The sequence below is a fragment of the Pseudomonas sp. GNP014 genome (assembly GCF_054344005.1).
The window spans coordinates 6205114-6320456 of the sequence record NZ_JBTGUS010000001.1 but is presented as its reverse complement, the minus strand read 5'-3'; the positions used below and the strand labels follow the sequence as shown (position 1 = coordinate 6320456).

The 115343-nt window shown below is 60.6% G+C and carries 93 protein-coding genes and 1 pseudogene (2 of these 94 only partly in view); 54 read left to right on the top strand and 40 right to left on the bottom strand.

Features of this window, described 5'->3' with window-relative positions; genetic code table 11:
• Positions 1-29 carry the final stretch of a glycine zipper 2TM domain-containing protein gene (locus ACXX9E_RS28395; RefSeq protein ID WP_007916907.1) on the top strand. 520 nt of this gene lie to the left of the window's left edge, so the window shows 29 of its 549 coding nt (coding positions 521-549); the start codon falls outside the window, past its left edge; its stop codon occupies positions 27-29.
• Between the two features lie 159 nt (positions 30-188).
• Here ACXX9E_RS28395 and suhB read toward each other — a convergent pair whose 3' ends face one another.
• Positions 189-1007, bottom strand: coding sequence for a type III secretion system regulator SuhB (suhB, locus tag ACXX9E_RS28390; protein ID WP_016773320.1), 819 nt, complete (start codon positions 1005-1007; stop codon positions 189-191).
• A 145-nt stretch (positions 1008-1152) separates the two neighbouring features.
• Here suhB and trmJ point away from each other — a divergent pair, with 145 nt between their 5' ends.
• From trmJ to ACXX9E_RS28280, 22 genes are all read left to right on the top strand, one after another.
• Positions 1153-1923: a tRNA (cytosine(32)/uridine(32)-2'-O)-methyltransferase TrmJ gene (gene trmJ / locus ACXX9E_RS28385; RefSeq protein ID WP_123466023.1), complete on the top strand. Its 771-nt coding sequence runs from the start codon at positions 1153-1155 to the stop codon at positions 1921-1923.
• 3 nt (positions 1924-1926) lie between these two features.
• Complete coding sequence (cysE, locus tag ACXX9E_RS28380) at positions 1927-2703, top strand: serine O-acetyltransferase (protein ID WP_025109222.1); 777 nt, start codon at positions 1927-1929, stop codon at positions 2701-2703.
• Between the two features lie 237 nt (positions 2704-2940).
• Positions 2941-3432 (top strand): Fe-S cluster assembly transcriptional regulator IscR, encoded by a 492-nt coding sequence (iscR, locus tag ACXX9E_RS28375; RefSeq protein WP_003227911.1) that lies wholly within the window; start codon positions 2941-2943, stop codon positions 3430-3432.
• A 47-nt stretch (positions 3433-3479) separates the two neighbouring features.
• Positions 3480-4694, top strand: a complete 1215-nt coding sequence (locus tag ACXX9E_RS28370; RefSeq protein ID WP_123466025.1) for an IscS subfamily cysteine desulfurase — start codon at positions 3480-3482, stop codon at positions 4692-4694.
• A gap of 100 nt (positions 4695-4794) precedes the next feature.
• Complete coding sequence (gene iscU / locus ACXX9E_RS28365; protein ID WP_003248539.1) at positions 4795-5181, top strand: Fe-S cluster assembly scaffold IscU; 387 nt, start codon at positions 4795-4797, stop codon at positions 5179-5181.
• Positions 5182-5209: 28 nt separating this feature from the next.
• Complete coding sequence (iscA, locus tag ACXX9E_RS28360; protein ID WP_003227904.1) at positions 5210-5533, top strand: iron-sulfur cluster assembly protein IscA; 324 nt, start codon at positions 5210-5212, stop codon at positions 5531-5533.
• 8 nt (positions 5534-5541) lie between these two features.
• The gene (hscB, locus tag ACXX9E_RS28355) at positions 5542-6063 is read left to right on the top strand and encodes a co-chaperone HscB (RefSeq protein ID WP_003227901.1); all 522 of its coding nucleotides are present in this window, start codon (positions 5542-5544) and stop codon (positions 6061-6063) included.
• Between the two features lie 51 nt (positions 6064-6114).
• Complete coding sequence (gene hscA, locus ACXX9E_RS28350; protein WP_123466027.1) at positions 6115-7980, top strand: Fe-S protein assembly chaperone HscA; 1866 nt, start codon at positions 6115-6117, stop codon at positions 7978-7980.
• A complete protein-coding gene (gene fdx, locus ACXX9E_RS28345; protein ID WP_025109219.1) occupies positions 7980-8321 on the top strand; it encodes an ISC system 2Fe-2S type ferredoxin in 342 nt (113 codons plus the stop codon). The genes hscA and fdx overlap by 1 nt, the downstream gene beginning before the upstream one ends.
• Before the next feature lie 14 nt (positions 8322-8335).
• Entirely contained in the window at positions 8336-8536 is a 201-nt protein-coding gene (gene iscX / locus ACXX9E_RS28340; RefSeq protein ID WP_027619659.1) for a Fe-S cluster assembly protein IscX, read from the top strand.
• 88 nt (positions 8537-8624) lie between these two features.
• Positions 8625-9050 carry a nucleoside-diphosphate kinase gene (gene ndk / locus ACXX9E_RS28335; RefSeq protein ID WP_003227894.1) on the top strand — a complete coding sequence of 142 codons (426 nt, stop codon included), beginning with the start codon at positions 8625-8627 and terminating at the stop codon, positions 9048-9050.
• Between the two features lie 28 nt (positions 9051-9078).
• The gene (rlmN, locus tag ACXX9E_RS28330) at positions 9079-10227 is read left to right on the top strand and encodes a dual-specificity RNA methyltransferase RlmN (protein ID WP_123466031.1); all 1149 of its coding nucleotides are present in this window, start codon (positions 9079-9081) and stop codon (positions 10225-10227) included.
• A 12-nt stretch (positions 10228-10239) separates the two neighbouring features.
• Positions 10240-10998: a type IV pilus biogenesis/stability protein PilW gene (gene pilW, locus ACXX9E_RS28325; RefSeq protein ID WP_123466033.1), complete on the top strand. Its 759-nt coding sequence runs from the start codon at positions 10240-10242 to the stop codon at positions 10996-10998.
• Complete coding sequence (locus ACXX9E_RS28320) at positions 10998-12023, top strand: RodZ domain-containing protein (RefSeq protein WP_458556557.1); 1026 nt, start codon at positions 10998-11000, stop codon at positions 12021-12023. The genes pilW and ACXX9E_RS28320 overlap by 1 nt, the downstream gene beginning before the upstream one ends.
• Positions 12024-12026: 3 nt before the next feature.
• Entirely contained in the window at positions 12027-13136 is a 1110-nt protein-coding gene (ispG, locus tag ACXX9E_RS28315) for a flavodoxin-dependent (E)-4-hydroxy-3-methylbut-2-enyl-diphosphate synthase (protein WP_025109215.1), read from the top strand.
• 37 nt (positions 13137-13173) lie between these two features.
• Positions 13174-14463, top strand: a complete 1290-nt coding sequence (hisS, locus tag ACXX9E_RS28310; protein ID WP_123466037.1) for a histidine--tRNA ligase — start codon at positions 13174-13176, stop codon at positions 14461-14463.
• 41 nt (positions 14464-14504) lie between these two features.
• Positions 14505-15146, top strand: a complete 642-nt coding sequence (locus tag ACXX9E_RS28305; protein WP_123466039.1) for a YfgM family protein — start codon at positions 14505-14507, stop codon at positions 15144-15146.
• Positions 15139-16290 (top strand): outer membrane protein assembly factor BamB, encoded by a 1152-nt coding sequence (gene bamB / locus ACXX9E_RS28300; protein WP_267798638.1) that lies wholly within the window; start codon positions 15139-15141, stop codon positions 16288-16290. Before ACXX9E_RS28305 ends, bamB begins: the two co-directional genes overlap by 8 nt.
• Before the next feature lie 213 nt (positions 16291-16503).
• A complete protein-coding gene (gene der, locus ACXX9E_RS28295; RefSeq protein WP_123466043.1) occupies positions 16504-17976 on the top strand; it encodes a ribosome biogenesis GTPase Der in 1473 nt (490 codons plus the stop codon).
• A 152-nt stretch (positions 17977-18128) separates the two neighbouring features.
• Complete coding sequence (locus ACXX9E_RS28290; protein WP_186748228.1) at positions 18129-19277, top strand: pyridoxal phosphate-dependent aminotransferase; 1149 nt, start codon at positions 18129-18131, stop codon at positions 19275-19277.
• Positions 19265-20056 (top strand): amidohydrolase, encoded by a 792-nt coding sequence (locus ACXX9E_RS28285; protein ID WP_128616295.1) that lies wholly within the window; start codon positions 19265-19267, stop codon positions 20054-20056. Before ACXX9E_RS28290 ends, ACXX9E_RS28285 begins: the two co-directional genes overlap by 13 nt.
• Positions 20057-20137: 81 nt before the next feature.
• A complete protein-coding gene (locus ACXX9E_RS28280) occupies positions 20138-20536 on the top strand; it encodes a hypothetical protein (RefSeq protein WP_123466048.1) in 399 nt (132 codons plus the stop codon).
• Between the two features lie 147 nt (positions 20537-20683).
• Here the strand turns inward: ACXX9E_RS28280 and leuA are convergent, their stop codons facing one another.
• The 4 genes from leuA to ACXX9E_RS28260 form a co-directional block, all read right to left on the bottom strand.
• The gene (gene leuA, locus ACXX9E_RS28275) at positions 20684-22363 is read right to left on the bottom strand and encodes a 2-isopropylmalate synthase (RefSeq protein WP_458556556.1); all 1680 of its coding nucleotides are present in this window, start codon (positions 22361-22363) and stop codon (positions 20684-20686) included.
• A 462-nt stretch (positions 22364-22825) separates the two neighbouring features.
• Positions 22826-23650: a M23 family metallopeptidase gene (locus ACXX9E_RS28270; RefSeq protein WP_123466052.1), complete on the bottom strand. Its 825-nt coding sequence runs from the start codon at positions 23648-23650 to the stop codon at positions 22826-22828.
• A gap of 3 nt (positions 23651-23653) precedes the next feature.
• Entirely contained in the window at positions 23654-25033 is a 1380-nt protein-coding gene (gene xseA, locus ACXX9E_RS28265; protein ID WP_458556555.1) for an exodeoxyribonuclease VII large subunit, read from the bottom strand.
• Between the two features lie 87 nt (positions 25034-25120).
• Positions 25121-26065 carry a LysR family transcriptional regulator gene (locus ACXX9E_RS28260; protein ID WP_458556554.1) on the bottom strand — a complete coding sequence of 315 codons (945 nt, stop codon included), beginning with the start codon at positions 26063-26065 and terminating at the stop codon, positions 25121-25123.
• A gap of 100 nt (positions 26066-26165) precedes the next feature.
• Here ACXX9E_RS28260 and ACXX9E_RS28255 point away from each other — a divergent pair, with 100 nt between their 5' ends.
• The 4 genes from ACXX9E_RS28255 (at position 26166) to guaA (ending at position 30953) form a co-directional block, all read left to right on the top strand.
• A complete protein-coding gene (locus ACXX9E_RS28255) occupies positions 26166-26933 on the top strand; it encodes a sulfite exporter TauE/SafE family protein (protein ID WP_458556553.1) in 768 nt (255 codons plus the stop codon).
• A 182-nt stretch (positions 26934-27115) separates the two neighbouring features.
• Entirely contained in the window at positions 27116-27664 is a 549-nt protein-coding gene (locus ACXX9E_RS28250) for a sugar ABC transporter ATPase (RefSeq protein ID WP_123466059.1), read from the top strand.
• A 116-nt stretch (positions 27665-27780) separates the two neighbouring features.
• Positions 27781-29250, top strand: coding sequence for an IMP dehydrogenase (gene guaB, locus ACXX9E_RS28245; RefSeq protein ID WP_123466061.1), 1470 nt, complete (start codon positions 27781-27783; stop codon positions 29248-29250).
• A gap of 125 nt (positions 29251-29375) precedes the next feature.
• Positions 29376-30953 carry a glutamine-hydrolyzing GMP synthase gene (gene guaA / locus ACXX9E_RS28240; protein WP_458556552.1) on the top strand — a complete coding sequence of 526 codons (1578 nt, stop codon included), beginning with the start codon at positions 29376-29378 and terminating at the stop codon, positions 30951-30953.
• A gap of 106 nt (positions 30954-31059) precedes the next feature.
• Here guaA and ACXX9E_RS28235 read toward each other — a convergent pair whose 3' ends face one another.
• Complete coding sequence (locus ACXX9E_RS28235) at positions 31060-34146, bottom strand: membrane-targeted effector domain-containing toxin (RefSeq protein WP_458556551.1); 3087 nt, start codon at positions 34144-34146, stop codon at positions 31060-31062.
• A 102-nt stretch (positions 34147-34248) separates the two neighbouring features.
• Positions 34249-34953, bottom strand: coding sequence for a trehalose operon repressor (gene treR, locus ACXX9E_RS28230; protein ID WP_123466067.1), 705 nt, complete (start codon positions 34951-34953; stop codon positions 34249-34251).
• Positions 34954-35188: 235 nt separating this feature from the next.
• Between treR and treP the strand changes: the two genes are divergently transcribed.
• The 7 genes from treP to tadA all read left to right on the top strand — a co-directional run bounded on the left by treP (position 35189) and on the right by tadA (position 44578).
• Positions 35189-36631: a PTS system trehalose-specific EIIBC component gene (gene treP / locus ACXX9E_RS28225; protein ID WP_186748222.1), complete on the top strand. Its 1443-nt coding sequence runs from the start codon at positions 35189-35191 to the stop codon at positions 36629-36631.
• A 90-nt stretch (positions 36632-36721) separates the two neighbouring features.
• A complete protein-coding gene (gene treC / locus ACXX9E_RS28220) occupies positions 36722-38371 on the top strand; it encodes an alpha,alpha-phosphotrehalase (RefSeq protein WP_222834357.1) in 1650 nt (549 codons plus the stop codon).
• A gap of 105 nt (positions 38372-38476) precedes the next feature.
• Positions 38477-39700: a maltoporin gene (locus ACXX9E_RS28215; RefSeq protein WP_458556550.1), complete on the top strand. Its 1224-nt coding sequence runs from the start codon at positions 38477-38479 to the stop codon at positions 39698-39700.
• A gap of 62 nt (positions 39701-39762) precedes the next feature.
• Positions 39763-42291 carry a phosphoenolpyruvate--protein phosphotransferase gene (gene ptsP, locus ACXX9E_RS28210; RefSeq protein ID WP_458556549.1) on the top strand — a complete coding sequence of 843 codons (2529 nt, stop codon included), beginning with the start codon at positions 39763-39765 and terminating at the stop codon, positions 42289-42291.
• 2 nt (positions 42292-42293) lie between these two features.
• Entirely contained in the window at positions 42294-42584 is a 291-nt protein-coding gene (locus tag ACXX9E_RS28205) for a PTS sugar transporter subunit IIB (protein WP_128614561.1), read from the top strand.
• 117 nt (positions 42585-42701) lie between these two features.
• On the top strand, positions 42702-44078 hold the full coding sequence (locus tag ACXX9E_RS28200) for a multicopper oxidase family protein (RefSeq protein ID WP_123466083.1): 1377 nt from the start codon (positions 42702-42704) through the stop codon (positions 44076-44078).
• Entirely contained in the window at positions 44078-44578 is a 501-nt protein-coding gene (gene tadA, locus ACXX9E_RS28195) for a tRNA adenosine(34) deaminase TadA (protein ID WP_123466085.1), read from the top strand. Before ACXX9E_RS28200 ends, tadA begins: the two co-directional genes overlap by 1 nt.
• A 165-nt stretch (positions 44579-44743) precedes the next feature.
• On the opposite strand, the gene cmoB is transcribed toward tadA, so the two are convergent.
• The 9 genes from cmoB to ACXX9E_RS28150 all read right to left on the bottom strand — a co-directional run bounded on the left by cmoB (position 44744) and on the right by ACXX9E_RS28150 (position 61618).
• A complete protein-coding gene (gene cmoB / locus ACXX9E_RS28190; protein WP_123466087.1) occupies positions 44744-45700 on the bottom strand; it encodes a tRNA 5-methoxyuridine(34)/uridine 5-oxyacetic acid(34) synthase CmoB in 957 nt (318 codons plus the stop codon).
• On the bottom strand, positions 45697-46440 hold the full coding sequence (gene cmoA / locus ACXX9E_RS28185) for a carboxy-S-adenosyl-L-methionine synthase CmoA (RefSeq protein WP_267798666.1): 744 nt from the start codon (positions 46438-46440) through the stop codon (positions 45697-45699). Before cmoA ends, cmoB begins: the two co-directional genes overlap by 4 nt.
• A gap of 247 nt (positions 46441-46687) precedes the next feature.
• On the bottom strand, positions 46688-47323 hold the full coding sequence (locus ACXX9E_RS28180; RefSeq protein ID WP_186748215.1) for a lysoplasmalogenase: 636 nt from the start codon (positions 47321-47323) through the stop codon (positions 46688-46690).
• 2 nt (positions 47324-47325) lie between these two features.
• A complete protein-coding gene (locus tag ACXX9E_RS28175) occupies positions 47326-47718 on the bottom strand; it encodes a protease inhibitor I42 family protein (RefSeq protein WP_123466093.1) in 393 nt (130 codons plus the stop codon).
• A gap of 390 nt (positions 47719-48108) precedes the next feature.
• Complete coding sequence (gene lon / locus ACXX9E_RS28170; protein WP_458556548.1) at positions 48109-50526, bottom strand: endopeptidase La; 2418 nt, start codon at positions 50524-50526, stop codon at positions 48109-48111.
• A gap of 263 nt (positions 50527-50789) precedes the next feature.
• Positions 50790-56510: a membrane-targeted effector domain-containing toxin gene (locus ACXX9E_RS28165; RefSeq protein ID WP_458556547.1), complete on the bottom strand. Its 5721-nt coding sequence runs from the start codon at positions 56508-56510 to the stop codon at positions 50790-50792.
• A gap of 207 nt (positions 56511-56717) precedes the next feature.
• The gene (locus ACXX9E_RS28160) at positions 56718-57092 is read right to left on the bottom strand and encodes a DUF6124 family protein (RefSeq protein ID WP_458556546.1); all 375 of its coding nucleotides are present in this window, start codon (positions 57090-57092) and stop codon (positions 56718-56720) included.
• 527 nt (positions 57093-57619) lie between these two features.
• The gene (locus ACXX9E_RS28155; protein WP_267798676.1) at positions 57620-60031 is read right to left on the bottom strand and encodes a glucose/quinate/shikimate family membrane-bound PQQ-dependent dehydrogenase; all 2412 of its coding nucleotides are present in this window, start codon (positions 60029-60031) and stop codon (positions 57620-57622) included.
• A gap of 225 nt (positions 60032-60256) precedes the next feature.
• On the bottom strand, positions 60257-61618 hold the full coding sequence (locus tag ACXX9E_RS28150) for a carbohydrate porin (protein WP_458556545.1): 1362 nt from the start codon (positions 61616-61618) through the stop codon (positions 60257-60259).
• Positions 61619-61917: 299 nt separating this feature from the next.
• Here ACXX9E_RS28150 and ACXX9E_RS28145 point away from each other — a divergent pair, with 299 nt between their 5' ends.
• Positions 61918-62148 (top strand): VF530 family protein, encoded by a 231-nt coding sequence (locus ACXX9E_RS28145; protein ID WP_003227831.1) that lies wholly within the window; start codon positions 61918-61920, stop codon positions 62146-62148.
• A 1-nt stretch (position 62149) separates the two neighbouring features.
• Entirely contained in the window at positions 62150-62788 is a 639-nt protein-coding gene (locus tag ACXX9E_RS28140; RefSeq protein ID WP_458556544.1) for a Pr6Pr family membrane protein, read from the top strand.
• 185 nt (positions 62789-62973) lie between these two features.
• Here ACXX9E_RS28140 and ACXX9E_RS28135 read toward each other — a convergent pair whose 3' ends face one another.
• Positions 62974-63762 (bottom strand): siderophore-interacting protein, encoded by a 789-nt coding sequence (locus ACXX9E_RS28135; protein ID WP_458556543.1) that lies wholly within the window; start codon positions 63760-63762, stop codon positions 62974-62976.
• Positions 63759-64334 (bottom strand): PadR family transcriptional regulator, encoded by a 576-nt coding sequence (locus tag ACXX9E_RS28130; protein ID WP_123466113.1) that lies wholly within the window; start codon positions 64332-64334, stop codon positions 63759-63761. The genes ACXX9E_RS28135 and ACXX9E_RS28130 overlap by 4 nt, the downstream gene beginning before the upstream one ends.
• A gap of 497 nt (positions 64335-64831) precedes the next feature.
• Between ACXX9E_RS28130 and ACXX9E_RS28125 the strand changes: the two genes are divergently transcribed.
• From ACXX9E_RS28125 to ACXX9E_RS28100, 6 genes and pseudogenes are all read left to right on the top strand, one after another.
• Positions 64832-65323: a CS1 type fimbrial major subunit gene (locus ACXX9E_RS28125; RefSeq protein WP_128615642.1), complete on the top strand. Its 492-nt coding sequence runs from the start codon at positions 64832-64834 to the stop codon at positions 65321-65323.
• A gap of 104 nt (positions 65324-65427) precedes the next feature.
• On the top strand, positions 65428-67950 hold the full coding sequence (locus ACXX9E_RS28120) for a CS1-pili formation C-terminal domain-containing protein (RefSeq protein WP_458556542.1): 2523 nt from the start codon (positions 65428-65430) through the stop codon (positions 67948-67950).
• A gap of 3 nt (positions 67951-67953) precedes the next feature.
• Positions 67954-69169 (top strand): annotated as a pseudogene (locus ACXX9E_RS28115) (hypothetical protein).
• A gap of 41 nt (positions 69170-69210) precedes the next feature.
• Complete coding sequence (locus tag ACXX9E_RS28110; RefSeq protein WP_123466121.1) at positions 69211-69954, top strand: molecular chaperone; 744 nt, start codon at positions 69211-69213, stop codon at positions 69952-69954.
• 33 nt (positions 69955-69987) lie between these two features.
• Entirely contained in the window at positions 69988-70488 is a 501-nt protein-coding gene (locus ACXX9E_RS28105; RefSeq protein ID WP_457237898.1) for a CS1 type fimbrial major subunit, read from the top strand.
• An 11-nt stretch (positions 70489-70499) separates the two neighbouring features.
• Complete coding sequence (locus ACXX9E_RS28100) at positions 70500-71711, top strand: hypothetical protein (protein WP_458556541.1); 1212 nt, start codon at positions 70500-70502, stop codon at positions 71709-71711.
• A 40-nt stretch (positions 71712-71751) separates the two neighbouring features.
• Here ACXX9E_RS28100 and ACXX9E_RS28095 read toward each other — a convergent pair whose 3' ends face one another.
• The 4 genes from ACXX9E_RS28095 to ACXX9E_RS28080 form a co-directional block, all read right to left on the bottom strand.
• Entirely contained in the window at positions 71752-76863 is a 5112-nt protein-coding gene (locus ACXX9E_RS28095) for an NEL-type E3 ubiquitin ligase domain-containing protein (protein WP_458556540.1), read from the bottom strand.
• A gap of 192 nt (positions 76864-77055) precedes the next feature.
• Positions 77056-80199 carry a transglycosylase domain-containing protein gene (locus ACXX9E_RS28090; protein WP_458556539.1) on the bottom strand — a complete coding sequence of 1048 codons (3144 nt, stop codon included), beginning with the start codon at positions 80197-80199 and terminating at the stop codon, positions 77056-77058.
• Between the two features lie 305 nt (positions 80200-80504).
• Entirely contained in the window at positions 80505-80963 is a 459-nt protein-coding gene (locus ACXX9E_RS28085) for an REP-associated tyrosine transposase (protein WP_458556623.1), read from the bottom strand.
• Positions 80964-81286: 323 nt separating this feature from the next.
• Positions 81287-81745, bottom strand: coding sequence for an REP-associated tyrosine transposase (locus ACXX9E_RS28080; RefSeq protein ID WP_458556622.1), 459 nt, complete (start codon positions 81743-81745; stop codon positions 81287-81289).
• 664 nt (positions 81746-82409) lie between these two features.
• On the opposite strand from ACXX9E_RS28080, the gene ACXX9E_RS28075 reads away from it, so the two are divergent.
• The 3 genes from ACXX9E_RS28075 (at position 82410) to ACXX9E_RS28065 (ending at position 85941) form a co-directional block, all read left to right on the top strand.
• Complete coding sequence (locus tag ACXX9E_RS28075) at positions 82410-83831, top strand: amino acid permease (protein ID WP_186748566.1); 1422 nt, start codon at positions 82410-82412, stop codon at positions 83829-83831.
• Positions 83832-84067: 236 nt separating this feature from the next.
• Entirely contained in the window at positions 84068-84430 is a 363-nt protein-coding gene (locus tag ACXX9E_RS28070) for a GtrA family protein (protein ID WP_186748565.1), read from the top strand.
• Positions 84427-85941 (top strand): glycosyltransferase family 39 protein, encoded by a 1515-nt coding sequence (locus ACXX9E_RS28065; protein ID WP_186748564.1) that lies wholly within the window; start codon positions 84427-84429, stop codon positions 85939-85941. The genes ACXX9E_RS28070 and ACXX9E_RS28065 overlap by 4 nt, the downstream gene beginning before the upstream one ends.
• A 32-nt stretch (positions 85942-85973) precedes the next feature.
• Here ACXX9E_RS28065 and ACXX9E_RS28060 read toward each other — a convergent pair whose 3' ends face one another.
• Both ACXX9E_RS28060 and ACXX9E_RS28055 read right to left on the bottom strand, forming a co-directional pair.
• Positions 85974-87593, bottom strand: coding sequence for an FMN-binding glutamate synthase family protein (locus ACXX9E_RS28060; RefSeq protein ID WP_186748563.1), 1620 nt, complete (start codon positions 87591-87593; stop codon positions 85974-85976).
• A gap of 158 nt (positions 87594-87751) precedes the next feature.
• Entirely contained in the window at positions 87752-88552 is an 801-nt protein-coding gene (locus ACXX9E_RS28055) for a helix-turn-helix transcriptional regulator (protein ID WP_458556538.1), read from the bottom strand.
• A gap of 124 nt (positions 88553-88676) precedes the next feature.
• On the opposite strand from ACXX9E_RS28055, the gene ACXX9E_RS28050 reads away from it, so the two are divergent.
• Entirely contained in the window at positions 88677-89498 is an 822-nt protein-coding gene (locus ACXX9E_RS28050; protein ID WP_222834376.1) for a carbon-nitrogen hydrolase family protein, read from the top strand.
• Positions 89499-89778: 280 nt separating this feature from the next.
• Here the strand turns inward: ACXX9E_RS28050 and ACXX9E_RS28045 are convergent, their stop codons facing one another.
• Genes ACXX9E_RS28045 through ACXX9E_RS28025 form a run of 5 tightly spaced genes read right to left on the bottom strand, consistent with a single transcriptional unit; the run spans position 89779 to position 98116 of the window.
• Positions 89779-91182: an ATP-binding protein gene (locus ACXX9E_RS28045; protein ID WP_186748560.1), complete on the bottom strand. Its 1404-nt coding sequence runs from the start codon at positions 91180-91182 to the stop codon at positions 89779-89781.
• Positions 91179-92993 carry a DAHL domain-containing sensor histidine kinase gene (locus tag ACXX9E_RS28040; RefSeq protein WP_123466149.1) on the bottom strand — a complete coding sequence of 605 codons (1815 nt, stop codon included), beginning with the start codon at positions 92991-92993 and terminating at the stop codon, positions 91179-91181. Before ACXX9E_RS28040 ends, ACXX9E_RS28045 begins: the two co-directional genes overlap by 4 nt.
• Positions 92990-93943 carry a cytochrome-c peroxidase gene (locus ACXX9E_RS28035; protein WP_458556537.1) on the bottom strand — a complete coding sequence of 318 codons (954 nt, stop codon included), beginning with the start codon at positions 93941-93943 and terminating at the stop codon, positions 92990-92992. The genes ACXX9E_RS28040 and ACXX9E_RS28035 overlap by 4 nt, the downstream gene beginning before the upstream one ends.
• 40 nt (positions 93944-93983) lie before the next feature.
• Positions 93984-95858 (bottom strand): putative bifunctional diguanylate cyclase/phosphodiesterase, encoded by a 1875-nt coding sequence (locus tag ACXX9E_RS28030; protein ID WP_458556536.1) that lies wholly within the window; start codon positions 95856-95858, stop codon positions 93984-93986.
• Complete coding sequence (locus ACXX9E_RS28025) at positions 95855-98116, bottom strand: EAL domain-containing protein (protein WP_458556535.1); 2262 nt, start codon at positions 98114-98116, stop codon at positions 95855-95857. Before ACXX9E_RS28025 ends, ACXX9E_RS28030 begins: the two co-directional genes overlap by 4 nt.
• A gap of 254 nt (positions 98117-98370) precedes the next feature.
• Here ACXX9E_RS28025 and nosR point away from each other — a divergent pair, with 254 nt between their 5' ends.
• The 4 genes from nosR to ACXX9E_RS28005 all read left to right on the top strand — a co-directional run bounded on the left by nosR (position 98371) and on the right by ACXX9E_RS28005 (position 101419).
• Entirely contained in the window at positions 98371-99729 is a 1359-nt protein-coding gene (nosR, locus tag ACXX9E_RS28020) for a response regulator c-di-GMP phosphodiesterase, NosR family (RefSeq protein WP_336347217.1), read from the top strand.
• A gap of 71 nt (positions 99730-99800) precedes the next feature.
• On the top strand, positions 99801-100235 hold the full coding sequence (locus ACXX9E_RS28015) for an NUDIX hydrolase (protein WP_123466159.1): 435 nt from the start codon (positions 99801-99803) through the stop codon (positions 100233-100235).
• Between the two features lie 24 nt (positions 100236-100259).
• A complete protein-coding gene (locus tag ACXX9E_RS28010; protein WP_123466160.1) occupies positions 100260-100898 on the top strand; it encodes a LysE family translocator in 639 nt (212 codons plus the stop codon).
• A gap of 2 nt (positions 100899-100900) precedes the next feature.
• A complete protein-coding gene (locus ACXX9E_RS28005) occupies positions 100901-101419 on the top strand; it encodes a GNAT family N-acetyltransferase (RefSeq protein ID WP_222834381.1) in 519 nt (172 codons plus the stop codon).
• 87 nt (positions 101420-101506) lie between these two features.
• Here ACXX9E_RS28005 and metR read toward each other — a convergent pair whose 3' ends face one another.
• Positions 101507-102424 carry a transcriptional regulator MetR gene (gene metR, locus ACXX9E_RS28000; RefSeq protein WP_128615900.1) on the bottom strand — a complete coding sequence of 306 codons (918 nt, stop codon included), beginning with the start codon at positions 102422-102424 and terminating at the stop codon, positions 101507-101509.
• A gap of 131 nt (positions 102425-102555) precedes the next feature.
• A complete protein-coding gene (locus ACXX9E_RS27995; RefSeq protein WP_458556534.1) occupies positions 102556-102720 on the bottom strand; it encodes a hypothetical protein in 165 nt (54 codons plus the stop codon).
• 130 nt (positions 102721-102850) lie between these two features.
• Between ACXX9E_RS27995 and ACXX9E_RS27990 the strand changes: the two genes are divergently transcribed.
• Together ACXX9E_RS27990 and ACXX9E_RS27985 are read left to right on the top strand one after the other, a co-directional pair.
• The gene (locus ACXX9E_RS27990) at positions 102851-103885 is read left to right on the top strand and encodes an alpha/beta fold hydrolase (protein WP_458556533.1); all 1035 of its coding nucleotides are present in this window, start codon (positions 102851-102853) and stop codon (positions 103883-103885) included.
• Positions 103886-104040: 155 nt separating this feature from the next.
• Positions 104041-104706: a DsbA family oxidoreductase gene (locus ACXX9E_RS27985; RefSeq protein ID WP_128615901.1), complete on the top strand. Its 666-nt coding sequence runs from the start codon at positions 104041-104043 to the stop codon at positions 104704-104706.
• 11 nt (positions 104707-104717) lie between these two features.
• On the opposite strand, the gene ACXX9E_RS27980 is transcribed toward ACXX9E_RS27985, so the two are convergent.
• The 6 genes from ACXX9E_RS27980 to ACXX9E_RS27955 are packed head-to-tail and all read right to left on the bottom strand — an operon-like array spanning position 104718 to position 112018.
• Positions 104718-106109 carry a sigma-54-dependent transcriptional regulator gene (locus tag ACXX9E_RS27980; protein WP_458556532.1) on the bottom strand — a complete coding sequence of 464 codons (1392 nt, stop codon included), beginning with the start codon at positions 106107-106109 and terminating at the stop codon, positions 104718-104720.
• The gene (locus tag ACXX9E_RS27975; RefSeq protein WP_458556531.1) at positions 106099-107871 is read right to left on the bottom strand and encodes a sensor histidine kinase; all 1773 of its coding nucleotides are present in this window, start codon (positions 107869-107871) and stop codon (positions 106099-106101) included. The genes ACXX9E_RS27980 and ACXX9E_RS27975 overlap by 11 nt, the downstream gene beginning before the upstream one ends.
• Complete coding sequence (locus ACXX9E_RS27970) at positions 107868-108995, bottom strand: GNAT family N-acetyltransferase (RefSeq protein WP_447808244.1); 1128 nt, start codon at positions 108993-108995, stop codon at positions 107868-107870. Before ACXX9E_RS27970 ends, ACXX9E_RS27975 begins: the two co-directional genes overlap by 4 nt.
• Before the next feature lie 50 nt (positions 108996-109045).
• Positions 109046-109924 (bottom strand): alpha/beta hydrolase, encoded by an 879-nt coding sequence (locus ACXX9E_RS27965; protein ID WP_123466176.1) that lies wholly within the window; start codon positions 109922-109924, stop codon positions 109046-109048.
• The gene (locus tag ACXX9E_RS27960; protein WP_458556530.1) at positions 109921-111315 is read right to left on the bottom strand and encodes an aspartate aminotransferase family protein; all 1395 of its coding nucleotides are present in this window, start codon (positions 111313-111315) and stop codon (positions 109921-109923) included. The genes ACXX9E_RS27965 and ACXX9E_RS27960 overlap by 4 nt, the downstream gene beginning before the upstream one ends.
• Complete coding sequence (locus ACXX9E_RS27955; RefSeq protein ID WP_128615904.1) at positions 111308-112018, bottom strand: HAD-IB family phosphatase; 711 nt, start codon at positions 112016-112018, stop codon at positions 111308-111310. The genes ACXX9E_RS27960 and ACXX9E_RS27955 overlap by 8 nt, the downstream gene beginning before the upstream one ends.
• A 230-nt stretch (positions 112019-112248) precedes the next feature.
• On the opposite strand from ACXX9E_RS27955, the gene ACXX9E_RS27950 reads away from it, so the two are divergent.
• Positions 112249-113010 (top strand): MipA/OmpV family protein, encoded by a 762-nt coding sequence (locus tag ACXX9E_RS27950; protein ID WP_128614626.1) that lies wholly within the window; start codon positions 112249-112251, stop codon positions 113008-113010.
• Between the two features lie 72 nt (positions 113011-113082).
• Complete coding sequence (locus ACXX9E_RS27945; protein WP_458556529.1) at positions 113083-113955, top strand: fatty acid desaturase family protein; 873 nt, start codon at positions 113083-113085, stop codon at positions 113953-113955.
• A gap of 64 nt (positions 113956-114019) precedes the next feature.
• Here ACXX9E_RS27945 and ACXX9E_RS27940 read toward each other — a convergent pair whose 3' ends face one another.
• The 3 genes in view from ACXX9E_RS27940 to ACXX9E_RS27930 are tightly spaced (at most 31 nt apart) and all read right to left on the bottom strand, a layout consistent with a single transcriptional unit that may run on beyond the window.
• The gene (locus tag ACXX9E_RS27940; RefSeq protein ID WP_128614624.1) at positions 114020-114403 is read right to left on the bottom strand and encodes a DMT family transporter; all 384 of its coding nucleotides are present in this window, start codon (positions 114401-114403) and stop codon (positions 114020-114022) included.
• A gap of 31 nt (positions 114404-114434) precedes the next feature.
• Positions 114435-114809 carry a DMT family transporter gene (locus tag ACXX9E_RS27935; RefSeq protein ID WP_123466188.1) on the bottom strand — a complete coding sequence of 125 codons (375 nt, stop codon included), beginning with the start codon at positions 114807-114809 and terminating at the stop codon, positions 114435-114437.
• Positions 114806-115343 carry the 3' portion of an arginase family protein gene (locus tag ACXX9E_RS27930; protein WP_458556528.1) on the bottom strand. It continues 383 nt past the right edge of the window, so only the last 538 of its 921 coding nucleotides appear in the window; its start codon lies beyond the right edge, outside the window; it ends in the stop codon at positions 114806-114808. Before ACXX9E_RS27930 ends, ACXX9E_RS27935 begins: the two co-directional genes overlap by 4 nt.

Below are 115343 nucleotides of genomic sequence, written 5' to 3'. Positions count from 1 at the left end.
TTCTGTCGCAGAATGAGCCGGCTCAGTAAGGGCCGACTGTTTTAAAAAGAAGCACCCTGCGGGGTGCTTTTTTTGTGCCCGCCATTTAGGCCGCGCAACAAATCCCCTGTAGGAGTGGTGTGGTAGAGGTCGAATTCCAGGCATAAAAAAAGCACCCCGAAGGGTGCTTTTTGCGTTTCGCGGGAAGCTTAGCGCTTCAGCGAAGCCGGCAGGTGCGGCTGGATCGCCGTCAGGACTGCCTTGAAGCATTTGGTGTTGCCGGCAACGATGTGGCCTTTTTCAAGGAAGTCGTGACCGCCGGTGAAGTCGCTCACCAGGCCGCCGGCTTCCTGAATCAGCAGGGCGCCTGCAGCCATGTCCCACTCGGACAGGCCCGATTCCCAGAACGCATCGAAACGACCGGCGGCCACGTAGGCCAGGTCCAGGCTGGCGGAACCGGCGCGGCGGATGCCGGCAGTCTGGCCAACCAGGGCGCGGAACATGCCCAGGTAGTTGTCGAGGTTGTCCATCTGGTCGTCACGGAACGGGAAGCCAGTGCCCAGCAGTGCACCGTCGAGGCTGGTACGACCGCTGACGCGCAGACGACGACCGTTCAGTTGAGCGCCGCGACCACGGCTGGCAGTGAATTCTTCCTGGCGAACCGGGTCCAGAACAACAGCGTGTTCCAGGCGGCCACGGTATTTACAGGCAATGCTGACAGCGAAGTGAGGAATGCCGCGAAGGAAGTTGGTGGTACCGTCCAGCGGATCAATGATCCACAGGTACTCTTCGCCTTCGATGCCGGTACCGGCGTGCAGACCAGTCTCTTCACCCTGGATCGAGTGATTCGGGTAAGCCTTGCGCAGGGCATCAATGATTTTTTGTTCGGCGGCGCGATCAACCTCGGATACATAATCCTTGGCGTCTTTTTCGTCGACCTTGATGGTATCCAGGCGCTCGATGGAGCGGAAGATCAGTTCACTGGCGCTGCGGGCGGCGCGCAGCGCGATATTCAGCATGGGCTGCATGGATGTGTCACCTAAGGTTGTTAAAGAAAGCCGCGCATTCTATCAGAACTTTTCTTCAGGTGAAGGACGCTGTTCGCTTTCATAGCTTAACGGTAGGCTGTTCTGTAAGATTTGCACCCCTTTCCCGTGTCCGAGAGCGCCTCCCTTGCTGCAGAACATTCGTGTCGTCCTGGTCAACACCAGCCACCCCGGCAACATCGGCGGGGCCGCGCGCGCCATGAAAAACATGGGTCTGTCGCGGCTGGTACTGGTCGAGCCGCGGGTATTTCCGCATCACGAAGCCGATGCTCGAGCTTCGGGTGCCGGTGACATCCTTGAAAACGCGCAAGTCGTCGCCACCCTGGAAGACGCCTTGGTCGGCTGCAATCTGGTGCTTGGCACCAGCGCCCGTGACCGGCGCATTCCCTGGCCGCTGCTCGATCCGCGCGAATGCGGCAGCAAAGTGGTCGAGGAAGCCGGGCAGGGCGCGCAAATCGCCCTGGTGTTCGGTCGTGAAGATTCCGGCCTGACCAATGAAGAGCTGCAGCGATGTCACTTTCACGTGCACATCCCCTCCGATCCAGAGTTCAGTTCGCTGAATCTCGGGGCGGCGGTGCAGGTGTTGAGCTATGAAGTGCGCATGGCCTGGCTGGCGGCACAAGGTCAGCCGAGCAAGATCGAGAAAGAAGAAGTGGCTTCGGTGAAAAGTGCCGAGCTGGCGACTATGGATGAGCTGGAGCGCTTTTATGAGCATCTGCAGCAGACGCTGGTCGCCATCGAATTCCTCGATCCGGAAAAGCCCCGGCACTTGATGGCGCGCCTGCGCCGGTTGTACGGACGCAGCTCGGTCAGTCGGGCGGAAATGAATATTTTGCGTGGCATCCTCACGGAAACCCAGAAAGCGGCCCGTGGTGAGCTTCTTAAGCGGAAGGACTAAATGATGTTTGAGCGTTTGCGTGAAGATATCCAGAGCGTATTCCATCGAGACCCGGCGGCGCGTAACGCTTTTGAAGTCCTGACCTGCTATCCCGGCATGCATGCGATCTGGATTCACCGGTTGGCCGGCATGCTGTGGCGCAATGAGCTGAAATGGCTGGCGCGGCTGGTGTCGAACTTCGGTCGCTGGTTGACCGGCATCGAGATTCATCCGGGGGCCAAGGTCGGGCGTCGCTTCTTCATCGACCATGGTATGGGCATCGTCATTGGTGAAACCGCCGAGATCGGAGACGACGTGACCATTTATCAGGGCGTGACCCTCGGTGGCACCAGTTGGAACAAGGGCAAGCGCCACCCGACTCTGGGTGACGGTGTTGTTGTCGGCGCCGGGGCCAAGGTGCTGGGGCCGTTCACGGTCGGTGCCGGCGCCAAGGTCGGTTCCAATGCTGTGGTGACCAAAGAAGTGCCGCCGGGTGCGACTGTGGTCGGCATTCCGGGGCGAATCATCGTCAAGTCGGACGAGGAGCAGGACGCCAAGCGCAAGGCCATGGCCGAGAAGATCGGTTTCGATGCCTACGGCGTCAGCGAAGACATGCCCGATCCGGTGGCGCGCGCCATCGGTCAGTTGCTCGATCACCTGCAAGCGGTGGACGGACGGCTGGAAGGGATGTGCGGCGCGCTGAAGGATCTGGGCAGCAATTACTGTGCGAAAGATTTGCCTGAGTTGCGTGAAGAAGACTTCGCCTGCGTGAAGGGCAAGGATCAGAGTCAGGCCAGCTAAACCGCAGCGCTGCCATCGCGAGCAGGCTTACTCCTGCATTTCAAAAGCGTTTCCCTGTCAGGGGAGCCTGCTCGCGATGAGCGTCACGCGGTACTGCTGGCTGTACGCCGCCAGCCTTTGCTATGATGCGCGCGCTCTTTTGCGGGTAAACCCGACTAAAGCACTAGGTCTTATAGTTGACTTAAATGCTCGGGAATTGCATACTCCCGCCCATTCCGAACTCCGTGGTAACTGTCCATGCGACTGACTACAAAAGGCCGATACGCCGTGACTGCCATGCTTGACCTGGCGTTGCACGCGCAGCACGGGCCCGTGTCCCTGGCCGATATCTCCGAGCGCCAAGGCATCTCCCTGTCCTATCTCGAACAGCTGTTCGCCAAGCTGCGCCGCAGTAACCTGGTTTCCAGTGTTCGCGGTCCAGGCGGTGGCTATCAGTTGTCCCGCGACATGCAGGGCATCCAGGTCGCTCAGGTGATCGATGCGGTGAACGAATCGGTCGATGCGACCAAATGCCAGGGCCAGGGCGATTGCCATTCCGGCGACACCTGCCTGACCCACCATCTGTGGTGCGACCTGAGCCTGCAGATTCACGAATTTCTGAGCGGTATCAGCTTGGCTGACCTTGTGACTCGCCGTGAGGTGCAAGAAGTAGCCCAGCGTCAGGACCAGCGCCGTTGCAACAGCAAGGCGCCACGCCTGGACAAGATTGAAGCGTCCGCCGTCGAATGACAGCCGAAGAGCTAGCGGCACGCCAGCCCTGATTTAGGAGATAGTCCATGAAATTGCCGATTTACCTTGATTACTCTGCGACCACCCCGGTTGATCCGCGTGTTGCGCAAAAAATGAGTGAGTGCCTGCTGGTCGACGGAAACTTCGGTAACCCGGCGTCCCGTTCCCACGTGTTTGGCTGGAAAGCTGAAGAGTCGGTCGAAAACGCCCGTCGTCAGGTGGCTGATCTGGTCAACGCCGACCCGCGCGAAATCGTCTGGACTTCCGGTGCCACCGAATCCGATAACCTGGCAATCAAGGGTGCGGCACATTTCTACGCCTCCAAGGGCAAGCACCTGATCACCTCCAAGATCGAGCACAAGGCTGTCCTCGACACCATGCGCCAGCTGGAACGTGAAGGTTTCGAAGTAACGTACCTCGAGCCGACTGAAGACGGTCTGATCACCCCGGCGATGATCGAAGCCGAACTGCGCGACGACACCATTCTGGTATCGGTGATGCACGTGAACAACGAAATCGGCACCATCAACGACATCGCCGCCATCGGCGAGATGCTGCGTTCGAAAGGCATCCTGTTCCACGTCGACGCCGCTCAGTCCACTGGCAAGGTCGAAATCGACCTGCAGAAACTGAAAGTCGACATGATGTCGTTCTCCGCCCACAAGACTTATGGCCCTAAAGGCATCGGTGCGCTGTACGTCAGCCGCAAGCCGCGTGTGCGCATCGAAGCGACCATGCACGGCGGCGGTCACGAGCGCGGCATGCGCTCCGGCACCCTGGCGACCCACCAGATCGTCGGCATGGGCGAAGCGTTCCGTGTGGCCAAGGAAGACATGGTTGCCGAAAACGTTCGTATCAAAGCGTTGAGCGACCGCTTCTACAAGCAGGTCGAGCATCTGGAAGAGCTGTACGTCAACGGCAGCCTGACCGCCCGCGTTCCGCACAACCTGAACCTGAGCTTCAACTACGTTGAAGGCGAGTCGCTGATCATGGCGCTCAAGGATCTGGCGGTATCGTCCGGTTCTGCGTGCACCTCGGCGTCGCTGGAGCCTTCGTATGTACTGCGCGCTCTGGGCCGCAACGACGAACTGGCACACAGCTCGATCCGCTTCACCTTCGGCCGTTTCACCACCGAAGAAGAAATCGACTACGCCGCGCAGAAAGTCTGCGAGGCCGTTACCAAGCTGCGCGCTCTGTCGCCGCTGTGGGACATGTACAAAGACGGCGTCGATATCTCGAAGATCGAGTGGGCGGCACACTAAATATAGAAGCCGCCGGATACAGATCCTGTAGCGACGCGGCGATTACGCAGCGCAGTTGCAGGGCCTGAAGAGCGGCCCTGATGAGTGAGGATTGAGAATCATGGCTTACAGCGAAAAGGTCATCGACCACTACGAAAACCCGCGCAACGTCGGCAAGATGAATGCCGAAGATCCGGATGTCGGCACCGGCATGGTCGGCGCGCCGGCGTGCGGCGACGTGATGCGTCTGCAGATCAAGGTCAACGAGCAGGGCGTGATTGAAGACGCCAAGTTCAAGACTTACGGCTGCGGTTCGGCAATCGCTTCCAGCTCCCTCGCCACCGAGTGGATGAAGGGCAAGACCCTGGACGAAGCGGAAACCATCAAGAACACTCAGCTGGCCGAAGAACTGGCCCTGCCGCCAGTGAAAATCCACTGCTCGGTACTCGCTGAAGATGCCATCAAGGCAGCTGTTCGCGATTACAAGCAGAAGAAAGGCTTGATCTAAGCATTGGGCGACGAGTAAGGAGTCAACGATGGCTATCAGCATGACAGAAGCGGCTGCTCGACACGTGCGACGCTCCCTCGACGGGCGCGGCAAAGGTGAAGGGATTCGTCTGGGTGTTCGCACCACAGGCTGTTCCGGCCTTGCCTACGTGCTGGAGTTTGTCGACGAGGTGGTTGCCGAGGATCAGGTGTTCGAGAGTCACGGCGAAAAAGTGATCATCGACCCGAAAAGCCTGGCTTACCTGGACGGCACCGAGCTCGATTTCGTCAAGGAAGGGTTGAACGAAGGCTTCAAGTTCAACAACCCCAACGTACGCGGTGAATGTGGCTGCGGCGAAAGCTTCAACATCTGAGGCTTGTCGTGGGTATTCCTTGTCATTTCGCTTTATTCGAGCTGCAACCGAGCTTCCGCCTGGATCTCGAGCAGTTGGCCACGCGCTATCGTGAGTTGGCGCGCGGCGTTCATCCTGACCGCTTTGCCGACGCTTCCGAGCGCGAGCAGCGCTCGGCGCTCGAGCAGTCTGCACGGCTCAACGACGCCTATCAGACGCTCAAGAGTCCGGCCCAGCGCGCTCGCTACCTGCTGACCATCAGTGGGCATGAAGTGCCGATGGAGGTCACGGTTCACGACCCCGAGTTTCTTTTGCAGCAGATGCAATGGCGCGAAGAGCTCGAAGACCTCCAGGACAGCGCCGATCTTGACGGTGTTGCTGTGTTCAAGCGGCGCCTGAAAGTCGCTCAGGAACAGTTGAACGAAAGCTTCGCAGCCTGTTGGGATGATGCAGCGCAACGCGAACAGGCCGAGCGCCTGATGCGACGCATGCAGTTCCTCGACAAGCTCACCTACGAAGTGCGCCAGTTAGAAGAGCGCCTCGACGATTAACCCAGTGCCGCTCCGGTCGCACGCCTGATATACAGATAAGTCCTGATCACGATGGCCCTACTGCAGATCGCCGAACCCGGCCAAAGTCCTCAACCGCACCAGCGTCGTCTGGCTGTGGGGATCGACTTGGGCACTACCAATTCGCTGGTCGCTGCGTTGCGCAGTGGTCTTTCCGAGCCACTGGCCGACGCTGACGGGCAGGTCATCCTGCCGTCCGCCGTGCGTTATCACGCCGATCGCGTCGAGGTTGGCGAATCGGCCAAGCTGGCCGCGTCCTCCGATCCCTTGAACACTGTGCTGTCGGTCAAGCGCCTGATGGGGCGCGGTCTGTCCGACGTCAAACAATTGGGCGAGCAACTGCCGTACCGCTTTGTCGGCGGCGAATCGCACATGCCGTTCATCGACACCGTGCAGGGCCCGAAAAGCCCGGTCGAAGTTTCTGCCGATATCCTCAAGGTCCTGCGTCAGCGTGCTGAAGCGACTTTGGGTGGCGAGCTGGTTGGCGCGGTGATCACCGTTCCGGCGTATTTCGACGATGCGCAACGTCAAGCCACCAAGGATGCGGCAAAACTCGCCGGTCTGAACGTGCTGCGTCTGCTCAACGAGCCGACCGCAGCCGCTGTGGCTTATGGTCTGGATCAACATGCCGAAGGCCTGGTTGCTATCTATGACCTGGGCGGCGGCACCTTCGATATTTCGATTTTGCGCCTGACTGGCGGTGTTTTCGAAGTGCTGGCCACCGGCGGCGACAGCGCCCTGGGTGGCGATGACTTCGACCACGCGATTGCCGGCTGGATCATCGAGAGCGCCGGCCTGTCCGCCGATCTCGATCCAGGCGCACAACGCAATTTGCTGCAAACCGCCTGCGCGGCCAAAGAAGCCCTGACCGATGCCGCCAGCGTTGAAGTCGCCTACGGTGACTGGAAAGCACAGTTGACCCGCGAAGCCTTCGATGCGCTGATCGAACCGATGGTTGCCCGCAGCCTGAAAGCCTGCCGTCGTGCAGTGCGCGATTCCGGTATCGAACTGGAAGACGTACACGCCGTGGTCATGGTCGGCGGTTCGACCCGTGTGCCGCGTGTGCGTGAAGCGGTCGCCGAAGCTTTCGGTCGTCAGCCATTGACGGAAATCGACCCGGATCAAGTGGTGGCCATCGGGGCCGCGATCCAGGCGGATACGCTGGCTGGCAACAAGCGTGATGGCGGCGAACTGCTGCTGCTCGACGTGATTCCGCTGTCCCTGGGGCTGGAAACCATGGGCGGGCTGATGGAGAAGGTGATTCCGCGCAACACCACCATCCCGGTCGCTCGCGCTCAGGACTTCACCACTTATAAAGATGGCCAGTCGGCCATGGCGATCCACGTGTTGCAGGGCGAGCGCGAGCTGATCAGCGACTGCCGCTCCCTGGCACGCTTCGAACTGCGCGGCATTCCAGCAATGGTGGCCGGGGCGGCGAAGATTCGCGTGACCTTCCAGGTCGATGCCGACGGTCTGCTCAGCGTGTCCGCCCGTGAACTGGGTTCGGGCGTTGAGGCGAGTATTCAGGTCAAGCCGTCGTACGGACTGACCGACGGCGAAATCGCCAAGATGCTCAAGGACTCGTTCCAGCACGCCAACGACGACAAGGTCGCCCGTGTTCTGCGTGAGCAGCAAGTCGATGCCCAGCGCCTGATCGAAGCGGTGCAGGGCGCTCTGGAGGCCGATGGCGAGCGTTTGCTCGACGCCGAAGAGCGCATGGTCATCGACCTGCAGGTGCAGGAACTCATTGAACTGATGAAAGGCACCGATGGTTACGCCATCGAGCAGCAGACCAAGCGTCTGTCGCAAGTGACCGATGCTTTTGCTGCCCGCCGCATGGATCTGACGGTGAAAGCCGCTCTGTCGGGGCGCAATCTGAATGAAATCGAGGATATCTGATGCCGCAGGTCATTTTTCTGCCACACGAGAAGTTTTGCCCTGAGGGCATGGTGGTCGAGGCTGCGCCCGGCACATCTATTCTTGAACTGGCCCACGAACACCATATCGAGATGGAAAGTGCCTGTGGCGGCGTCTGCGCTTGCACCACGTGCCACTGCATCATCCGCGAGGGTTTCGACTCGCTGGAAGAGGCGGACGAGTTGGAAGAAGACTTTCTCGATCGCGCCTGGGGTCTTGAAGCGCAGTCGCGTCTGGCCTGTCAGGCTATCGTTGGTGAAGAAGACATCACCGTCGAAATCCCGAAATATTCGCTTAACCATGCGGCTGAAGCGCCGCACTGACTGGTAAGACTGTCATGAGCTACGGTTGGAATGATGTTCAACGCATTGCAGAAGAATTGGCCGAAGCCAAACCGGATGTAGATCCGCTTTCTGTCAATTTCGTCGACCTGCAGCGATGGATCATGGAACTGCCTGACTTCGACAACACCTCTGGCCGTGTCGGCGAGAAAGTGTTGGAAGCGGTTCAGGCGCTCTGGATCGAAGAAGTCGACTGATCGTCCTCGCAGGTTAGGCAATACCCAAGAACCCGCGTATAATTCGCGGGTTTAATTTTTCGCAAATTACCGTTTCTGGAGTTACACCATGGCTGTTCAACGTACTTTCTCCATCATCAAGCCTGACGCCGTTGCTAAAGGCGCTGCCGGCGAAATCGTTACCCGCTTCGAAAAGGCTGGTCTGAAAGTTGTTGCTTCGAAAATGAAGCAGCTGTCCAAAGCCGAAGCTGAAGGCTTCTACGCTGAGCACAAAGAGCGTGGTTTCTTCGGTGACCTGGTTGCTTTCATGATCTCCGGTCCGGTTGTTGTTCAGGTTCTGGAAGGCGAAAACGCTATCGCTCGCAACCGTGAGCTGATGGGCGCTACCAACCCTAAAGAAGCTGCTGCCGGCACCATCCGTGCTGACTTCGCTGAGTCGATCGACGCCAACGCCGTTCACGGTTCGGACTCCGAAGCCGCTGCTGCTCGCGAAATCTCGTACTTCTTCGCAGCTACTGAAGTAACCACTCGCTAAGCATTGGCTTGAGAGTGAAGGTGAATCCATGACTACATCGACTGTTAAAACAAACCTGCTGGGTCTGACCCAGCCGGAAATGGAAAAATTCTTCGACTCAATCGGGGAGAAGCGTTTCCGTGCCGGTCAGGTAATGAAATGGATTCACCACTTTGGCGTCGATGATTTCGACGCCATGACGAACGTCAGCAAGGCCCTGCGCGACAAGCTCAAGGCTATTGCCGAGGTTCGTGGTCCCGAAGTGGTCAGCGAGGACATTTCCAGCGACGGCACCCGTAAGTGGGTGGTGCGCGTGGCGTCCGGCAGCTGTGTCGAGACCGTGTACATTCCCCAGGGCAAACGCGGCACGCTGTGCGTTTCGTCCCAGGCAGGCTGTGCCCTGGACTGCAGTTTCTGCTCCACCGGCAAGCAAGGCTTCAACAGCAACCTCACTGCCGCCGAAGTCATCGGTCAGGTGTGGATTGCCAACAAATCTTTCGGCAGTGTTCCGGCTACCATCGACCGCGCCATCACCAACGTGGTGATGATGGGCATGGGCGAACCGCTGCTGAACTTCGACAACGTCGTGGCCGCCATGCATCTGATGATGGATGACCTCGGCTACGGGATCTCCAAGCGCCGCGTGACCCTGTCCACGTCGGGTGTGGTGCCGATGATCGATGAGCTGGCCAAGCACATCGACGTCTCCCTGGCGTTGTCCCTGCACGCACCGAATGACGCATTACGTAACCAATTGGTGCCGATCAACAAGAAGTATCCGCTTAAGATGCTGCTCGAGTCGTGCCAGCGCTACATGTCCGCCCTCGGCGAGAAGCGTGTGCTGACCATCGAGTACACCTTGCTCAAGGACGTCAATGACAAACTTGAGCACGCCGTGGAAATGATCGAGTTGCTGAAAGACATTCCGTGCAAGATCAACCTGATCCCGTTCAACCCGTTCCCGCACTCCGGGTACGAGCGGCCGAGCAACAACGCTATCCGCCGGTTCCAGGATCAACTGCATCAGGCCGGTTACAACGTCACCGTCCGCACCACCCGTGGTGAAGACATCGACGCCGCGTGTGGTCAATTGGTAGGGCAGGTGCTGGATCGCACCCGTCGCAGCGAACGTTACATCGCCGTGCGTGAGTTGAGCGCCGACAGCGATCTGGCACAGAACGCCGCGAACACTAACTAAGAGAGGATCTCTATGTCCCTGCGCTTTGCGCTGCTGTTGCTGATAGCCAGCCTGTGTGCTGGTTGTGTCCTGTCGGGTGACTACAACCCGATGAAGACCAGCAAGGGCCGCGATGAAGCGCGGGCTGCCTACGTGCAGTTGGGCCTGGGGTACTTGCAGCAGGGCATGACCGAGCGGGCCAAGGTGCCGCTGAAAAAGGCGCTGGAGCTTGACGATTCCGACCCTGACGCCAATGCCGCCCTCGGGCTGGTGTTTCAGGCCGAAATGGAGCCGAAACTGGCTGACGAGCACTTTCGCAAAGCCCTGTCCTCCCGACCCGCCGATGCGCGCACCCTCAACAACTACGGCAGTTTTCTCTACGAAGAACAGCGTTACAAGGAAGCCTACGAGCGTTTTGAACAGGCGGCCGCCGATACCCTGTATCCTGAGCGTTCGCGAGTGTTCGAGAACCTCGGCATGACGGCGGCGAAGCTCGGTCAGCGCGATCTGGCGCAGCAGCAGCTGGAAAAGGCTCTGCGTCTGAATCGTCAACAACCGCGTGCCTTGCTGGAAATGGCTGAGTTGTCCTTCGAAGACAGGCATTATGTGCCCGCGCGTGACTATTACGACCGTTTCAGCCTGCTAACCGAGCAAAATGCACGTAGTCTATTGCTCGGCGTTCGGCTGGCAAAAGTGTTTGAAGATCGCGACAAGGCCGCCAGTTACGGCCTGCAATTAAAACGACTCTATCCCGGTACGCCGGAATATCAGCAATACCTGTCGGAGCAATGATGAAAGCGGCGCATCCCGAAGTTGTAGCAGCGAATCGCGTTAACCCCGGTGAGACTCTGCGCCAGGCCCGCGAAAGCAATGGCTGGTCGCTGGCCGAAGTGGCCCTCAAGCTCAACCTCACCGTGACTTCCCTGAGCAATCTTGAAGCCGGCGCTTTCGACAAGCTGCCGGGGCATACCTTTGCTCGCGGTTACATTCGCGCCTATGCCAAATTGCTCGGCATGGACCAGACCGTTCTGGTTCAGCAATTCGACCAGTCCACCGGTACCGACTCCCAGGGCAGCAACGTCCACGCCCTGGGCCGTATCGAAGAGCCAGTGCGGGTCTCCCACACGATCTTGCGTATCGTCAGCCTGTTGTTGCTGATCGCGGTCATCGGCGGCGGTTTCGTCTGGTGGCAGGATCAGACATCGCAGCGGATCAAGGATTTGACCACCCTGGCCCCGGAGCACGTCGAAGTCGAAGGCGCCGACGGCACTACCCAGATTCATCCGATCGACGAGCCGGAAGACCAGGCTGTCGCGCAAAACCAGGCCGAAAGCTCGACTTCCCTGGCCTTGCCACCCTCCGAAACCACCGCAGAATCGACCGGTGCCGAGCCTGTTGCTCCGGCGACGGCACCAACTGCGCCGGCGGTAGCGCCAACCGCACCGGTTCATACCCCGGCGCCGGTCGTTGCCCCTGCGGCGACTCCGGCACCTGCTGTTCCGACCACGTCTGCGCCAACCGTCACTGCACCGGTGGCGCCTGCGCCGACCGCAGAAGTGGCGGCTCCGGCGGCCGGCGATGGTCAGGTTCAGTTGCAATTCACCGGCGATTGCTGGGCACAAGTCACCGATGGCCGTGGCAAAGTGCTGTTCAGCGGCCTGAAGCATAAAGGCGACAGCGTGGCTGTCAGCGGTAAACCGCCGCTCAGTGTGCGCCTGGGTGTTGCCCGCGCCGCACAGGTCAGCTACAACGGCCAGCCGGTCGATGTCGCTCCGTTCACCAGTGGCGAGACTGCTCGCCTGAAGTTGGGTCAATAAGTCATGCACGGCGAATCTCCAATCAAACGTCGCGTTTCGCGCAAGATCTGGGTCGGTAACGTACCTGTTGGCGGCGATGCGCCTATCGCTGTGCAGAGCATGACCAACAGCGACACCAATGATGTGGCTGCCACCGTTGCCCAGATCAATCGTCTGGAAGCGGCCGGCGTCGACATCGTCCGCGTTTCGGTACCGGACATGGACGCCGCCGAGGCGTTCGGCAAGATCAAGCAACTGGTCAAGGTGCCGCTGGTTGCCGACATCCACTTCGACTACAAGATTGCCTTGCGCGTCGCCGAACTGGGTGTGGACTGCCTGCGTATCAACCCGGGCAACATCGGTCGTGAAGACCGCGTGCGCGCCGTGGTCGATGCTGCCCGTGATCGCGGTATTCCGATCCGCATCGGCGTCAACGCCGGTTCCCTGGAAAAAGACCTGCAAAAGAAATACGGCGAGCCGACCCCGGCCGCCCTGGTCGAATCCGCCCTGCGTCACGTCGAGCACCTCGAACGCCTGAATTTCCAGGACTTCAAGGTCAGCGTGAAGGCCTCTGACGTGTTCATGGCCGTCGAAGCCTACCGCTTGCTGGCCAAGGAAATCGTCCAGCCGCTGCACCTGGGCATTACCGAAGCCGGTGGATTGCGTTCGGGCACAGTGAAATCCGCCGTGGGCCTAGGTATGCTGCTCGCCGAGGGGATTGGCGATACTATCCGCATCTCGCTGGCGGCCGACCCGGTCGAGGAAGTGAAGGTCGGTTACGACATTCTCAAGTCTTTGCATCTGCGTTCCCGTGGCATCAACTTCATCGCCTGCCCGAGCTGCTCGCGGCAGAACTTCGATGTGGTCAAGACCATGAACGAGCTGGAAGGGCGTCTTGAAGACCTGCTGGTGCCGCTGGATGTCGCGGTGATCGGTTGTGTGGTCAACGGCCCCGGCGAAGCCAAGGAAGCCCATATCGGCTTGACCGGCGGTACGCCAAACCTGATTTACATCGACGGCAAGCCGTCGCAGAAACTGACGAATGACAATCTGGTGGACGAGCTGGAAAAGCTGATCCGCGAGAAAGCGGCCGAGAAGGTCGAAGCTGACGCAGCGGTTATCGCGCGCGGCTGAGCCTGACTGAAGCGCCGAACGAATTTAAGGATTTAAAGTGAGCAAGTCTTTGCAAGCCATACGTGGCATGAACGACATCCTGCCCGAACAAACCCCGCTGTGGCGTTATTTCGAGGGCACCGTTGCGCGTTTGCTGGATAACTACGGTTACAAGCAGATTCGCATGCCGATCGTCGAATTCACCGAGCTGTTCAAGCGCTCGATCGGTGAAGTGACCGACATCGTCGAAAAAGAGATGTACACCTTCGAAGACCGCAACGGCGACTCCCTGACCCTGCGTCCGGAAGGTACCGCGGCGTGCGTGCGTGCGGTGCTCGAACACGGCATCACCGGCGGTGGCCAGGTGCAGAAACTCTGGTACATCGGCCCGATGTTCCGCCACGAGCGTCCGCAGAAAGGCCGCTATCGCCAGTTCCACCAGATCGGTCTGGAGGTGTTCAACCTCGACGGTCCGGACATCGACGCCGAGCTGATCATCATGACCTGGCGCCTGTGGGGCGAGCTGGGCATCCGTGATGCGGTCAAGCTCGAACTCAACAGTCTGGGCACCAGCGAGTCCCGTGGTCGTTACCGTGAAGCGCTGGTCGAGTACCTCTCGGCGCACCACGACAAGCTCGACGAAGACAGCCAGCGTCGCCTGAAAACCAATCCGCTGCGCGTGCTCGACACCAAAAATGCCGACACTCAAGCGGTGCTGGTCGGTGCGCCGAAGATGGCGGACTACCTGGATGACGAATCCCGTGCCCACTTCGAAGGCCTGAAGGCGCGTCTGGATGCCGTCGGCATTCCGTACGTGCTCAACCCGAAGCTGGTACGCGGCCTCGACTACTACAGCAAAACCGTATTCGAATGGGTCACCGACAAGCTCGGCGCCCAGGGCACTGTCTGCGCGGGCGGTCGTTACGACGGTCTGGTCGAGCAAATGGGCGGCAAGCCGACTACCGGCGTGGGTTTCGCCATGGGTATCGAACGTCTGGTGCTGATGCTGGAAACCCTCGAGCAGATCCCGGAAGAAATCTCCCGTCAGGTCGACGTCTACCTCTGCGCCTTCGGTGAGCAAGCCGAACTGGCCGGCCTGGCCCTGGCCGAGCGTGTCCGCGATCAACTTCCAAACCTGCGTCTGCAAGTCAATGCCGGCGCCGGCAGCTTCAAAAGCCAGTTCAAGAAAGCCGACAAGAGCGGTGCGCTGTACGCACTGATCCTGGGTGACGACGAAATGGCCCAGCAAGTGGTAGGTTTCAAACCCCTGCGTGGCCAGGGCGAACAACAAAGCATTGCCTGGGATGCGCTCGCCGCTCACCTGGCCACCTGCGTCGTGCAGGGTTGAAGCTGTCTAAACAGCCGATTTAGCGATTAAGGAGTATTGGGGTGTCGAGTACCGAAGACGAACAGTTGGCGGATTTGAAGGACTGGTGGACACGCAACGGCAAACCTCTGGTCACCGGCGGCCTGTTGGCACTGGTTATCGTGTTCGGCTGGCAGGCTTATCACAAGTATCAGAGCAACCAGTCGCAAGGCGCCTCGGTGCTTTATCAGCAACTGCTGGAAACCACGCTGACGCCTGACGGCAAGCCTGATGCGGCCCGCGTTGCGGATCTGGCCGGCAAGCTCAACAGCGAATTCGGCGGCACCGCGTACGCGCAGTACGGCAGCCTGTTCGTGGCAAAAGTGGCGGTCGACAGCGGCAAGCTGGACGACGCGGCGACCGAGCTCAAAGCCATTGTCGACAAACCGGCCAACCCGGCGCTGGGCGAAATCGCCCGTCAGCGTCTGGCGCAGGTGTTCGGCGCGCAGAACAAGGCCGAAGACGCCCTGAAACTGCTCGACGGCGACGCCGACAAAGCGTTCCTGGCCACTCGCGAAGAACTCAAGGGCGACCTGCTGGTGCAGCTGGGCCGTACCGATGACGCGAACAAGGCGTATCAAAAAGCCAAGGCTGCACTGTCGGATGAAGCGGCGGTCGGTGGCCTTCAAATCAAGCTCGACGACCTGGCCAAAGGGGATGCGTGACGTGATCCGTTGGAAGCATGCAGCATTGCTGGCTCTGGCCTTGTTGGCCGCGGGTTGCAGCAGCAACAGTAAAAAAGAATTGCCACCGGCCGAGCTGACCGACTTCAAAGAAGAAGTGGTTCTGCACAAGCAGTGGAGTCGTTCGATCGGTGACGGTCAGGGCGAAACCTACAACATGCTGGTGCCGGCGATCGACGGTGACACCATCTACGCCGCCGATGTAACCGGCGTGGTGATGGCCATGGATCGCGGCAATGGCGACGTGAAATGGAAGCAGGATCTTGATCTGCCTGTCTCCGGCGCTGTCGGCGTTGGCTACGGTCTGGTGCTGATCGGTACGCTGCGTGGCGAAGTCATCGCGCTGGACGCCATCAACGGTGAAGAGAAGTGGCGCGCGCGCGTGACCAGTGAAGTCCTCGCACCGCCGGCCAACAACGGTGACGTCGTAGTGGTGCAGACCCAGGACGATCGTCTGATCGGTCTGGATGCTGCCACCGGTACGCAACGCTGGGTGTATGACAGCACCCCGGCCGTGCTGACCCTGCGTGGCACCAGTGCACCGCTGGTGACCAACCGCCTCGCGGTGGCAGGTCTGTCCACCGGTAAAGTGGTCGCGCTGGACATTTCCAACGGCGTGCCGGTCTGGGAACAACGGATCGCGATTCCACAGGGTCGTTCGGAACTGGAGCGCGTGGTCGACATCGACGGCGGCCTGCTGCTGTCCGGCGGCACCCTGTACGTGGCCAGCTATCAGGGTCGCGTGGCGGCACTGGATCTGGAAAGCGGCCGTCAACTCTGGCAGCGCGATGCGTCGAGCTATGCCGGTATTGCCCAAGGTTTCGGCAGCGTTTACGTGAGCCTGTCCTCGGGCACCGTTGAAGGCGTCGACGAGCGTTCCACCACCGCGCTGTGGAGCAACGATTCGCTGGCTCGTCGTCAACTGTCGGCTCCGGAAGTGTTCTCCAGCTATGTTGCAGTAGGTGACCTGGAAGGTTATCTGCACCTGCTGAGTCAGGTTGACGGTCGTTTCGTCGGCCGTGAGCGCATCGACAGCGACGGCCTGCGTGCCCGTCCGCTGGTGGTGGGTGACACGATTTATGTGTATGGCAACAGCGGCAAACTGGAAGCCCTGACCATCAAGTAAGAACTATGCTTGGGGTTAACACCCCCAGGCAGCTTCACTGGTAGGAGCGAGCCTGCTCGCGAAGGGCGTCAACGATGACGCGTACAGCCTGAATAAACGCGGTGCTGTTAGCGTTTTTCGCGAGCAAGCCCGCTCCCACAGTGTTGCCCCGAGCACCAGCCGCTGCCTCGCAGCGGCTTTTGTATTTTCTGAAATAACGAAGTGGAGAGCCGCATGGTTCCCGTAATCGCCCTGGTGGGCCGACCGAACGTCGGCAAATCCACCTTGTTCAACCGCCTGACCAGGACTCGCGACGCCATTGTCGGCGACTTGTCCGGTCTGACCCGTGATCGCCAGTACGGTGAGGCCAAGTGGCAAGGGCGTTCCTACATTCTGATCGACACCGGCGGTATCTCCGGTGACGAACATGGTATGGACGAAAAAATGGCCGAGCAGTCGCTGCTGGCCATCGAAGAGGCAGATGTTGTTCTGTTCCTGGTAGATGCCAAGGCTGGTTTCACCGCCGCCGACCAGATGATCGCCGAACACCTGCGCAAACGTAACAAGCGTTCCCACGTGGTGGCCAACAAGGTCGACAACATCGACCCGGAAATGGCTCGCGCCGAGTTCGCCCCGCTGGGCATGGGCCACGCGATCCCGATCGCCGGTGCTCACGGCCGTGGTATCACGCAGTTGCTGGAAGCCGCTCTGAGCGATTTCCCGCGTGACGATGACGAGCCGCAGGAAGGCGAAGAGGAAGAGATCGTTGCCGAAGGCGAGGAAGCCAAGCGCATTCCTGGCCCGAGCGAAAAAGACGGGATCAAGATCGCCATCATCGGCCGTCCGAACGTGGGCAAATCGACCCTGGTCAACCGCATGCTCGGTGAAGACCGGGTGATCGTCTATGACCAGCCCGGCACCACCCGCGACAGTATCTACATCCCGTTCGAACGGAATGAAGAGAAGTACACGCTGATCGACACCGCCGGTGTGCGCAAGCGCGGCAAGATCCACGAAGAAGTCGAAAAGTTCTCCGTGGTCAAAACCCTGCAGGCGATCAAAGACGCCAACGTGGTGATCTTCGTGATGGACGCCCGCGAAGGCGTGGTCGATCACGACCTCAACCTGCTGGGCTTCGCCCTTGAAGCCGGTCGGGCGCTGGTGATCGCGATCAACAAGTGGGACGGCATGACGCCGAGCGAGCGCGACTTTGTGAAGGTCGAGCTGCAGCGTCGCCTGTTCTTCGTCGACTTCGCCGACATCCACTTCATCTCGGCGCTGCACGGTACCGGCGTGGGCAACCTCTACGCTTCGGTGCAGAACTCGTTCAAGTCGGCCGTCACCCGCTGGCCGACCAGCCGCCTGACCCAGATCCTTGAAGATGCGGTCAGCGAGCACCAGCCGCCGATGGTCAACAGCCGTCGGATCAAGCTGCGTTACGCTCACCTGGGGGGGGCTAACCCGCCGATCATCGTGATCCACGGTAACCAGATCGAGAAAGTGCCGAAGTCCTACGTACGCTATCTGGAAAACACCTACCGTCGTGTGCTGAAGCTGGTCGGTACGCCGATCCGCATCGAGTTCAAGGGTGGCGAGAACCCGTACGAAGGCAACAAGAACACGCTGACCGACCGTCAGGTCAACAAGAAGCGTCGTTTGATGTCGCACAACAAGAAAGCCAGCAAGAAGCGTCGCGACAAGAAGTAAAAAGCAGCTTCAAGTTTCGAGCTGCAAGCTTCAAGTAAAAGCGATAAAGCAGAGAGGGCTTCGTATGAAGCCCTTTTTTGTGGGCGCGGGTTTTTGCTTGCAGCTTGCAGCTTGACGCTTGAAACTTGCAATTCACCTGCAAGGGGCTTCCGATGATCACCAGTAAGCTGCCGAATGTCGGCATCACGATTTTCACGCAGATGTCTCAGCTCGCGGCGCAAACCGGGGCCATCAACCTTTCCCAGGGGTTCCCTGATTTCGACGGCCCGCAATCCCTGCGCGATGCGGTGGCTCGGCACGTTGCCAGCGGCCATAACCAGTATTCACCCATGACCGGTCTGCCGGCGTTGCGTCAGCAGATAGCTGCGAAGATTGCCCGCAGTTACGGGGTTAACGTCGATGCCGACCACGAAGTGACCGTCACACCGGGCGCGACCCAGGCGATCTTCTGTGCGATTCAGGCCGTTATCCACAGCGGCGACGAAGTCATCGTCTTCGACCCGTGCTACGACAGCTACGAACCGGCGACGGAACTGGCAGGTGGCCGTTGCGTGCATGTGCAGTTGAGTCCGGACGATTTCTCCATTGATTTCGACAAGCTCGCCACGGCCCTGAGTCCGCGCACGAAAATGATCGTTCTCAACACCCCGCACAACCCCAGCGGCGCGCTGATCAGCCGTGCCGAGCTCGACCAACTGGCGGCCCTGATCCGGGGGCGCGACATCTACCTGATCAGCGACGAAGTCTATGAACACCTGGTGTTCGACGGCGTGCCGCATGTCAGCGTACTGGCCCATGAGGAGCTGTATCAGCGCGCCTTCGTCGTCAGCTCGTTCGGCAAGACTTACCACGTGACCGGCTGGAAGACTGGCTATGTGGTCGCTCCCCCGGCGCTGACCGCCGAACTGCGCAAGGTGCACCAGTACGTCAGTTTCTGCGGTGTGACGCCGCTGCAATATGCCCTGGCCGATTACATGGCCGAGCATCCCGAGCACGTCGAGGAACTGCCGGGCTTCTATCAGGCCAAGCGCGATCTGTTCTGCGATCTGCTGGCGCCGTCGCGCTTCAGCTTTACCCGGGTCACCGGCACCTATTTTCAACTGGTCGATTACTCGCAGATCCGCCCCGACCTGAATGACGTCGAGATGGCCATGTGGATGACCCGCGAGCACGGTGTGGCGAGTATTCCAGTGTCGGTGTTCTACCAGAATCCACCCGAAGGCCGGCGCCTCGTGCGTCTGTGCTTCGCCAAACGCGAGGAGACGCTGCGCGAAGCAGCGGCAAAACTATGCGCGATCTGAGTGCGTTACCCGATCTCAATCTGGCGCTGATCCAGACCAGTCTGGCGTGGCACGATCGCCAGGCCAATCTCGAGCATTTCGAGCAGTTGCTGGAACAGGCGCGCGGTGCGGATCTGATCATTCTGCCGGAGATGTTTACCACCGGTTTCTCCATGGAGTCCGCGACCCTCGCCGAAGCCGAAAATGGCCCGACCAGCAAATGGCTGCGGGTGCAGGCGGCGAAGTTCAATGCCGTGATCACCGGCAGCGTGATCATTCAGGCGGCCGACGGCAGCCATCGCAACCGCTTGTTGTGGGCGCGGCCGGACGGTGAAGTGCTGCATTACGACAAGCGTCACCTGTTCCGCATGGCCGGCGAGCACAACCACTACACCCCCGGCGAACGCCAGGTGCAGTTCGAACTCAAGGGCTGGCGGATACGGCCGCTGATTTGTTACGACCTGCGCTTCCCGGTGTGGAGCCGTGATGCGCAGGACACTGACTTGCTGCTGTACACCGCCAACTGGCCGGGGGCTCGGCGTCTGCACTGGAATCGCCTGTTGCCGGCGCGGGCCATCGAAAACCTCTGTTACGTGGCGGCGGTGAATCGTGTCGGCACCGACGGCAAGGGCTTCGCTTACACCGGCGACAGTCAGGTCCTGGATTTCCAGGGCGAAATGTTACTGGCGGCAGGGGAGGCCGACGGTGTGTTCAAGGCCGTACTGGAAGCCGCGCCGCTGGCGGCTTATCGCGAGCGCTTTCCGGCGAATCTGGACGCGGACACCTTCGAGTTCATCTGAGGTTTGTATGGAAACTCATACAATTGCATTCAGATTTGGCGCTGTTTGCCGATAGGAAGATCAGCCAAGGAGGATTTTCCAATGACCAGCATCAGCGCCACCGCCGTCAATCCCTATCCGGTTACGCCGTCAAAAGTGTCGATCCGTGACCCGCAAGAGCAAACCGCCAACCCGTTGAACGCTACCGATGCCAATGGTGACGGTGAGCTGCGCGTGAACAGCGCAGATGCCAACATCGCTTCAGTCGGCGATGCTGGCAGTCCGATCGAAGCCCTGAAAAAGCAGATCGCCGAGGCGCAGAAGTTGTTGGCCGAGCAGCAGGCTCAGTTGGCCAGCAGCGAGCGCGGCAACGCCAGCGCGGAGCAAAAGGCTCAGCAGGTAATGGAGATCCAGACACAGATCGCCGTGACGGCCAGCAACATTCAAGTGCTGCAGGCGACCTTGTTGCAGGCAATGTTGAGTGTCGATGTGCACGCCTGAGATTTTTCTCGCTTGATCTGGCTTCTTCGCGGGCAAGTCGAAACTTCGCAGCGCCTACGAAGAGGCCACTGAAGTCAGCGTAAAGGCACCAGGCAAAAAAAGGCCCCGAGGTTCGCACCCCGGGGCCTTGTGTATTTCAGCGAAGGCTTAAGCCGCTTTCGCTTCCGGCTGGCTCAACGAGCGGTTCAGCGCGCTGAACAGGGCCTTGAAGCTGGCCGTGGTGATGTTTTCATCAATGCCCACGCCGTGTACCGCACGCTCGCCGTTCACCCGCAATTCGATGTAGGCCGCTGCCTTGGCATTGGTCCCCGCGCCGATGGCGTGTTCGTTGTAGTCCATGATTTCCACCGGAATCGGCAGGCCGGCCACCAGTGCTTCCAGCGCACCGTTGCCCTTGCCGCGCCAGTGCAGGTTGGTTTCGCCCTGACCCTTGCTCGCCACTTCCACTTCGACGGCGCTGTTGCCGTTTTCTTCCTGCAGGCGATGGCTGACCAGTGCGTACGGGGTGTTGGCTTGCAGGTATTCGCTGATCAACAGCGAGTGGATCTGCTTGGCGGTCATCTCAAGGCCCAGGCGATCGGTTTCACGCTGCACGACCTGGCTGAACTCGATCTGCATGCGACGTGGCAGGCTGATGCCGTATTCCTGCTCCAGCAAGTAAGCGATACCGCCCTTGCCCGACTGGCTGTTGACGCGAATCACCGCCTCGTAGCTGCGGCCGATGTCGGCCGGGTCGATCGGCAGGTACGGCACTTCCCACAGTGTGTCCGGTTGCTGCTGGGCGAAGCCCTTGCGGATCGCATCCTGGTGCGAGCCGGAGAATGCGGTGTGGACCAGATCGCCCACGTACGGGTGGCGTGGGTGCACCTGAATCTGGTTGCACTCTTCGACGACTTTGCGCACGCCGTCGATGTCGGAGAAGTCCAGCTCAGGGTCGACGCCCTGGGTGTACATGTTCAGGGCCACGGTGACGAGGTCGACGTTACCGGTACGCTCGCCGTTGCCGAACAGGCAGCCTTCGACGCGATCCGCGCCGGCCATCAGGCCCAGCTCGGTGGCGGCGACGCCGGTGCCACGGTCGTTGTGGGTGTGCAGGCTGATGATCACGCTGTCACGACGGTTGATGTTGCGGCCAAACCATTCGATCTGGTCGGCGTAGACGTTCGGGGTCGCGCATTCGACGGTGGCCGGCAGGTTGAGGATCATCTTGTGCTCAGGCGTCGGGTTCCAGACCTCGATCACCGCGTCGCAGACTTCCTTGGCGAATTCCAGCTCGGTGGCGCTGAAGGTTTCCGGCGAGTACTCGAAAGTCCACTCGGTGTCCGGCTGCATGGCTGCGTATTTGACGAACAGCTTGGCGGCGTTCACGGCGATGGCCTTGATACCGTCCTTGTCCTGGTTGAAGACGATGCGACGGAAGGACGGCGAGGTGGCGTTGTACAAGTGAACGATGGCTTTCTTCGCCCCGCGCAGGGATTCGAAGGTGCGCTCGATCAGGTCTTCACGGCCCTGGGTCAACACCTGGATGGTGGTGTCGTCCGGGATGTGGCCTTCTTCGATCAGGGTACGCACGAAGTCGAAGTCGGTTTGCGAAGCGGCCGGGAACGAGGCTTCGATTTCCTTCACACCCGCCTGAACCAGGGTCTTCCAGAAGCGCAGCTTCTTCACCGCGTCCATCGGCTCGATCAACGACTGGTTACCGTCACGCAGGTCGGAGCTGCACCAGATCGGCGCGGCGTCGATGGTTTTCGACGGCCAGGTGCGATCCGGCAAGTTGATGACGGGGAACGCGCGGTATTTCGAAGACGGATCTTTGAGCATGCTCATCGGGAAATTCCTTATTGTCTGGGCCGAAAAGAGGCGGCCTGCCGGTGGAATAAAAGTTCTTGGAAAAGCGTGGGACGAGGCGCAGCGATTCAGCCCGGCAGTCGTGCGCTGACGAGGCACAGGCTGCGGTGCTGGCGAAGCTGAATAAGGGTGTGAGAGGTTTTCATGCCTTAAACCCTAACCGCGAGGGGAGAGGATGGCAAGCAGTCGAAAAAAATTGAGAGGAATACTCTGAAATTGGGGTTTTGCAGGATTTTATTGCGCTTAAGGCGGTAGATCTTGTTGATGTTTGCGTGAGGCTAGATTGGGGCGCAATCGAGGATTGTGGAGCGTTGGCAGGTATGAGTGTGTTTCACAGGCCGCCTTCGCGAGCAAGCTCGCTCCCACATCGGATCGTGTTCATGCACATATCCTTGTGGGAGCGAGCTTGCTCGCGAAGAGGCCATCAGCCCATTCAAATGTTTAAGGTTGGAACGCGCCAATGAAAATCGCCGGGTCCACCCGCGCATCGTTCAGGCTGACATTCCAGTGCATGTGCGGCCCGGTCGCCCGCCCGGTCGAGCCGACCTTACCGACCACCGCGCCACGGGCCAGTTGATCGCCGACCTTCACATCAATTTTCGACATATGGCAGAACATGCTGATGAAGCCCTGCCCGTGATCGACAAACACCGTGTTGCCATTGAAGAAGTAGTTGCCGGTCAGAATCACCTTGCCCGCCGCCGGGGTCTTGATCGGCGTGCCGGCCGGTACCGCAAAGTCGAGGCCTGCATGGGGATTGCGCTCTTCGCCATTGAAGAAACGACGCACACCGAACTTGCTCGACAGCGGCCCGTTGACCGGTTTGTCCAGCAGCAGATTGCTCGGCGTGTTCGGGCTGAAGCTGCGATACGCCTTGATCTGCTCGGCCAGTTCACCCTCGATGCGCTTGAGGTTCGACTGATCCGGATTGACTTGCTGCTTGTTCTTCAGGGTGATGCGTTGTTCCGGATATTTTTTGTTGCCCACGGTGAACGGCAGATTACGCCCGCCACTGCTGATCTGCTGCGCGCCTGGTTTGACGGTTAGCGGCACGCCGACAATCGCCAGCCAGTTGTTCTGTTCTTTCACCACCAGCACCGGTTTGCCCTGATAGGTGGCTTTCGGTGCCTGCGCGGCTGCGCCCAGATCAACCACCGCCACGCCGCCCGGCACCGGTTTGTTGAGTAGCCGAGTGATGTAGCTGTCGGCGTGGGCATTGAAAGTGGTCAAACACAGCAACAATAACGGAGCGAAAAAACGCGGCATGGATCAGTCCAGTAAAGAGAGGGTGACAGGCGTCAGGTGGTTGTCCTCGACGCGCACTTGCAGTTCGCCTTCGCCGAGTCTGGCCTTCAGGCGCTGCCCGGTGTGGGTCTGCGCGGCGTTGCGGATCGCGTGGCCACGCTCATCCAGCAGAATGCTGTAACCGCGACCGAGGGTTGCCAACGGGCTGACCACATGCAGCGTCTGCATCTGGCTGTGCAGTTGCAGGCGACGGCTTTTCAGGCCTTCGCGTATGGCCCGGGGCAGGCGTTCGGCGAGGCTGTCGAGGCGCTGGCGCAACATCGCCAGTTGGCGTCCCGGGTGTTGCCCGGCGAGTCGGGTTTCCAGACGGATCAGGCGTTCGCGACGAGTATTGAGCTGACGCTCGAAGGCGCGACGCATGCGCATGTCCAGGTCATCCAGACGCTGCGCCTGCTGGCGCAGACGTTCGCCGGGATGCCGCAGGCGCCGGGCCATGCCTTCCAGGCGCAGACGGTCGCGCATCAAGCGGTCACGCATGCGCATCACCAAGCGGCGATGCAGGCTTTCGACCTGACGTATCAGGTGACTGGAATCGGGAGCAAGCAGTTCGGCAGCCGCCGACGGCGTGGGGGCGCGTACGTCGGCAACAAAGTCGCTGATCGACACGTCGGTTTCATGGCCGACAGCGCTGACAATCGGTGTTACACAGGCATCGACCGCACGCGCCACAGCCTCTTCGTTGAAGCACCAGAGGTCTTCCAGCGAGCCGCCGCCACGGGCGAGGATCAGCGCGTCGAAACCGCGGGCGTCGGCCAGCTTCAGTGCGCGGACAATCTGCGCGGTGGCCTCGCGGCCCTGTACGGCCGTGGGGATCAGCGTCAGTTGCACCTGCGGTGCACGGCGGCGGAACACGCTGATGATGTCGCGAATCACCGCGCCGGTCGGCGAACTGATGATGCCGATGCGCTGCGGATGCGCCGGCAGCGGCACTTTGCGCTCGGCGCTGAACAGGCCTTCGGCGCTGAGTTTTTCCTTCAGCGCATCGAACGCCAGACGCAGCGCGCCATCACCGGCCGGTTCGACGGTGTCGAGAATCAGTTGATAGTCGCCGCGGCCTTCGAACAGCGAAACCTTGCCGCGTACCTTCACGGCCAGGCCGTCCTTCAGCGCCTGGCGCACCCGCGCCGCGTTCTGCCGGAACAGCGCGCAACGCACCTGCGCGCCGCTGTCCTTGAGGGTGAAATACACATGGCCGGACGCCGGGCGGGCGAGGTTGGAGATTTCGCCTTCGACCCAGATGTTGCTGAACACGTCTTCGAGCAACACCCGCGCGCGGCCGTTGAGCTGGCTGACGGTCAGGACTTCGCGGTCAAGGCCGAGCCTTGAAAAGGGATCTTTAATCATGGGGCGCAGTTTAAAGGCATTTGCTGATCAATCTCCATGAATCACCACAAATCCAATTGTGGGAGCGAGCCTGCTCGCGCAAGCGTCTTATCCTTCGACATCTTCAGTGGCTGACAGTCCGCATTCGCGAGCAGGCTCGCTCCCACATGGGGGATTGCTGAAAGCCTGGATGAAGTGGTGGATCAGCGGGGTGGGATTTTGGCGATAGGCGAGGGCGACGGTGCTTTGGCAATCGGCATCTGTCAACGGAAGAAATCGTACGCCGGGCGGCGCGATGTCCTGCATGGACTCAGGCAGCAGGGCGATGCCGAATCCGGCCTGGATCAATTGCAGCTGAGTGGTCTTGCGCGACATCACCCGCGCCGCTTTGGGGAAAAAGCCCTGGCGCATGCACAGGTCGGCACACAGATAACTGAGCCCGCCGCGCTGGGGATGAGGGATCGAGATGAACGCCTCGTCTCGCAGTTGCACCAGTTCAACAGAGGCCGAATCGGCCAGGCGATGATCGTTCGGCACCGCCAGCAGCAGGCGTTCGGTGAATACCGGCGCCACCTGAATCCCTTCACGCTGACGCAATACCGGCAGGCGCAGCAGGCCAACGTCGAGACGTCCTTCAGCCAGCTCTTCAAGCTGCGCCTCGGAGGACAGCTTGCCGAGGTCCAGCGATACGCCGGGCTGTTGATCGAGATAAGTGCTGATCCGGCGTAATAAATGTCCGCTGATCGACACGGTGCTGGAGTGACTCAGGCGCAACGTGCCCCGTTGGCCGGCGCCGACTTCGGTTGTCATCGCGCAGGCTTTGCTCAGTTCATTGAGCAGGTTTCTGGCTCGCGGCAACAACGCCTCACCTGCCGCCGTGAGCCGTGGCTGGCGCGCGGTGCGCTCGAACAGTGGCGTTTGCAGGCGGGTTTCCATGTCCTTGATCTGCCGGCTCAGCGCCGATTGCGCGATAAACAGACGTTCAGCGGCCGCACTGAAACTGCCGCATTCGGCAATTTCCACGAAGTAGCGCAGTTGACGGGTCGAGAGCACGAGGTATGCCTTTTCGAGATGAGTAAGCGGCTTTGAACATATTAGTCGCAACGCCTGGCGCTGGCTAAAGTCATCTCAGGCTTATGGGGGATGTGCAGTGATGAGTGTGCTGGGGTTTTTGAGTGAGTGGACGTGGGGCGCGGGTGGCTGGGCGATGATCGGGTTGGGGATCACGCTGGCCTATATTGTCTTCGGCATTGCCGGATTTGGCACGGCGCTGGTCGCGGGGCCGATGCTGATTCTGTTCATGCCGCTGTCGAAAATCGTGCCGTTGCTGGTGCTGCTGGATTTCGTCGCGGCGTTTGGCAATCTGCTGCCCTCGCGCCGGGACGTGGCGAAACCCGAGCTGCTGCGTTTGTTGCCGTGTATGGCGGTGGGTTGCACGTTGGGGGTGATTTTCCTGCTTAACCTCAAATCCGATGTGCTGTTGCTGTTGATGGGGCTGTTTATCAGCGCCTATGCCGTTTACAGCCTGTGGGTGAATGTGCGGCCGACGCAATTGCCGGCGGCGTGGGCCGTGCCGATGGGCACGGTGGGCGGGTTGTTCGGGGCGTTATTCGGCAGTGGCGGCTTCTTGTATGCGATCTATCTCAATAGTCGTCTGCCAAAAGAGGCGGCCCGGGCCACGCAAAGTGCGCTGATCAGTTGCAGCACGGTGGTGCGTTTGAGCCTGTTCGCCATCGCCGGTGTGTATGCCGAGCTACCCTTGTTGATGCTGGCGCTGTGTCTGTTGCCGGCCATGGCATTGGGGCTGTGGATCGGGCGGCGGTTGACCATGCGTTTGTCGCGCGAGGCGTTTGTGCGGCTGGTGACGTGGCTGGTGCTGGCCAGCGGGATTGCGTTGATCGGACGCTATCTCGGCACTTGACCGGATTTTGTCAGGGATTAAGCTGCCGGCCGCGCTGACGCCTTCGCGGGCAAACCCGCTTCCACAGGTCTCTCGGGTGTACACAACATTTGTGACTGCCGAGATCTGTCGGAGCGAGCTTGCCCGCGAAAGCAGCGGAGTGAGCACCGCAGAATTTCCATTTGACGTCGCAGGCTGCACCCATGAATTCGCAAAGCATCATCGTCCCGAAAATCTCCACCCTGCCGGTCCACGAACCCCGGGCACGGGCGATCGTGCGTTGGCTGGTGCGCAAGAACATCGTCAAGGAAGAGCTCACGACCTGCGGACGCACCGGCAATCGCATGGGGTACGCCTTGGCTGACGGCGCGCGGGCGGTGGTGCTGCATCCCGAGGCGCTGCCGTTTGGCGAGCCGGTCAACGGGCTGGAGATCATCACCAAACGCTGCATCTATACACCGGCCAAGGGGTTTCTCGAAGAAGCCGGTTGCGCCGAGTGTCGCCGCGAGGTTGGCGAAGCGTTGTTCGAAAGCCTGGAAGACTGGATGCCTGGGCGCACCGACAACTTCACCTGCCCGGAATGCGGGCATGAAGACGACATCAACGGCTTTCTGTATTTGCAGGAGTGCGCGTTCTCCAACCTTGGCTTCATCTTCAACAACTGGCTGGAGGCTGGATTCAAGCAGAGCTTTATCGACGAATTCGCCGATTGGCTCGATCAACCTGTCTCTTGGGTCAAGGTGGAGCTGTAGCGGCGGGGATCTCCGTATATCAGCAACATTGATATTAGGCTGAGTTTTACATTGAACAGCAGGGGGTGGATGACTATAATGGCGCGCTTCCATTTTCCCGCTCGGGAGCCCCCGCGATGCTGCGTATCAGCCAAGAAGCTCTGACATTCGACGACATTCTCCTAGTGCCCGGTTATTCCGAGGTGCTTCCTAACGAAGTCAGTCTCAAGACCCGCCTTACCCGTGGCATCGAGCTGAACATTCCTCTGGTTTCTGCCGCCATGGACACCGTTACTGAAGCCCGTCTGGCAATCGCCATGGCTCAGGAAGGTGGCATCGGCATTATCCACAAGAACATGACCATCGAGCAGCAAGCTGCCGAAGTGCGTAAGGTCAAGAAGTTCGAAGCCGGCGTCGTCAAGGATCCGATCACCATCGAGGCGGATGCCACGGTGCGTGACTTGTTCGACTTGACCCGCATGCACAACATTTCCGGCGTTCCGGTGCTGCACGATGGCGACCTGGTCGGCATCGTCACTTCCCGTGACGTACGCTTCGAAACCCGTCTGGATGCCACCGTCCGCGAAGTGATGACGCCTAAAGAGCGTCTGGTCACTGTGCGCGAAGGCGCCGACAAGAACGAAGTCCGCGAGCTGTTGCACAAGCACCGCCTGGAAAAAGTCCTGATCGTCGACGACAAGTTTGCCCTCAAAGGCATGATGACCGTCAAAGACATCGAAAAAGCCAAAGCCTACCCGCTCGCCAGCAAGGACGATCAAGGTCGTCTGCGCGTTGGCGCTGCCGTCGGTACCGGTAAAGACACCGGTGACCGCGTTGCCGCGCTGGTCAATGCCGGTGTGGACGTCGTGGTGGTCGACACCGCGCACGGTCACTCCAAAGGTGTGATCGACCGCGTTCGCTGGGTCAAGGAAAACTTCCCTGAAGTGCAGGTGATCGGCGGCAACATCGCCACCGGCGCTGCCGCCAAGGCCCTGGCCGAAGCTGGCGCCGATGCGGTCAAGGTCGGTATCGGCCCAGGCTCGATCTGCACCACGCGTATCGTCGCCGGTGTCGGCGTGCCGCAAATCAGTGCCATCGCCAACGTCGCCGCTGCCCTCGAAGGCACTGGTGTTCCGTTGATCGCCGACGGCGGCATCCGTTTCTCCGGTGACCTGTCCAAGGCCATCGTGGCGGGTGCGTCCTGCGTGATGATGGGCTCGATGTTCGCCGGTACCGAAGAAGCGCCGGGCGAGATCGAACTGTTCCAGGGCCGTTCGTACAAGGCTTACCGCGGTATGGGTTCGCTGGGCGCCATGTCCCAGGCGCAAGGTTCGTCCGACCGTTACTTCCAGGACTCCTCGGCAGGCGCCGAGAAGCTGGTGCCGGAAGGTATCGAAGGCCGTGTGCCGTATAAAGGCACCCTGACGGCGATCATTCACCAGTTGATGGGCGGTCTGCGTTCCTCGATGGGTTACACCGGCAGTGCCGACATCGAAGAAATGCGCACCAAGCCCGAGTTCGTGCGGATCACCGGTGCCGGTATGGCCGAATCCCACGTCCACGACGTGCAGATCACCAAAGAAGCGCCAAACTACCGAGTCGGCTAACGCCGACAGCTATAAGCCACAAGCTATAAGCTGCAAGCGGTACTGCATTCATGCAGCTACCGCGCAGCTTCCGATAACTTGCAGCTTGCAGCTTGAAGCTTGCAACTGCTTTTCAGAGCTCTACCATGGCCCTCGATATTCACGCTCACCGCATCCTGATCCTCGACTTCGGCTCGCAATACACCCAACTGATCGCCCGCCGCGTGCGTGAGATCGGTGTGTACTGCGAACTGCACCCGTTCGACATGGACGAAGATGCGATCCGCGAATTCGCTCCTAAAGGCGTCATCCTCGCCGGCGGCCCCGAGTCCGTGCACGAAGCCAACAGCCCGCGCTGCCCGCAGGCCGTGTTTGACCTGGGCGTACCGGTCTTCGGTATCTGCTACGGCATGCAGACCATGGCCGAGCAACTGGGCGGCAAGGTGGAAGGTTCCGAACTGCGTGAGTTCGGCTACGCCCGCGTTGACGTGGTCGGCAAGAGCCGCCTGCTTGACGGCATCGAAGACCACATCGACGCCGACGGCCTGTTCGGTCTCGACGTATGGATGAGCCACGGTGACAAGGTCACCAAAATGCCGGCAGACTTCCACATCCTCGCCAGCACCCCGAGCTGCCCGATCGCCGGCATGTTCAACGACGAACGCGCTTACTACGGCGTGCAGTTCCACCCGGAAGTGACCCACACCAAGCAGGGCGGTCGCATCCTGTCGCGCTTCGTGCTGGACATCTGTGGCTGTGAAGCCCTGTGGACCCCGTCGAAGATCGCTGAAGACGCTATCGCCAACATCCGCGCACAAGTCGGCACCGACAACGTGCTGCTGGGCCTGTCCGGCGGTGTTGACTCCTCGGTGGTTGCCGCACTGCTGCACAAGGCCATCGGCGACCAGCTGACCTGCGTGTTCGTCGACAACGGCCTGTTGCGTCTGCACGAAGGCGAGCAAGTAATGGCCATGTTCGCCGAGAACATGGGCGTCAAGGTGATCCGCGCCAACGCTGAAGACCAGTTCCTCAATAACCTGGCCGGCGAAGCCGACCCGGAGAAGAAGCGCAAGATCATCGGCCGTACCTTCATCGACGTGTTCGATGCCGAATCCTGCAAACTGGACAACATCAAGTACCTGGCTCAGGGCACCATCTACCCGGACGTGATCGAGTCGGCTGGCGCGAAAAGCGGCAAGGCCCACGTGATCAAGTCGCACCACAACGTGGGCGGCCTGCCGGAAGAGATGAACCTGAAACTGGTCGAGCCATTGCGCGAACTGTTCAAGGACGAAGTCCGTCGTCTGGGGCTGGAACTGGGCCTGCCGTACGACATGGTCTACCGTCACCCGTTCCCGGGCCCGGGCCTTGGCGTGCGCATCCTCGGTGAAGTGAAGAAGGAATACGCCGATCTGCTGCGTCGTGCCGACCACATCTTCATCGAAGAACTGCGCAAGTCCGACTGGTACCACAAGGTCAGCCAGGCGTTCGTGGTGTTCCAGCCGGTGAAATCGGTTGGCGTGGTCGGCGATGGCCGTCGTTACGCCTGGGTCGTGGCCCTGCGTGCCGTGGAAACCATCGACTTCATGACCGCACGTTGGGCTCACCTGCCTTACGAACTGCTGGAAACCGTTTCCGGCCGCATCATCAATGAAATCGAAGGCATCTCCCGCGTCACTTACGACGTGTCGAGCAAGCCGCCGGCGACGATTGAGTGGGAATGATCCCGCGCATGCCGTGACGGTGTGAGTGCAGGCAAACAAGAGGCCGCGTGAAGCAATGTTTCACGCGGCCTCTGCGTTTGCGGCGTTCATTTCTAACCGATCAGCCTCAATCAGGAATCCGGCTGCGCAATATCAGCCCGGTATCGGATAGTCGTTGAGACATGTCCCTCAGGCTGGCGAACTCAATGTCATTCACACGCTGCCATGCAGGTCGGTGGAGGGACACCTTGCCGTCACTCGATCGAGTAATCGGTGTGCGTTGCAGCAAACCCTGTTTGCTGCGGTGGATCAGGGTGTAGCTGTCGCCTGTTTTTTCGAACAGATACATGCCGCGCCTGTATAAGAGATTCTCCAGCGTCTCCTCGTTCCAGTTCACCTCGGGTGCCTGAACTTTCCAGCGCAAATCGGCGCGAAGAAGGTCCGGATTCCCTTGCCTGACGGTAGCCCCGGGCGGGCTGTCGCGTGGTACTTCAACCCCTGGATCGACATCCACACCCAGCTCTTCACCGATGCCGACTTCAGCGATTCGCAGGCCGATTCCGCCCTTCAATTCACTGATACCCATCAGTCCTCGGAAGGTATTGGTGTTGTGAGCATCCGTCACTACGAGCCATTTTCCCGGGCTGTTGAGGTAAGCGTCGCCGGTCATGATGTCGTTTGCCAGGTAGGTGCTCATCATTTGCTCGTCGACGGAGGGCAGCGGTGCTTTCATTTTGTAGCTCGCGGCGCAGTCGATCGCCTGGATCCGAACACCGTTTGCTCGCGCGGCCTGAACCAGTTCCAGCGGGTTGAATCGACCGGCGGGATCGGTGCCCAGGCTGCTCAGGTAAGTGCGTAATTGCGCAGTCATGTTGCCGCTGCTGAAATAGCGGTTCAGTTCAACTTGAGCGAAGTCACTGAGCAGTCCGCGCATGTAGAGGGTTTTTACGTGACGGGCCAGCGCGGGCATGCTTTCAATCAGAAAACGCAGGCTGGCGATGCGATTCAGGGTTTCACCCACTACCAGCCCTGAAGCACTTTCAAAAATCCTGTCGACAAGATCGGCCAGCGGCATCAGGCGGCTGATTTCGGGTATTGCCGGACGCGCAGGCAGAATGACCCACGGCAGGTTCTTGAAAAAAATTCTGGCTAAACTCTGCAAGAGTTGGCGCTTACCGGATGCGTACAACTCGAACGGATCGTCCATGGCAAAGCCGCCGGCTCCGTCGGGCTGCAACTGGACATGGGCCTCGTCGAGGTTCAACGCCCAGCTTCTTATCGAACTGCGCACCGTTGGATCGATATCGTAGGCGCTGGTCACTGGACGAGGAGGGCGCGATGTCGACGGTTGCGGTTCCTGCGCCGGTTGAGCGGGTACCTCGGGCGGTGCAGGTTCGAAGGTATCGAGTTCGATATCAGGGGCGCATTGCTTGCCCATGCATTGACCTCCACCTCTGAGCCCCAGTGCAGGCATGCGCTCCCAGTCACCTTCGCCATTGAGACGGACTGGCAGGGCGTGGACGAACTGGTTGGGTCGCTCCGGGTCAACGATCGCCCAGTCGCCACTGCCCCGAGAGTTGGTGAAGTAGCGCACATAGTACGGCGTGTCATTCATCAAAATGGCATAGGGCGGATCCGTGTCGAGGCGGTAGATTCCGTGGAATTTCCCGGACTCCTCGCCGAGTGCCGTACCGTCGAGCAACTCGTTGCATTGATAACGCTCGGGCACCGCTGGCGGTGGGACGTTCTGCGCCGGAACCAGGACTGTTTCATCGAGATTTGGCCCGGTAATGTCGACATCCTCCGACACCATGATCTGCATTGGGTTGCCAGCCTCGGTGGCAGGGTTCAAGGCTTCGCTGTAGTCGGCCATTTCTGCGGCCTCTGCCGCATCGACCTCGGCGCCCATTTCCAGCATCGGCCCGGTGCCGATCAGCAATGGCAGATTGAGTAACAGGTTGATGCCATTCAGGACCGCATCCAGCACGCCGGCCTTGCGTTCGGCCCTTGTCTTGCCGTTTTGCGCCTGATCAATATTCAGACCCATGCTGGCCACGGTGGCGCCAATCACCGGCAACGCCAGCGGCCAACCGACAGTGGCCATCGGACCGAACACTTTGAGGCCGGCACTCAGATAGCCGATCCACAGTTTTTTGCGCAGATCGCCATTGGACGTCAGTGACAGGTGGGCTTCAGCAAACATCACCTGACGGGTCGAGTCGCGCAGCCAGCTGAATGCATCATCGCTCAGCACCTGATTTGCGCGGTTGATCAACTGATGGTCGGCCCGGCCCCAGGTGCTCACCAATCGGTTCATCAGATCGGACATGTTCTCGTTCATGTGCTGACGATCGGCGAGGGCAAAGTGATCCAGGAAGTTCGCGCAGCGTTTTGCGTCGTTCAGTTGATCCAGTACCCACCAATGCAGGTCCGCTGCCGTTTCCTTGATCACGAACGCCTCGGTTTCACTGGGCAGATAGATAATCTGGCGACCGGCGGGATCGACGATGCGCAGCAATTGCGTGGCGACATGCCCGTCGACGTCGAAGGCGCATACGTCGCCCGTTGGCGTGTGGCTCGCTTGCAGCATGCTCAGGCTCACCGGCCAACTGACGGGCCCCACCACTGAGCCCGTCAGCCATTGGAAGTCAGTGCCGCTGAGCTGCCCAAGGTCCAGCGCCTGCACCGCACGGCTGAGGAAATTGCACTTGGCCAAGGTGCGAAAATCCTCGCTGTGACTGTTCCAGAAGTCCGTCAGGGTGGTGCTGTAGTTGCCACTGAAGTCGAGGTTCCAGAACGCGTTCAAGACCTCGTTGCCATGCAGGCACACCTGGTTTTTTTCGTCGAAGTTCTCGCCCTGCGGACCTTCGGTGTAGAAGCCGCCGTACAGATCGAGCAGGTCGGCGTTGTCCTGGTCGGTGGCGCGGAAACGATGAATGACCAACTGTGTCAGGGTCAGTGATTCGTAGGGTTTTTCGCGGATGTGCTCCCAGCCGGTAAACGAGCGGGTGCTGCTCTGGGCCGTCTTGAAGCGATGGAAATAAACCTGATCCGGATCGAGGCTCAACAAGCCTTTTGCTTCCAGCAGATTACGCGCGGCTTCATGGGCGGCGTCCTGCAGGCCGGGGCAGTTCTGCACGACGGTATAGGCGATTCGCTGCAGCGCCGCTTTGTCTGCCGCGTTCGGTAGAGGGCCTTGTTGGGTGGCGTACATGCTTTCTCCATCCTTGAGAATTGAGGGCCGAGCATGTCCGACTCGCTCAAGGGGAGTGCACTACATATGTACCGCACATGATCGTTCGAAAGATGTCGGGGGTCAGCGCCGTGCCACGTCGGAAAAGTAGAACTTGTCGAGGGTGTGCCGCGATTCGGTGTACTCGAACTGACGGCCGTCCTGGAGGAAGGTCTGGTTGCTGACCACGATCACATGGCTCTGGCCGTCGAGGTCCAGGTGCAGTTGATCGTCCTTGCTGCGCGGCACCGCTTCGATGGTGCGTTGGGCGTAGGCAATTTGTAACTGCAGGGTCTGTTCGATATGGGCGTAGATCGATTGCTCGGCGATCTCGAGGGACAGGCCGGGAATCACTTCGCTGACAAAGTGGTTGATGTCGAGAATTACGCGTTTGCCGTCGATCCGCCGCACACGCTTGATCCGGGTGATGAGACTGCCGGGTTCGGCATGGATGTGTTCGAGCAGGGCGCCTTCGAGCGGGATCTGGCTCAGCTCGACCACTTCGGTGCTGACATCATTGCCCAGGCGCGGGTAGGTCTCCTGGAAACTGACGATGCCGCCGAGCTGAAACTCGATCGGGTCGGTCGACAGCACAAAGGTGCCCTTGCCATGGATTTTCTGCGCAAAGCCGCGTTCCTGAAGCAGTTCAATCGCTTTGCGCACCGTGCCTCGGCTGGCCTGATAGCTGTCCATCAGTTCGGTTTCGGATGGCAGGCGGGCTCCGCGCTGCAGGCGCTCAGTGGTGATGTTGGCCAGCAGATCGCTATAGATCTGGTTGTATTTGCTCATGGGGAGGCTCGGTGCCGGCTGTGCTCAAAGCTTCGAACCTTAAGGCCAGGGTAGGGCTTTGTCCATGTGGGCGATGGAAATCACCTTAAGGTCGGGTAGGAAAATTCGCCCTCGGTCTGGCGGGAATATACACAAACAAACTCGTCTGTACGAGTTGTTGCATTAACTCGTACAGACGAGTATTTTTCGCTTCGGCGTGCTGCCAATAACAACAATCCATAGCGGAAGAATTAGCATGAGCCACGACTATCCGAACATCGCCCGGCAGTTGCTGCAAAGCCTCGGCGGCAGCGACAACCTCGAGCAGGCCGCCCATTGCGTCACGCGGTTGCGGCTGGCCCTTAAGGATCCGAGCCTGGTCGACAGTGCCAGGCTCAACCAGATCGACCTGGTCAAAGGCTCGTTCTTCACGGGGGGCCTGTATCAGGTGGTGATCGGTCCGGGCGAAGTGGAAAAGGTCTATGCCGAACTGCGTCGCCAGACCGGTCTCGCGGCGTCGACCATCGCTGACGTCAAACAGAAAAGCGCCGAAAAAATCAACGCCATGCAGCGTCTGGTGCGGGTGTTTTCCGACGTGTTCATGCCGATCCTCCCGGCGCTGATCATTGCCGGCCTGCTGATGGGCATCAACAATCTGCTCGGTGCCAAAGGCATGTTCATCGACGGGCAGACCCTGCTCGATGCCTACCCGAACCTCGACGGGCTGTGGAGCCTGATCAATCTGATGGCCAACACCTCGTTCGTGTTTCTGCCGGCGCTGGTGGGCTGGTCGGCGGCCAAACGCTTTGGCGGCAGCGAGATCCTCGGCATCGTGCTCGGTCTGATGCTGGTGCATCCTGACCTGCTCAACGCCTGGAACTATGGCAAGGCCGTCGCCGGGCTGGACGGGCAGCATCTGCCGTACTTCGACATTCTCGGGCTGTTTCAGGTGGAGAAAGTCGGTTATCAGGGGCAGATCCTGCCGATTCTGCTGGCCGCCTACGTGATGAGTGTCATCGAAAAGTGGCTGCGCGCGCGGGTGCCCAACGCCATTCAATTGCTCGTTGTACCCATCACCACCATTGTCGTCACAGGCGTGCTGGCGCTGGCCGTGATCGGCCCGGTGACCCGCCACCTCGGCATCTTCATCACCGAAGGGCTGGTCATGCTGTTTGATCTGGCGCCGATGGTGGGGGGCGCGATTTTCGGTGTGCTGTATGCCCCGCTGGTAATCACCGGCATGCACCACATGTTTCTCGCGGTCGACCTGCAATTGATCTCGACCCAGGGTGGCACCTTTATCTGGCCGATGATCGTCATGTCCAACCTCGCTCAGGGCAGTGCCGCCCTGGCGGTGTTCTGGATGACCCGTAATGCACGGGACAAGAGCATGGCGTCGACTTCGGCGATTTCCGCCTACTTCGGCATCACCGAGCCGGCGATGTTCGGCGTCAACCTGCGCTACAAGTTTCCGTTCTACGCCGCGCTGACCGGTTCGGCGCTGGGCTGCGTGTTCCTGTCGCTGAACAAGGTTCAGGCCTCGGCCATCGGCGTCGGTGGTCTGCCGGGGTTCATTTCGATCATTCCGCAGTACATCCCGATGTTTGTACTGGGGATGCTGATTGCCATGCTCGTGCCGTTTGTTCTGACCTGTGCATTGAGCATGAAGATTGTCAGGCCCGGTTATCGGGTTGCCTGATCAAGTGCTTTCGCGAGCAAGTTCGCTCCCACAGTCGATCGCTTTTCAACGTGGGCGCGAGCTGCACGGACTTATTGAAGGAGTTGTGCCATGCAAGACTGGCAGCGTTCGGTGATCTATCAGGTCTATCCGAAGAGTTTTCATAGTCACGCCGGCAACCCGACAGGGGACCTGCTCGGTATCGTCGCCAAGCTCGACTACCTGCAGTGGCTGGGTGTCGACTGCTTGTGGATCACGCCATTCCTGCGTTCGCCGCAACGCGATAACGGCTATGACATCAGCGATTACTACGCCATCGACCCGAGCTACGGCAGCATGGCCGACTGTGAATTGCTGATCGCCGAGGCGGGCAAGCGCGGGATCAAGCTGATGCTCGACATCGTGGTCAATCACACCTCGATCGAGCACGTGTGGTTTCAACAGGCGCGCAGCAGCCTCGACAACCCTTACCGTGATTTCTACATCTGGCGAGATCAGCCGAACAACTGGGAATCCAAGTTCGGCGGTTCCGCCTGGGAGTACGAAGCCCAGACCGGTCAGTACTACCTGCACCTGTTCGACCACACCCAGGCCGACCTGAATTGGGACAACCCCAAGGTCCGCGCTGAAGTGTTCAGGATGATGCAGTTCTGGCGGGACAAGGGCGTGGGCGGTTTTCGTCTGGATGTGATCAATCTGATCTCCAAGCCCGCGGACTTTCCCGAAGACGCCAGCGATGGCCGATGCTTCTATACCGACGGGCCGAATGTCCACGAATACTTGCAGCAGATGCACCGCGAGGTTTTCGAAGGGCACGACCTTATCAATGTCGGCGAGATGTCATCGACCAGCCTCGAACACTGCATTCGTTATTCGAATCCGCAGTCGAAAGAACTGTCGATGACCTTCAACTTTCACCACCTGAAAGTCGATTATCCGAACCGGCAGAAGTGGGTGCGCGCCGACTTCGATTTCCTCCAGCTCAAGAGCATCCTGTCCGACTGGCAGATCGGCATGCAGGTCGGCGGCGGCTGGAATGCGCTGTTCTGGTGTAACCATGATCAACCGCGCGTGGTCTCGCGCTTCGGCAATGACGGTGAGTACCGCGAACTCTCGGCGAAGATGCTCGGCACCGCGCTGCACTTTCTGCAGGGCACGCCGTTCGTGTATCAGGGCGAAGAGTTGGGCATGACCAATCCGGGGTTCGAGTCGATCGAGCATTATCGCGATGTCGAGACGCTGAACATCTTTCGCCTGCGGCGCGAGGCCGGCAGCAGCGACGCCGACAATATGGCGGCGATCATGCAGAAGTCCCGTGATAACGGGCGCACGCCGATGCACTGGGACGCCGGGCCGAACGCCGGTTTCAGCAGTGTCGAGCCGTGGATCGGAGTGCCGGCCAATGCCGCGCAGATCAACGTCGCCAAGCAGCTCGATGACCCCGACTCGGTACTGCATCACTACCGCAATCTGATCGCACTGCGCCGCCGCGAATCGCTGATTACCGAAGGGGTGTACCGACAATTACTGCCCGAACATCCGCAAGTCTGGGCGTATGTGCGTGAAGGCAGCGCCGAGCGTTTGTTGGTGGTGAACAACTTCTACGGGACAACCTGTGAAGTGGAGTTGCCGACGACAGTCATCAGCGAGTCAATGAGCCAGCGCCTGTTGATCAGCAATTATCCGGACGGCCCGTTGCGCAAGCGGCAGGTGGTTTTGCGACCTTACGAGTCCTTCGTCCTGCACCTGATTGATCCCTGACATTTAACTGGAAAAACCAGCTTTCAAAAAACACGCAGAGCACTGCGCGGGGATTTTTGCGCGCCGAATTCATGCAACCAGACAATAAAAACAATGGGGTGGCTTATGAAAACAACAATAAATCGCAGCCTTGCAGTGGCAGGTTTTTGCCTGGCCTTACCGTCAGTTTCAGAGGCGCTGGAGTTTGGCGGCTACTTGCGCAGCGGTGTCGGCACGTCGGTCAACAGCAGCGGTCAGTCGTGCTTTCAGTTACCGGGCGCGCAGACCAAATATCGCTTGGGTAACGAGTGCGAGCAGTACGGCGAGCTGGAGTTGCGCCAGGACCTTTACACCCTCGACGACGGTTCGGTACTGAGTGTCGACGGCATGGCCTCGCTGTACAACCGCTACGACCGCAGCCTCACCTTCAAGGACGACAACGGTTCAATCCGCTTGCCACAGGCTTATGCGCAGTGGTCGGCGATGCCGGCACTCAACGGTGGTTCATTGTGGGCCGGGCGCCGTTACTACAAACGCAATGACATCCATATTTCCGACTTCTACTACTGGAACCAGAGCGCCACGGGCGGTGGGGTCGAAGACGTGTTGATCGGCGACCTTAAATACAGCTACGCCTTTTCGCGCAAGGATAACCTGTACCAGAAGGACTACATCAATCGGCACGACTTCAACGTCGCCGGGTTCAAGACCAACCCGGGCGGTGAGCTGGAGTTCGGCTTGAGCTATATCGACAAACCCGACAGCCGCGATGCCCATCGGGGCTGGGCGATCACCACGCAACATGTGCAGACGGGTTTTCTCGGCGGCAAGAACAAACTGGCGCTGCAATACGGCGAAGGGCCGGGCACCGGGCTGGGCTATACCGGCAACGTCAAACTGGACGACAGCAACAAGAGTTACCGGATCGTCGAGTTTTTCGACTGGCAGGTGACACCGCGCTTCGGTGGCCAGGTCGAGGCGGTGTACCAGAAAGACATGCGCCCGGACGGTGCCGATCAGAACTGGATCTCTCTAGGTGTGCGTCCCACCTATGCGCTCAGCGACCACTTCAAACTGGTGACCGAACTGGGCCACGATCAAGTCGAAGCCCAGGGCGGCACGCGCAAGCTGAGCAAATTCACGTTTGCCCCGACCTGGTCGCCCAAAGGCCCTGAGTTCTGGGCGCGTCCAGAGGTGCGCCTGTATTACACGTACGCTACCTGGAACGAGGCGGCCAAACGGGCGGCCAATGAACTGGCCAAAGGCTCGGCACTGTCTGATACCGGCGCCTTCGGCAGTGCTCGCCACGGTGCGAATGTCGGATTGCAGGTCGAATACTGGTGGAAATAAGCGATGCTGGTGGAGCGTCGCGCTCCATGAGCACTTCAAAGCATAAAACTGCAGGTGACGTCATGGCCACACCCCAACAATTGCAACTGCTGGCTCCTTTGTCCGGTGTCCTGATGGCGCTGGAGCAGGTCCCCGATCCGGTGTTTTCCGGGCGCGTGATCGGTGACGGCCTGTGCATCGACCCGACCTCGTCGACCCTGTGCGCGCCCATGGCCGGGGTCATCAGTAATGTGCAGGCCAGCGGACACGCCGTGAGCATCACCGACGACCATGGCGTGCAGGTCTTGATGCACATCGGCCTGGATACGGTGAACCTCGCCGGGCAAGGCTTCACCCGTCTGGTTGAAGAGGGCCAACGGGTCACCGCGGGGCAGGCGCTGATCGAGTTCGACGCCGATTACATTGCCCGACATGCGCGCAGCCTGATGACATTGATGCTGGTGGTCAGCGGGGAGCCGTTCACTTGGCTGGTCGCGTCGAGCGGACGGGTCGAAACCGGTCAGCCGTTGCTTGGGCTTGTCAGCGGACAGACGATCAGCGAAGAGCCAGGCGCAGCAGAAACGCCGGCGGTGTTTTCACAGCAGTTGAAACTACCCAACGCCAATGGCCTGCACGCGCGCCCGGCAGCGGTGTTTGCGCAAGCGGCAAAGGGCTTCGCGGCAAAGATTTACCTGCACAAACAGCAGGCTCGGGCCAACGCCAAATCCCTGGTGGCGATCATGGCGTTGCAGACCGCTTTCGGCGACAGCGTGCAGGTCAGTGCGGTGGGCGAAGATGCTGACGCCGCCATTGATGCGCTGACTCGATTACTGGTTGAGGGCTGCGGTGAAACGGTGACAGCAGTGGCATCTGTCGAGGTGGTTGAAAGCGAGGTTCTGACCCTTCTGCGTGGCGTCTGCGCGTCACCCGGTTCGGCATTGGGCAAAGTGGTGCAGATCAGCGAGCCAGTCTTCGACGTCAGCGAGTTCGGCGGCGGAGCAGGCATCGAGCGTGCGGCCCTCGCCACTGCGCTGGTCGAAGCGGATCTGGCCTTGCAGCATTTGCGCGACAGCGCCGCTGGCGAGGCCGAAGCCGAGATCTTCAAGGCGCATCAGGAACTGCTCGAAGATCCGGGACTGCTCGACCAGGCCCAGGCGCTGATCAGTGAGGGCAAAAGCGCGGCGTTCGCCTGGCGCGCAGCCACTGAAGAAACCGCAGCGATGTTTCGCCAGTTGGGCAGTGCGCTGCTGGCCGAACGGGCAGCGGATCTGACCGATGTCGGGCGCCGGGTGCTCAAGTTGCTGCTGGGGATTGCCGAGCAGGCGCTGGCGTTGCCGCAAGACAGTATTCTGATCGCCGATCAGCTAACCCCGTCGCAGACCGCTGGCATCGATACCAGCAAAGTACTGGGGTTCGCTACGGTCGGCGGCGGCGCGACCAGCCACGTGGCGATTCTCGCTCGCGCCTGTGGTCTGCCGTCGATCTGCGGGGTGCCGGTGCAAATGCTCGCACTGTGCAACGGCACCCCGGTATTGCTTGACGCCGACAAGGGCGAATTGCATGTGCATCCCGATCCTGCGGCCGTCAGCCAATGGCAGGCGCGGCACGCGCAACAGCGTCACCGCCATGAACATGAGCTGGCCAATGCAACGCTCGCGGCACGGACCCGTGACGGGCATCACATCGAGGTGTCGGCCAACGTCGCCTCATTGTCTGAGACCGAGCAGGCAATGGCTCTGGGCGGTGCGGGCGTCGGCCTGCTGCGTTCGGAATTTCTCTATCTGGGCCGCAATCACGCACCGAGCCATGACGAACAGGTCGCCACCTACAGCGCCATCGCTCGCTGTGTCGGACCTGCGCGCAATCTGGTGGTGCGCACCCTCGATGTCGGTGGCGACAAACCGCTGGCCTACGTGCCCATGGACAGCGAAACCAATCCGTTCCTCGGCGTGCGCGGTATTCGTTTGTGCCTGGAGCGCCCGCAGTTATTGCGTGAGCAGTTCCGGGCCATGCTCGGCTGTTGCGATCTGACGCATTTGCACATCATGTTGCCGATGGTCACGCAACTGTCGGAACTGCGTCTGGCGCGGCAGATGCTCGACGAGGAAACTCTCGCGCTGGGGCTAACGCAACGGCCGAAACTGGGGATCATGATCGAAGTGCCGGCAGCGGCACTGATGGCGGACCGGTTTGCGCCTCTGGTGGATTTCTTCTCGATCGGCACCAATGACCTGACGCAATATACCCTGGCGATGGATCGCGATCACCCGCGCCTGGCCAGTCAGGCCGACAGTTTTCATCCCTCGGTACTGCGCTTGATCGCCATGACCGTGAAGGCCGCGCACGCCCATGGCAAATGGGTCGGCGTGTGCGGGGCGATGGCCTCGGAGCGTCTGGCGGTGCCGTTGTTGCTGGGGTTGGGGGTGGATGAGCTGTCGGTGAGCGTGCCGATGATTGCGCCGGTCAAGGCGACGGTGCGCGAGCTGCAGTTGGCCGAATGTCAGATCATCGCCCAACAAGTGCTCGGTCTGGAAAGTGCCGGGCAGGTGCGCGAGGCGCTGCAGCTGTTTCACGAGGCAACCGTCGATACTTTGCGGGTTCTGGAGAACTGAAGATGTTGGATAAATTGCAGAAGGCATTCTGGAAGGCCCTGACCCCGGATCTGGTAGTGGACACGCCCGAAGCGCCGGCCGAGCCGAGCGAAGGATTAAGCGCGGCCATCGTCGCGGCACTGGGCGGTGTGGATAACCTCCAGTCGCAGCAACCACTGGCGTTGACGCGGGTGCGGGTTGTATTGCGTGACGTGTCGGGCATTGATCAACAGGCTTTGAGCGCTGCCGGGGTCGCGGGCGTGATGCCCTTGGCGGACGGTGTGGTGCATCTGATTACCGGGCTGCGACCTTAAGCCGGTCAGGGGCGTGCGGCCTCAGGTCGCCCTTACTGTTTCTCATCCGCAGGTGTATCGTATTCGCCTTTTACGGGCCTGTCGGGTCCGATGCTGATACGTGAGGTAGTTGAGTTCATGTCCTTTACCCGTCGCCAAATCCTCGGTGGCCTGGCCGGTCTTGTTGTCGTTGGTGTCGGAGCGGGGGGCGCGTCGCGTTATTGGCTGGGCAAAATGGCTGACGCTGAAGCGGGCCATGACTACGAGTTGATTGCCGCGCCCTTGGACGTTGAGTTGGTGCCGGGGCACAAGACCGAGGCCTGGGCGTTCGGCCCGTCGGCACCGGGCACCGAGTTGCGCGTGCGTCAGGGCGAATGGCTGCGGGTACGGTTCATCAACCATCTGCCGGTGGCGACCACCATCCACTGGCACGGCATCCGCCTGCCGCTGGAAATGGACGGCGTGCCATACGTCTCGCAACTGCCGGTACTGCCGGGCGAATACTTCGACTACAAATTCCGCGTGCCGGACGCCGGCAGCTACTGGTATCACCCGCACGTCAGCAGCAGCGAAGAACTTGGCCGGGGATTGGTCGGACCGCTGATCATCGAAGAGCGCGAGCCGACCGGTTTCAAATACGAAAAGACCTTGAGCCTGAAGAACTGGCACGTCGACGACGAAGGCAATTTCGTCGAGTTCAGCATTCCCCGTGAAGCGGCCCGTGGCGGCACGGCAGGGCGGTTGTCGACGATCAATGGCGTGCCGTTGCCGGTGATCGAATTGCCGGCCGGGCAGATCACGCGTGTGCGCCTGCTCAATCTTGATAACACCCTGACTTATCGCATCAACATTCCCGGCGTCGAAGCGCAGATCTACGCGCTGGACGGCAACCCGGTCGAGCCACGGCCGCTGGGCAAGGAATACTGGCTCGGCCCCGGCATGCGCATTTGCCTGGCGATCAAGGCTCCGGCGGCCGGTGAAGAGTTGTCGCTGCGTAACGGCCCGGTGCGTCTGGGTACCCTGCGCTCGGTGGCCAACAACGATGCGCCGACCGAGTGGCCAAAGGCCTTGCCGGCCAACCCGGTGGCCGAGCCGGACCTGGCCAATGCCGAGAAACTCAACTTCAATTTCGAATGGGTCGGTTCGGTGTCGGTCAACGTCGACAACGGCAAGCCGCCGAGCCTGTGGCAGATCAACGGAAAGGCCTGGGACATCACCGACAAGACCTGCGCCGACCGGCCGATTGCCAGCCTGAAACTCGGTCAGAGCTACATCTTCGAGCTGAAGAACATGACCCAGTACCAGCACCCGATTCACCTGCACGGTATGAGTTTCAAGGTGATCGCCTCGAACCGGCACAAGATCATCCCGTACTTCACCGACACTTATCTGCTGGGCAAAAACGAGCGCGCGCAGGTGGCGCTGGTGGCCGATAATCCTGGGGTGTGGATGTTCCATTGCCATGTGATCGACCACATGGAAACCGGCCTGATGGCCGCCATCGAGGTGAAGTGATGCGCCAGATTCGCCCCGCCGCGATCATTGACCGCAGCCGTGACCGCGACTTCATGCGCGAAGCCCTGGACCTCGCCGCCCAAGGTGCAGCGCTCGGCGAAGTGCCAGTGGGCGCGGTGCTGGTGCAGGACGGTGAGATCATCGGTCGCGGTTTCAATTGCCCGATCACCACCAGCGACCCCAGTGCCCACGCGGAAATGGTCGCGATCCGCGCCGCCGCCCAAGCGGTGGACAACTATCGCCTGCCGGGCAGCACGCTGTATGTGACGCTGGAGCCGTGCAGCATGTGCGCCGGGCTGATCGTGCATTCGCGCGTGGCGCGGGTGGTGTATGGCGCACTGGAACCGAAAGCGGGGATTGTGCAGAGTCAGGGGCAGTTTTTCACCCAGGGCTTTTTGAATCACCGGGTGTTGTATGAAGGCGGGGTGTTGGCGGAGGAGTGTGGCGCGGTGTTGACCGAATTCTTCCGCGCCCGAAGAGCAAAAAGCCCCTCACCCTAACCCTCTCCCGGAGGGAGAGGGGACTGACCGAGGTGATTGGCAGAGCTATGGCGATCAAGATATCGAGTTGAACTCAGATCTTGAAAAGCCCAAAGATCGGCCCCCTCTCCCAGGGGAGAGGGCTGGGGTGAGGGGGGAGTTCACCGCGGTGTTTGAGAGGTTGGATTACTTCTTCGCGACAATCACAGCACGCATCGGCGCCGGCAGGCCCTCGATGGTTTTGCTGTGGTCTTCGGGATCAAGGAAGTCGCTCAACGACTGGTACTTCATCCACTCGGTGCCGCGCTGTTCTTCGACCGTGGTGGTGCTGACGTCCACACACTTCACATCGGTGAAACCTGCTCGGCGCAGCCACAATTCCAGCGCCGGCACCGACGGCAGGAACCACACGTTACGCATCTGTGCGTAACGGTCTTCCGGCACCAGCACCTGATGCTTGTCGCCTTCGACCACCAACGTTTCCAGTACCAGTTCGCCGCCCTTGACCAGGCAGTCCTTCAGCGCCAGCAAATGTTCGATCGGCGAACGACGGTGGTAGAACACACCCATGGAGAACACCGTGTCGAAGCCTTCGAGGTTCGGCGGCAGGTCTTCGAAAGGAAACGGCAGGTGCCAGGCGTTCGGCTCGGACAGATAGCGCTGTACCGCCTGGAACTGGCAGAAGAACAGCCAGTTCGGATCGACACCGATCACGCTGTCCGCGCCGGCGCCGAGCATGCGCCACATGTAATAACCGTTGCCGCAACCGACATCGAGGATGCGTTTGCCCTTCAAGTCGAGGTGCGGCGAGACGCGTGACCACTTCCAGTCCGAGCGCCATTCGGTGTCGACGTGCACGCCGAACAGGTCGAACGGGCCTTTGCGCCACGGCGACAGGCCCATCAGCGCGGTCCGCATCTGCGCGCGGGTTTCATCGTCGCAGTCGGTGTCGAGTTTCAGACCGTTGAGCAGGTCGACTTCGCTTGGCTGGATTTTCGGCAGGGCGTCCAGCGCACTTTGCCAGCGCTCCAGATCGCCGTGACCTTTCTCCATTTTCTTGTCGAGTTGCACTTGCAGGGTGCTGGCCCATTCGGCCAGCGGTGTGCCGGCCAGACGGCGGGCGAGGGGGGACAGATCAATCATGGCAAGGCAATCAACGAGGCAAAGTTAAGACACTGGAACCACGGCACGACTTTCGAGAACCCGGCGGCCAGCAGGCGTTCGCGGTGTTCTTCGAGGCTGTCGGGCTTCATGACGTTTTCGATGGCGCTGCGCTTCTGGGCAATCTCCAGTTCGCTGTAGCCGTTGGCGCGTTTGAACGCGACGTGCAGATCGGTGAGCAGCGCGTGCTCTTCGGCATCGTTGAAGCGCAGTTTCTCCGACAGAATCAATGCGCCGCCGGGCAGCAAAGATCGGCGGATACGCGAGAGCAACGCGGTGCGCTGTTCCGGGGCAATGAATTGCAGGGTGAAATTCAGCGCCACCACCGAAGCAGGCTGGAAATCGAGGGCGAGGATGTCGCCTTCAATCACTTCGACCGGCAGCAACTCCTGGAACATCGAATTCTGGCCGTTGAGGTATTCGCGGCACCGCTCGACCATCGCCGCCGAGTTATCCACAGCGATCACCCGGCAACCGTCGGTGCGAACATGGCGGCGCAGCGCCTGAGTCACCGCCCCGAGCGACGCGCCAAGGTCATAGAGCACGCTGTTCGGTTGGGCGAATTGCGCGGCGAGCACGCCGAGGTTTTCGACGATGGTCGGGTAACCCGGCACCGAGCGCTTGATCATGTCCGGGAACACCCGCACCACGTCTTCGTTGAAGGCGAAGTCAGGCACCTTGTCCAGGGGCTGGGCGAAAATGCGATCGGGTTCTTTGCTCACGGCGGTTTCCGGCGGTGTCGATGGAAAAGGCCGGCATTTTAGCCAAACTGGCGCGGGGATGCGCGGGTTGTCTGATAAAGCACCGCACACAAACCTGAAGCACACACGTGTGGCGAGGGGATTTATCCCCGCTCGGCTGCGAAGCAGTCGTAGAACCTGTGCATGCGATAGGTCTGATACACATTGCTGGCAGGTTTTAGGGGCCGCTTCGCAGCCCATCGGGGATAAATCCCCTCGCCACAGTTATTCAGCGTTTGGTCTGGGAGAAAGCGGAGGCCGCAATGCCCCACTGGCCCAGCCAGTAGCTGAGGATGATGACGTACGGCGCAGCGTGAAATGGCGACACAAACCGGTCAATGCCAATCACGCTGTCCGAGAACACAAACGCCAGCGCACCCCCCGCCGCCAGTAGCGCCGAACGCTTGGGCACATCGGTTCCGAGACGAGCGAGGGCACGCCAGAGCATTGCGCTGATCGCCGTGCCGTAAACGATCACCGGCACCAGCAACGGCCCCAGACCGCTGGAAATCAGAAGTCCCAGCAATACCGCGCCAACTCCGAGGGCGAGCACCAACGGCAACACCGCCAGACGCTTGCAGTCACTCAGATAAGCCTTCAGATAAGCCAGATGCGCGACCAGAAACGCACCGAGGCCAAACACAAACAGGTCTCCCGGCCACGCCAGCAACACATCACCGAGCAGTGAGAAAATCAGACCCAGGCTGATCCAGCGCCGATAGTCACCGGGCGGCGCATCGTGCAACCAGCCGAGCAGCGCCAACACCGGCAACGGTTTGACCAACAGGCAGAGCAGCGCCGCATGGGTACTCAGGCCGTAGAGATACGTCACCGCGCCCATCAGCGCCAGAATCAGCCAGCCCACGATCAGTTCACCGAGATCGCGCAGTCAAAGGTTTCCACCGGCAACACTTCCGGAGCCCACGGCTGTTGCGAGGTCAGGCGCAAGCGCCCGGTGCCGGGAGCGAAGGCCTGAAAGCGCCAGGTCGACAGGCCGGCCGCACCGACGACGCCGGCGTCTTCTGGATTGCTGTAAACCTCGGGGCTCAATGCACGCAGCACGCCACCGGCCGAATCCTGAATGGCCCAGCGATAGCCCGTGGTCGGGTTGCTTGGCAGCATCACAATCAGGTTTTGCCCGTTGGTGAGCCGGACCGGGCACTCGCTTTGTTTTTCCACGGTCACGTTGTGTTTCGGCTGCGTGGCGCACGCGGCCAGCAACGAAAGGGCGAGGGGGATAAACAGGCGAGTGGGGGACATAAGGTCAGCAGCTCCGGCGTTGGTGACGAACGGCGAGCATAACTGAAGATGAGACAAAGTGTGACAACGCCAAGCCCTCACCCTAACCCTCTCCCAGAGGGAGAGGGGACTGACCGAGGTGTCTTGTGTCATACATCGACCTGAAAAACCGAGTCGATTATGGATTCAGCGAAGTACTTTCAGGTCGGCGTAACCCTGAAATATCTCTCGGTCGGCCCACTCTCCCCAGAGGGAGAGGGGACTGACCGAGGTGTCTTGTGTCATACATCGACCTGAAAAACCTAGTCGATTATGGATTCAGCGACATAGCTTCAGGTCGGCGTACTTCTGCAATATTCCGCAATTAGCTCCCTCTCCCTCCGGGAGAGGGCTGGGGTGAGGGGCTTTCTGTCAGAACAGGATCTTCGCCACATCCGCAAACTTCTTGGCGAAATGCACAGTAATCCCTTCCTTCAGATAATCCGGCAATTCCTCAAAATTACCCCGGTTTGGCTCCGGCAGGATCAATTCGAAAATCTTCTGCCGCCGCGCTGCAATCACCTTCTCGCGCACCCCGCCAATCGGCAGTACATGCCCGGTCAGCGTCAGTTCGCCGGTCATCGCCACGCCTTTTTTCGGCGCCTGATTGCGCGCGAGCGAGAGCAAGGCACTGGCCATGGTCACGCCGGCGCTCGGGCCGTCTTTTGGTGTGGCGCCTTCCGGTACGTGCAGGTGGACGAAGGCTTCGTCGAAGAACTTCGGATCGCCGCCGAACGACTTCAGGTGCGAGCTGACGTAGCTGTAAGCGATCTCCGCCGACTCCTTCATCACATCGCCCAGTTGCCCGGTGAGTTTGAACCCACGATTGAGCGTGTGAATCCGCGTGGCTTCGATCGGCAGGGTCGCGCCGCCCATGCTGGTCCAGGCCAGACCGGTAATGACGCCGGTGCCGGACAACACTTGTTCATTGCGAAATACCGGATGACCCAGCGACGCTTCAAGGTCTTTCGGCCCGAGTTTGATCACCGCTTTCGGGTCGTCGATCAGCTTCATCACCGCTTTGCGCACCAGTTTGCCCATTTGCTTTTCCAGCTGGCGTACGCCGGCTTCACGGGCATAACCGTCGATCAAGGCCTTGAGCGCGCTGTCGCTGATGCTCAGGCTGCCCTTGGACACGCCGGCCTTTTCCAGCAGCTTCGGCCACAGGTGACGCTTGGTGATGGCGACTTTTTCTTCGGTGATGTAGCCCGACAGGCGAATCACTTCCATCCGGTCCAGCAATGGGCCGGGGATCGAATCCAGAGTGTTGGCGGTGCACACGAACAGGACTTTCGACAGGTCCATGCGCAGGTCCAGATAGTGATCGAGGAATTCGACGTTCTGCTCCGGGTCGAGGGTTTCCAGCAGCGCCGAGGCCGGGTCGCCCTGGTAGCTCTGGCCCATCTTGTCGATCTCGTCGAGCATGATCACCGGGTTCATCACTTCGACGTCTTTCAGCGCCTGGACGAGTTTGCCCGGCTGCGCGCCGATGTAGGTGCGGCGGTGGCCCTTGATCTCGGCTTCGTCGCGCATGCCGCCGAGGCTGAAGCGGTAGAACGGCCGGCCGAGGGATTCGGCGATGGATTTGCCGACGCTGGTCTTACCCACGCCCGGCGGGCCGACCAGCAGCACGATGGAGCCGCTGATTTCGCCTTTATAGGCACCGACCGCGAGGAATTCGAGGATGCGGTCCTTGATGTCGTCGAGGCCGGCGTGGTGTTTGTCGAGGACTTTGCGTGCGTGCTTGAGGTCGAGTTTGTCCTCGCCGTACACGCCCCACGGCACCGACGTCGCCCAGTCGAGGTAGTTGCGGGTGACCGCGTACTCCGGCGAGCCGGTTTCGAGGATCGACAGCTTGTTCATTTCCTCTTCGAGGCGTTTCTGCACCTGCGCCGGCAGGACTTTGCCTTCCAGGCGCTGCTCGAACTGTTCGAGGTCGGCGCTGCGGTCGTCCTTGGTCAGGCCGAGTTCCTGCTGGATGACCTTGAGTTGCTCTTTAAGGAAGAACTCGCGCTGATGCTCGCCGATCTTGCGGTTAACTTCGGCGGAAATCTCTTTCTGCAGGCGCGCGACCTCCACCTCCTTGCGCAGCATCGGCAGGACTTTTTCCATGCGCTTGAGCATCGGCACGCAGTCGAGCACTTCTTGCAGCTCATTACCTGTCGCCGAAGTGAGGGCGGCGGCGAAGTCGGTCAGCGGCGACGGGTCGTTGGGGCTGAAGCGGTTGAGATAGTTCTTCAGCTCTTCGCTGTACAGCGGGTTGAGCGGCAGCAGTTCCTTGATCGCGTTGATCAGCGCCATGCCGTAGGCCTTGACCTCGTCGGTCGGCTCGGTCGGCTGATGCGGGTATTCGACTTCCACCAGGTACGGCGGGCGATGGTGTTTGAGCCAGGTCTTGATGCGCACGCGGCTCAGGCCTTGGGCGACGAACTGCAGTTTGCCGTTCTCGCGGCTGGCGTGGTGGACTTTGACCAGCGTGCCGTATTGCGGCAGGGCGCCGGTGTTGAAGTGGCGCGGGTCTTCCTGAGGCGTGTCCATGAAGAACAGGGCCAGCGAGTGGTGTTCGGATTTGCTGACCAGTTCGAGGGTTTCGGCCCAGGGTTCTTCGTTGACGATGACCGGCAGGACTTGCGCCGGGAAGAATGGCCGGTTGTGGATCGGGATGATGTAGACCTTGTCCGGCAGGTTCTGGCCGGGCAGGGCGAGGCCTTTGCCGGAGGAGGTGTGTTCGATGTGCTCGGCTTCGGTGTAGTCGTCTGGGTTTTCCGGGAATTCTTGCTGGTCGCTCATGGGGCACCTGCGCAATGGGGTATGGGTCTTAGATGGGGCAGGCTTGGGGTGGTTTCAATGGGGGGGGTGTTTCTGTTTGTGTGTTCAGGGTTTTGACAGGGTTTCTCTGCACCTGGCGACCTTCTGAACGCCGCCCGCGAGGCGTTTGTACCCCTTGGGGTGGGCCTGTTCAGTACGGCGCAGAGCGGCGGCATCCGACTGTAAAAAACCACCGGGCCGTGAAGCCCGGTGGTGGTTGGCAATGCGCCGTTCACGCCTGATGTTTATTTCACCTCGGTTAAATTCACATCATGGACCAGCATGTCGATCAGTTCCCGCAGGTATTTGAAACCCTCATCTTTTTTCTCCCAGCGATCAATGAACAGCAAGCCTTGGTCATTGATCTGGATCGGTGTCACAACGATGTCGCCGGTCTTGGACTTATGCACCAGACGGGGCCCACCGGTGCCTGTATGTTCGATCATGAACATCCCGGAGAGGGTCAGTTTGCTGCGGCTGACCGCCGGCGTCGGGGCTGGCGTTTGCGTTCCGGCGGTGGCCACGTTCATTCGAAAATCGCTGCGCAAGGCCAAGCTATTGGCTCCGTGCCTGCCGGTCACCACTTCCCACATCCCGTGGTGGACACCTCTGGCCAGTTCCGCAGTGGTGTCGCGTACATGGAGACTGATCGCCGAGAGGGTATCGCCCAGACCCGGCACACCCAGGTTGTAATTAGTGTGGGCATTGCCGATGAGGGCCATCCATTTATGCGGCCCGTGTGCCAGTTGGTCGGCTTCGATCACTTGGGTGGCGAAATAGCTGAACATCTCGTTTCGCGAGACGTCTTTGCCAGCCATACCCTGGAGGTGGTAGGACGCCGTGCAATCGAGTGCCCTGATACGGATCTGGTACTTGGCCGCCAACTGATAGACTTCTGTGTACGTATCATTACCCTTATAGAAGGGCATGTGGCCACTGTTCTGAAGTTTCAGATAAGTCCTCAGTCTGTCCGGCATATGCTGTGTCCGATAAAAGATATCCAGATCGGCCTGGTGCAAATCGGTGAGCAGATGTTCCACGTATAGCGTGTCATACCCGGCTTGCTTGAGCGCCTTCATGTACTTTTTCAGCAGCGCTTTGCTCGACACGTCTGCATGGGCTTCGCCAATCAGCAGGTTCCAGTGTCCGTCGGCCAGTTGCTGCAAAAACGCGTCGAACGCGGTGTCTGAAGTGATTGGCGGGAGCGTGGCAGCTTCCGGGGGCGTGTAGTGGGCAAAAGCGTCCCGGGACTTTTCCTGGAGCCGCTGGCGGGTGGCGATGAACGCATCGTATGCCTGTTTTTCATTGGGTAAGGTCGGGGAATAGCGTGAATCCATGCCGCGGGGTTGATGCAACATTTGCGCGATATCGTCACGCAGGGAGGGCGCAATATCGTATTCGCTGAAATGGTCGACAGCGGAGACGCTCGCTATGGGCCTGGAGACGGGCTGAGGCGCCTTGTACGCCGTTGGCCATTGCACCCGATAATCGCCCCTGGCTGCCGCATCGCCGGCGATGGCCCCGGCTGAATCGAGGCCGATGCGTGCCGGCTGATCCAGTGCGACATCTTCCACGCGCACGGCAACAGCCGCGTGCAGGTCGGCCAGGCCGGGGGTGTTGTCGAAGGTGCTCATGCGTGATTGTTCGGTGAGGACTACCCAGCGCTCTTCAGGCGCATCGGCGATATCGGCGGCCAGCGTCTTGTGCGAATAGAAATTCCTCAGGGGGTTGCTGCGAGGGGTCAATGGCGAAACGTCGTCCAGTACCAGGGCGCCGTCCAGTTGGTAGCTGGTCGACGCATCCAGCGCATGGATTTTCAGACCCTTTTCGCGCGCGGTACGCACCAGTGCCAGATAAGAGAACGCCGCGTTTTCCTCATGTCCCAGCGCACGGTCGACGGCTTTAAGGTGTTTTTTGATGTGTCTCCAGGTTCCGCCCTTGTTCATTTTTTCCAGCTTGATATGGAAAACATCTCCCGCCAGGTATTCCACGTAAAGTCGCTTGAAGTCGTTGCTCGCGAGTGCGTCCAGATTGCTGATCAGCAATTGTTTGCTGGCGATCGAACCGGGCTGGGCGCCGATCACCAGGTTTTTCCCTTTGACGGTGTCGCTGGCGATCAACTGGGCAAATGACAGGTTGTCGGCAACTGGCGGGACTTCGGCGCGGGCTGGCAGCGGAGCACTTTCGGCGAAATGCGCGGTGGCGTCCGTGCTGAGCTTTTCGACCTGTTTCAGGTAGGCGCTGCGTGTCGAAGCGAGTTCCTCGACCACCAGGTCGGTACGGGGGGCTATATCGTACTGACTGCGCTGGAGGATGTTCTGCCGGATTTGCGGATTCATCACCGCTTCGATGTGCTGGTGGTATTTGCTTTCCACGCCATAGACCTTGTGCGGACCGGGTGTCTCGGGCACGGTCTGGTATTTGGGCGCGCCGCCGGCCAAGCCGCTGCGCACCATAACCCCGTCGGCGTTGCGCTCGGTCAGGATGCCGGTAGAAACAAGGTCGGCGGAATCCGGCTTGTGCCAATAGAGCAAATAACGGCCGAATGGGTCGGGACTGTTGGGGGTAAAGTACAACTTGTTTTTGAAAAAGACCGCATGCATGCCATCCCATTCAGGTTCGGGTGCCCCTTGATTGATCACAGTCATGACCGCCTGTGGATCGTTGCTGACACTGGCGCTGGCGATGCGCTGACGCAAAGGCAGGCGCACGGCCTTGAGTGAACGCAGTGCCGGACGCAGGTCGGTCAGCAGCGCACCGGCGCTGTTGAACAGATAACCGAGAAAGTGCTGGAATGCTTCGCCATGGTCACCCTGGCGATACGCGTGCAGGCTGAGCATGGCGTCCTTGAAAGCCAGTAACAGGCCGCTGCTCAGGCTCAGCAGGGGGAATGGGGCAGTGGCGATGGCGGTGACCCATTCGACACAGGTCCAGACCAGACTGGCGATCATTTGCGCACGGCGGGTGGTGGTGGCGTTAACGTCGTCGATCCGACGTTGCAGCTTCATGTCGTAAAGGGCCGCGCGCAGATCACTGACCGCCGCGACCGTCCGGGTCGAGTCGTAAAGTGCGGGGCTGGCGGTGGTTTTATAGAGGTCTTTGGGCAGCCCTTTCTTGATGTTTTCAAGGTGCGTGCGAACCCTGTTCCGGGCGCTGGCGCCGACGCGCAAGGTCAGGTATTCGAGCATGCCTGACTGCTGCTGAAGCAGGTAATTGAACAGCCGCGCTTCGCGAAAGGCGACGCCGTCGGGTGCGTCGGGTGTGTAGAGCAGCACCGGGTTGTCGCCATGGCCGAACAGCCACGCATCGATCACCCATTCGCCGTCGATCATCAAACGGTGAATCGGATAGGTCGTGCGGATGGCTCCGGAAGTCTGCTCCATGCTGTCGATACTCTGCTCCAGCCATTGCAGATCGCGGTTGGCGATATGGCCTTGCAGCTGGCATTCCAGCGCGGCGGTTTTCATCTGCAGCCGGGTAATGGCCAGGGTCGCGTTGCGCCTGAAGCCGTAGCCTCCGCTCGTCGAACTTTGCAGCTCAGCCTTGACCTTGTCGATGTAGCGCTGGCCGATCCAGACACCGGTGACCGAGCGTGCGACATTCTGTGCGGTCAGGTTGCTGATATCGACGCCCTCCGGGCCTCGAAAGCGGGCCGAGCGGGAAAACTTCTCATCGAAAAAACCCACGCCGTCGGCGTAGCCGTCGCGATAAAGCGTGGTGTAAGTCATCGGTTTTGGCGTCCACGCGTGCACGAGGGAGCTTGGCGAGAACGCCCAGACGGTATTCGGGTCGACATCGTTGGCCGTGCGTTTGAGCAATTGGTTCAAGCTGATTTTTGCTTGCTCGTGCACGTAGTCATCAAACGTCGGAAAGCGACTGCCCGACAAGGCGTGGTTGTCGAACGCGCGCAAGGCACCTTCGGCGTCTTGGCTCAGAGTCGTCAGCTTCCGGCGGTTGGCGGCGGTGGTCGAGCGATACCACGCCGGTGTACTGAAATCGTAGTCGTCGATCCGTGTGGCGAGCACATGTTCAGCCATCGCCCGCAGGCAATCGAGATGACTGCCGGTGCGATCGAAGGTGATCTTTTGATGTTCCAGTGCCTCAGGCTTGAAACTCAATCCGGACAATACGTGGCGCAGCTTTGCGCGAAAGCGCATGGGCGCACGGCTGATCAGGTAGCCGGTCATGCTCTCGGCGCCATCATTGTGTCTGGCCCAGCCAAGCAAGTGGGTCTGGCATTCGCGCTCACTGTCGAAGGCCTGGAATTGTTGCGCTCGCGGCGCCTCTGGCGTGCACAGCAATAGCCGTTTGAGCGCACCGTTTTCATCGTTCTGGCGCAGCACCCACAAGTCCTGCAACTGTGCGCCGTGCAGCGACAGGGCGGCGGCGTGCAGGCGGGGATCGCTGCGGTCACGCAGACGCTGGATCAGTTGCAGGTCACTGTCGAGCAAGTGCCCTTGCAGCACTGCCGTGTGAGCGAGGGCGACGATACGATGATCAAGCAACTGCTCGATGGCCGGTTTGATTGCGGGCTTGGCCAGCAGCGTCTTTTGCAACTGATTGAAGTCAATCCGCGGCTGCAGGTCCAGGGCTTGTCTGATCAGCCACGCCGGCGTTATGTCAGCGTAGGTTTCCGGCAGAGGCGCGTCATCGTAGGTGAGACGGGTGTGGTTCAAAAACGCTGAGCCCGGTAACTCATCACCGGTGTGCGGGCCACGCAAGGACAGCTCGAGCAGACTGGATTGATGCACATAAACGCCGTAGCCCGGCACTTGACGTTCGGTCGAAAGGCTTAGCTTTTCCGGATCGAGATCGTCGATTTCCAGGTCTTCGCTCAGGCGTTCCAGCCATTGCTGACGGGCCACACCCCTCAGGCTGCCTGCCGGTTCCATCAGGTCGAGCAGGTGTTGCCGCTTCTGCTGGTAGTTGCGCAGATGTAGCGCCAGTGTGGTTTTTTGCGCGGTGCTGGCGCTGCGGTACCAGTCGGGTGCGCTGTAGAGCAGGTGGCGTTCGAACAAGGTTTGCGCGCGTAATTCCAGGCGCGGCGTGAGATCCGGCAGGGCGCCGGCAATTGCGCTTTCCAGCGCGGTGAGCAATCGCTTGGGGTCTTGCTGCGGGTTATCGACGAGGCTCAGGGCGCGCTCGATATCCTGCATGCGTTTTTCGATCAGCGCATCGTAGGTGTGTTCGAACAAGGGTTTGCTGTCGATCGGTGCGAGCAGCAGCGGCCAGATCCCCGCTGCGCCCACTGCGTGATAGCGCGTCGGCAGCATGTGCATGAACGCCTCCCTATCACCTGGCTGGTTCAGGGACGAGCGCAACTGGTTGTCGAGATCAGCAAGGGAGTTGAAGAACTCGATGCCTCTTGTCGGGGTGAACAGCAGGGCGTAACCCATGCTCTGGTCGGTTTGCAAGTCATTGACTCGGCGGGTGTCCTTTTCCATCACGACAAAGGCGCCGGCCAGCTCAACGGTGGTGTCTTGATAGGTGAACTGCAGCGCGTAAACGGCCGGACGCAGCATCGGCGCCAGATCGAGCTTTTGCAGCAGTGCGCCGGCCTGCGGGTGCAGCAGGCGGTCGGTGACGGCCTGTCTTGCCTCGTGGCCGAAGGCAGTGAAGCCGGCGTCATAGTTCAGAAAGGTTTTCGCGGGTTTGCCGTCGATCCGGTCGCGCTGGTCCATGTCGAGCAGTTGGGGGGCCAGTCTGGTTTTCAGCGTTGCGATCCGCCGTTTGCCTTCATCGCTTTGTAGATCGCTGTTTTCCAGGGCCTGATACAGCACGCGGCTGCGTTGCAAGTAGCTTGCGCGGTAGGTTTTCAGTTGCGCGTCGAGGCGTTTCAGATAGGTCTGTTCGGGATTCAGTTGCTGTTCGGGAAGCAACGGTGTTTGTGTATTGAACAGATGATGGCCGATAGCGTTGAGATCGTTTTTGATCTCTTCGGCGGTGGGCGCTGTGGTGTGGCTCATGGGCACTTTTTCCATGCTGAGGATGAGGGGGCAGCATGGCGAGGGACCGCGGGGGGAAGGTGGTATCTATATATGGGGGGCGTGATCTTTCAATGTATTCGACTTCGTCAAACGACGCCCCGGACCTGCTCGCGAAAGCGCTGTGTCAGTCACTCCAACGGCTGAATGGGCTGACGCCTTCGCGAGCAGGCTCGCGCTCACACAGAGTTAGCTGTGTGTTGGGGGTTGGGGGATTTCGTGGTTATCCAGCACGCGGTTCACGGTCAGTTCGGCGAGCATGATGATTTGCTGGATGGCCAGGATCGTGCGCCGCTGCGGCAGGTCGATGTAGGCGGCGATGTCGCTGGTCATGAGGCTGGCCTGGGCCAGCGATTCGCAGGCGTGGACCAGCAGGCTTTCGCTGTCTTGCTCGGGGGCGACCTGGAACATCGTGCTGGGTTTGTGAAAGCGCAGGGTCAGGGCGTTGGGTTTGAGGTAGTGGTCGAGGGCGCGTTCGGCGGCTTCGTGGAATTTTTTGGAATCGGGGGATTGGTAGGGGGAGGTTTCGTTTGTTTCTGGTGGGTTCGGTGTAGGTTTTTTCATGGTGAATACTCAGTTGGTGAAAGTGGAGCTGCCTTCGATTGCCGCGACGCAATCGGAGGTGGCAGCTGTACGCGGGTTCGCGGACCGATAACTGAGAAATCGGCATACCTCCAAGAAGGTATCCCGCGCACAGCCGCCATGACACAAACAAACAGCACAGAGGTGCCGTGAGGTTGGCGATTATGCATCAGTTATCGGGCCGCGACGCCCCATCGCTGAATTTGCAGCGACCCCTTGAGCCTACCCAGCCGATTTCCGAGGCACAACCGACGCGAGTTGTCGGAAAACTCCCTGCAATTCCCGGCGTCTGTAGGACGAGCAAAATTCCTACATCCAACGCTGATCAAACTGTGGGAGCTGGCTTGCCAGCGATGGCGTTCTTCCAGCCGGCATGTGTCCCGTCTGACCCACCGATATCGCTGGCAAGCCAGCTCCCACAGGTTTCTTTGGTGGACTCAGAAATTGCATGCACAAAAAAGGCGATGTCCCTCACGAGACATCGCCTTCATTTTTACCGCCGTTAAATCTTATTCCGGCAGTTTGTACGCAATCACATAGTCACCCATCTTGGTGCCCAGCGAGCCGTGACCGCCGACAACCAGCAGCACGTATTGCTTGCCGTCCTTGCCGGTGTAGGTCATCGGAGTCGCTTGGCCACCTGCCGGCAGACGCGATTTCCACAGCTCTTTACCGGTGTTCACGTCGTAGGCGCGCAGGTACTGGTCGAGGGTGCCGCTGAGGAAGCCGACGCCGCCCGCCGTGACGATCGAGCCGCCCATGCTTGGCACGCCCAGGGTGAAGCCGATCGGGATCGGCGAGCTGTCGCGGCTGGTGCCGTTTTTGCGTTTCCACACGACTTTGCCAGTGGTCAGGTCGATGCCGGCGACATAGCCCCAGGCCGGGGCCTGGCACGGTACGCCGAATGGCGACATGAACGGGTGCATGATCACCGCGTATGGCGCGCCGGTGTTCGGTTGTACGCCAGCGGTTTCGCTTTCGCGTTTGCTGCCGGCGGCGACTTTTTCGCGTGGCACCATTTTCGAAACGAAGGCCATGTAGTTCGGGCTGGTGAACAGCATCTGGCGAACCGGATCGACCGAGACGCCGCCCCAGTTGAACACGCCGACGTTACCCGGGTAGATCAGGCTGCCCTGTTCCGACGGCGGGGTGTACTGGCCTTCGTAGCGCAGTTCCTTGAACTGGATGCGGCACAGCATCTGGTCGAACGGGCTCGCGCCCCACATGGCTTTTTCGGTCAGTTCCGGGGCCAGCAGGTTGAGGTCCGAACGCGCTTGAGTCGGTGCGGTGAAGTCGCCTTTCACGGCGCCTTGCGGTACCGGGATTTCCTTGATCGGGATGATCGGCGTGCCGTCACGACGGTCGAGGACGTACAGGCTGCCCTGTTTGGTCGGGGCGATCAGCGCCGGTTTCACGCCGTCGGCGGTTTTCATGTCGAGCAGGGTTGGCTGGCTGCCAACGTCCATGTCCCACAGGTCGTGGTGGGTGAACTGGTAGTTCCAGCGCACTTTACCGGTGGCCAGGTCGAGGGCGACAACGCCGGCGCTGAATTTCTCGGCGCCGGGGGTGCGGTCAGCGCCCCACTGGTCCGGGGTCTGGTTGCCCAGTGGCAGGTAAACCATGCCGAGTTTTTCGTCGACACTGGCCAGCGACCACATGTTCGCCGAGTTGCGGCTATAGGTTTCGCCCGGTGCCAAAGGCTCGGTGGCGTCTGGCTTGTCGCTGTCCCAGTTCCATACGAGGTGGCCGTCGCGCACGTCGAAGGCGCGGATCACGCCCGATGGCTCGTTGGTCGATTCGTTGTCGGTGACGTGACCGCCCATGATCACCAGATCACGGGTAATCGCCGCTGGCGAGGTGGAGTAGTAACCACCGGCGGTGAACGGGCCGATGCCTTGGGTCAGGTCAACCACGCCTTTGTTGCCGAAGCCTTCGCAGATCTTGCCGGTGTCGGCGTTCAGCGCGATCAGGCGGGCATCAGCGGTTGGCAGGTACAGACGACGCGGGCAGGCCTGAGCGACGGCTTTGCCGGCTTCGGAAATCACCGCCGAGGCGGCGTTTTCAGTCTTGGCGTACGCGGCTTCGTCGTAGTACGACACGCCACGGCAGGTCATGTGGGCGAAGCCCTTGAAGCCGACCGGGCTCTTGATCTGCGGGTCGAAGCGCCACAGTTCTTTACCGGTGTCCGGGTCCAGTGCCAGCACTTTGCTGTGTGCGGTGCAGGCGTAGATCATGCCGTTGGCTTTGAGCGGGGTGTTTTCGTTGGTCAGCTCGACCGGGTCATCAGCCGTCGGCAGGTCGCCGGTCTGAATACGCCAGGCTTCTTGCAGCTTGCCGACGTTGGCCGGGGTGATCTGCTTCAGCGGCGAGTAACGGTCACCGAACTCGGTGCGGCCGTAGGCTTGCCAGTCGCCATCGGGCATGGCTGGCGCGGTGCTGGTGGTGTCCGCGGTGTCGCGGCCCAGTTCGCCGAAGGTTTCGCCCGGATGGGTGAACAGGCTGGCCAGTGCGGTAACGCCGGCCAGAATCACGGCCACGGTCAGGCCGCCAGTGCCCATCGGCGCCGGGCCTGCGAGCAGCAATGGACGGCGGAACCACGGCAGCAACATCACAAAACCGAGGACAAACCACAGGGCCAGGCGCGGCACCAGTTGCCACCAGTCCAGGCCGACTTCCCACAAGGCCCAAACAGTGCTGGCAAACAGCACGATGGCGTACAGGCCCAGCGCTGCGCGACGGCGCATCAGCATCAGAATGCCGGACAGCGCGATGCCGATACCGGCCAGCAGGTAGTACAGCGAGCCGCCGAGCATGCTCAGCTTGACTCCCCCGGCCAGCATGGCCAGGCCCATCAGTAGAAGCAGAATGCCGAGCAGGCTCGGTAGCAGACGGCCCCGACTCGAAGCACTTTCGGTGCTCATAGTGTGATTCTCCGTGACGTTTATGTAGTCCCGCGCTGTAGTCACTTTAGATGACGATTTGGCACAGGCATGGTTCAGATAAAAACTTGTCTAGCTAACGAATTTCTTCTTCGCCCCCTGTCGGAGCTGGCTTGCCAGCGATGGCGCCACATCAGGCGACGTTGATGTCGAATGTGAAATCGCTATCGCTGGCAAGCCAGCTCCCACAGGTTTTTTCGTGGTGCTTTAGAACGACGACTGGATCTTGATCCCCGCGATCAGCGCGTCATCGACCTTGTCCACACCGCCCGGATGGCGGATGTATTGCAGGTTCGGGCGCACGGTCAGCCAGTTGGCGAGGTGCACGCCGTAATAGAGCTCGGCGCTGTATTCGGTGTCTTGCGGCGGCAGGAACGTCGGGTTGTCGTAGTCGTAGACAGCGTTGGCGCGGTTGCTCGCTTCGGCGTTCTTGCGGTACGCCGGGTTGACGTGCACGCGGGCCAGGGCGAAGCCGATGTCGTCCTTGGCGCGGGCATCGAACGGGCCTTTGTAGACCACGCCGGCCTGCACGTAGTTGTCGATCGCGTTGGTTTTCTTGTCGTGCATCGTGGCGTTGGCGAACACGCTCAGGCCGCGCGAGTGGTCGCTGGCGATGCTGGTGACTTGCTGCTGCGCGCCGAACCACACGCCGTGCTTGCTCGACGCGCTGCGATAGGCTTCGCCGCTCAGTGCGGCAGGCTGGCCGTTCTGGTCTTTATAGACGTCAGAGGCCTTGGCGCTGCTGTAGTAGTAACCGGCGCGGTATTCGCCGGGCAGGTCGTTGAGCTTCGGCGTCCACACCAGTTCGACCGGCAACACGGCGCCCTGGGTGCCGCTGCCGCTGAGTTTGAAGCCGTTGCCGCGATCAAGGTTCGACGGGTTCTGCTCGTAGGCGCCGACCTGGGCGTACAGCTCGGGTGTCAGGTGATATTTGACCCGCAGTGCCCACTGGCTGACCGGCCAGTTGTACCAGATGCCGCCGACCCAGTTGCCGACCTGCGAGCCGCAGAACGCCAGGTTCTGGAAGTCGCACGGGAAGCTGTTGAAGTCTTCGCCTTCACCGAAACGGCCGACCTTGATGTCGAGTTTCTGGTCGAAAAATTTCTGCTGGTACCACATCTGCGTCAGGCGCGTGGTCTGGCCGCGGCCCCAGACTTCCTGCGCCGAGGTGAAGCCGCCGACGCGTGGATCGTTGATGCGGTCGTTGCTGATGTTGTTGCCGCTACGCTTGGTAATCGTCAGTTGAAACTCGGCATCGTCCCAGCCGAGGATCTTTTGCAGGTCCAGGTGCGTACCCAGGGCGAACTGGTCGCTGTAGCGCGCCGTGCGGTCGTGGTCGTAGCCGCCGTGCAGGTTGCTGCCCATTTCGCCGGTGTAATCGAGTTTGAAGTCGTAGCCTTTTTCCGAGAGTTCGGTGCGGGTGCCGTTCCAGTCACCGAGCATGTACGGTGAGTCGCTGTCGAAGGCGGGGGCCGCCTGGGCGTAGGTGGCGAGGCCGAGTGCGGTGCAGCCGCCGAGCAGGCGCAGCGCTGAGATAGCGCTGTCTCTGGAGAAGGAAAAATCAGGCATGGATCAGTCTTTTTCGATGTTTTCTTGGGGGAAACCGGGCGCTTCAATGTGACGCAGGCAGTGAAGCGATTCAGCTGAAGGGCGGCAGGATAATGATCTGTAACAAAAAGACAAAGGGCTTTTGCTGACATGCAGCGTTTCGCAATCGGTAACAGTGCGTCAAACGGGCGCATTGTAGGCCGGGTCGCAGGCTGCGATCTTCTCCGGTTGGCCTACATTTGAAGCAAGGCCTTCCACCTGACCGGTCCCTCGGCTAAGGTGCGCGGCTTGTGCATTTTCCCATCGTCCAAAGGCCTGGCATGAACGACCACACTCCCGATCCGCTGCATGGCGTAACCCTTGAACAGATCCTCAATGCGCTGGTGGCGCATTACGAGTGGTCGGGGCTGGCCGAGCGTATTGATATCCGCTGTTTCAAGAGCGACCCGAGCATCAAGTCGAGCCTGACGTTTTTGCGCAAGACCCCGTGGGCGCGGGAGAAGGTCGAGCGCCTGTACGTGAAACTGATGCGTACCAAACGACCGCTTTGAGATGGACACCGTGGGGCGCCAACGCCTGATCTTCTGCGCGGCCGTGTTGGGTTGGGCGGGACTGGGTATTCAGCTTTATCTGATTTTCTTCGCACGTTTGAGCATCGGCGCCAGCCTGTTGGGCGGCCTGGTCAGCTTCTTCAGCTACTTCACGATTCTGACCAACACGCTGGTGGCGACGGTGCTGACCTGCGCCGTGACCCAGCGGGAGTCCGCCGTGCGCCGCTGGTTTTTGCAGCCGTGGGTGAGCAGCGGCATTGCCGTGAGTATCGCTGTGGTCGGCCTGGCCTACAGCCTTTTGCTGCGGCATTTGTGGCACCCGCAGGGCTGGCAGTTTATTGCCGACGAATTGCTGCACGACGTGATGCCGCTGCTGTTTCTCGGCTACTGGTGGTGTTGTGTGCCCAAGGGGACGTTGCGCCTGTGGCACTTGCCGCTGTGGCTGATTTACCCGCTGGTGTATTTCATCTACGCCTTGCTGCGCGGGCACCTGCTCGGCGCGTATGCGTATCCGTTCATTGATGTGGCGGTGCTCGGTTATCCGCAGGTGTTGATCAATGCCGGGGGGATATTGGTGGGGTTTGTGCTGATTGCGCTGGCGCTGATCGGCCTCGACCGATTGCGCGGATCGCAGTCCTGAATGCATGCAAACCTGTGGCGAGGGGATTTATCCCCGATGGGGCGCGGAGCGGCCCTGAAACCTGCCTCCGCGGATTACCCGGCTCACCGTGGTGCAGGTTCTGGGGCCGCTGCGCAGCCCATCGGGGATAAATCCCCTCGCCACAATTGAGTTCACCCCTCAAGTGGAGGGTGAATAGCAAAAAGTCAGTCCTCTTCGGCAGTGCCTTCGGCGCGCCAGTAGCCGACCGCTTTGACAAACTGCTCATCCAGCCCGTGCTCATCGAGCAGTACCCGGCGGATCTGTCGTGAAACTTTGGTCTCCGTCGCCACCCACGCATACAGATTGCCCTTGGGCACCTGCAGTTGTTTGACGGTGGTCAGCAGGTTGTCCTTGCCGCCCTCGCGCAATACCCAGATCACATTGACCTGCGCGGCGCTGTCCAGCACTTGCTGCTCGCGGCCGTTTTCCACTTCGATCACCACCAGCGCCTTGCGATGGGCTGCCAGGCCTTCGAGTCGGCGGGCGATGGCGGGCAGGGCAGTTTCGTCGCCGATCAGCAGGTAGCTGTCGAAGATGTCCGGCACGATCATCGAGCCGCGTGGCCCGCCAATGTGCAGGAACTGTCCGGGTTGCGCCTGCTCGGCCCAGGTCGAGGCGGGGCCGTCGCCGTGCAGGACGAAGTCGATGTCCAGCTCGAGTGTGTCGAGGTCGTAGCGGCGCGGGGTGTAGTCGCGCATTGCGGGCATCGGCACATCGCTTTTGCCAGCGCCGAGCACCAGGGTCTCCAGCGCTGCCGTCTGTTCGGCGTTCTGCGGGAACAACAGTTTGACGTGATCGTCGGTGCCGAGGCTGATGAAGCCGGCCAGCTCCGGCCCGCCGAGGGTGATGCGGCGCATGCGCGGGGTCAGGTCGACCACGCGCAGCACTTGCAGTTTGCGGCGTTTGATTTCGTGCATGACACGGTGAATGGTTTGGGTATCGACTGCAGTCATTCGGCTTTCTCCGAGGCAGGTTGAACGGCGGGGCCGTCGACAATGGCTTTGGCGGTGTCGTTGAGCAGGTCGCGCACCCGCAGGATTTCTTCCGGGCTCCAGCGCCCGTGATGCAATTGCAGGGCGTGACGCAAGTTATGCACCGCCTCGTGGATTTCCGGCGGTCGGTCATGGCCGCGCAACGAACGCTTGCTGACGTCGATGCGCATGCGCACGCCATCCAGCGCCACGGCTTGCTCACTTAAAGACAAACGTCCGGCGTCGGTCACGCTGTAGCGTTTTTTGCCGCCCTCGGCATCGCCGCTGATCAGTTCGCTTTCTTCAAGAAAGGTCAGGGTCGGGTAGATCACACCGGGGCTGGGGCTGTAGGCGCCGTCGAACATGCCTTCGATCTGGCGGATCAGGTCGTAACCGTGGCAAGGCTGTTCGGCGACCAGCGCCAGCAGCAGCAATTTCAGGTCGCCGGGGGCAAACACCCGCGGGCCACGGCCGCCGCGTTCGCGCCCGGGGCGCTTTTCAAAGCCGTCGCGGCCATCGCCGTGTTCGCGGTGGGGGGAATGATGGTCTCTCATTTCGCTCTTCTCTCGTCATGTTTAGATACAACTTAAGATATATCTTAAGGCTGACGCAAGGCGTTTTTTTCCCGATCCTCGGGCGGCAGACGAGCGGTGAGATTCGGCGGGAATGCAACAGGGAATTTTCGGCGAATTTTTTCGAGGCGTAACTTTGAAATTAAAGTCAAAGCTCTATTTACTTGCCGGAGCCTTCCCGGTTTTTAACTAAGACCTTGTCGTGCAAGGGCAAAAGTGCTGTATGGTTTTTTAACTTAATCTGTATGTAGGGCATAACTTACAGTCGTTGTTTTGAATATCGTTTTTTTACTCTTTTTTCTTGCGGGTCATGAGGTTGTTGAACTACGCGGTTATCGGAAGTTACTTGCTTACTTTCCAGAGGCAACAGTCGATGATGTTCCGGCATTGAAAGTTCAGGTTGACCTGACCCAACTCCCCTGGCGGTCTTCCTGAACTTTCAATCCACTCCTTTCCATCAAGAAAACAAGGTACGAACGATGTTCAAGAAAATCGCAATCGCTGCTCCTCTGGCTCTTCTGGCGCTGGGTTCTTCGGGAGCATTCGCCGCTGGTGAGGCCGCTCACTCGATCAATATCGTCGCTCATGTGCCGACCAACGGCTTCTATGTCGTGCCGACCGACCCTGATCTGGTCAACAAGGATCAGGACATGAGTTACCAGCCGACCACCGGGCGGATGGGTGAAGTCAATGGTTTCTTCGATGTGCGCAACAACAACGGTTCGGTTCACGCCAGTGTCGATACTGCACCGAAGCTGATTTCCGGTGCTGACAGCATCGACCTGCAAGTTACCATCAACAATAAAACCCTCACCACTACACCTCAAGAAGTGGTTGGTGAGACAGAGTCCAACGATAACTTCCGTGCGCCTATCAAGATCAGTGCCGTGGGTACCACCTTTCAACCGGGTGATTACACCGGTGTTGTCGCGGTGACCTTTGATGCCGTCACTCCGATCATTACGCCTTGATCGAGTGAGCAGTAACAGACGTTGACATTCTGCCAGCGTCAACCACCGGGACAGCGCTGCCTGCCCCGGTGGACTTCCCCCATTCGTAATCAGAGTAAGAGTTCATGTTCCCGATGACACCCATCGCGGCTGCGCTTGCGCTGCTGTTTTGCGCCAGCGCAGCCGTGGCTTCCGATTCCGCCGGCACCACGCCGCGAAGTCTGTTGGCCCAAGCCAAAGGCTTGCCGGCGGATTTCGAGGAGCATTTCTTTGATGTGCCTCTGGCTGTTCGGGTCGAACTCGATCATCAGCCGCTGGGCGAGGCCATGGTGGTGTTGTCGCGCGATGATCGCATCACGCTGCTGGAATTTACCGACACCAGTGAAAACCGCTACGGCCCTGCCGAGCGGGAAAAATGGGCGGCCTATCTCAAGCCCGGCGTGCCGTTGGGCAACTGTTCCGGCTCTTGCCCGGATCAAGTGCTGGCGGTGCACTACAACCTGGAAAACTCTCTGGTTTCCATCCTCACCGAAAACGCTGAGCGCGACCTTGCAGCCAAGCGCTATCACGAGCTGCCCGAGGAGGGTAGCCACGGCTTGATGGTACGCAATCAACTGAACCTCAACGGCGGCCAGGATCAGAACCTGGGCGGGCGTTTCGGCCTGGAGGCCAGCGGCAGTCTGGGTAACTGGAGCCAGACATTGAACCTGCAACTGGCGCGCCTCGGCGGGCCGGACGACAAGCTCTATCACTCTATCCATGAGCTGCACACCCAGCGCGAACTGCAAGGCAGTTTTTTTCGTCTGGGCTATTTCACCCCCAATTCCGAAGGGCTGAGCCGCCAGCCGCGTACGTTTGGCACCAGTCCCGACACTGCAGTCGGCGTCATGTACGGCAGCTCCGACAGCCTGGCGATCAACAGTCCCTTGCCCAGTGTCTATCCGATCTACGTCACGGCCAACCGCCAAGGCTCGGTAGAGATCTGGCGCGACGGCCTGCTGATCAACACCCAATCGGTGCCGGCCGGCTTGCAGACCCTCGACACCCGGCCGCTGCCCGGTGGCATTTATGAAGTGGAAGTGCGATTGATCGAAGACGGCCAGATCACGTCCACTACCCAGGAGCTGGTGTACAAGCCCAGCAACTGGCGCAACCTCGACGAGCGCTGGCGCTATAACGTGTTTGCCGGCGAGGAAAGCAAACTGCTGAGCAATTGGGATTCGCAGTCCAGTGGCAGCCCCACGGCCGGCGCATCGGTCAACTACCTGATGCATCCGCGGGTGATTCTCGGGCTGTCGGCGCGCCAGATCCGCGAAAAGCTGCAGTACGGTACGTCCATCGACTGGACACTGGCCAATCATCTCAGCCTGTACGCCAACGTTTACAAGACCGAGGACTACGGCACCGGTCTGGATCTGCAAAGCCTTTACAGCTATGGAGCGGGCAGTGTGGTGTTGAGCCACAGCCGCAGTTGGCTCGACACCACCAACACCTACGACACGCTGCCGGACGGCACCCGCGTGCGACCGCGGAATGTGTTTATCGGCCAGACCAGCAATTCGTCGCTGGCGATCAATCACCGGGTCAGCAGCAAAAACTCGATCAACGCCCGGGTGTCGCACAGTGAAGGCAACGTCGAGGGCCTCGGTGCGGATCTGGGCTGGACCCAGCGCACCACATTATTTGGCAGCGACGCCAGTTGGCGCCTGTCGCTGTTCGACCGGCCGGGCAGTTACAGCAGTGGCGATGCGCGCAACCGCGGGGTCGACCTGAGCGTGAACATGGCGCTGGGCGCGCCCGGGCAGCAGATCACCGGCAGCATCGGCTCGCGTACGGCCCGCGACGGCAGCCGCGACAACAACGGCTCGATCGGCTGGCGCAAGGACTTCAAGGATCACGTGTTGCAGAACGTCTCGCTCACGGCACTCACCGACACCTATGGCGTCGGCATGTCCAGCCTGGCGAACTTCCGTACCGACGCGGTCAATGGCGACGGCTTCATTCAGCGTTCGTCCTACAACGGCGACTTCACGGGCGGTCTCAACGTCGACAGCACGCTGGTCATCGGCGGCCAGAAAATGCTGATGACCAGCCAGACCGAAATGCGCGGCGCCGGGATGATTGTCGATGTCGAATCCGATGTCGACGACATTGTGCTGCGTGCCGACGACTTCAGCGGCGGCAGTGCGGCATTGAAGCCGGGGCGCAATTTCATCCCGATCACGGCGTACCAGAACAGTTCGGTGAGTTTCGACTTCGAGGGCACCCATGCCCCGGCGGCCACCATTGCTCCGGCGCGCACGCGTTATCACCTGAACAAGGGTGGCGTGGAGTACCGCAAGATCCGCGTGATGAAAACCCTGACTGTGCTCGGCCGGCTGGTCGATGGGCAAGGGCGGCCGCTCAAGGGCCACCACGTGATCAACCATGCCAGCCGTGGCGTGACCGAGGTCGACGGGTTTTTCTCGATGGAGATGAATGCCGGCTCGCCGACGCTGGAAGTGCGCCAAGACAATCAGTTGCTGTGTCAGTTCCGCCTGAACGCCGACAGCCATCGCCAGGAAAACAATGTGTTGATGATCGGGGATCTGCGCTGCACACCGGACACCCTGGCCGATGTCGGCCTCACCGATCAGAAGGCGGGTTGAGCAATGAAAAAGACCATAGGCGGGCTGGGGCTCTGGCTGGTTCTGGGCGTGTCGGCGGCAGAGGCGGCCAATCAGGAGATCCGGGCGTTGTTTACTCCGGACCGGGCGCAACCGAACAAGAACGTGTTCGTCAACCAGACGCCCAACAGCGGCTACTGTGCCAACCTGCCGGGGGAGTGCGCGTCGAACAATATGTTCAGTATCCAGTTGCCGATCCGGCTGGACTCCACGCGAGCGCTGCTGCCAGGCGTGGGCATCGCGTTGCAGGTTCCGGCCAACTGGCGGCCACTGACAGTGATCAATGCAGAAACCCAGGAATTCGAAACGGTGGAAGTGCGGATCATCGGCATTGGTTCCAGATTCACCCTCAGTGACACTGCCGCGAACCTGGTGGGGGTCGAGAACGCTCTCGAAGGCCATCGGAAATTGTGGACCAGCAACAGTTGGGTTTACGCACCGGCGCCCTGCCTTTACAGCGGCGTGGGTACTTATACTCCGCAAAGCTATGGGTTTTTCTGGAAGGCCCCGGTGGAAGCGACGTGCACCAAGGTCGCGGCGTACACCATTCCGTCGATGTATTTCGATACCGTCGATTTTGCCTACGAACTGCGTACCCCCAATCCGTTGGGCATGTCTTCCGGGCTCTATACCCGGTTCGATGTCGTACAGCATTGGCCCGACCGGTGATTTCAGTTTCGGGCCACTGTTCACTCCGGACGATGGCAGCCTGACCCTGGACTTCGTGCTGGATGTGCAGCACACCCTCAAGGTCGATCTGCCGCCGGGTGGCAACAAAGTGCTGCTCGAGCCCGAAGGCGGCTGGCAACCCTGGATCGACAGCGGGCGCAAACCCGCGAGGATTTATCGTGATCAGCTGTTCTACCTGTCTGCGTCCTCGCGTTTCAAAGTCATGATGCTGTGCAACTCGCTCGGCGGCACACGCTGCCGGCTGAACAGTCCGCAGGGCAATACCACCGAGGTTGAAACCTTTCTCAGTCTGCCGCCGGGCATCACCGGGCCGGGCGGCGGCGATGTGAAACTGCACCGTTTGCGATTCGACACCTGGGCCGGGCCTTTCCAGCCCGACCTCTATCTGGAGCGCAAGGCCGGCTCACTGCGCTTCGAGATGCCCAAGGACGCCATCGACTTTCTCCTGCGCCCCGGCATGAGCGACACGCTCAGCGGCAGTATCACCATCATTTGGGACTCGGAAGTTTGAATGTCCGGGGTGACCCTTTGTCTTTCATGGAGCTGAAAATAATGAATCGCTTGTTTTTGCTGGGCCTGCTCAGCGTGTTTTGCCTGCCGGCGCAGGCCGGTCCGCAGATTAACGTCGGCACGGTTTACGACTACCTGGAAGCCGGCCAGAGCACCTACCTGAAGCGGGTCTTCAACAGCGGTGATGCCACGGCATTCGTCAAGGTCAATGTGCTGGAAATCATCTATGGCGCTGACGGCACACCGCAGGAAGTCGCCGTGGAAAACGCCGCCGACGGCGCCTCGCGCAATGGCTTGATGGCCAGTCCTGCGCGGTTGATCGTGCCGGCTCAGGGCATGCAGGGTACGCGTTTGTTGTACATGGGCGAGCGTGACCGCGAGCGCTACTTCCGTGTGCGGTTCGTGCCGGTGGTGCCGGAGAAGGAAGATGAATTCGCCGTCAGCGGCGAGGAACGTGATGCGTATAAAAAGACCCTCACCGCCGGCGTCAACGTGATGACCGGCTTCGGCACGGTGTTTTTCGTGCGCCCCAAGGACGCGCGTTTTGCCACGTCCGTCAATGAGACCGCCAGCCGCTATGAACTGCGTAATGACGGCAACACGGTGGTGATCATCGACGAGTTCAAGAGCTGTTCGCTGAGCAACGAAACCGAGTGCGGGGCGACCACCAAACATCACGTGCTGGCCGGCAAGGCTTTTGCCTTCGATAAGGAAAAAGGCCGTGAATACCGTTTCTTCCTGATCGAGGGCGCCGATAAAAAAGCCCTGAAGGTTGTCAGCCGCTAGGCCTGCTTTCCATTGACGCAACGGGTAACCAACATGATCAAGCAATGCACCGCCGTCGCGCTGATGGCCATGGCCGGTCTGAGCGCCGACGCCGTCTGGGCGGCCCGTGAGGAGCACACCTTCGAGGTGTCCCTGATTGTCCCCAGCCGGCCGTTTTACATCATTCCGGCAGAGTCGGACTGGATCCACCGGCCTCAGCGGCTTGAATGGAATCACGCCAAGTCGAGCCTGGGCGGCTTGCACAAAAACTTCGATGTGCGGCACGACACCAGCGCCATCGAAGCGCGCCTGGAAAGCTCGGCCTACTTGTCCAATGGCCGGGCGGGCGAGGATATCGCGCTGCGGGTCAGTTTCAATGGCGTAGAACTCAGCGCAGACATGACGCCGCGCCAGGTGGTCTCGCAGGAAGAAGCGGCAACGGGCAAGCGCGTGCCGCTGGAAATCGAACCGGTCCAGCCGCCGGGCGGCTATCGCCCGGGGGATTACAGCGGCAATGTGCTGTTGCTGTTCAACGCCAGGACGCCGGGCGCATGAGGGGGCCAAAGATGAATACGATGATCAAGGCCACGTGTGCGCTTGCGTTGACGAGTTTGTTCGCGACCCAGGCGAATGCGGTCACTCTGGACATCACGGCGAATTTCCGCCCGGACCCTTCCAACCCTGCGCGCAATGAGTTCGTGAACACCACGCCACCGGGAGGCTATTGCGGAGACCACCCTTCCTATTGCGAAAACGGCGTCTTCAGTGTCGGATTGCCCATTCGCTTCAAGTCGACGGGGCCCATTGCAGCCCTGCATGACGAACGCAAGGGGCCGATGTTCAGGGTGCCATCGTCATGGCGCGATATCACGGTGATCCATGAAGAGACGGGGGAAAGCGAAACGGTCAGAATGCGTGTCAATGGTATTGGTGCGGCTTATAGCATCAGCAAGCCTTTGCCGGAGGGCGTCTGGGATACGGGCTGGGTGTATGCACCCGCGCCCTGCCAATACGGCGGCGTCGGCTATGGCAATCCCTACTATTACGCCTTTTTCTGGCGAGTGCCGGCGGACGCGGGTACGTGCGCCAAACAGGCGAAAGTGACGATCGACGAGGACTATGATTTTGCGTATGTGGACACCGGATTCTCGTATCAGTTGATGACGCCCAACCCGCTGAAAATGACCTCCGGCGTCTATCGCGGAACGCTGAACTATAGCGTCGGGCCGCACGGGGATTTCGACATGGGCGATGTCATGTCGCCTGATGACAGCCTGATCAGCCTGAACTTCACCCTGACCGTCGAGCATACCTTGAAAGTCGACCTTCCCCCGGGAGGTCAACATGTGGTGCTGGAACCCGCAGGCGGCTGGCAAACCTGGCTGAGTCAGGGGCGCAAGCCGACGCGGCTGTTTCGCGACCAGACGTTCCATATCTCGGCGTCCAGTCGCTTCAGGATGAACCTGCGATGTCAGTACTCCATGGGCAATAACTGCGCGTTATGGGAGCCGACGGCAGGGCACGCAGCGCCGCTGGAGGTCAGTGTTTCGTTGCCCAACGGCCTGACCGACAGCTCAGGCCAACCGGTCAATCGCCATCGTCTGCTGCGTGATGTCAGCGGCTCCGATATCTTCCAGCCCGGTGTGTATTTGGATCGCAAGGTCGGTACGTTGCATTTCGAGGTCGCACGGGACGCGGTGGACGAAATGATCCAGCCCGGCACCGCCCGACAGTACTCGGGCAATGTCACGGTCATCTGGGATTCCGAGGTGGGTTGAAGGTCACCGGCCCCTGTAGCGGGCCGGTTCACGGTGTGGTTCAGAGGCCGGCCCGGGTCAGGGCTTCGCGGGTCAACTGGCGGGACAGGTCGTTGCGGGAGTAGGCGATGTCGTTCAAACGGGCGTCGTAATCTGCCTGACTCATGGCTTCGCCACTGAAGATGTCCTTCTCGTCGAGCCCCAGATCATTCGCCAGTGTCGTCATCCTTTTCGCCAGTGGGTTCAGTCGCGTCACATCGGTTTCTTTCGCCCATTGCGCTTGCGCATCACGTAGCTCATCGAGCCATGACAGCTTGTCCACTGCCAGTTGGTCGCTGGCGGTATAGCGATCCGGATGGGTCGCGCGCAAATGGCGCTCCCAGAACGAATCGCTGTTCAGTTCGATCATGGCGTTGACCAGCCCGTCACCTTCCTCACGCTTGATGATGGTGTCATGGGCAGCATTGATTTTCTGCTGGTCTACCCCCGAGCGAGGCTGATACAGCATGCCGTCGGATTGCCAGGGCAAATCTAGGCGCTGGGCCAGTCCGGTCTCGTACGCCAGATGAACTTCCACTTCGTCCGGCGCCGGATAGTCCGGGTTAGTCAGATTCTGCTGCGTCTGTAGTTTGACCTCTTTTTTGGCGGCCTCGCTGACGCGCTGCAGCCGGGCAGCACTGCGGGCCAGGCGTACCAGGCGAGTGTCCAGCTCCTCTGGCGTGTGCGACTCTTCGTAGGCTTTGGACACCAGCACTTTCATGCCCAAGGAGTTGAACAGCTGGGCACCGAGATCCCCGCAATCGTCCGGTGACACAATCTGTTTGAACAACTTTTCGCGCAGTGGCGTATCAAGTGCTGCGGCTTCGATCATGTCCCAGACCCGCTTGGTCAGACGGCGCCGGGAGCGCTCGTCGCGGTAATCCTTGCTCAGGCGTTGATGGCGGATGACACTGAAAAAACCTTCGGATTCGGGTTCCGCCCTCAGGTCATGCCAAGACTCCTCGCGGTACTTTTGGAATGCTTGCGACGGGCCGAAAGCCTGGCGATCGTCGGGAAATTGTTTCCAATAGCGGAGCTCGTCAGCGGCGGCCGGCTCGAAGGCTTGCTGGCGCGCGAAACCCGTGGATTGGCGGTAGCCCTCCAGTCGGGCGACGTCATCGGCGGCCAATCTGGACCGATCGAAGCGTGCCCGGCTGAGAATGAAGGCCTGCACGGATCCCGGGGTGACTTCGGGCAGATGCCTGATCGGGGTGTCGCGCATGTCCAGCAGGAATCGCCGTGGGCGGGGTTTGTCCTGCGCACCGACCTTGAACAACCCCTCGGGCCAGTCTTCGAGCCGAGTGTTGGCCAGACTCAATTCGTGCAACCGATTCATCTGCCCGACATCGGGCGCACGACGCAAGGGATTGCCGTTCAGATTGAGGGTTTCCAGTCGGGTCAGCTCGCTGATGCTCTCGGGAGAGGCAATATTGTTGTCGGCCAGATCCAGGTCGCGCAGTTCTCGCATCCGGCCGATGGCGGGTGGCATGTCTGTCAGTGCGCACTGGCGGGCGCTGAGTTGGTGCAGGTGCGGGAAGCTGTCCAGCAAGCCGTCGGCACCGGCGGAAAAACGCGCGTTGTCGAGTTTCAACGCACGGATCCGGGCAAGGTGCAGGTCGATTCCGGGACGCTGGCGCAGTTTCTGCCAGTGGCGATCCAGATTCGGACCGGGAAAATCAGAGGACAGGTCCAGTGTGTAGCCCTGGTCAGGGTGGCTGCTGCGCTCACCGAAAATCTTGCCTTCGCGCTTGAAGCAGTCCATCAATGCGTCCCCGATTTTCTTCCCGCCGTTGTGCAAGTAGTCCGTTGATACGCCTGGGATGGGTTCTCCGTAGTTGTCCATCTCGGGTGGATAGCTGTCTCGCCAGCTTTGCAGGGTCTTGCGCAAATGCTCAAGGTCGCTTTCCAGTCGTGTGATGGCTGCGCCGGGATCACCTTTGTTTTGCAAGGCATTGAGAAAGGCTTTCAGCTCTCGCTCGTTCATTTTCGGGTACAGCTTCTGGAGCCGCTCTTCAGGGGTATTTTCTCTCCAGAAGCGCGGCCAGCCACGCAGCAGGATCTGGGTTTCCAGGGGCACCACCGGACGAATCGGTGGCTGCGCAAGCAAGGTGCGCCGTTCGGCGGGGGGGGCGGATTTTTCCATGATCCAGTCTTTCAACAACCGCCCTTGATTACGGGTGTAACCCAGTGCCGTGCGTTGTTGATCGGGCAGGGCGTTGAGCAGGGCGCGAAAAAAATCACCCGGCTCATGCAGGGAGCGGCCGTTACCGTCCAGCACTTCGTACTGACCGAACTGATGCCTGATCAGTTGTCGCACCATGACGGCATCCTGTGGCCCGGCACTGCAGCGCAACGGTCCGTCACGGGTGCCGTCGCGCACTTCGATGCGCAGCTCGGAAAACGTGTCGCTGTAAAATCTGAGGGTATTCAACGCCAGCCGCTCGGTGTCCGGCAGCATCTTTTCGTCGTGGTAAAAGCCGTCGTAGGCGCGGGCGGCGGCGGCTTCGAAATCCAGTTCCCGGGCTCGTGCCTTGAGGCCCAGGGGTAGATGCGATTCGTCGGCAATACGCCGCAGGTCGGTGGCCCTGGCCTGGCTCAGGAGCTTTTCGGCCAGCGGCAGCGGCAAATCAGGAAAGCGCCGTCGCAGCACGCGGACGTCGACTTTTCTGGAGCGTTCACCGAAGCGATACAGGTACTCGGACACTTCGCCCTGACGCTGCCGGACGGCATCGGCCAGCACGTTGCGCAACGCCTGGGGACGGTCGGCGGCGGGCACGTCACGACCGAGGAGTTTATGCATTTCGGTGTCATCGAGAAAGGTCACGAGGCGTTCGGGCAACCGGCCGGCAACGAGGTCGTGGTGGCTGATGGTCAGGGTATCGGCGTCGGTTGCACCGGGGTTGCCGTACTTGTGCGTGGGGCCGTTCCATTGCAGCGGATCATGTTCGACTTGAATGGCCCGCTCCGGCGGCCAGCCGGGTATCGCGGTGGCGATGGTTTCAAACCAGGCGGATTGCGGATCAATGGGCTGGCCGGTGCGAATACGCTCGATGGCGATCTGCGTGTTGTCATACGCGGTGAAGCGATTGATCGCATCGGCCAACAGGGGCGGCGGCGGGCTGTGGTCGCTGTGCATCCGGCGCAGTTCCTGGTGTTCGGTGCCACTGCTGATGCGGATCTGTTCCAGTTGCGCAGGCGAAAAACGCTCGACCTTATAACCCATGCGCTGCATCAGACGGATGTCCGACCATTCGCTCGGATGCTCGGCTTCGTGCAGCCATGCGCCGTGTTCGTTATGTTCCAGGGTCGGTCGATAGGCGTTGACGCGATCGGGATGTTTGATCCGGTGGGTGCGCGACTCCGGGTGCGGCGAGGCTTTTTCGATGCGGTAAAGCTTGCCCTCCAGCGGCAGGAGGCTGTCGCTGCCTTGTTGATGCAGGCCATGGTTGTCGGGTTGCGCAGTGGCCGGCAGGTTGAGTCTTTTCTGTTCATAAGGCGTCAGGTCCGGATGCCACAGCGCCGGTTTGCCGTCAGGCAACCGCACCGGTTTCATGCCTTCTACCAGCGGCGACAGTTTGATCTTGAAGACCTCACCGATCTGCGCACCGGCGCTGAATGCCGCCAGTTGAATCAGGTCGGTCACCACGCCGATCACATGCTCGGCCACTTCCTGCCAGAGGCCTTCGGCCAGATCCACCAGGCCTTCGACGACTTCGGTGGTGAGCTGATAGGCCGTGTAGGCCATCATCAATTCACCCAGCCCGGGGACGAACGGGGTAGCGATCATCAGCGCAACATTGAAGATGTCGGACACGATTTTCTTGAAGTTGTCCCACCAGGCCCAGCGTGCGTTGCTGTCGGTGTCGGCGGTGGAGACGGCGATTTCCCGGCTGTCGTTGAGGATTTTGTTGAGCTTTTGCTGATAGGCGTGGCGCCAGTAATCGCCCTGTAATTTCACCCTGCCGAACTGCAGGTTGGGGTTGTCCCGCGGGTCCTTGCGCCACGCCGGCCGCTGGTCGGTGGGATCCTGACGCGGGTGATACCTGACAATGAACAGGCGTTGCTCAAGCTCGGCAAGGAAGAGCCCGCGCTGCTGGTGGTCGACGAACTGACTGAAGAACTGGCGGTAGGTCAGTTGGGTCGACTCGCTGTATCGGTCCTCGCGAAACTGGCGCACCAATTCATCGCGGAAGGCTTTCAGAGAGCTGTACTCCTTGAGCGGGTGATCCGGGTCGTGGGGAATGTAGACGATCAGGCGTCGAATCCCGCGGCTGTCCGATACTGTGTGTGTCAACACCAGGACCCCGGTCAGCCGGGTGCCGAGCAGCGACAGGTCAGAGCACTGCATCGAGCGGCCATTGAGCAGCAGTTGCGGTTTGTCGCCGGCCAGGCTCAAGAGCATTTTGTAGGCGTCGTACTGGATATCTTCCTTGATCAGCGCCACATGCGCGGCGACGGCGAGGGCGTCCTTCTGACTCTCGTTCACCTTGTACTGCAGCACGCTCTCGGCCAGCGGTTCGCCGGGCAGCAGGTAGCTTTCCAGGTGTTTTTTGAACTGTGCACCGATATCCAGATCGCGGCACAGCGTCTGAAACTGGCTGATGGGCATGGCGCTTTTGATCGGCACGATATCGAACAGACCACGTTCATCGGGCCGGCTGATGTAGTCAGAGCCATGACCGACCGTTTCACTGCTGGCAAAGTTGTGCAGGGCGGCATCCAGCAGTGAGACGGTGTGGGTCACGATGCCGCCGGAAGTATCAATGGCGTACCACGGCTGTTCCTTGGGCAGGTACAGGCGCAGAAAGGTGTTTTTGACGTCCGGCTCGATGCCGTGCCGCTCCTTGATTCTGGCCTTGAGCAGAGGCTCGGCAAAGGCATAGAGATCGGTTTTCGCCAGCAGGTGGTCAACCTGATTCTGTGAATCCCAGGCCTTGAGGTTGGCCGCATCGAGTTTGCTCAGATACGCCGGAGGCGCATCGGTGTACCAGGGTTCAACTTTCAGCGGCGCGGCTGCCAGTGCGAGAACCCGGTTGGCGGTGGCGATTTTGAAGGTGTTGTTGACGGCGGACTTGATGAATTCGTAGTGCCGTCCTTTGTCCGCGTTTTCCGCAGGCAGGGCAGAGAGAGACATGGCCAATCATCCTTGATTGTTGAGGAGTGATCAGCCTACTCAGGGCAGGGCAAAACAAAAGTTCAAAGATCGGGAGGCAAACCGCGTTGCGGGTCACCAACCCGACAAAAATTCGAATCTGAAAAATACATAGATACCACCCGCCGGAACGAAAATTCGTCACCCTGATGCAGAAAAGGCCGACATGATTTGTTACCTCGCCGTAGGGTGCGGCGCCTCGAGCATCGCCACGCTGGCGGTCTGCGTCGGTTTGCATTGTGAGTCGCTGCCCGGTTGCAGATACGGCGTCAGAATCGGCGCCATGCCCTTGAGCACCTGCACTGGCAGGGCCGAGGTGAACTTGAAGTTCTCCGCCGAGCGCCCCGGAACGAACGCGGTGAGGGTGCCGAAATGGTGCTCGCCGATGTAGAAAACGAACGTCGCCGTACGGTTGATCGACTTCGAACTGAGGATGCGTCCGCCCGAACCGATGGCTTCGATGCGGTTGTCACCGGTACCCGTTTTGCCACCCATGGCCAGTGGGCTGCCATCAGGCAGTTTGAAACTGCCGGAAACACGTTTTGCCGTACCGGCGTCCACCACTTGCGACAGCGCCTCGCGCATGGCGTTGGCGACCTCGGATGGCATCACCCGCTTGCCCACATGCGGGTCATTGACCAGTTGTGTTTCGTAGGGCGTGCCGGCGGCGAAATGCAGGCTGTCGATGCGCAGGGTCGGCATGCGCACGCCGTCATTGAGGATGGTGCCGATCAACTCGGCCAGTGCCGCCGGGCGGTCACCTGAGCTGCCGATGGCGGTGGCCAGCGATGGCACCAGATGATCGAACGGGTAGCCGACCTTCTGCCAGCGCTGATGAATCTCAAGGAACGCTTCGATCTCGAGCATGGTGCGTATACGGCTGTCGCGGGCACCCTTGTGCTTGCTCTTGAACAGCCAGCTGTAGACTTCCTGGCGTTCGAAATGACTGGCCTTGACGATCTCGCTGAAGGTCGCATCCGGGTGCTTCAACAGGTAGCCCATCATCCACAGGTCCAGTGGATGGACCTTGGCGATGAAGCCTTGATCGGGCAAATCGAAACTGCCGGGACCGTAGGCATCGTAGAGGCGGATCAGGCGATCGTCAGTGAGTTTTTCAGTGAGCTTGGCGCCTTTGAGGTGCGAGCGTACGAACGTGTTGAAATCTTCCTGGCTGGCATCGGGCAGCAGGTAGCGATGCACGGCGGCCATGCGGATCGGCGTCGGGCGCATGCTGTCGAGGAAGGTGTCGAGGCGCGCCTGAGTGTCTTTGTTTTTGTATTTTTTCCAGAACTTGAGCTGGAACGCCGTGCCTTCGCGATCGGCGAAATTCGCCAGGTATTCCTGCCGGCGCGGGTCACGATCATCCTTGAGCAATTCGGCACTGCTGTTGGGCCCCGAATAAGTGACATAGCGCACCACATCGCGCATCAGGCGAATGAACGGCAGGTTGATCGATTCACGCAGGGCATCGCGCAGGGTCGGCATGCGGCCGTTGTCTTCCTTGCGAAAGTTGTGGAACACATGCAGGCCGCCGCCAGTGAAAAACGCCTCGCCGGGGCTGGCCGAGTATTTGCGATCAAGGGCTGCGCCGAGCATCTTCGACAGGTCGTGGTCCTTGTTCTGGATCAGGTACTCGATAACCCACTGGCTCAGGCGATCCTGGTCGGGGACGTCGACTTTCTTCAGTTCCGGCACGCTCATGGCGCCGTACTTGTCGTGCAGTTCGGCGATGATTTGCAGGTAAGTGGTGAGCACGCGCATTTTCGCTGTCGAGCCCAGTTCGAGTTTGCTGCCTTCGTTGATGTCGAAGGGCTGATCGGTGCTGTCGGTTTGCACACGCACGCGCGAACCGTCGGGAGTCAGTTCGAACAGGGTGAAGCTGTAGCGCACCTGAGTGGTGCTGGTCGGTGTCAGCAGGCGCTCACCGAGCAGACCGATTTCGCCGGCGTAAGTCGGGTCGGCGAGCTTCTTCAGGTAGGCGGTGGCCTGGGTTTGCAGATCGCCCTGCAAGGTGCTGGTGGCCGACAGGTCGAGGCGGTCGAGGTCGTACAGCGGACGATTGAGCATGCTCGCCAGACGGCTGCGAGCGACGCTGATGCCTTTGTTGGTTTCGATGGGCTGGATCGTCGGCTGGGTCTGCCAGTCGCGATAGCTGACCTTGCTGGCAAGCGCGGCATCGGCCAGGGCACTGTCGATCACGCCGTTCTGCTTGAGCAGGCGCAAGTGGCTGTCGGTGAGGTCGGCCAGCTCTTCGCGACCCTTGTTCAGGTAATGCGACGGGCGGCGCTGGGCGATCATCAGCGATAGCATCTCGCGCAGGGTCAGGCCTTTGTCGGCCATGGTTTTCGGATCGGTGGCCGGGCTGTTCAACTGTTCGTTGGCCTGGTTGAAATCACTGCCGTACCAGACTCGCAGGCCTTCGGCCATGCCATGCACTTCACCGTGCCCGGGCACCGCCGACAGCGGCACGCTGTTGAGGTAATCGCGCACGATGTTCTGACGGGCTGCAAGGGTTTCAGGGCCGGGTTGATAGGCGCGCACGCTGGCGGAAATCATCTGGCGGATCTTTTCCGCACCGGACACCGTCAAGCCGTCGGGCGAGTGACGGTACTTCTCCAGTTGTGTGGCCAGGGTACTGCCGCCCGCCGATTGCCCGGGCAAGTGCAGCAACTTCGCCACCTGCGACCACGCCGCCATGCCGAAGCGCGGCCAGTCCACCGCCGGGTTCGCCAGTGGCTGTTTGGGGTCGAGCAGAAAGCGGTTTTCGATGAACAACAGGCTGTTGACCACCACCGGCGGGATGGACTCGAAGCTTGCATAAAGTTGTTGCGGGTAGTTGTACCTGTACAGCGGCGCGGCCCGGCAATCGGTAATCGACAGCCCGGCCTGGATCTTTTCGGAATAGGGCACGAACAGGCCTTTGTCGGTATAGCTGAGCAGGGCCGGAGAAAAGCGTGTCTGCTCGGTGATGACGTAGTTGCGCTTGAGCAGGCGCGGCAGGAATTCATCGAGGGAGCTGTAGCCCAGACGCAGGTCGAACGGACCGTTGCCCGGATAACGAATGGCTTCGCTGGGCCCCGGCTCCAGGGTGTAGGTCAGCCCGGCGGCATACTGGCTGAGCTCCCGGGCCTGGAACCGCGAGGTGCGCATCTCTTTGGATGCGGCCAGGCCCACGACTATCGCGATAATCACCAGCAACAACCAGAAAGCCTTCCAGCCATGCCGGTTGCGGCGTGGTTTTCCAGGGACAGGCGCTTCATCCACACTTTCAGTCGGAACCACGGCTTTACTCGAATCGGTTTGCCACAAAGCGCCCATAGTCGATTGATCCATTCACGCAGATTGATCGGACTTGTCTGAAGCTTAGACGGTGGTTGGCGCTGGTGAATAAATTGTGGGGGGGGGAATGGTCTGAACAAAACTGAAGCGAATGATTCGATGGGAATCAGTCTGATGGTGTGTGGCGAGGGGATTTATCCCCGTTGGGCCGCGAAGCGGCCCCAAATCCATGCACTGATATTCACCTGCACAACCGCGTGTTCAGGGATTACGACTGCTGCGCAGCCGAACGGGGATAAATCCCCTCGCCACAATGAGTCGCAGTGCAGCAGGAACTGTTCCGTTCAGATCCAGCAGGCATCCCAGAGCGGATAGTCGCCCATCTTCTCGACCAGCCCGGCACGCAGGGGGTTGGCAATGATATAGCGGGCGAATGGCTTCAAGTCCTCGCCGTCACGAATGGCGCGGTCATGGTAGCCGGTTTGCCACAATGGCCCACGTCGTCCCGTCTTTTGATTGACGGATTGAGTGCAGCGCGCCTTGACGCTGCCAACGACTTCGCCAAGTGAGCCGTGTTGCAGTTGCATCAACCAATGGAAATGATCAGGCATCACAACCCAGGCGATGGACTCCACGACCCTTTGTTCATGCGCCCGACGTAGTTCTGCAACCAATAATCGGCCTGTCTGCCAGTCTGAAAATACGGGTTGGCGTTTGTGCACAACCGAGGTGATGAGGTAGGCGCGACCGTTTTCTGAGCATCGACCCTGGCGCAGGCGGTGGGATTGGGGTTTGACTGGCACGCTGGCATCCTTGCATTCGTTCATCGGATTTCCCAAGGCTAGTGCCTGAAGGCTCGATTGGTGGCTGCAATGGCTGCGTGAAATTTCTGAATCGGGTGAAGTCTCAGCGGCTGAAGAATTCATATGAGATGAAGGATTTGTCTCAGCTGAAGCGGGGATCTGTGGCGAGGGGATTTATCCCCGTTGGGCCGCGAAGCGGCCCCAAATCCAGCACTGATATTCACCTGCACAACCGCGTGTTCAGGGATTACGACTGCTGCGCAGCCGAGCGGGGATAAATCCCCTCGCCACAATGAGTCGCAGTGCAGCAGGAACTGTTCCGTTCAGATCCAGCAGGCATCCCAGAGCGGATAGTCGCCCATATTCTCGACCAGCCCGGCACGCAGGGGGTTGGCAATGATATAGCGGGCGAAGGGCTTCAAGTCCTCGCCGTCACGAATGGCGCGGTCATGGTAGCCGGTTTGCCACAATGGCCCACGTCGTCCCGTCTTTTGATTGACGGCTTGAGTGCAGCGCGCCTTGACGCTGCCAACGACTTCGCCAAGTGAGCCGTGTTGCAGTTGCATCAACCAATGGAAATGATCAGGCATCACAACCCAGGCGATGGACTCCACGACCCTTTGTTCATGCGCCCGACGCAGTTCTGCAACCAATAATCGGCCTGTCTGCCAGTCTGAAAATACGGGTTGGCGTTTGTGCACAACCGAGGTGATGAGGTAGGCGCGACCGTTTTCTGAGCATCGACCCTGGCGCAGGCGGTGGGATTGGGGTTTGACTGGCACGTTGGCATCCTTGCATTCGTTCATCGGATTTCCCAAGGCTAGTGCCTGAAGGCTTGATTGGTGGCTGCAATGGCTGCGTGAAATTTCTGAATCGGGTGAAGTCTCAGCGGCTGAAGAATTCATATGAGATGAAGGATTTGTCTCAGCTGAAGCGGAGATCTGTGGCGAGGGGATTTATCCCCGCTGGGCCGCGAAGCGGCCCCAAATCCAGCACTGATATTCACCTGCACAACCGCGTGTTCAGGGATTACGACTGCTGCGCAGCCGAACGGGGATAAATCCCCTCGCCACACGGGGGGAGGCTTCAGGACCCTTGAGCTAGAGAGCTCGGTAGATCAAATGCGGTAAGGCAGGGGCATGACGCTGCACCATTGCTGTGCAATACTCGGCGCCATTTTTAGTGGCGGATTTTCCGGCGTCGAGCAGGGAATGCCTCTCCGCAAACCGGGCTTTTGCCGAGAGTTGTCGCTAAATGTTGTGGTTTATAGAGTGAAAACACCTGCCCAAGGCTTTTTATACTGCACGCCCCGCTGATCTTGCAGGTTTTGTCCTACAAGACGCGTTTGCCCACGAGGCAGGCGCGGTTTCATGCAAGCCAGGGCCTATCGGCCGACGCTTCGACACTCGGTGGTCATATCCAATAACAAGACGAGGTTGCACCCCTATGCCAGTTGGCAATCACCTGCCTCACGGCGAAACCGCTCAGGGCGGTCCGCTCAAACGCGAACTCGGCGAACGGCATATTCGCCTGATGGCGCTCGGTGCCTGTATCGGCGTCGGCCTGTTCCTGGGTTCGGCCAAGGCCATTGAAATGGCCGGCCCGGCAATCATGCTGTCCTACATTCTCGGCGGTCTGGCGATCCTGGTGATCATGCGCGCCCTCGGCGAAATGGCCGTGCACAACCCGGTGGCCGGTTCGTTCAGCCGCTACGCCCAGGACTATCTCGGTCCACTGGCAGGTTTTCTGACCGGCTGGAACTACTGGTTCCTGTGGCTGGTGACCTGCGTTGCGGAAATCACTGCCGTCGCCGTGTACATGGGCATCTGGTTCCCCGATGTGCCGCGCTGGATCTGGGCCCTCGCGGCACTGCTCAGCATGGGCTCGATCAACCTGATCGCGGTCAAGGCCTTCGGTGAATTCGAGTTCTGGTTCGCCCTGATCAAAATCGTCACCATCATCGCCATGGTGATTGGTGGCGTCGGCATCATTGCCTTCGGTTTTGGTAACGACGGCGTGGCGCTGGGGATTTCCAACCTGTGGGCCCACGGTGGCTTCATGCCCAACGGCGTGACCGGGGTGCTGATGTCCCTGCAGATGGTCATGTTCGCCTACCTCGGTGTCGAGATGATCGGCCTGACTGCCGGTGAAGCGCGCAACCCGCAGAAGACCATCCCGAACGCAATCGGCTCGGTGTTCTGGCGCATTCTGCTGTTCTACGTCGGCGCGTTGTTCGTGATCCTGTCGATCTACCCGTGGAACGAAATCGGCACCCAGGGCAGCCCCTTCGTGATGACCTTCGAACGCCTGGGCATCAAAACCGCTGCCGGCATCATCAACTTCGTGGTGATCACCGCCGCGCTGTCGTCGTGCAACGGCGGCATCTTCAGCACCGGGCGCATGCTCTACAGCCTGGCGCAAAACGGTCAGGCCCCGGCCGGTTTCGCCAAGACGTCGAACAACGGTGTGCCGCGCCGTGCGTTGCTGCTGTCGATCGGCGCGTTGCTGTTGGGCGTGCTGCTCAACTACCTGGTGCCGGAAAAAGTCTTTGTCTGGGTGACCTCGATCGCCACCTTCGGTGCGATCTGGACCTGGGTGATGATCCTGCTGGCGCAACTGAAATTCCGCAAAGGCCTGAGCGCCAGCGAGCGCGCCGGCCTGAAATACAAGATGTGGCTATATCCGGTCAGCTCGTACTTCGCCCTGGCTTTCCTGGTGCTGGTGGTCGGCCTGATGGCGTACTTCCCGGATACGCGCGTGGCGCTGTATGTGGGGCCAGCGTTCCTGATGCTGCTGACAGTGTTGTTCTACGTGTTCAAGTTGCAGCCGACCGGTGAGCCGCAGGGCGCGGTACGTTCGGCGTCGTAAACCTGCCACCTGAAATGCCCGAAACCCCGGTCCAATGGCCGGGGTTTTTGCAGGGTGGCGCCATCAATCCGTTTTTCATGCACGCCGCCCGGTGTTCATGGCCACTGTTTTGTAGAGGAAGGAATGCCCGCCCGTCGGGATAGTGCCGCCACCTGTAATTTCTGACAGTAGACCGGTCACCCCGTCCTGCCCTAGCTTGAAACCTCGGCAAGCGAATCAAGGGCAAGGAGCACGGCATGAAAGGATTCTCTGCATTGATGGTGATCGGCATCGCCGATGGATTGATCCATTGGCAGATTTTCTTCGTCCTGTGCAGCGCCGCCGGTTTGTCGCAGGCCGCCAGCAACTTTGCCGCGTTCTGCGTGGCAGCGGCGTTCTCGTTTTACGTGAACATGCTGTACACCCTGGACAGACGAACGTCGGTGTTCGGTTACCTGTTGTTTATCGTTGTGATGGGCGCGCTCAGTTTTGCGATTGGCATGCTTGCGGATGCGCGCGATCTGCCGGGATTGCTGACGGTGGTGGTGTTCACGTCGGTCAATTTGTTGTTGGGGTACTGTTTTTTCAGGTTAGTGCTGTTTCGCAGGCATCAGTCATGAGCGCGTTCGAACAGCTGCCTGCCTTCAAAGGCTGGGAAGGTACAAAGCACACCCATCGTCTTGTGCTGTTGACGTGCCTGGTACTGGCGTTGAGCGTACGGTTCTACTCGATCGATTTGAATCCGATCTGGTACGACGAGGCGTTCGGTATCCGGGTTGCGCACCAAGCACCCGCGCAGATTCTGGCCCTTGCGGGCAAGGATAATCACCCACCGCTCTACTACCTGATCCTGCATTACTGGATTCATTGGTTTGGTGACAGCGCGGGGGCTGTCAGGTCGTTGGGGGTATTGGCCGATATCGGTGCCATGGTGCTTGCCCTGAAACTCTTGAGCCTGGTCGCGACGTCGGCAGCGACCCGCATTGCTGCATTGTTGCTGGCACTGCTACCGAGCAGCGTGCAGATAAGCCAGGACGTCCGAATGTACCCGCTGCTTGCCCTGTGGTTGATGGCTGCCACGGTCGCCCTGGTCTGCTGGAGCCAGATGCCGCAACACAAACGTTATCCGTTGCTGTATGTGCTGCTGATGTCCATGGCGATGTACACGCACTACTTCGCGGCATTGTGTGTCTTGACACATTGGGTGTTCTGGTCACAGGCATGGGCTCGCAAGGCCACGGGTATTTCGTTGCAGGGCTGGCTCACAGCCAATGGTGCCGTTGTGGCGCTTTTCCTGCCATGGGTGCCCGTTTTGCTTGAGCAAGTTGCCATGAAACCCGATTTCGGATGGATACCGGTGATGAGCCTGGAATCGGCGATGGAGTTGATCTCGCAGTTATCGTTCGGTGCAACATCGGTGGACAACCTGACAGAGTGGCAACTGTGGCCGGCCATGGTGGTGGTAGCCTGTGCCGTGGTGGTTGTCTTGAGGGATCGCAGCAATGCTCGTTATGGCGGCTTGCTGGTGGCGTATTTTTTCGTTCCGCTGACCGCGCTGATGTTGCTGTCTGTGTTCAAGTCGACGCTGGTTTTCAGATATTTTTACTTCGCGGCCCTGGGCATGCCGTTGATCGTCGCTGTCGCGCTTGAGGCCGGGTGGCAGCGCAATCGAAAGCTGGTCATTGTCGTACTGTTCGCGCTTGTCATTCATGAGATACAGGTTTTGGTGGCCATGACGCGCATAGATCCTCTTGCGCCTCATACCGATGTTCTGGCCGCTGGTCTGCAAGCGCAAAGCCGGCCGGGCGACGAGATTGTGGTCGGTGACATGCTTTGGTATTTGCCGCTGGATTACTACCTGAAAGCAGGTAGCGTCCCAAGGATGTATACCGGAAGGTTCGCCGGGAAAAGCTGGGGATACCCGAATTACGGCGTATGGGCACTTATGCCTCAACCGCTTCAATTGTATGTGCGGGATGACGAAGCGCTCCTTCATCTGACTGCCAAGAGGGTCTGGTGGATTACCGAAAGGCTGAATGTCGAGGATATCTCCCGCATTTCTCCGCGATGGAAAAGACAGGGGACGATTGACGGCGGTGCGATCGAAGCCCGCCTGTATATTCAAGAATGAAGGCCAGTCTTGCGGGACTGGCCCTGCATGGTTCAGGCCGCCGCCACTTCCTGCGGTTCAAAACTGTCCGCCCGCGCCATCTGCCACATCCGCGAATAGAACTCGCCGTTCACTTCCCCGGTGAGCAACTCGCCGGGTTTGAGGAACACATGCAATTGCGAAAACAGTTTGATTTCAGTCGCTGACATGCGTCGCACCAGGTGCTTGGCCGACAGTTGCGACGGATGCTCAAGACCGGCAGCGGCAAGCATTTCCGCCAGCGCCTTGAGCGTATTGCGGTGGAAGTTGTAGACGCGCTGGGCCTTGTCCGGCACCACCAGCGCGCGTTGGCGCAAGGCGTCCTGAGTCGCCACGCCGGTCGGGCATTTGTTGGTGTGGCAGCTTTGCGACTGGATGCAGCCGATGGCGAACATGAAGCCGCGCGCGGAGTTGGCCCAGTCGGCGCCGATGGCCAGCACGCTGGCGATGTCGAAGGCGCTGACGATCTTGCCGCTGGCGCCGAGTTTGATCTTGTCGCGCAGGTTCAGGCCCACAAGGGTGTTGTGCACAAACAGCAGGCCTTCGCGCATCGGCACGCCGATGTGGTCGGTGAACTCCACTGGCGCGGCGCCGGTGCCGCCTTCCTTGCCATCGACGACGATGAAGTCCGGCAGGATGCCGGTTTCCAGCATGGCCTTGGCGATGCCCATGAACTCCCATGGATGACCGAGGCAGAACTTGAAGCCCACCGGTTTGCCGCCGGACAGTTCACGCAATTGCTGGATGAACTGCATCAGCTCGATGGGTGTGGAAAACGCGCTGTGGCGTGACGGCGAGATGCAGTCTTCGCCCATCTGGATGCCGCGGGTGTCAGCGATTTCCTGGGTGACCTTGTGTTTGGGCAGGATCCCGCCGTGGCCCGGTTTGGCGCCCTGGCTCATCTTGATTTCGATCATCCGCACTTGCGGATTTTGCGCCTGGGCGGCGAAGCGTTCCGGGTCGAAGCGGCCGTCGCTGGTGCGGCAACCGAAGTAGCCGCTGCCCAGTTCCCAGGTCAGGTCGCCGCCGTGTTCACGGTGATAGGGGCTGATGCTGCCTTCGCCGGTGTCGTGGGCAAAGTTGCCGAGTTTCGCCCCTTGATTCAACGCCCGGATGGCGTTGGCGCTGAGCGAGCCGAAGCTCATCGCCGAGATGTTGAACACCGAGGCCGAATACGGCTGCGTGCACTGCGGGCCGCCGACGGTGACGCGGAAACTGCTCGGGTCGCTCAACGGCGCCGGGCGCATCGAATGGCCGATGAATTCGAAACCCGATTGATAGACATCAATCAGCGTGCCGAACGGTTTGTCGGCGGTTTCGTTTTTCGCTCGCGAGTACACCAGCGAACGTTGTGCGCGGGAGAAGGGCAGGGCGTCGCTGTCGGACTCCAGCAGGTACTGGCGGATTTCCGGGCGGATACCTTCGACCAGATAGCGGATGTTGCCCAGGATCGGGTAGTTGCGGCGGACTGCATGGGGGCTCTGCAGCAGATCGAACAGACCGAGCAGGCTCAGCACGCCGGTGACGGCGGTGATCGGCCACAGCCAGTCGTGGTCGAGAAAAGGCAGGCTGGCGAGGGTGAAGATCACGCAGACGGCAAAGAAGGCGTAGCGGCTCAGGAGTGACAGGCTCATACGGTTTCCCTGGTTCGGACTCGGAATAATCAGCGCCGCAGTTCCTTGTGGGAGCGAGCTTGCTCGCGAATACGGTGGATCAGCCAACATGACTGTTGGAGGTGATGGCCCCTTCGCGAGCAAGCTCGCTCTCACAAAAAAGCGTAAATCGCGCTGTTTCAGGCGTTCTGCGCCTGGAGAAAAATCGAAAACAGCTCCGACTGGGATTTGATCCGCAGCTTGCTGTACATGTGTTTCTTATGGACTTTCACGGTTTCTACAGAGATTTCCAGCTTACGGGCGATTTCTTTACTGGAGCAACCGCTGAGCATCAAACGCCCGACGTCCAGTTCCCGGCCAGTCAGTTGCGCGCCCTTGAGTTGTTGCACCGAGGCCTCCAGTTGCACCCGCCAGTCGACCGGTGCAGGTGTTACAGCGAGGGCCACGGTTGCGTTGATTTCGTAAGGCAGGCGCTGGCGCAACAGGCCCAGTACCCACGGCTGGATCAATGACAGCAAAGCGATCTGCTCGCCAGTGAAACGTTTTTCACTGCCCAGTGACAGGCACAGCGTGCGTTCGCCTTCGAGTTGGCAATTGAACTGGATTTCGTCGGCGACCACATTCAGACGAAAGTATCGCTGGTAATACTCGGTCAGTTCAAAATGCTCCGGCGCCACTTCGGACAGGCGATACAGCCCGCTGCGCGATTGTTCGCGACAGGCGATGTAGAACGGGTCGAGCCGGTACAGACCGCGCAGGTAATCCTGAAACAACTGATCGGGACTGCCGTCTTCGCCGGGGCATTCGGCGAAGACCTGCGGGTGCCGGTCGGCGCTGAACAGCAGCGCGACCCAGCTATCGAACGCCACGTACTGGTCGAGCAGACGCACCAGTTGCGCCCAGAAATTCGGCTTGTCGAGCGCGTCGATCAATTGCCCGACGGCGCGGTGCCAGGTGATGTCATCAAACGAAACGGACATGGACTACCCCTATCGGGTTACCCCGGCCGCGTGATTCCCTGGCCGGTCGCTTGCTGCGCATACTGGCCCACCGACAGCCACCGGGCAATCTTTCCGCGCCCGGCCACGACCACAAGGACTCGCGATGAAAGTCGAACTCGCCCAACTGGCGGGCCGTGACAACGACACGGCATACAACCTCGAACGTGCCCTCGCGGCAATCGCCGCGTGCGCCGCCGACACGCAACTGATCGTCTTCCCGGAAACCCACCTGATGGGCTTCCCGAGCGCCGACACCGTGGCGCAAATCGCCGAGCCGGTGGACGGCCCGACCATCAGCGCCGTGCTGGCCGCCGCCCGCGAACGCAATGTCGCGGTGGTGATCGGCATGGCCGAGCACGACAACGGGCACTTCTACAACACCACGTTGCTGCTCACCCCCGAAGGCATCGCCCTGAAATACCGCAAGACCCACCTGTGGGCCTCCGATCGCGGCGTGTTCGAGGCGGGCGATCGCTATGCCACGTGCGAGTGGAATGGCGTACGTGTCGGCCTGCTGATCTGCTACGACATCGAGTTCCCCGAGTCTGCCCGTGCGCTGGCGCAACTCGGCGCCGAGTTGCTGATCGTGACCAACGGCAACATGGACCCGTATGCCCCGACCCACCGCACCGCCATCATGGCGCGCGCCCAGGAGAATCAGGCGTTCGCGCTGATGGTCAACCGGGTCGAGGCCGGCGATGACGGCTTGATGTTTGCCGGCGGCAGTGCGTTGGTCGATCCACTGGGGACAATGCTGTTCGAAGCGGGGCGTGAAGCCGGGACGTTCAGCGTTGAACTGGATGTCGCGCAACTGGAGATTGCGCGCAAGGATTACCGCTATCTGGATGATCAGCGCTTGAAGCTGCCGGGGGAGGTGGTGGAGCGGAGCGATGGTGTTCGCCAATTGTTGATTCCACACCGCTAACCGCGGCCCTCACCCTAGCCCTCTCCCTGTATGTACCGGCGGGAGAGGGACTGACCGAGTGGGTTGTTCGAGGTGCGCCGACCTGAAGGAACGAGTCGAATTCAGGTTTCTGAATCTGCGAATTCAAGCTGTGCTCAGGACTTGAACCCAGGGAGTTCTGCCCCCTAAGCCCAATAAAAATAGCAGGCCACCCCCGAAACATTCGCCGAACCCGGCTCTGCCTTCACTCCAATAACATTCGGCTGATGATCACCTGGCGGTGCTGACATCTGAAATATCGTCAAGCGGCGGGGCGGTTCTGGCGCATGGGCAGTTCGACGCGAAAGGTCGTACCGACGCCCAATTCGCTGCGCACGGAAATCTCGCCGCCGTGTTTTTTCACGATGCCGTAGGACAGGGACAGACCCAGCCCTGTCCCCTGGCCCACCGGTTTGGTAGTGAAGAACGGGTCGAAGATTTTCTGCAGGGTGTCCGGGGCAATCCCCGAGCCGGTATCGGCCACTTCAACCCAGGCAAGGTCTTGCTGCTGGCCGGTGCGCAAGGTGATGGTGCCGCGCTCCGGCCCCATCGCCTGCGCCGCGTTGACCACCAGGTTCATGATCACTTGATTGATTTGCGAGGGCAGGCATTCGATGTCCGGCAGTGTCTGATATTCCTTGACCACGTCGGCCTTGTATTTCAGTTCGCTGGCGACGATGTTCAGGGTCGATTCAATGCCCTGCTGCAGATTCGCCCACTGCCATTGCTGATTGGTGTCGACCCGGGAGAAATCCTTCAGGTCTTTGACGATCTGGCCGACCCGGCCGATGCCTTCCTTGGACTCGCGAATCAGCACGGGAATGTCCTCAAGGAGAAAATCCAGTTCGACGTCTGTGCGCAATTGTTCCAGGCGCGCCGCGGATTCTTTGTCCAGAGGCCCGCCGAGCGTCTGGTAGGCGTCGAGCATGCTCAGCAATTGCTTGAAGTAACCGTCGAGGGTGCCGAGGTTGGAGGAAATGAAACCGATCGGGTTGTTGATTTCATGGGCCACGCCCGCCGCCAGTTGCCCCAGTGACGCCAGTTTCTCCGACTGCACCAGTTGCCCTTCCAGTTGCTTGCGCTCGTCGATTTCCCGGCGCAGCTCTTCGCTGGCCTCTCTGAGCTGGGCGGTGCGCTGATCGACCAGGTGTTCCAGATGATGCATTTGCAGCGAAGCCTTTTCCGTCATCTGCCATTTGGTCAGCAGGGTGTTGGCCATCTGCTGGACTTCGATGTTATCGAACGGTTTTTTCAGGATCAGCAGGCGATCGTGGGCGTGCAGCCGCTCCAGCAATTCGTCCCAGGAGTAATCCGAGTACGCGGTACACACCACCACTTGCAGCTGCGGATCTTCTTGCCACAGATGTTCGATGGTTTTCGCGCCGTCCCAGCCATCGGGCATGCGCATGTCGACGAAGGCCAGCGCGTAGGGGCGTTGTTCGCGCAAGGCCTGCACCAGCTTGCCCAGACCTTCCTCGCCGCCATAGGCCGAGTCCAGCTCGAACGGCGGCCGTTCGGCACGAAGCTGAGCACCGAACAGGGCCGCCTCCATCTCGTCCAGCTCCACTGACTGCACCGCCGGCGGCGCGAGTATCTTGCGAAAGTCTTCATGAATCGACGGCATGTCGTCGATCAGCAGAATGCGCCGGTTGGCCAGCTCGCTCATGCGTTCTCCGTGACGCTGATCAGGGGAATCTGCAAGGTGAACAACGCCCCCGTGCCCGGTCCGTCGCTGTGGGCGGTGAGGTGGCCGTTCATCTCGATGGCCGCCAGGGCACAACTGTGCAGGCCGAAGCCGTGGCCTTCCTTGCGGGTGGTGAAACCGTGGGCAAAGATCCGCGTCATGTTTTCCGGCGCGATGCCTTCGCCATCGTCCTTGACGCTGATTTCGAGGAAGTTGTCATCGACGATCCTGACCGCCAGGGTCATGGTGCGGGGGCGGTTGCTGAGGTCGGACATGGCGTATTTGGCGTTGCTGATGAGGTTGATCAGGATCAGCAGCAAGCGGTGTTTGTCGCCCATCACCTGGGGCACATCGGCGTATTCCCTGACCACCGTGACATGGTGTCGGGTCAGGGCACCGGCGTTCATGCGCAGGGCGTCTTCGAGCAGTTCGTTGATAAACAGCGGCTCGGTCATGCTGTTGGCCCCGGCATAGGATTGCTGGGTGGCGACGATGTCCTTGATGTGGTCGACGCTTTTGTTCATCTGGTTCAGTTCGTCGACCATTTCCTGCTGTTCCTGGGCAATCGCGCCGACCAACTGATTGAGGTAGCCGGGCAGCAGTTTGCCTTTGGCGTCTTCGCTGAGAAAGGCGCCGAGGTCGTGCGGGTGCTCGTTGATCAGTTGCATGGCCTTGCCCAGGCCCTGGGTCTTGCTGGCCCGCAGTTTACGTGCGATCAGGTCGCTGGAGATGTTCACGCTGTTGAGCACGTTGCCGACGTTGTGCAACACATTGGTGGCGATTTCCGCCATGCCGGCCTGACGTGCCGCGTCGAGCAGTTCGCTCTGGGCGTTCCTGAGTTCACGGGTGCGCTCTTCGACTCTTTGTTCCAGCGCATCGTTGGCCGTTTGCAGGGCACTGTTGACCCGGTTGATTTCGGCGAAGCTGCCGATCAGGCGGATGGCCAGCCACACCAGCGACAGCATCAACAGCACCGAAAACAACAGCAGGTAGAAGTGGTATTGGCGGTCGACCCGATCGGCGCTTTGCTGGTCGTGATCGAGCATGGTGGTGATGTTGTCGAGGCGCTCGGCCACGGGGATGTTTTCGATGCTTTCGAGCAACTGATTGACCAGTGGCTGCTCGCGAGCGATCAGGCTGATGTGGCTGCTCATGATTTTGATCGGGGTCTGAAACGCCGGTGGCAGGCGTTGCGCGTTCACCTTCAGTTTGTTCAGGCCGACCTCGATATCCGCAGCCCGTTCGACGGAGGTGACCTGGGCGAATTCGAGGGCGCTGAGCAGCAGGTCGTAGGTGTCGGTGGTGATGTTTTGCAGCTGCAACTTATCGAAGTCCGACAGGCTGGCCAGTTGCTGTTGGATGTCGTCTTCAGCAGTGGGCAGAAAGGCCAGAGAGTTGCGCAACAGCGCGTTGTGCGATTTGAACTGTTCGACCAGACGGGTCTTTTCCTGCATCGCCCGCAGGAAGCTTTCGTGAGCGTCGTTCCATTGCGCCGAGTCGCTGCGACCGTGCCCGGACTCAATCGCGTCGAAGCGCGCCCAGAGCCGGTTCATCTCGTTCATCGGCGACACCAGCGGGTCGTAGTTGTGGGTCAGCGCCACCCTGGCCTTGAGGATCTCGTTTTCCCACTGCGAATTCTGCTGTTTGATCTGCCGGATCAGGTCCCGCGATTCGGTGTAGGTCATGGTCTGGTCGGAGCTGGACTTGAAATACAGAAACAGCAGGACCGAGGCCAGTACCAGCACGACCAGTGTGAGCAACAGCAGACTGCGTCGCCGGGAGACGTTGATCATGGCTTGCCTGCCCATTGGCCGGTGAGGGTTTTGAGAAACAGAATGATCAGCCGCTTGTCTTCTTCGCTCGGCATGCGCCCCAACTGGTACTGGAACATCACGTCCACCGCCTGCTCGAGGGTGGGCGCCGAACCGTCGTGAAAGTACGGTGCGGTGGTCGCGACATTGCGCAGGCTCGGCACCTTGAACACGGCCCGATCCGCTTCGTCGGCGGTGACGTTGAAGCGGCCCTGATCGGCCACGGACGGGTGGCCGCGATCGGCAATGTAATCGCCGAACACGCCGAATTTCTGGAACATGTTGCCGCCGATGTTCACCCCCTGATGGCAGGCGATGCAGCCGTATTCCTTGAAGCGCTGGTAACCGTACTTTTCCTCCAGGGTGAGGATGTCGGTATTGCCCAGCAGGTATTGATCGAAACGCGAGTCGGGCGTGAGCAAGGTGCGTTCGAAACTGGCCAGTGCCTGCTGGACATTGGCCTTGGTCACGCCGTCCGGGTAGGTGGTGGCGAAATCGCGGCGGTAGTCGGGGTCGTTGGCGATCCGCTCGAGGACGGTGCTCCAGTCGCTGCCCATTTCATGCGGGCTCGTGATGACGACGTTGCTTTGTTCCTCCAGGGTTTCGACACGGCCATCCCAGAACTGGCGGAAGTTGAGGGCGGCGTTGAACACGGTCGGCGTGTTGACGGCCACTGGTTGGCCGTCGAAGCCCAGTGACAGGGCACGGTTGTCGGCCCCGTTCTTGTCCAGATGATGGCAACTGGCGCAGGACAACGTGTTGTTGATCGACAACCGTGGCTCGTGGAACAACCGCCGACCGAGCTCCACGCGCCGGGCATCCTGCTGCGGTACGCCGGGCAACGGTTTGAGCGGCTCGTCCAGCGGCTCGGCACCGATCCCGGCGCAGAATCCGCACAGCAGCAACGCCAGGGCGTGTTGAAGAATACTCATCGGCAATCGTCTCCCTGACGCGGGGCCGGTTTGGCGCGGCTCATGAAATCGTCCACGGCATGGGGTCGGTGCCGGCCAGCAAGCGCGCAAACGCGTCGGCCGGCAGGGCTTTGCTGAAAAAGTAACCTTGGCCTTCCTCGCAGTGATGCGCCTTGAGAAAGGCCAGTTGCCCGGCGGTCTCGATGCCTTCGGCAATGACATTCAGCCCCAGCGTCTTGCCCAGACTGATGATGGCGCTGACGAGGGCGGCGTCGTTGTGGTTGTCACTCAGGCCGCGAATGAACGATTGGTCGATCTTCAGCACATCAATGGGAAACCGGCGCAGGTAACTCAGGCTCGAATAGCCCGTGCCGAAGTCATCAATGGCCAGCCGCGTGCCCAGCGCTTTCAATCGCGCCAGCGCTGTCATTGTTGCGTCGACGTTCTGCATCAGCACGCCTTCGGTGATTTCCAGCTCCAGCCATTCAGGGCCCAGGCCAGTCTGCGCCAGCACCTGCTCGACGCCTTCGACGAAGTCACGCTGGCGGAAGTCGATGGGCGAAGTGTTGACCGACACGCGGATCGGCGGCAGGCCCGCGACTTGCCACGCCCGGGTCTGCCGACAGGCTTCGGCCAGCACCCATTTGCTCAGCGGCACGATCAGTCCGCTGTCCTCGGCCACCGGGATGAAGTCTGCCGGATAGACCCAGCCATGACCTGGTTTCTGCCAGCGCACCAACGCCTCGGCCCCGACCACCCGGGCACTGCGCAAATCGACTTTCGGCTGGTAGTGCAGGACGAACTCCTGCTGTTGCAACGCCCGACGAATGCCCGACTCGATGCTGTGTTGTTCGCGCGCGCGCAGGTTCATGGCTTCGATGAAAAAACCGATGTCGTTGGGGCCGGTTTCCTTGACGTTGCGCATCGCGGTCTCGGCCTTCTTGATCAGCTCGATGGCGTCCGGTCCGTCCTCGGGATAGACACTGATGCCCAGGCTGGCGGTGACGCTGACGTCATGGCCGGCAATCATCTGCGGCACGCGGACGGCGGCCAGCAATTTTTCGGCGACGGCGTGGGTCTGCTGAGGGTGGTTGATGTCACTGAGGATCACCACGAACTCGTCGGAACCGTAACGAAATACCGAGTCCGATTCGCGCACGCACAGCAACAGTTGCTGGCCGACCCGCTTGAGCATTTCGTCGCCCGCCGGATGACCCAGGGCATTGTTGATGCGCTTGAAGCGGTCGAGGCCGAGAAACATCACCACCAGCTGTTTGTCATGGCGCCGGCTGACCGCCAGCGCCTGGCTCAGGCGATCACCGAGCAGGGTGCTGTTGGGCAGGCCGGTGAGGCTGTCGTATTGCAACAGGTGCGAGACCTTCAGCAGCTCATGCACTCGCGCCTCGATGGTGCGTTCGAGGCCGAGCATCTTCAGGGCTGCGTCCTGGGCCAGTTGCCATTTCCATGTCAGGGCGTTGGCCATCTGGCGGATTTCCAGGCTGTCGAACGGCTTTTTCAGGATCAGCAACTGGTCGCCGAACTCCAGCCGTTCAGCCATCGCTTCCCAGCTGTAGTCGCTGTAGGCAGTGCACAAGGCAATTTGCAGGTTCGGATCGACGCGCCACAGCTGCTCGATGGTTTCCAGGCCATCCCAGCCGGGCGGCATGCGCATGTCGATGAACGCCAGGGCGTAGGGGCTGCCGTCGATCAGTGCGCGCCGGACCAGGGCCAGCGCTTCCTGCCCCTGATAGGCGGAGTCGAGCTGGAAGGTCAGGTGCGGCGACGGGCGGGTGCCGAACAGCGCTTGCTCGAGCTGATTCAGATCGGTCGCGTCCTGCGCCTGCGGGGCAAGGATCTTGCGGAAGTCGTCGTGAATCGCCGGGGTGTCGTCGATGATCAGAATGCGCCGGTTGGTGTGCGCTGAGGCTGTCTTCATGCTTCGTCCTCCTGCGCGGGCGGGGCTAGCTGGCGGTCGTCCCTGAGCAGGCGGCCCGCCTGCTCGGGGCTGACCGCGGCGCTGAAATACAGGCCCTGGGCGCTGGGCAGCGGGGCGACGGGGGGCACCACAGGCTGATCCGCCGACGGCTGACCTTCGGCAATGATGCCGATGTCCAGGTCCCGGGCGAAATTGACGATGGCGCGCAGGGCGTTGGCGCCTGCTGCATCCTGAGTGGCACTGTCGATGAAACTCTGGGCGAGTTTGAGGTGGTTGACCCGGTAGGTCTTCAGGTAATCGAACGAGGAGTATTCGGTGCCGAAATCGTCGATGGCGATGGTTACGCCCAACTCACGCAGGCGCGGCAGGACATCGTTGTGCGTCCACTTGGTCTGGGCCAGTGTCGCCTCGGTGACATCGAAGCGCAGGTCCCAGGGTGCCAGCTCCCAGCGTGCGGTGGTGCGCAGCACGTCGTAGATCAGTTCGGGCCCGCTCTTGAGTTGCGCCAGCGAGAGCTTGATCGCCATGACCGGCGGCGCCACGCCTTCGTCGCGCCATTGCTGCATCTGCCGGCAGGCGCGGTCCAGCACCCAGCGCCCGAGGGGAATGATGGCGCCGGTGCGCTCCGCTGTCGGCACGAAAGCGCTGGCCGGCAGCAGGCCGAGGCGCGGATGCTGCCACAGGACTTGCGCTTCCATGCCGAGAATCCTGCCGCTGTGCAGGTCCATCTCCGGCGCGTAATGGAGTTGCAACTCATCGCCCTCCAGGGCGGTCATCAATTCACCGACCAGGGCCATGCGCTCGGCAACTTCCAGGGAAATCGCCTCGGAGTGGAAGTGATATTGGTTGCGGCCCATTTCCTTGGCGCGGTACAGCGCCATGTCGGCCTGGCTCAACAGGCTGTCGGCGTCGAGGCTGCTGGCGCTGTAGCTGCTGATGCCGATGCTCACCGAAATGTGCAGGGCATTGCCGGCCAGGTGGTAGGGCGTCAGCAGCTTGTCACGCAGATTGGCCGCCATGGCGGCGGACCGGGTCGGGTCGCTGACGTCCATTTGCAGGATCGCGAACTCATCCCCTCCCAGGCGCGCTACCACATCGTTTTCGCGCACACCGGTCCTGATGCGCCGGGCGACTTCCTGCAACAGCAGATCACCGACCGGATGCCCGAGGGTGTCATTGATGCGTTTGAAGTGATCCAGGTCCAGATAAAACACGGCGAACGGCGCAGCGCCGCGACGCGCGGCGGCAAAGGCCTGATGCAGGCGTTCGATCAGCGTGGCGCGGTTGGCCAGTCCGGTCAGGCCGTCGGAGCGGGCCAGCAGGGCCAGTTTCTCCTCGACCAGTCGGCGCTCGGTGATGTCCAGAATAATGCCTTCGACTTCCAGCAGGCGACCGTCGTGATCGCGCACCGGGATGTAGCGGTTTTCCACCCAGCGCCAGGTGCCCTGGCCGGTGCGCAGACGAAACTCGATCGACGCCCCCGAGGCGTGGCGATCCAGCACCCGGGCCATGGCGGCATCGACACTGGCCTGATCATCCGGGTGAATCAGTGTCTGGGCCCAGCTCGCCGAGCCCACCAGATCGGCCGCGACATGGCCGTACCGGGTGATGTTGTGGGAGATGTACATCAGCGCGAATGACGGGTCGCCGCGCAACCGGTACAGAATGGTCGGGCTGTTCTGCACAATCATGTTGGCGTCGGACAGTTCCCGGGTGCGCTCCTGAACCGCCTGTTCCAGCCGGCTCAGTTTCAGTTCGGCGTCTTCGGTCATTTGCCATTTGACCGTGAGGGCGCTGGCCATCTGGCGGATCTCGATGGCGTCGAAAGGCTTTTTCAGAATCAGCAGGCGGTCGTTCAGTGCCAGGCGCTGGTCGATGTCTTCCCAGGAGTAGTCGGAATACGCGGTGCACAGCGCGACCTGCAACTTGGGGTCGACTTGCCACAGGCGTTCGATGGTTTCCAGGCCATCCCAGCCTGGCGGCATGCGCATGTCGATGAAGGCCATCGCATAGGGGCGGTTTTGCGCCAGCGCGGCTTCGAGTTTGTCCAGCGCTTCGCGGCCCTGAAACGCCGAATCCAGTTCGAATGACGGGGTCTGCGTCGTGGACGGCGTGCCAAACAGCAGGTTTTCGGTGGCGCCCAGACCATTGTCCACGGCAATCGCGGGGCAGAGGATTTTGGCGAAGTCGCCATGAATCGCCGGGCTGTCATCGACGATGAGCACGCGACGATTGACCCGGGCCGGTGGCAGGTTCATGCCGCACCGCCCTTAAGGTCATGTGTTGTCGTCATCGGGAGCATCCTTTCCCTCTTCGCGGGCCTGTTTGCCGGCCGCCGCAGCCGTACAACGTTGTTTAGCATAGTTGCCCCTGCGGCACTTCGCCTGCGCAGCCACGCCGAAAATTTGCGTGAAGCCTGCGAAAAATCATCTAGCCTTGCACTCAGACGCGGGCCAGCGGGGCGGTAGGCCCAAGGGTCAATCACCGTCACCGTTTCACTTGAGGTCATGCCATGGAAGAGCCAACCGTCCCGACGCCGAGCCACCGCCCCAAGGTGCTGCTGGTCGATGACGAGGAATCGATTCTCAACAGCCTGCGCCGGCTGTTGCGCACCCAGCCCTATGATCTGTTGCTGGCTACCAGCGGTGCCCAGGCGCTGGAGATTCTGGCGCAGCAACCGGTGGATCTGGTGATGAGCGATGCGCGCATGCCCAACATGGACGGTGCTTCGCTGCTGACCCATGTGCGCGAACGCCATCCGGCCGCCGTGCGCATCATGCTCACCGGTTATGCCGACCCCACGGCCATCATCAAGGCAATCAACGACGGGCAGATTCACCGCTACATCAGCAAACCGTGGAATGACGAAGAGTTGTTGTTGATCCTGCGTCAGGCTCTGGAGCACCAGCATTCCGAACGCGAGCGCCAGCGTCTGGAACGCCTGGCCCGGGTGCAGAACGATCAGCTGCGGCAACTCAACAGCACCCTGGAAAAGCACGTGGCCGCGCGCACCGCCGAACTGCAGCAGACCGCTGACATGCTCGATCTGGCCTACGAAGAGCTCAAGCACAGTTATGTCACCGGCACCGAAGTGTTCTCGCTGCTGGCCAATCTGCGCCTGCCGCCGGCCAAGCAGACCAACCGGCAGATCATCGAACTGGTGCGCGGCTACTGTCAGGCCCATGGCCTGGACGAGGCCGTCAGCCGCGACCTGGCGATGGCCGCGGCGCTGTACAACGTCGGCAAACTGAGCTGGTCCGACACGATGATGGTCACCCCTTCGGATCTGTTGCGACACACCGACCGCGACCGTTATCGCAGCTACCCGAAGCAGAGCGAATCGGTGCTGATGACCCTTGACCCGATGAAGGATGCTGCGCGGCTGATCCTGCATCATCAGGAACGCTGGGATGGCAGCGGCTTCCCCGACCGGCTCAAGGGCGAGGCGATTCCGTTCGGTTCACGCCTGCTGAAGCTGGCGGTGGACTTCGTCGAACTGCAGCGCGGGCTGATCCTTGAACGGCAGATGAACACCGATGAAGCGCTGCTGTACCTGCGTCAGTACGCCGGACGCCTGTACGACCCGGACCTGGTCGAAGATTTCATCCAGGTGTGCGCGGCGTTCCTCAGTGACATCACCCTGATTGATCCGGCGGTCAAGGTGCTGACCACACGGGACCTGGCGGAGGGCATGATTCTGGCGCGCAACCTGAATGCCGATAACGGCATGCTGCTGCTCAATGCCGGCAAGGTGCTCAGCGGCTTGCTGGTGGAAAAGCTGATCGCCTTCGAAGCGATGGAGGGGGGCAAATACCAGATTTTCGTCAAGGTGCCCGAGGCGGTGGAAGCGGCGCTCAAGGCACAGGGATGAGCCTCGGCGAGATGACGCCAGTGGGCGGGACATGGGATCCTTGCGGTTTTTCCACGCCGGTGGCTGCCCCCATGACCTCTGCATCCGTTGTATCCCCACGCCTCATTCGCATCGCCGCCGCGCTGTTGCTTGGCCCTGACGGTCGCACGTTGCTGGTGCGCAAGCGCAACACCCGTGCCTTCATGCAACCGGGCGGCAAGATCGAGGCTCATGAAACACCGCTGCAGGCCCTGGCCCGTGAGCTGGAAGAAGAGCTTGGATTGCGCATCACTGCGGAGCAGGCGTCCTTTCTTGGCCAGTTTTCCGCGCCCGCTGCCAACGAGCCGGGCTTTACTGTACAAGCCGAGCTGTTCCAGCTGAGCATTGCTGCTCAAGTCACGCCGGCGGCGGAAATCGAAGAGGTGATCTGGATCGACCCGGCCACTGACGGCGATGTCGAACTGGCGCCATTGACACGCGACCTGATCCTGCCGTTTTATCGTGATTCGCTGACCGCCATCGCCTGATCCTCTTCGCAAAGGACGCCACCCATGATCCCGCTTCAAGACCTGCTGATCTTCGCCGCCGCCGCGTTGTTGATGGTGCTGACGCCGGGGCCGAACATGATCTACCTGATCTCGCGTTCGATCTGCCAGGGCCGCAAGGCCGGCGTGACGTCATTGCTCGGCGTGGTGGCGGGGTTCTTTGTGCACCTGTTTGCTGCGGCAGCGGGGTTGACCGCGGTGTTTCTCGCGGTGCCGATGGCCTATGAAGTGTTGAAGTGGGCCGGCGCCCTGTACCTGTTGTGGCTGGCCTGGCAAGCGGTGAAACCCGGTGCGCGTTCGCCGTTCGAGGCGCAGCAATTGCCAGCGGACTCGTCGCGCAAACTGATCACCATGGGCTTTCTCACCAGTGCGCTGAATCCGAAAATCGCCGTGTTTTATCTGTCGGTGTTTCCGCAGTTCATCACCCCTGAACACGGCTCGGTGTTCACCCAGAGTATCGTTCTTGGCCTGACCCAGATCAGCGTCAGTTTCACCGTCAATCTGTTGATCGCGCTGTTCGCGGCAGGCATTGCGTCGTGGTTTGTGCGCAACCCGACGTGGCTGGCGCTGCAGCGTTACTTCATGGGCCTGGTGCTCGGTGGGCTGGCCGTGCGCCTGATGCTTGAACAACGCAGGACGGCTTGAACATGTGGATCGAACGGCTGGATGCCAGTCATGCCCTGGCGTACCGGGAACTGATGCTTGAGGCCTACGACCGCCATCCGCAGGCGTTCACCTCCAGCGTGCGCGAACGGGCGACCATGCCGTTGAGCTGGTGGGAAGCGCGTCTGACCAGCAAGCTCGATGCAGTGCTTGGCGCCTTCGAGGGTGGCACGTTGGCCGGTATCGTCGGCCTCGCCTTCGAACCACGAGAGAAGGCCCGGCACAAGGCAACGCTGTTCGGCATGTATGTATCAGCGGATTTTCGTCGGCACGGTCTGGGCCATGAACTGGTGCAAGCGGCGCTGACCGAAGCACACAACCACCCCGCGCTGAAACTCATCCAGCTCACCGTCACCGCTGGCAACGATGCTGCGTTCAATCTGTATCAGCGTTGCGGCTTTATCCAGTTCGGCCTCGAACCGCTCGCGGTGCGCGTAGGCGAAGACTACTTCGACAAGATCCACATGTGGCGTGAACTCGTCCCTACGGCCTGGACGCGGTGATTGTGGCGAGGGAGCAAGCTCCCTCGCCGCAGGGAGGGTTGTTGTCCGGGAAAAATCCGGCGTTTGAACCTGCCCCTTCCAGATCTTTCAGCGAACAGCGCTGACGCCGTCGAGGGTCGAGAACGAGGTGTCCTTGGCCGTCAGGAGGAAATCGCGCATGTACGGAGCGTCGAGCATGTCCGCGCGAATCGCCGCGTACAGCGTGGCAAACAGGCCTTTCTCGCCCAGGCGCTTGCCCTTCACGTAACCGCGCGAGCTGTATTCATGCAACGCCCAGTGCGGCATGCCGCAGACGCCGCGGCCGCTGGCGACCAGTTGCATCATCATGACCGTCAGTTCCGAGGTGCGTACCTGCGCAGGCTCTATGTCGGCCGGTTCGAGGAAGCGGGTGAAGATGTCCAGACGATCGCGTTCCACCGGGTAGGTGATCAGGGTTTCTGTCAGCAAGTCTTCCGCAACGATGTACGGCTTGCTTGCCAGAGGATGCTGGTTGGCAACCGCGAGCATGGCTTCGTACGTGAACAGCGGCACGTACGTGATGCCGGCAATGTCCAGCGGGTCGGAAGTCACCACCAGATCCAGATCACCACGGGCCAGCGCCGGCAGGGGGGCGAACGAGAAACCCGAGGCCAGGTCGAGTTCGACCTCCGGCCACGCATCGCGGAACTGGTCGATGGTCGGCATCAGCCACTGGAAGCAGCTGTGGCATTCGATGGCCATGTGCAGGCGTCCGGCGGTGCCGCCGGCGAGGCGGCCGATGTCACGCTCGGCGGCACGCAGCAGCGGCAGTGTGGCGTCGGCCAGTTGCAACAGGCGCAGACCGGCGCTGGTGAACCGCACCGGTTTGGTCTTGCGCACGAACAGCGCCATGCCCATGCGCTCTTCCAGTTCCTTGAACTGGTGAGACAACGCCGATTGGGTCAGGTGCAGGCGATCGGCGGCATCCACGAGGCTGTCGGCTTCGCGCAGGGCGTGCAGGGTTTTCAGGTGGCGGATTTCAAGCACCGGCTGGCTCCATGAGGAAAACTTGTGACAATTGCGAAAGCGTTGAGTTTGTCTCATGTTGGCCGGGCTGTCGATATTCGTCCCGTTTTTTACCCAGGCCTGCGTCGATGAAGACGCAGGCTTTTGCGGATTCAGCTCACCTGCTCGAAATGCCCCAGCACGACCGACCGCCTGCCAATGTTCGCGTACGGCAGACCGGCGTTGTCGGCGTGGGTGAGGAAACGCTGCTCGGGCAGTTTCAGATGGGTTTTCTCGAAGGCGCGGAATGCCGGCTGCGCCAGTTCGTGGCGGTACACAGTTATCGCCGCAGGCGCGGCGCCGACCGCTCGGCACTCTTCATCAAACTGTCATCGAACTGTGGCAGCGCGCTTGAACAAACTTCATCAGACTCGCGCTCTACTGGGGTTCTGCGTTTCGGTGTTTTTCATGTTCAAGGGATTTTTATCAATCGCGGCCGTATTGGCTGCGCTGTTGTTCGGCCTGCCGGCTGCGGCGGCCTCGCGATGCGACGTCAACGTGCCCACCGAACGGGTCGATCTGCCACAGGTCAGCCTTGCTTACCAAAGCATCGGCCGTGCTCAGGATCCGGCCCTGTTGCTGGTCATGGGCCTGGGCGGGCAGTTGATCCACTGGCCCGACGAAGTGGTGGTGGCGCTGTGTCAGCAAGGCTTTCGGGTGATTCGCTATGACAACCGCGATGTCGGCCTGTCGACCTGGCGCCAGGCACCGGCCGAGGCCAACCTGACGTTCGAGGTGTTGCGCTACAAGCTCGGCTTGCCCGTGTCGGCGCCGTATTCGCTGACCGACATGGCCGACGATGCACTGGGCCTGATGGACGCGCTGCACATTGACCAGTTCCACGTACTGGGCGCGAGCATGGGCGGGATGATCGCCCAACATATGGCGGCAATGGCGCCGCAACGGGTGGAAAGCCTGACCCTGATCATGACCAGTTCCGGCGCCGAGGGCTTGCCGGCGCCGAGCGCGGCACTGGTGCAATTGCTGGCCCGTCGCGGTGCGCCGAATCGCGAGGTAGCACTGGAGCAGCAGGCCGATTTACTGGCGGCGCTGGGCAGTCCGTCGGTCACGGATGATCGGCAGATGTTGCTGCATCAAGCCGCGGTGGCTTATGACCGGGCATTCAATCCGGAAGGCGTGAAACGCCAGATCATGGCCATTCTTGCGGAGCCGAGCCGGGTGGCATTGCTTAATCAATTGCGCGTGCCAACGCTGGTGGTGCACGGTACGGCCGATCCGTTGCTGCCGGTGATGCACGGCGTGCATCTGGCGGCGCATATTCGCGGCAGTCAGTTGAAGCTGATTCCAGGGCTGGCCCATCGTTTCCAAGAGGCGTTCAAGGCGCCGTTGCTGGCGGCGGTGTTGCCCTATTTGCAGCAGCATCGAGAAGATACCTCGCATTGGGCGCAGATCGAGCCGGTGGCGGCGGGGAATCTGCTTTGACTCAAGGGCCCCATCGCGGCAAGCCCGCGCCCACACCTATTGCGTGAATCCTGTGGCAGCCGGCTTGCCGGCGAGGGGGCCATCACTGTCACCGCAGCGCCGGGCAGGTGTATCGTGCAAACTTTTCCGCACGATTTCGGCCTGCGAGGTGTGTGATGAGTTCCGCTTTGAAAATCGATTTTGTCAGCGACGTCTCCTGCCCGTGGTGCGTCGTCGGCCTTTATGGCTTGCTGCAGGCGCTGCAAATCCTGCGCGACGAAGTGCAGGCCGAGATTCATTTTCAGCCGTTCGAACTGAACCCGAAGATGGGCCCCGAGGGGCAGAACATCACCGAGCACATCGGTGAAAAATACGGCTCGACCCCGGAGCAGTCGCAGAAGAACCGCGAAGCGATTCGGGCCCGTGGTGCCGACGTCGGATTCGCCTTTCGCACCGATGGCAACAGCCGCATCTATAACACCTTCGATGCCCACCGGTTGCTGCACTGGGCGGGACTGGAGGGTAAGCAATTGTCGCTGAAGGAGGCGTTGTTCAAGGCGTACTTCACCGATGGCGGCAACCCGTCCGATCACGCGCAATTGACGCACATTGCCGAAGACGCGGGGCTCGACCGGCGGCGGGCAGCGGCGATTCTGGCGTCCGACGAATTTGCCGACGAGGTGCGCGCAGAAGAGCAACTCTGGCTGCAACGCGGCGTGAACTCAGTACCGACCGTGGTCTTCAACGGTCAGTACGCCGTCACGGGCGGGCAGCCGGTGGACACCTTCGTCGGGGCTATCCGGCAGATCATGAGTGAAGCCCGGGGCGGCACGGTCAACTGAGCGCGGCGGGGTCACCGCACGATCTTGTCGACGTGGATCCCGAGTTTCTTCAGGCGATACCAGAAGCTGCGTTCGGAGATGCCGATCAACTGCGCAGCGGCAGCCTGTACCCCGTTGCTCTGGTGCAGGGCGGCGAGGATGCAGGTTTTCTCGACCTCGGCCAGCGCCGCGTCGAGATCCGCCGGCACACCGTTGATTTCGTTCAGCGGGCCGCTGCTGTCCGAGGCATGCGCGGCGAACAGATACGCCGGCAGATCCTGTTCCTCGATGATGTTGGCCGATGCGACGATGGTCGCGCGCTCGACGCAGTTCTGCAGTTCGCGAATGTTGCCCGGCCACGAGTAGCGCGTCATCGCCTGCAAGGCCGGCGCGCTGAAGCCGCTGATGCGTTTACCGGCCTCGGCGCCCAGCGTATGGGCGAAATGTCGGGCGAGCGGAGCGATGTCTTCGACCCGTTCACGCAAGGCCGGCAATGGAATCGGGAATACGTTGAGGCGGTAGTAAAGATCCTCGCGAAACTCCTTGTTGGCCACCGCTGCGAGCAGGTCCTTGTTGGTGGCGGCGATCACCCGCACATCGACTTTACGCTCCTTGGTATCGCCCACCGGTTCGATCACCCGTTCTTGCAGGGCGCGGAGGATTTTTGCCTGCAACGCCAGCGGCATTTCGCCGATTTCATCAAGAAACAACGTGCCTTTGTCGGCTTGCTGAAAGCGCCCGATGCGGTCGGCCACGGCGCCCGTGAACGCGCCTTTGCGATGGCCGAACATTTCACTTTCCAGCAGCCCTTCGGGGATCGCCGCGCAGTTCACCGCGACAAACGGTTTGTCGGCGCGATTGCCATGCTTGTGGATGGCCCGGGCGACCATCTCCTTGCCGGTACCACTTTCACCGCTGAGCAGCACGGTCGCCGCGCTTTCGCGCAGCGACTCCACGGCCTGCAACACACGGCGAAAACTCGGGCTGTCGCCGATCAGGCTGTCGATCTGCTGATGCTCGTCGAGTTCGGCACGCATGCGCTGGTTGTCTTTGAGGATGTCGCGAAATTGCAGGGCCTTGCTGACGGTGATGTCCAGTTCGTCGATGTCGAACGGCTTGGCGATGTAATCGAACGCGCCGTTGCGCATCGACTCCACGGCATTTTTCACCGTGCTGTAGGCGGTCATGACAATCACCGGCAGCTGTGGAAAGCGGCTTTTCACTTCCGCCAGCAACTGCGCGCCGCCCATGCCGGGCATGCGCCAGTCGCTGATCAGCAGGTCGATGTCTTCGTTCTCCAGCACCTTGAGCGCGTGCAAGCCATTGCCGGCGGTGAACACCGTGACGCCGTTCTGACCGAGGGCCGAGGCCAGCAGGTCACAGAGTTTCGGTTCGTCGTCCACCACCAGAATGTTATGCGTCATCGTCAGTCTCGTCGAAGTCGTCGCCATTGGCCGGAATGTACAGGCTGAACGTGGCGCCGGCATCTTTTTCGCTGACGCACTCCACGCGCCCGTTGTGGTTCTCCATCACCGAAAACACTTTCGCCAGGCCCAGCCCGGTGCCGGAAGCCTTGGTGGTCACGAACGGGGTGAAGATACGTTCCAGCATGTCGGCCTCAATCCCTTGCCCGGTGTCCGCCACGCTGATCACGGTGCAGGTGCCGGCACTGGCGATGCCCAGGGTCAGGCGGCCGCCGTCGGGCATGGCGTCGATGGCGTTGACGATCAGGTTCAGGCCGGCCTGTTTGAGTTGCTTGATATCGGCATAGATCGTTGCGCCCGGCGCCTGATCGTGGATGTGCAGGTCGATCTTGTGGCTGGCCAGTTCCGGCTCGCAGAACCCGGCCAGTTCATCCACCAGTGCGCGGGCGGACTGGGTGGCGCGGATCGGCGCACTGGGTTTGGCGAAGTCGAGAAACTCGGTGATCAGGTCATTGATCCGGCTGACTTCCTTGACCACGTATTCCAGGTGACGCTTGTCGGTTTCCGGCAGGTCGGCGCGCCGATGCAGCAGTTGCGTGGCGGTCTTGATGATGCCCAGCGGATTACGGATTTCATGGGCCAGGCCCATGGCGACTTCGCCCAGTGCGTGCAGGCGATCACGGCGGCGCAGTTGCGATTCCAGATGCTGTAATTCCTCCAGACGCTCGCTCATGTGGTTGAACGTGCTGCTCAGCTCTGCCAGTTCATCACCGCCATTCACGTTCAGGCGTTGATGGTAATCACCGGCGATCACCGCTTGTACGCCTCGGGCCAACCCGCGCAACGGCTTGGTCAGGCGTTGCGAGACCAGCCAGCCGACCGCCAGCGACGCCGCCGAACTGAGCAGGAAAATCAAGATGAACAGGTTGCTCTGATTGACCAGGCCGACGAGGCTGGTGTGGCGCAACAGACCACTGAATATCACGCCCTGCAACTGGCCGTTCTCGTTGAAGATCGGGCGATAGATGCCGCTGTAGCGATTGGTGAACTGTTCGAACGGGCCTTTGGTTTCGCGCAGGATCTGCTCGATTTTTTCCGGCACTTGCGCGGGATGATCCTGGAAACGCTGGGTGGAGAAAATCTCCGAAAAGTCATCGTCCTTGGCCAGGTACAGGCGCAAGTCCAGCGAATGCACGTCGGCAACACTGGTCAGGAAGCTGTTGTCCAGGTAAGTGCCGACGATCATTTTGTAGTCGACGCCGTCCTGATCGGTTTCGAAAGTCGAAATCACCGTGCCGGTGGCGACGCCGGCGACTTGCAGGGTTTGCAGCACCGCTTTGGGGGCCGTGCTGATCTGGCTGACGATGTTGTCGTCGGCGGTACTGAATACCACTTTGTGATCGCTGTTGCGGATCAGCGCCACGACATCAATGCCCATCGAGTCGGCGATATCGGCGATCAGTTTGTCGTGTCTGGCGGAATGGCGGTCGACCGGCGGGCGAGTGTGGCGCATGAACAGCTGCGCAGCCCGGGCGTTGTCACGGAGGATTTCGGTGATTTCGTCCTCGACGATCTTCGAGGATTCCTGCAGCCAGATGCGCACGTTGCTGTCGAAGATCTGCGACAGCGTGGTGGCCGCCAGTTCGGCCGCGATCATGGTCGGGATCACGCTCACCAGCCAGAACGCCAGCACCAGTTTGCGTTGCAGGCTCCAGCCGGAAAGGGCGAAAGGTCGGGCGACAGTGCGTCGGTCTTTGTTCATTGGATTTCGCTTAATGCAGCAGCCATGGCAGGGTCGGAGCGATCCGGTCGGACAAACATTTTTACCAGTCCCAGCAGTCGGTTGAGTAATGGATTGCGATGACGGAAAAACACCGTATGCCCGACAAACGAGCACCCCAGGCGCAGCTTGGTGGCATAGCCGGCTTGCCCGCAAGCATAGGTCGCCAGTTTGTGCTCAATACAATAGTCGACATTGACCAGCCAGCTTCGGGTGTAAAGATTGTACTGGCGGGTGCGGGCCAGATCGTGGGCGAAAAACTTGTCGATCATGCGGCGCCCGTCGAGCAGCACCAGATTGAACGCCACCAGTTCGTCGCCAACCCAATAGAGCACGCAGGCCGCGCGTTCGTCGAGGTGGGCGAGCACTTCGTAAAAGTACGCCGCCGGCAGGCATTCGAAGGCCAGATCACTGCGGGCGAGGGTGGCTTCGTAGAGCGCCATCATGCGCGGCAGCAAGTCGTGCACCGAACGTCGCCATTCGGTGCGCGGGCCGTGGTTGCGCAAGGTGCGGCGCAGGTCCTTGCGCGTGGATTTGCCGAGGCTGCCCAGGTAGGCATCCACCGAGGCGAAACGGATTGGCAATTCGGCGCCGGGCAGGCCGGGCATGCTTTGCATTCCGGCCTGGCGGCAGACGTCCAGCCATTGCGGGTCGCGATGCGAAGCGTCCTTGACCGCCAGCAGGCCAATCCCGAGCTGGTCGGCGTCCTGTTTTGCCAGGTGCAGCAATTGCGCGAGCAGTGCCGGGCGCTGCGCAGGGGCAATGTGCGAAGCCGTGCCGACATGGCACTGCTCCGCCACCGGTGAGCCGAGGGCGTACAGACGGATGACGAACAGCCCGGGCAGGCGCCGGCGCAGCCATTGGCTGACACGTTTGCCCGCGCCCTGCAGAGTGGTGTCCAGCGAATAGGCGGTGCTGAACGCCACCGCGCCTGCGATCAGACGGCCGTCTTCATGCAGGGTCAGATAGCGCCAGTGAAAACCGTCAATTCCCGCCCGTTCCACCGCGCGGTAGTAATCCCAGTCTTCCAGTTCATCGGCAAAGCAGTCATTCCAGGCACAGCGATCAATCGCCTCGATGGTTGAAAAGGCTTGCGCGGTGATCACGTCGGTTCCTTATGTCGGCGAGTCGCATGGAGGCGGACGGCGGCCACTGCTCAAGCCAGTTGCCGGGTGTCCAGTGGCGCTGTCCCGGGGTGAATGATCGCTGGCATGATGCCGCGCTGGATGAAGTCGGCGCTCAATTCCACGACACGCCGGTACTGCAAGTCCACGGTGATCATGTGATAGCAGTCGTCGAGTAGCACCTTGGTCACCGGTCCGCCGAGTTTGCGTTCCACATAATCGGCGTTCCAGCGGCTGGTGATGTCGTCCTCGATGGAGTGCAGCACCAGTGCCGGCGTGGTGATCGACGGCATGCTTTTCTTCACCACGGCATTGAGCCGGTGCAGCTCCCGCACGGTGATGCCTTCCATGGTCAGCAACCCGGCCTGACTGCTCTGGCCCTCTTTCATCTGCCGTTCGACGATCGCCCGCAGGCGCTCGTTCTTGATGCCGTAGGGCGGCTTTTCTTCGAAACTGCACAGGTGCACGCCGAACGGGATTTTCATCAGCAGCGGGGTGAGGAACGCCAGTTTGTTGATGCTCCAGCCGTCGTAGCGCAGCGTGGTCGAATACAGCAGCAAACCTTCGATCTGTCCCGGGTGTTCGGCAGCCAGGTACATCGACAGCACCGCGCCCATGGACAAGCCACCGACGTACACCTTGCGGTGCTTGCGGCGCACGCCGACGAAGGTGTTGCGCGCGCTTTCGTACCAGTCGCGCCAGCCGGTGGCCTGCAGGTCGGCATTACCGCCGCAGTGCCCGGCCAGGGTCGGCACATAGACCGTGTGCCCGGCTTTCGCCAGGCCCACGGCCACCCGACGCAGTTCCGTCGGGGTGCCGGTGAGGCCGTGGATCAACACCACCGCGACCTCACCGTTGCCGAGAACGAAACCGGCGTTGCCTTCGCCCATGTCGATCTCTGGTTCGATCATCGTTTCATTGCCCGATGCAGGAGGCGGTCGAGCAGGGCCAGGCCCAGATCGATTTCCGCGTAGCTGATTTCCAGCGACGGTGCCAGGGTGATGACGTTCTTGTAGTAGCCGCCCACGTCAAGGATCAGGCCCAGACGACGGCCGTCGATTTCAATGTCGCCCTTCATGCCTTCTTCGACCATGAAGTCGAGGGTGGCCTTGTCCGGGGTGAAACCGTCAGCGGTGCAGATCTCGCAGCGCAGCGCCAGACCGAGGCCGTCGACATCGCCGATGATCGGGTAGCGCTTTTGCAGATCCTGCAGGCCTTCGAGGAAGTATTTGCCCTTGGCCATGACCATCGCGCCGTAGTCGACTTCGCTGGTCATCTTGAACATTTCCAGACCCACCGCAGTGCCCAGCGGGTTGGAGGCGAAGGTCGAGTGGGTCGAGCCTGGCGGGAAGACTTTCGGGTTGATCAGTTCTTCGCGGGCCCAGATGCCGCCCAGCGGGTTGAGGCCATTGGTCAGTGCCTTGCCGAAGACGATCACGTCAGGTTTGACGTCAAAGTGTTCGATCGACCACAGCTTGCCGGTGCGGTAGAAACCCATCTGGATTTCGTCGACCACCATCAGGATGCCGTGCTGATCCAGGACGTGCTTGAGTTCGCTGTAGAAGTTCATCGGCGGGATCACGTAACCGCCAGTGCCCTGGATCGGCTCGACATAGAACGCGGCGTATTCGCTCTGGCCGACTTTCGGGTCCCAGACGCCGTTGTATTCAGTCTCGAACAACCGCGCGAATTGCTGCACGCAGTGGCTGCCGTACTCTTCCTTGGTCATGCCTTTCGGGCCACGGAAGTGGTACGGAAACGGGATGAACTGCGCACGCTCACCGAAGTGCCCGTAGCGGCGGCGATAACGGTAGCTGGAGGTGATCGACGATGCACCGAGGGTGCGACCGTGGTAACCGCCCTCGAAGGCGAACATCAGGCTCTTGCCGTGGGTGGCGTTGCGCACCACTTTCAGCGAGTCCTCGATCGACTGCGAACCGCCGACGTTGAAATGCACCCGGCCGTCGAGGCCGAATTTTTTCTTGGCGTCGACCGCGATCATTTCCGACAGCTCGATCTTGCCCTTGTGCAGGTACTGGCTGGCGATTTGCGGCAGGGTGTCGATCTGTTGTTTCAGTGCATTGTTCAGGCGCGGGTTGGCGTAACCGAAGTTGACCGCCGAGTACCACATCTGCAGGTCGAGATAGGCCTGATCTTCGGTGTCCCAGACGTAGGAGCCTTCGCAGCGGCTGAAGATGCGCGGCGGTTCGATGTAGTGAACGGTGTCGCCGTAGGAGCAGTATTTGGCTTCTTTTTCCAGAAGGACCTGGTCTTCGGCTGTCGCGATGCGGATATCAGACATGGTGCAGGGTTTCCTGTGCTTCAGAAGGGGTTTCGGTGCTGAAAGTGACGGCGTTGGCGGCCGGGGCCAGAGGCAGGCGGGCCAGCAGGTGTGGCAGTTCGGCGAAGCTGTCGAAGCGCGCGTAGGCGATGCCGTTGCGCTCGCAGTGCTCGGCCAGGCGATCCCTGGCGAAAACGAAGTCGGCGGTGGACGCCACGCACATGTCGGACTGGCCGTCGCCGATCACCAGCACGCGTTTGCTGTTCGGCGTGGACTTGCATTTGCAGTTGCCGGACGCGGCGCGGCAGGCGTCGCTGGCGTAAGGGAAATCAATGCGCCACTTGTCGTGGTCTATCTGGCGCAGGCGATTGGCGAGGATCGGCAGGAGCGTCACGTAGTTGCGCGCAAGAATTCGCGCGATGCCTTGTTCGATACCGTCGCTGACCACTTCCAGCGAAGCACCGAGGCCGATCACGTGGTCGACGAAGTCGGGGAAGTCGGGATCAATGTCGATGCTGTCGAAGAACTCGAGCAGTTGCGCAGGCGTGGCCTTGATCAGCGCCAGCTGACGGCTGAGGCATTCGCGGGAACCGATCTTGCCCTCCAGCCATTCGTTTTCGATGGCTTCCCAGCTCGGGTCGGCGAAGCGTTCAAGGATGCTGTCGATCACGTCGGTACGGGTGATGGTCCCGTCGAAATCACACACGATGTGCCAGTCAATCATCTGCAGTACCTGTTGGGTCGAGGCAGTTGTCAGGGTGCGCGGTCTGCGCCTGGCAAGGGAGAGAGCAGGGACTGTGCCAAATGGCCCAGGCCCCGTAGTGGCGGGGGGGATACGGTTTTGTCGCCATGCGCGGCTACAATTTTTGTAGCTTGCTACAAACAACATGAGTGCTTGCGCCAGGGACGGTATCCGGGGATTGATGCGCGCAAGTTCAGAAAAGGAATGACCTCATGCAGAGGAAGACACTGGCGTTATTGGCCGCACTGGCCAGCTTTTCCGGGGCCGCGCTGGCGGATGGCATTACAGGCGAAGCAGGACTCGGGGTGGGGTATCAACCGCATGATCCGACCGGCAGCCGTTACGAAACCCGACCGATCCCGTATCTGGATCTGGACTGGGGCGATGTCAGCCTCGGTACCGACGACGGCCTGACCTGGAGCGCCTTGAAAACCAACGGTTTCAGCGCCGGGCCTTACATCAACTACCTCTCCGGGCGCACCGCCAATGGTGAGTTGCGTGGCCTGCGTGATGTGCCCGACATGGCCGAGGCTGGCGGCTTCGTGCAATACGCTCCGGCCGATTTCTGGCGCGTGTTCGCCTTCGTTGGCCAGGCCGCCGGCGGTGGCAGCGGGCAGGGCGGCGTGTTTGGCAAAGTGGGCGGTGAAATCGGCTATCCACTGGGCGGCGGGGTGATTGGCAGCAGCAACCTGACCGCGCATTTTACCGATGCGCAGGGCACCCAGACCTTCTTCGGTGTCAGTGATCGCGAAGCGCAGGCCTCGGGCATCCGCGCGTACAACGCCGGCGGTGGTTTGCAGAACGTGGCGCTGACCCAGAGCTTCGAGTTTGCGCTGGCGCCGCACTGGTCGCTGGTCACCAGCGCGAGCTGGATTCACCTGACCCGCTCGGCGGCCGACAGCAGCATCGTCAAAGCGGTGGGGGATACCAATCAGGGTGAAGTGCAGGCGGCCATCGCCTACAAGTTCGACTGATTGCGCACGCGGGCGAATTGGTCTGCGGTTTGCAGACAGCCATGTCGAATCCATTCCTTCAGGATGTTCTTCATGGCTCGCCCTGCTTATCGTCTGTTGGCCCATTCGTTGTGGGACCTGATCCCCATCGCATTGGGCATTGCCCACTTCGCCTGTGTCCTGTGGCTGGTCTCAGCCTTTCATCAGCTGTCCTGGTGGGCCTTTTTGCCGCTGGCGCTGGGCTATGCGATCAGCCTGTCGTGGAGCATCAACAGCATTTCCCACAACCAGATCCACAACGCCTACTTCACCCCGGCGTGGCTGAACCGGGCGTTCGATCTGCTGTTGTCGGTGACCATCGGTTTTTCACAAACCCTCTATCGTGATATCCACAACCGGCATCACCGTGGCAACTCGGACCGGCCGGGAGCGGACGGCAAGACGATAGATCCGCTGTCGATTTATCTGCGCGGCAAAAACGGTCAGCCAGAAAATCCCTGGGCCTACACGTTTCTGAGTTTTTTTCGCGACGATCCCACGCCGATCTACGAAGAAATGCGCCGCAAACGGCCGAAGGACGCGCGTTGGGTCAAGGTGGAAATCTATGTGACGCTGGCGTTCTATCTGCTGCTGGCGGTGTACGACTGGCAAGCGGTGCTGGTGCTGCTGCCGTTCTGGTACCTGGGGCAGGCGTTGTCGTCGCTCAACGGTTATTACGAGCATTTTGGCGGCAACCCGGACTTGCCCATCGCGTGGGGCGTGAGCGCCTACAGCCCGCTGTACAACCTGTTGTGGATGAACAACGGCTATCACGCCGAGCACCACTATCGGCCGAAAATGCACTGGACTCAGGTCAAGGCCTATCACCGGCAGATCGCCCGGCAGCAGCAGGAAGCGGGGGTGAAGGAGATCGCGTTGGCGCATGGTCTGGGGTTCTTGCTGAACCACCAGAAGCCTGACGCCTGAGCGCTTTGTGCAGGCTGCGATCTTGGTGTTTCAAGATCAAAAAACGCAGCCTGCACGGTCGATTTCAGTGTTCTTCGCCCTCGGCAAGCAGGGCAATCCCGCCCATGATCACCGCCACTCCGACCCAGTGCAGCAGGCTGATCTGCTCGCCCAGCCCCAGCCACGATCCCAGCAGCACGCCGACAAACACCAGCGAACTCAGGGGAAACGCCAGTGACAGGCTGCTGCGGCGCAGGATCAGCATCCAGACAAAAAACGCGCCGATGTAGCAGGCAATCGCCACCCACACGCCGGGCGTCATGACGATGCCTTGCAGCCATTGCAGGCTGAAGTCCATCTGCCCCAACTGATCGCCGCCGACCTTGCTCGCGATCTGTCCGCCACTTTCCAGAATGATCAACAGCGCCCACAGCACGATGGTGCCCAGGCGCCCGTGGAGCCAATGCATTGCGTCGTTCCTTTGCAGTTCCAGGCGCGCTTCAGACATGGCCGGCACACACGAGCATCACGCCCGCCGTAATCACCAGCGTACCCAGCCAGCGGCGCCGGCTGACGGTTTCACCGAGCACCACTTTGCCCGCCAGCACCACGCCGCAATAAGCCAGCGCGGCCGCCGGAAACAACAGGCTCAGCGGCGCCCGCGACAGGGCACCGAGCCAGACGAAGAACTCGATCGCATAAGCCCCGATCCCGGCCCACAGCAGCGGCGCGTTGAATACCTGGCCCCAGAACACCTGCAGGCGAAAACCACCTTCCAGCGCCGGCAGGCGGTCCAGGCCCAGTTTGAAACAGAGCTGGCCGATCACATCCAGAACAATCGACAAGGCCACCAGCACAATCACGGTAAACGTCATGGAAACAACTCCTCGAACAGCTCGATCAAGGCTTGATTGGTCGCCGAATTGCGCAGGATATCGGCGTCGCTCCAGCGCTCGGCCGGGGGCTGGTCGGTCTTCGCTTCCCAGCGTTTGAGCAGGTTACTGAAGGCCGGGCGTGCGTATTCGCCGCAGATGTCGATGCCGAGGACCCGCTTGCTCGCCGCCAGAGCGCGCAGGGCCTGGAGCATGTGGCTCAGGCGCATGCCGCCCTGATCCCAGTTGGTGGCGGCGTCTTCGCTGGTAAGCACGTCCTTGTCGATGGTGATCCACACTGCCTCGGTCGGCAGGCTGGCGATCATCTTGTCGAGGAACTGGCGCCAGTCGAGTTCCGACAAGTTGTGCCAGTGCAGCATGTTTTCCTGTTGTGCATGCCCGGCGCCGTCGCCGACCCGTCCCCAGACTCTGGAGGGCGCGTGCTGCCACGGAAACAGCTGCAGCACCCCGCGTCGGAGGGCCGCGAGATTGCCGCCCTTCAATTGCGGGTTTTGCAGGTCATCGCTGCACGGGCCG

What these genes read in the sequence shown, in the direction of transcription:
- ACXX9E_RS27955 (WP_128615904.1), bottom strand. Translation starts at nt 112,018, where the DNA reads ATGATTGACTGGCACATCGTGTGTGATTTCGACGGGACCATCACCCGT.
- ACXX9E_RS27990 (WP_458556533.1), top strand. Translation starts at nt 102,851, where the DNA reads ATGTTCAAGGGATTTTTATCAATCGCGGCCGTATTGGCTGCGCTGTTG.
- ACXX9E_RS28255 (WP_458556553.1), top strand. Translation starts at nt 26,166, where the DNA reads ATGAGTGTGCTGGGGTTTTTGAGTGAGTGGACGTGGGGCGCGGGTGGC.
- treP (WP_186748222.1), top strand. Translation starts at nt 35,189, where the DNA reads ATGAGCCACGACTATCCGAACATCGCCCGGCAGTTGCTGCAAAGCCTC.
- ACXX9E_RS28140 (WP_458556544.1), top strand. Translation starts at nt 62,150, where the DNA reads ATGGACACCGTGGGGCGCCAACGCCTGATCTTCTGCGCGGCCGTGTTG.
- bamB (WP_267798638.1), top strand. Translation starts at nt 15,139, where the DNA reads ATGCGTGACGTGATCCGTTGGAAGCATGCAGCATTGCTGGCTCTGGCC.
- ispG (WP_025109215.1), top strand. Translation starts at nt 12,027, where the DNA reads ATGCACGGCGAATCTCCAATCAAACGTCGCGTTTCGCGCAAGATCTGG.
- ACXX9E_RS28050 (WP_222834376.1), top strand. Translation starts at nt 88,677, where the DNA reads ATGAAAGTCGAACTCGCCCAACTGGCGGGCCGTGACAACGACACGGCA.
- ACXX9E_RS28030 (WP_458556536.1), bottom strand. Translation starts at nt 95,858, where the DNA reads ATGAAGACAGCCTCAGCGCACACCAACCGGCGCATTCTGATCATCGAC.
- ndk (WP_003227894.1), top strand. Translation starts at nt 8,625, where the DNA reads ATGGCTGTTCAACGTACTTTCTCCATCATCAAGCCTGACGCCGTTGCT.
- guaA (WP_458556552.1), top strand. Translation starts at nt 29,376, where the DNA reads ATGGCCCTCGATATTCACGCTCACCGCATCCTGATCCTCGACTTCGGC.
- iscU (WP_003248539.1), top strand. Translation starts at nt 4,795, where the DNA reads ATGGCTTACAGCGAAAAGGTCATCGACCACTACGAAAACCCGCGCAAC.
- ACXX9E_RS28070 (WP_186748565.1), top strand. Translation starts at nt 84,068, where the DNA reads ATGAAAGGATTCTCTGCATTGATGGTGATCGGCATCGCCGATGGATTG.
- ACXX9E_RS28010 (WP_123466160.1), top strand. Translation starts at nt 100,260, where the DNA reads ATGATCCCGCTTCAAGACCTGCTGATCTTCGCCGCCGCCGCGTTGTTG.
- ptsP (WP_458556549.1), top strand. Translation starts at nt 39,763, where the DNA reads ATGGCCACACCCCAACAATTGCAACTGCTGGCTCCTTTGTCCGGTGTC.
- ACXX9E_RS28160 (WP_458556546.1), bottom strand. Translation starts at nt 57,092, where the DNA reads ATGAAAAAACCTACACCGAACCCACCAGAAACAAACGAAACCTCCCCC.
- ACXX9E_RS28370 (WP_123466025.1), top strand. Translation starts at nt 3,480, where the DNA reads ATGAAATTGCCGATTTACCTTGATTACTCTGCGACCACCCCGGTTGAT.
- ACXX9E_RS28065 (WP_186748564.1), top strand. Translation starts at nt 84,427, where the DNA reads ATGAGCGCGTTCGAACAGCTGCCTGCCTTCAAAGGCTGGGAAGGTACA.
- leuA (WP_458556556.1), bottom strand. Translation starts at nt 22,363, where the DNA reads ATGAGCATGCTCAAAGATCCGTCTTCGAAATACCGCGCGTTCCCCGTC.
- ACXX9E_RS28060 (WP_186748563.1), bottom strand. Translation starts at nt 87,593, where the DNA reads ATGAGCCTGTCACTCCTGAGCCGCTACGCCTTCTTTGCCGTCTGCGTG.
- cysE (WP_025109222.1), top strand. Translation starts at nt 1,927, where the DNA reads ATGTTTGAGCGTTTGCGTGAAGATATCCAGAGCGTATTCCATCGAGAC.
- ACXX9E_RS28280 (WP_123466048.1), top strand. Translation starts at nt 20,138, where the DNA reads ATGACCAGCATCAGCGCCACCGCCGTCAATCCCTATCCGGTTACGCCG.
- lon (WP_458556548.1), bottom strand. Translation starts at nt 50,526, where the DNA reads ATGAGCGACCAGCAAGAATTCCCGGAAAACCCAGACGACTACACCGAA.
- pilW (WP_123466033.1), top strand. Translation starts at nt 10,240, where the DNA reads ATGTCCCTGCGCTTTGCGCTGCTGTTGCTGATAGCCAGCCTGTGTGCT.
- ACXX9E_RS28250 (WP_123466059.1), top strand. Translation starts at nt 27,116, where the DNA reads ATGAATTCGCAAAGCATCATCGTCCCGAAAATCTCCACCCTGCCGGTC.
- der (WP_123466043.1), top strand. Translation starts at nt 16,504, where the DNA reads ATGGTTCCCGTAATCGCCCTGGTGGGCCGACCGAACGTCGGCAAATCC.
- ACXX9E_RS28110 (WP_123466121.1), top strand. Translation starts at nt 69,211, where the DNA reads ATGAATCGCTTGTTTTTGCTGGGCCTGCTCAGCGTGTTTTGCCTGCCG.
- tadA (WP_123466085.1), top strand. Translation starts at nt 44,078, where the DNA reads ATGCGCCAGATTCGCCCCGCCGCGATCATTGACCGCAGCCGTGACCGC.
- xseA (WP_458556555.1), bottom strand. Translation starts at nt 25,033, where the DNA reads ATGATTAAAGATCCCTTTTCAAGGCTCGGCCTTGACCGCGAAGTCCTG.
- ACXX9E_RS28125 (WP_128615642.1), top strand. Translation starts at nt 64,832, where the DNA reads ATGTTCAAGAAAATCGCAATCGCTGCTCCTCTGGCTCTTCTGGCGCTG.
- ACXX9E_RS28105 (WP_457237898.1), top strand. Translation starts at nt 69,988, where the DNA reads ATGATCAAGCAATGCACCGCCGTCGCGCTGATGGCCATGGCCGGTCTG.
- ACXX9E_RS28175 (WP_123466093.1), bottom strand. Translation starts at nt 47,718, where the DNA reads ATGTCCCCCACTCGCCTGTTTATCCCCCTCGCCCTTTCGTTGCTGGCC.
- ACXX9E_RS28005 (WP_222834381.1), top strand. Translation starts at nt 100,901, where the DNA reads ATGTGGATCGAACGGCTGGATGCCAGTCATGCCCTGGCGTACCGGGAA.
- ACXX9E_RS28285 (WP_128616295.1), top strand. Translation starts at nt 19,265, where the DNA reads ATGCGCGATCTGAGTGCGTTACCCGATCTCAATCTGGCGCTGATCCAG.
- ACXX9E_RS28045 (WP_186748560.1), bottom strand. Translation starts at nt 91,182, where the DNA reads ATGAGCGAGCTGGCCAACCGGCGCATTCTGCTGATCGACGACATGCCG.
- ACXX9E_RS28055 (WP_458556538.1), bottom strand. Translation starts at nt 88,552, where the DNA reads ATGTCCGTTTCGTTTGATGACATCACCTGGCACCGCGCCGTCGGGCAA.
- iscA (WP_003227904.1), top strand. Translation starts at nt 5,210, where the DNA reads ATGGCTATCAGCATGACAGAAGCGGCTGCTCGACACGTGCGACGCTCC.
- ACXX9E_RS28035 (WP_458556537.1), bottom strand. Translation starts at nt 93,943, where the DNA reads ATGAGTATTCTTCAACACGCCCTGGCGTTGCTGCTGTGCGGATTCTGC.
- ACXX9E_RS27940 (WP_128614624.1), bottom strand. Translation starts at nt 114,403, where the DNA reads ATGCATTGGCTCCACGGGCGCCTGGGCACCATCGTGCTGTGGGCGCTG.
- ACXX9E_RS28270 (WP_123466052.1), bottom strand. Translation starts at nt 23,650, where the DNA reads ATGCCGCGTTTTTTCGCTCCGTTATTGTTGCTGTGTTTGACCACTTTC.
- ACXX9E_RS28155 (WP_267798676.1), bottom strand. Translation starts at nt 60,031, where the DNA reads ATGAGCACCGAAAGTGCTTCGAGTCGGGGCCGTCTGCTACCGAGCCTG.
- suhB (WP_016773320.1), bottom strand. Translation starts at nt 1,007, where the DNA reads ATGCAGCCCATGCTGAATATCGCGCTGCGCGCCGCCCGCAGCGCCAGT.
- iscR (WP_003227911.1), top strand. Translation starts at nt 2,941, where the DNA reads ATGCGACTGACTACAAAAGGCCGATACGCCGTGACTGCCATGCTTGAC.
- iscX (WP_027619659.1), top strand. Translation starts at nt 8,336, where the DNA reads ATGAGCTACGGTTGGAATGATGTTCAACGCATTGCAGAAGAATTGGCC.
- rlmN (WP_123466031.1), top strand. Translation starts at nt 9,079, where the DNA reads ATGACTACATCGACTGTTAAAACAAACCTGCTGGGTCTGACCCAGCCG.
- ACXX9E_RS28205 (WP_128614561.1), top strand. Translation starts at nt 42,294, where the DNA reads ATGTTGGATAAATTGCAGAAGGCATTCTGGAAGGCCCTGACCCCGGAT.
- ACXX9E_RS27985 (WP_128615901.1), top strand. Translation starts at nt 104,041, where the DNA reads ATGAGTTCCGCTTTGAAAATCGATTTTGTCAGCGACGTCTCCTGCCCG.
- ACXX9E_RS28090 (WP_458556539.1), bottom strand. Translation starts at nt 80,199, where the DNA reads ATGGGCGCTTTGTGGCAAACCGATTCGAGTAAAGCCGTGGTTCCGACT.
- hscA (WP_123466027.1), top strand. Translation starts at nt 6,115, where the DNA reads ATGGCCCTACTGCAGATCGCCGAACCCGGCCAAAGTCCTCAACCGCAC.
- ACXX9E_RS28235 (WP_458556551.1), bottom strand. Translation starts at nt 34,146, where the DNA reads ATGTACGCCACCCAACAAGGCCCTCTACCGAACGCGGCAGACAAAGCG.
- ACXX9E_RS28095 (WP_458556540.1), bottom strand. Translation starts at nt 76,863, where the DNA reads ATGTCTCTCTCTGCCCTGCCTGCGGAAAACGCGGACAAAGGACGGCAC.
- ACXX9E_RS28290 (WP_186748228.1), top strand. Translation starts at nt 18,129, where the DNA reads ATGATCACCAGTAAGCTGCCGAATGTCGGCATCACGATTTTCACGCAG.
- ACXX9E_RS28200 (WP_123466083.1), top strand. Translation starts at nt 42,702, where the DNA reads ATGTCCTTTACCCGTCGCCAAATCCTCGGTGGCCTGGCCGGTCTTGTT.
- ACXX9E_RS28100 (WP_458556541.1), top strand. Translation starts at nt 70,500, where the DNA reads ATGAATACGATGATCAAGGCCACGTGTGCGCTTGCGTTGACGAGTTTG.
- ACXX9E_RS27945 (WP_458556529.1), top strand. Translation starts at nt 113,083, where the DNA reads ATGGCTCGCCCTGCTTATCGTCTGTTGGCCCATTCGTTGTGGGACCTG.
- ACXX9E_RS28040 (WP_123466149.1), bottom strand. Translation starts at nt 92,993, where the DNA reads ATGATCAACGTCTCCCGGCGACGCAGTCTGCTGTTGCTCACACTGGTC.
- nosR (WP_336347217.1), top strand. Translation starts at nt 98,371, where the DNA reads ATGGAAGAGCCAACCGTCCCGACGCCGAGCCACCGCCCCAAGGTGCTG.
- ACXX9E_RS28145 (WP_003227831.1), top strand. Translation starts at nt 61,918, where the DNA reads ATGAACGACCACACTCCCGATCCGCTGCATGGCGTAACCCTTGAACAG.
- ACXX9E_RS28320 (WP_458556557.1), top strand. Translation starts at nt 10,998, where the DNA reads ATGAAAGCGGCGCATCCCGAAGTTGTAGCAGCGAATCGCGTTAACCCC.
- ACXX9E_RS28165 (WP_458556547.1), bottom strand. Translation starts at nt 56,510, where the DNA reads ATGAGCCACACCACAGCGCCCACCGCCGAAGAGATCAAAAACGATCTC.
- ACXX9E_RS28015 (WP_123466159.1), top strand. Translation starts at nt 99,801, where the DNA reads ATGACCTCTGCATCCGTTGTATCCCCACGCCTCATTCGCATCGCCGCC.
- guaB (WP_123466061.1), top strand. Translation starts at nt 27,781, where the DNA reads ATGCTGCGTATCAGCCAAGAAGCTCTGACATTCGACGACATTCTCCTA.
- fdx (WP_025109219.1), top strand. Translation starts at nt 7,980, where the DNA reads ATGCCGCAGGTCATTTTTCTGCCACACGAGAAGTTTTGCCCTGAGGGC.
- ACXX9E_RS28120 (WP_458556542.1), top strand. Translation starts at nt 65,428, where the DNA reads ATGTTCCCGATGACACCCATCGCGGCTGCGCTTGCGCTGCTGTTTTGC.
- ACXX9E_RS28150 (WP_458556545.1), bottom strand. Translation starts at nt 61,618, where the DNA reads ATGCCTGATTTTTCCTTCTCCAGAGACAGCGCTATCTCAGCGCTGCGC.
- ACXX9E_RS28135 (WP_458556543.1), bottom strand. Translation starts at nt 63,762, where the DNA reads ATGACTGCAGTCGATACCCAAACCATTCACCGTGTCATGCACGAAATC.
- ACXX9E_RS27960 (WP_458556530.1), bottom strand. Translation starts at nt 111,315, where the DNA reads ATGTCTGATATCCGCATCGCGACAGCCGAAGACCAGGTCCTTCTGGAA.
- ACXX9E_RS28025 (WP_458556535.1), bottom strand. Translation starts at nt 98,116, where the DNA reads ATGAACCTGCCACCGGCCCGGGTCAATCGTCGCGTGCTCATCGTCGAT.
- ACXX9E_RS28075 (WP_186748566.1), top strand. Translation starts at nt 82,410, where the DNA reads ATGCCAGTTGGCAATCACCTGCCTCACGGCGAAACCGCTCAGGGCGGT.
- treC (WP_222834357.1), top strand. Translation starts at nt 36,722, where the DNA reads ATGCAAGACTGGCAGCGTTCGGTGATCTATCAGGTCTATCCGAAGAGT.
- treR (WP_123466067.1), bottom strand. Translation starts at nt 34,953, where the DNA reads ATGAGCAAATACAACCAGATCTATAGCGATCTGCTGGCCAACATCACC.
- ACXX9E_RS27965 (WP_123466176.1), bottom strand. Translation starts at nt 109,924, where the DNA reads ATGATCGAACCAGAGATCGACATGGGCGAAGGCAACGCCGGTTTCGTT.
- ACXX9E_RS27975 (WP_458556531.1), bottom strand. Translation starts at nt 107,871, where the DNA reads ATGAACAAAGACCGACGCACTGTCGCCCGACCTTTCGCCCTTTCCGGC.
- ACXX9E_RS27935 (WP_123466188.1), bottom strand. Translation starts at nt 114,809, where the DNA reads ATGACGTTTACCGTGATTGTGCTGGTGGCCTTGTCGATTGTTCTGGAT.
- cmoB (WP_123466087.1), bottom strand. Translation starts at nt 45,700, where the DNA reads ATGATTGATCTGTCCCCCCTCGCCCGCCGTCTGGCCGGCACACCGCTG.
- ACXX9E_RS28215 (WP_458556550.1), top strand. Translation starts at nt 38,477, where the DNA reads ATGAAAACAACAATAAATCGCAGCCTTGCAGTGGCAGGTTTTTGCCTG.
- ACXX9E_RS27980 (WP_458556532.1), bottom strand. Translation starts at nt 106,109, where the DNA reads ATGACGCATAACATTCTGGTGGTGGACGACGAACCGAAACTCTGTGAC.
- ACXX9E_RS27950 (WP_128614626.1), top strand. Translation starts at nt 112,249, where the DNA reads ATGCAGAGGAAGACACTGGCGTTATTGGCCGCACTGGCCAGCTTTTCC.
- ACXX9E_RS28130 (WP_123466113.1), bottom strand. Translation starts at nt 64,334, where the DNA reads ATGAGAGACCATCATTCCCCCCACCGCGAACACGGCGATGGCCGCGAC.